We start from the raw sequence: 115343 nt of genomic DNA, 5'->3' as shown, positions 1-115343 counted from the left end.
GCCCTGTCGGTGGAGGCCTCCGAGCTGGTCGAGATCTTCCAGTGGCTGACCCCGGAGGAGTCCGCCCGGGTGATGGACGACCCCGACACCGCGCACCGGGTCACGGACGAGGTCGCCGATGTCCTCGCCTATCTGCTGCAGGTCTGTGAAGTGCTGGGCATCGATCCGCTGGCTGCCCTGGCCGCCAAGATCGAGCGCAACGAAGTGAGGTTCCCGGCCCCCGGACCGGAGGACCAATAGGCGGACTCAGACCTTCCGTTATTACTCTCCGCAGTCAAAATCCCTGCCGAATCCGAATTGTTGTCCACAGATTTCGGTCTTCCTCTGGCTTTTCGTCCCAACGGCCCTCACTCTGGGTAGTGAATAAGGGAGTTCACGCAGACGTGCGGCAGCGCACGGAGGACGAACGGGGGTACCGCATGGACGCGGTAAGGCTCATCCTCACGAGCAGGCGCGCGCTGGCGGGTGGCGCCGACGCGGCGGAGATGATGGCGGAGGTCTGGCAGGCGCAGGCCCTGGCGCAGGCGATCGGGAGCCGCCTCGCGGTCTCCGGCCCGCCGGAGCTGCGCGGCGAGGCGCTCGGACTGACCGAGCTGGCGGGCCGGGGCTGCGGGGTTCTGGACCCGCCCGAACTCGACCCCGGCGACCTGCGCGCCGCCCAGCTCACCGAACTGGCCGACGCCCGCGAGACGCTGCTCTGCCTCGGCGGCCTGCTCGGCGAGGTCGGCATAGCCCTGGTCGGCATGGCCAGCGCCGCGGCCGACGAGGCGACGTACTGGCAGTGCATGGAGGCCATCGACGCGGCCGACGAGTCCCGTGACCGAGTCCTGGAGATGCTGCGCAAGCTGGCGGCACGGGAGGAGGCGTTACCGGAGAGCGGCAACGAGAACAGCCCCTCGGGTGCTTTGTGAGCGAAGGGCGCCCCGCCTGTGCCCTACGGGTGAGGGCCTGCGTCATGCGCGTCGCGGGTGCCGACGGGCTCGGCTCGTCCGGACGGCCACCGCGGCGCTCGACGCCGAGAGCAACCCGTCAGCCCAGCCGGCCTCGTCGGGACGGAGCGCGGCCGGGGCGGCCGGCTGGGCCTCCCTGCTGGGGAACGGAGTCTTCGGACATGACGGCCTCCTCGCCCCCGGGCCGGCAGGGCCGGCACGATGACGCGCGACGGCTGCCACCGTCCGGCGCGGGTGCCGGACGGTCCGGCTCCGACGGCCCGACGATCACCGCCGGGGCCGGCCACCGGCCCGCACCGCGGTCCGAATCCGCTCACGGGCCGCCTGCTGTCCGCTGCGTGAGAGGGCGGGGCCAAGGTGCCTCCCTGCGACTACCGTTGGAACCACCACGCCAGGCCGCTACCCACTGCTGTGGTGACTGCGGTGATCAGCCACGCAGGTACGCGCTGAACGGTCAGTCGAACTCCGCCGCAGCGAAGATCGAAGGACGGCTCCTTCTGGTGCTGCGTGGGCTGTTGGGGCTGCTGCGATTCGTCGGATCGCGGCAGGATCTTCGTCACGGCGCTTCCTCCGTTCGGTCCTTGGCTTCCTACAGAGTCGCAAGTGCGTATCTTCACAAGCAAGTGAGGGAGACGGGAAATTCTTCCGCACGCCCATGATTTTCACGAAGAACCTTCGGCTGGGAGCCATTAAGTCTGACTTTTTACCGTAAAGATCGCTGCGAAGCCGTGCCCGGGCCTAGATCTGCATCCGACCCGACCGGAAGGAGGCGCGCTCATGCCTGGACGAGGTTCCGCCCCGAAAGACCCTGCCAAGCGCCGGCGCCACAACGCGAGCGAGCCGGAGGTGGCCCTCCACCCTGACGACGAACTGCGCGGCCCGGAGCTGCCGGAGGGCGTACTCGGCGAGGAGGACGGCGTCCCCGTCGAGTGGCCCCCGATGACTCAGCTCTGGTGGAACTCCTGGCGCACGTCGGCCATGGCGCAGAGGCACAAGGGGTGGTGTCGTGCTCTGGGATCGTTGGCGAAGTCGACGTAGGCAGGTGCAGGCGTCAGAGGAGATGACCTGGGACGACTATCAGAGGTTCAGCGAGCAGCGCCGCCGCGAGTGGAACGCAGCACCCGCCGTGCTCCACTTCCTTGACGAGCGGGAACCGTGGGTGGGCACGCTTGAACTTCACCGCCGTCATCTCCTCTTCCAGTCAGAGGCGCAGGCGGTGAGAATCTCGCGGAAGTTCCTTGTAGCGCTTGATCCGGGAGAGAAGCCCGGTGAGATGCGGCTCACCGTCGAGGGTATGCCGCTGAAGACAGTCGTGTTCACGCCCGCCCGTGACTTGAGCTGGATCTATTGGGCGGCCGGGAGGTAGCTCTCTGACCTTGGCCGCCGGTTGGGTGGTCAGTTGCCGCGCGCTATCGTGCGCGCCCCCGGTCATGACCGCTTCCGCTCCCTGGGGTGACTCGCGGTCGCATGGATGGAGTACTTCGTCGTGCACGGCCCTGGCGACGTCCAGGATGAGCTCGTACGGCACGGCGACGAGTACACCGGCTTCGCGGACGACTGCTACGCCGTCGATGACGACGAGGGCCGTCTTCTGTGCGACGCGGCTCTCTTCGGGCCCTGGCAGACCGTGCACGGACGCTTCGCGCGCTGGGCCGCCGACGGAATCTTCGACCGGCTCTTGACTGCAGCTCAGGTGCTCGGGGGGTGCCCCCCGGGGGAGTCAGGGTGCGGCCCGGGTGCCGGGGGGACCGGGTGGTCCCCCCGGTCCTGCTCAGCGGGTGAAGCTGTAGTCGAGGATCTTCGCCGCGTCCTTGAAGCGCTGGTCCGCCGAGGTGTCCGCGAGGATGGTGCCCACGACCGTCCTGGAGCCGCGGGTCGCCGCGAACACGAGGCAGAACTTCGCCTCCGGGCCGGAGCCGGTCTTCACGCCGAACGCGCCGCGGTACGTGCTGAGAAGCTTGTTGGAGTTGTTCCACGGCTTCATCGCGTGCGTTCCGCCGCCCGGCCGGTACGACTGCATGTCGTCGTAGACCTTGGTGCCGACGACCTTCTTGAACGTCTTGTTCTTCAGCGCGGTCCCGGCCAGCTTGGCCAGGTCCCGCGGCGAGGAGTAGTTCTTCCCGTTGGACACCCCGTCGAAGGAATCGAAGTGGGTGTTCTTCAGGCCGAGTTCCCGGGCCTTGCTGTTCATCTTGCCGATGAACGACTTGGTCCGCTGGGCGGTCGTGGAGCCCGTGCCGTAGGTGTCCGCGAGCGCGTAGGCCGCGTCGCAGCCCGAGGGGAGGAGCAGGCCGTACAGCAGGTCGCCCACCGTCATCGAGTCGCCGAGGATCAGGTTCGCGCTGGAGTAGCGCTGGGTGTCCGTCACCGGGTCGATGACGTAGTCCGTGTACTCCTTCTTGATCTTCACCTTCTTCTTCAGGTCCACGTTCCGCTGGGACAGCACCACGAGCGCGGTCATGATCTTCGTGGTGGAGCCGGTGCGCAGCCGGCCGTCCACCGACTTGCCGAACAGCTGCTTGCCGCTGGCCGCGTTCATGGCGTACGCGCCCTGGGCCTGCACCTGCGGTGCCGCGGCGGTGGCGCGCGGCGCGGCGGCCGCGGACGCAGGCGTGGCCGCCTGGGCCGGAGCGGCCGCGAGGACCCCCGCGCCCAGGACGGCTCCGGTCGTCAGCGCGACGCCGGCTCTTGTGCGGCCCCGGACTCCCTGGCCTGTGGTCATGGTTCCCCCTTCGGACATCGGTCAGTTGACGGAGGCTCACTCCATCAGTTCCGGGCCCGTGAGGCCATAACGGAGATCACATGGGTCTTCTGTGGACGCCTTGTGCCGGAACTGTGGCTTCCGCCACAGCGCGCATGATCTCGGGCTGATCGTATGACCGCGTGCGTAAACTCCTCCCTCTCGCCCTCGCTGGCCTGTTCGCCGTGTCGGCATGTCAGTTCGTCGGCGGCGACGACGCCGACGACGAGGCACACCGCCTCAACAACATGAGGTCGTTCCCGCTGAACGCCTACCTTCCCGACGCGGCATCCGCCGAAGGCAAGGCCGTCGGCACGGCGCAGTGGATCCTCGCCAGGAAGTGCATGGTCCGGCTCGGCTTCACCGGCTTCAAGACGCTCGACATCAGGACGGTCGAGTCCACGTACCCGGTGCGCCAGGGCGCCCTCGCCGCGATGAGCAAGCTCGGTGACGACAGCCCGTACGGCGTGGACGATCCCGACCTGGCGGCCGAACACGGCTACCACGACCGGATCCAGGACGAGGCCACCGACCAGGCCATGGAGTGGCCCGCCGACCAGTACACGGCCCTGACCGGCACCTTCGAGTCCGGCGAGAGCCACCGGGCGCACGGCAACCCCATCCCCGAGAAGGGGTGCATGGGGGAGGCGCTCCGCAAGATCGCCGGCCCCGAGCCCAAGCCCACCAAGATCGGCGGCATCAGGCTCAGCGGCTACTACTCGGTTGCTGCGACCCTCTGGTACCAGGCGCACAAGGAGGCGACGAAGGTCCCCGCCTGGAAGAAGGCCGAGCGCGAGTGGTCGCACTGCATGAAGAAGGCCGGGTTCCGCTACCCCGGCCCGGACAAGTCGTCCGTCGACACCGACTGGTTCGTCACCGACAAGCCGTCCGGCAAGGAGAAGAAGACCGCCGCCGCCGACGCCCGGTGCAAGCTCGACACCGAGTACATCCAGACGGTGCACGCCATCGAGAGCCGCATACAGAAGAGGATCATCGCCAAGAACAAGAAGGCGCTGGAGGGGAGCCGCGCAGCCGACGAGCGGACCATGGCGAACGCCCGGAAGATCGTCGCCGCGGAGTCGTGAGCGCCGGGCCCGGAGCGCCGGAGCCGAAGCCCGGGCCCTGAGTGCGGTGGCCGGCCCCGTGCGCCCCGGCCGGTCCCGCGCACCCCAGCCGCTGTCGAGGCGGGAAAACGGGTGGTCGGCGGGGCTTGCGGCCAGGGAGAATCGCCGGCATGTTCGTGACGATCTCCACCACCGGAACGGCCGGGAGCCCGGCCACCGACCTGGGGTATCTGCTGCACAAGCACCCCGGCAAGGCACAGGCGTTCTCCACCTCGCACGGCACGGCGCACGTGTTCTACCCCGAGGCGGAGGAACAGCGCTGCACGGCCGCACTGCTGCTGGAGATCGACACGGTCGCCCTGGTCCGCCGCGGCAAGGGCAAGGGCCGCGGCGGCGCACCCGACGCGACCCTCGCGCAGTACGTCAACGACCGCCCCTACGCGGCCTCCTCGCTGCTCGCGGTCGCGCTGAGCAACGTGTTCTCCAGCGCCCTGCGCGGTGTCTGCAACGCCCGCCCGGAGCGCGCCGCCGCCCCGCTGCCGCTGCGCATCGAGGTCCCGGCGCTGCCCGCCCGCGGCGGCCCGGCCCTGGTGCGACGGCTCTTCGAGCCACTCGGCTGGGCGGTGAGCGCCGATCCCGTGCCCCTCGACACCGAGTTCCCGCAGTGGGGCGACTCGCGGTACGTGCGCCTCGTCCTCGAGTCGGAGGCGCTGACCCTCGCGCAGGCGCTGCGCCACCTGTACGTCCTGCTGCCGGTGCTCGACGACGCCAAGCACTACTGGGTCTCCTCCGAGGAGGTCGACAAGCTGCTGCGGGCCGGCGAGGGCTGGCTGCCCAGGCACCCGGAGCACAAGCTCATCACCAGCCGGTACCTGTCCCGCCGCTGGTCGCTGACCCGGCAGGCGATGGAGCGGCTGGAGCTGGTGCGCCTGGCCGAGGCCGACGACAGCGAGGTCGAGGACATCGACAACGCGGTCCCGCAGGACACGGACGCGGAGGCCGAGGAGAAGCCGGCCCCGCTCGCCGTCCAGCGCCGGGAGGCGATCCTGGCCGCCCTGCGCGCCTGCGGAGCCGCCCGGGTGCTCGACCTCGGATGCGGGCAGGGCCAGCTGGTGCAGGAACTGCTGAAGGACGTGCGGTTCACCGAGGTCGTCGGCGTCGACGTCTCCGTGCGGGCCCTCACCATCGCCTCCCGGCGGCTCAAGCTGGACCGCATGGGGGAGCGGCAGGCCTCCCGCGTGCAGCTCTTCCAGGGCTCGCTCGCCTACACCGACAACCGGCTCAAGGGTTACGACGCCGCCGTGCTCAGCGAGGTGATCGAGCACCTCGACCTGCCCCGGCTGCCCGCCCTCGAGTACGCCGTGTTCGGGCACGCGCGTCCGCGCACGGTCCTCGTGACCACCCCGAACGTCGAGTACAACGTCCGCTGGGAGACCCTGCCCGCCGGACACGTCCGGCACGGCGACCACCGCTTCGAGTGGACCCGCGAGGAGTTCCGCGCCTGGGCGGCGGACGTCGCCGGACGGCACGGCTACGACGTGGAGTTCGTCGCCGTCGGCCCGGACGACCCCGAGGTCGGGCCGCCCACCCAGATGGCCGTGTTCGACCGCAACGACCGCACCGAGACCGAGAAGGAGGCGAAGGCCGCATGACCGAGACCCGCACGGGACGGGTACTGCCCGTCACCGACCTCTCCCTCGTCGTCCTCGTCGGCGCCTCCGGCTCCGGCAAGTCCACGTTCGCCCGCCGGCACTTCAAGCCGACCGAGGTGATCTCCTCCGACTTCTGCCGCGGCCTGGTCTGCGACGACGAGAACGACCAGAGCGCCAGCCGGGACGCCTTCGACGTCCTGCACTACATCGCCGGCAAGCGGCTGGCCGCCGGCCGCCGTACCGTCGTGGACGCCACCAGTGTGCAGCAGGACAGCCGCCGGCAGCTGATCGAGCTGGCGAAGAAGTACGACGTGCTGCCCATCGCCATCGTGCTGGACATACCGGAGGAGGTGTGCGCCGAGCGCAACGCGGCCCGTACCGACCGAGCCGACATGCCCCGCCGGGTCATCCAGCGGCACATCCGCGAACTGCGCCGCTCACTGCGCCACCTGGAGCGCGAGGGCTTCCGCAAGGTGCACGTGCTGCGCGGGGTGGAGGAGGCCGAGAACGCCGGCGTCGTCACCGAGAAGCGCTTCAACGACCTGACCCACCTCACCGGCCCCTTCGACATCATCGGCGACATCCACGGCTGCTCGTCCGAACTCGACTCCCTGCTGGCCAAATTGGGCTACACCGACGGCGTGCACCCCGAGGGCCGAACCGCCGTGTTCGTCGGCGACCTGGTCGACCGCGGCCCCGACAGCCCGGGCGTGCTGCGCCGGGTGATGTCGATGGTCAAGTCGGGCAGCGCGCTGTGCGTGCCGGGAAACCACGAGAACAAGTACGGCCGTTACCTCAAGGGCCGCAAGGTCCAGCACACCCACGGCCTCGCCGAGACCATCGCGCAGATGGAGGGCGAGAGCGAGGAGTTCAAGGCCGAGGTGCGGCAGTTCCTGGAGGGACTGGTCAGCCACTACGTCCTCGACGGCGGCAAGCTGGTGGTCTGCCACGCCGGCCTGCCCGAGAAGTACCACGGCCGCACCTCGGGCCGGGTCCGCTCGCACGCGCTGTACGGCGACACCACCGGCGAGACCGACGAGTTCGGGCTGCCGGTGCGCTACCCGTGGGCGGAGGACTACCGGGGCCGCGCCGCGGTGGTCTACGGCCACACCCCCGTCCCGGAGGCCACCTGGCTCAACAACACCATCTGCCTGGACACCGGTGCCGTCTTCGGCGGCAAGCTGACCGCACTGCGCTGGCCGGAGCGGGAGCTGGTCGACGTACCGGCCGAGCGGGTCTGGTACGAGCCGGCGAAGCCGCTGCGCTCCGAGGCGCCCGGCGGGCACGACGGCCGGCCGCTGGCCCTGGCGGACGTGCACGGCCGCAGGGCCGTGGAGACCCGGTACGCCGGCCTGGTGGCGGTCCGTGAGGAGAACGCGGCGGCTGCCCTGGAGGTCATGAGCCGCTTCGCCACGGACCCACGCCTGCTGCCCTACCTGCCGCCGACCATGGCACCGACGGCGACCTCGCAGGCGGAGGGCTACCTGGAGCATCCGGAGGAGGCCTTCGCGCAGTACGCGCGCGACGGCGTCGCGCGGGTCGTGTGCGAGGAGAAGCACATGGGCTCGCGGGCGGTGGCCCTGGTGTGCCAGGACGCGGAGGCGGCGCGCAAGCGGTTCGGCGTGGACGGACCCACGGGGTCCCTGTACACCCGTACCGGCCGGCCGTTCTTCGACGACGAGAAGGTGACCGAGGAGGTCCTCGGCCGGCTGCGCTCGGCGGTCACGGACGCCGGACTGTGGGACGAACTCGGCACGGACTGGCTGCTGCTGGACGCCGAGCTGATGCCCTGGTCGCTGAAGGCGTCCGGCCTGCTGCGCAGCCAGTACGCGGCCGTGGGCGCCGCCTCCGGGGCGGTGTTCCCGGGTGCGCTCGCCGCACTGGAGGCCGCCGCGGCCCGTGGCGCCGACGTGGGCGGCCTGCTGGAGCGGCAGCGGGAACGTGCCGGGGACGCCGCCGCGTTCACCGCCGCCTACCGCCGCTACTGCTGGACCACCGAGGGTCTGGACGGGGTCCGGCTGGCCCCCTTCCAGCTCCTGGCCGCCCAGGGCCGCAGCCTCGCCGCGCTGCCGCACGACGAGCAACTGGCCCTGATCGACCGGCTGGTGGAGCACGACGGCACCGGACTGCTGCAGACCACCCGGCGGCTGTACGTCGACACGGCCGACCCCGAGTCGGTCCGTGCGGGGGTCGACTGGTGGCTGGAGATGACCGGCCGCGGCGGTGAGGGCATGGTCGTCAAGCCGCTCGGCGCGCTGGTCCGCAACGCCGAGGGGCGGCTGGTGCAGCCCGGCATCAAGTGCCGGGGCCGCGAGTACCTGCGGATCATCTACGGTCCCGAGTACACCCGGCCGGACAATCTCGCCCGGCTGCGGCAGCGGTTCCTGAACCACAAGCGGTCGCTCGCGCTGCGCGAGTACGCCCTGGGCCTGGAGGCCCTGGACCGGCTCGCGGACGGGGAGCCGCTGTGGCGGGTGCACGAGGCGGTGTTCGGGGTGCTGGCGCTGGAGTCGGAGCCGGTGGACCCGCGCCTGTAGCAGGGCCATGCCGTCCGGGTCCGCGCCGCCGGAGCCGGGTTCGGCACGGGCCCGGACGCTCCCGTCACACAACGCCCTTGTGTCGCACACACTTCTGTCCATATGGTGGACGGCCGTGCGGCACAAGGGTGTTCGCATGCCATGAGGGGAGTGGCAGGCATGGAGATCAAGAAGGTCGTGGTCCGTGAGGACCAGCGGAGCACCACCCGCCGTCCGGCGATCCTGGAGAAGCGGCCGACCCGCTGAGCATGCGCGTCCACCTGGTCACGATGCCGTGGCATCCGCTCGACCTTCCCTCGCTGCAACTGGGCCTGCTGAACCGCATCGTGCGGCGGGCCCGCCCCGGCGACGAGGTGACCGAGTTCCACGGCTCCCTGCGCTGGGCCGAGTTCCTGCTGGAGCACTCCGGCGGCCGGCTGCGGCCGGGGGACTGCGTGGAGGTCGGCAGCGACGCGATCTTCCACGGCCTCGGCGACTGGGTCTTCTCCGGAGCCCTGTACGACGACCCCGGCTGGGGCCTGGCCCGGCTGCGCAGCTACGCGGCCGACCGGGGCGTCTTCATCGACACGGCCGTCGCCATGCGCCCCTACGCGGCCCCCTTCATCGACGCCTGCGCCACCGAGGTGCTGGCCGCCGAGCCGGACGTGGTCGGGTTCACGACCACCTTCATGCAGAACGTGCCCTCCCTCGCGCTGGCCCGCGAACTCAAGCGAAGACGCCCCGGGTTGACGGTCGTTCTCGGCGGCAGCAACTGCGACGGCCCGATGGGCCACGCCCTGCACCGCAACCACCCCTTCGTCGACCATGTGGTCCGCGGCGAGGCCGAACACGCCTTCCCGGCCCTGCTGCACCGCCTGGACGCACGCACCGAGCCCGCGGACGTCCCCGGCCTGTGCTGGTGGGACGGCCCGGTGTCCCGGGCCAACCCGGAGACCCGGCGGATCGTGCCCCCCGCCGACATCCCCTCGCCCGACTACGACCAGTGGCAGGCCGCCCTGGACGCCTCCCCGGTGCAGGAGCACATCCACCCGAAGCTGGTCGTGGAGGGTGCCCGGGGCTGCTGGTGGGGCGAGAAGCACCACTGCACGTTCTGCGGGCTGAACGGCTCCGCCATGGCGTTCCGTGCCAAGCCGGGTGAGCGGCTGTGGGACGAGATCGACCGGCTGGTGCGCCGGCACCGCATCCTCGACGTGGTCACCGTCGACAACATCATCGACATGGCCTACTTCCGCGACTTCCTGCCCCGCGTGGCCGGCAGCGGCTGGGACCTGAGGCTGCACTACGAGGTCAAGTCGAACCTCACCGCCGACCAGCTGCGGCTCCTCGGCGACTCCGGCACGGTGCACATCCAGCCCGGCATCGAGAGCCTCGGCAGCCGTGTCCTGGACCTGATGGACAAGGGCGTCACCGGCGCCCGCAACGTCCGCACCCTGCGCGAGTGCGAGAACCACGCCCTCACCTGCTCCTGGAATCTGCTGTACGGCTTCCCGGGCGAGACCGCCGACGACTACGCACCCGTCATCGACCAGCTCCCAGCCCTGGTGCACCTCCAGCCGCCCAGCGGGGCCCACCGCATCCAGCTGGAGCGGTTCAGCCCGCACTTCACCGACCCGGACCTCGGCTTCGGCAAGCGCCGCCCGGCACGGATGTACCAGCACGTGTACGCCCTGCCCGAGGCCGAACTCAGTGACCTGGTCTACCTGTTCGACACCGAGGACGCGGGCATCGCGGGCCCGGTCGAGCAGCGGCTCACGGACGCCGTGGCCGCGTGGCGGGCCGGGCACGCGCACTCCAGGCTTCTGTTCGAGGAGGACGGCGCGGAACTGCTGGTGCACGACCGGCGGCACGGCCGTCCCTCCGCCACCCACCGGTTCACCGGCTGGCAGGCCGCGGCCCTGCGCCGCCTGGAGGACGGCCGTACCGTTGCCGCACTGCACCGGCTGCTGACCGCCGACGGCCACGGGATGCCGGAGCAGGAGTTGACCGAATGGGTCCGAGGGGCCCTTTCACTGGGCCTGTTGTTCCGTGACGGCGCCACCTACGTCTCGCTGCCGACCTGGGGCGAACCGGTCAGGCTGCCCGAGGGGGTCCGGTGAGCGGGCTGTCCGGTGCCGTGCCGCACCGGCGTGCCGGGCGAGGGGTGGAGGCGGCCGGGCCCCTGGACATCAGCGGGACCGGACGCGAGACGGCGGAGGCGGTGCGTTTCCTGCGCGAGTGCCAGGGCCACGGCCTGAGCGTGAGCTGGCGGGCGACGGGCGCGCCCGCGTACGACCCCGGTGTCCTGAGCCACCTGCCTCCTCCCGAGGAACTGCCCTCGGATCCGGCGCTGTTGGAGTCATGGCAGGCAGATCATGCCCACGGCATCCTCTACCACCGGCGCGGTCCGGACTTCGTCACCGTGCTGGACCGCAGGGAGCGGGGCACGGCCGTCCGGCTCACCCTGGACCACCCCGGTCTCCTCGCCGCCTTCCTCCGGCTGCTGGAGCCCACGCCTCTCGCCGCCCTGGACGCCGTCGAACGCGAGGCGCTCGGTCTCCTCACCGCCGAGCGACTGGTCCTGGCCACCGGGGGATGGGCGGTGACCCTGCCCCCGCGGATCCGGCAGTGGCCCGTCCCCTGCACCGCGCTCTGAGCCCGCTAACAGGCCAGCCGGAGCCGTTGCCCGCACACGCCGATCCGGACCGTCTGCCCCCAGGTGAGCTGGAGCGCGTCCGTCTCGATGCCGTCACCGAACGCGATGAGCCGGTCCGACTCCACGGTCACCGTCAGCGCCGCCGAGGCCCCGAGTTCGCCGGCCACCAGGCTGGTCCCGGTGGCCGGTGACGGCCAGGCCTCCCGCACGAACCACATCAGCCGGTCCTCGGTCGGGGAGGGCAGCGCGGGCCGGCCGCCCCGCTCCTGCCACAGCGAGCGCAGCCAGCCGGTCGCGCCCGTCCCGGTGCCCACCAGCACCCCGGAGGAGGCCTGGGCCTCGACGGCACCCCCGTCGCCGTCGAGGCCCAGGCGGTAGCGGGCGGTCTGGTGACCGGGCGTGCCCAGGTAGATCTCGTTGAGCGCCACCAGCCGCTGGGTGTCGTCGGCCACGGCCTCCACCATGGTCAGTTCGTCCACCGCGGTGCCCGCCGCCGGCAGCAGCTTTCCCGCGTCCCGCGGGCGGTGCCGGACCAGCACACCCGGGTTGCGGCCGGGGTCGGCGTCGATGCCGATCACCGGCTGGCCGGTGAGGTACTTGGCCGCGTTCGCGACCAGCCCGTCCTGGCCGACGACCACGACCACGTCCTCGGGAGCGAACAGGAACCGGTCCAGGTCGCTCCGCTCGACGTGCGCCTGACGCCAGCTCAGCGGGATCGCCGCGGTCACCTCGGCCAGCGCCCGGCGGGCCCGGCGGTGACGGTCGGCGACCTCCTCGATGTCCCGGCCGCGGGAGGAGAGGAAGAAGGCGGCCTGGCCGTGCGTGCCGTGCCGGGCCACCAGCTCCTCGTACTCCGTGGTGCGGTGGACCAGCACGGCCCGCGGGGCGAGGCTCACGCCCCGGCCTCCGGGGCGCCGCCGAGTCTCGCCAGCAGCCCGGTCAGCACGTCCGGCGAGACGGTCACGCTGTCGATCCGGGGCAGGTTCTCGGCCAGCCGGGTCGCGGTCAGCGCCTGGAGGGTCGTCGCCCCGTCGACGCCCGCTTCCGCGTGCACCCGCAGCCAGGCCGCCTGGGCCTCGGCCCGGGCCTCGCCGACCTCGCGCGCGCCCTCGGCCTCCGCACGGGCGACCCGCACGGCACGGGCCGCGTCGGCCTCGGCGAGCTTGAGGGAGCGGGCCGCCTCGGCCTCGGTGAGGGCCGCCGTCCGCGCGGCCTCCGCCTCGGCGAGCTTGACCGAGCGGGCGGCCTCCGCCTCCGCGAGCCGCACCGACCGCGCCGCCTCGGCCTCGGCGAGCTTCACCGAACGTGCCGCCTCCGCCTCCGCGCGCACCGCGTCCGCGGCCGCCTGCTCCTCCGCCTCGCGGCGCGCGTTGGTGCCGCGCTGCTCGACCAGCTGCTCCTCGCGGCGGGCCAGCTCGATCTTGCTGGCCAGTTCGTTCTCGGCGATGGCGCGCTCCCGCTCGACGGCCACGGCCCGCCGCTCGTAGGTGGCGCGGTCGGCGTCCTGCTGGATCTGCTCCCGGGCCGGGGTGCGCAGCGCGCGCTCCACCTCCGGCTCCGGCCGCACCGCCATCACGCGCACGGCCACCACCTCGATGCCGGTGGCCGGCAGCCGCGGTTCGCCGCCCAGGCCCGCCGCGACCTGTTCGCGCACCGCGCTCACGCCGTCGGCCAGTGCCGCCGAGAGCGGCGTACGGGCGAGCACGTCCAGGGCGTGCTGCTGCGCCGTCTCGGTGAGCAGGGTGCCCAGCTGCTCCAGCGGGGTGCCGCGCCATGCGCCGGTGTCCGGGTCGATCGAGAAGTCCAGGCGGGTGGCGGCGAGCGCCGGGTCGCCGATGCGGAAGGTGACCGTCGCCTGCACCGTCACGTCCTGGAAGTCGGCCGTACGGGCGTGGAAGGTCATGGCCAGCTCGCGGTCGTCGACCGGCACCTCGGAGAGCGCCGCGGTCAGCGCGCGGTACCAGAAGCTCAGCCCGGGGCCGTCGTGCACCAGCTTCCCGGCGCGGCTGTGCCGGATGTGTGCCGTCGGTGTCCCGCGCAGATGGCGCCAGCCGAGGCGCCGGGTGATGTCGGCCATCGGCCCCCCTCTTTCTCGTCACACGGACGATAAACGCGTTGGACCCTTGTCGTCAAGGGGACGAAAAGTGGGGGGTGCGGAAACCGCCGAGAGGCGGGTGAACCAGGGGCGCGGCGGCCAGGATGGAGGCATGGGATTCCATGTCGACTCCGAGGCCGGGCGGCTGCGCCGCGTCATCCTGCACCGGCCGGATCTGGAGCTCAAAAGGCTCACCCCCAGCAACAAGGACGCCCTTCTCTTCGACGACGTGCTCTGGGTGCGCCGGGCGCGCGCCGAGCACGACGGGTTCGCCGACGTCCTGCGCGACCGCGGGGTCACCGTCCACCTCTTCGGCGACCTCCTCACCGAGACCCTCGAGGTGCCCGAGGCGAGAACCCTCGTCCTGGACCGGGTCTTCGACGAGAAGGAGTACGGCCCCCTCGCCACCGACCACCTGCGCGCCGCCTTCGACCGGATGCCCCCGGGCGAGCTGGCCGAGGCCCTGGTCGGCGGGATGACCAAGCGGGAGTTCCTCGCGGCCCACGCGGAGCCGACCTCGGTCCGCTTCCACGTGATGGACCTGGACGACTTCCTGCTCCCTCCGCTGCCCAACCACCTCTTCACCCGCGACACCTCGGCATGGATCTACGACGGCGTCTCCATCAACGCCATGCGCTGGCCCGCCCGGCAGCGTGAGACCGTCCACTTCGAGGCGATCTACCGGCACCACCCGCTGTTCCGTGACGAAACGTTCCGCATCTGGTCCCGGGGGCAGGCGGATTACCCCTCCACCATCGAGGGGGGTGACGTCCTGGTGATCGGCGACGGAGCCGTCCTGATCGGCATGAGCGAGCGCACCACCCCCCAGGCCGTGGAGATGCTGGCGCACAAGCTGTTCGCGGCCGGCTCGGCGCGCACCATCGTCGCGCTCGACATGCCCAAGCGGCGCGCCTTCATGCATCTCGACACGGTGATGACCATGGTCGACGGTGACACCTTCACCCAGTACGCCGGCCTCGGCATGCTCCGCTCGTACACCATCGAGGCCGGTGACGGGGAACGGGAGCTGAAGGTCACCGACCATCCGCCGGAGCACATGCACCGGGCCATCGCCGCCGCGCTCGGCCTCGGCGAGATCCGGGTGCTGACCGCCACGCAGGACGTGCATGCGGCCGAACGCGAGCAGTGGGACGACGGCTGCAACGTGCTCGCCGTCGAGCCCGGTGTCGTCGTCGCCTACGAGCGGAACGTCACCACCAACACCCATCTGCGCAAGCAGGGCATCGAGGTGATCGAGATCCCGGGCAGCGAGCTGGGCCGGGGCAGGGGCGGGCCGCGGTGCATGAGCTGTCCCGTAGAGCGAGACGCTGTATAGAAATGTGAAGGGTCGTATAGAATTCCAGAGTCCCTGTAGTCGTACCTCTGGAGCGCCCGCCATGGCGACAGTCCCGACCGCCCTCGCCGGCCGCCACTTCCTCAAGGAGCTGGACCTCACCGAGGAGGAGTTCCGCGGCCTGGTCGAGCTGGCGGTCGAGCTGAAGGCGGCCAAGAAGGCGGGGACGGAGACCCAGTACCTGCGGGGCAGGAACATCGCGCTCATCTTCGAGAAGACCTCGACGCGCACCCGCTGCGCGTTCGAGGTCGCCGCCGCCGACCAGGGCGCCCGCACCACCTACCTGGACCCCACAGGCTCCCAGATGGGACACAAGGAGTCCGTCAAGGACACGGCCCGCGTCCTCGGCCGGATGTACGACGGCATCGAGTACCGGGGCGACAGCCAGGCCAAGGTCGAGGAACTGGCCGAGCACGCCGGCGTGCCCGTCTACAACGGCCTCACCGACGACTGGCACCCCACCCAGATGCTCGCCGACGTGCTCACCATGACCGAGCACAGCACCAAGCCGCTGCGGAAGATCGCCTTCGCCTACCTCGGCGACGCCCGCTTCAACATGGGCAACTCCTACCTGATCACCGGCGCCCTGCTCGGCATGGACGTACGGATCGTCGCGCCGAAGACCTACTGGCCCGCCCAGGAGATCGTCGAGCGCGCCCGCGAGCTGGCCGCGGTCAGCGGGGCCCGCATCACGGTCACCGAGGAGGTCGCCGAGGGCGTCGCGGGCGCCGACTTCATCGCCACCGACGTGTGGGTCTCCATGGGCGAGCCCAAGGAGGTGTGGGGCGAGCGGATCACCGCCCTCGCCCCCTACGCCGTGACCATGGATGTCCTGAACGCCACCGGCAACCCGGACGTGAAGTTCCTGCACTGCCTGCCGGCCTTCCACGACCTCGGCACCCAGGTGGGCCAGGAGATCTTCGAGACCCACGGCCTCGAGTCGCTGGAAGTGACGGACGAGGTCTTCGAGTCCGCCCACTCGGTCGTCTTCGACCAGGCCGAGAACCGCCTGCACACCATCAAGGCCGTGCTGGTGGCCACACTGGCCCGGGAAACTCTTGCCTGACCCGGCTCACCAGGCCTTATCCTGACCGGCGGCCCGGAACCACCCCATCCGCAGCCGCCGCCGCGCCGCTACGACAGGCGCCCGCACCACCAGAAACGAGCACCACCCGCATGCCCGCTCCCCGCATCAAGTCCCCGCATCTGCTCCTCGCCGAATCCGGCGCAGACCGCGAGGGACACGGCCTGAAGCGCACCATGGGCCTCTTCCAGCTCATCTGCTTCGGCGTCGGCGCCATCGTCGGTACCGGAATCTTCGTCGGCCTCTCCGACTCCGTCGCGCAGGCCGGTCCGGCCGTCGTCGTCTCCTTCGTCCTCGCCGCGATCACCTGCGTCTTCACCGCCCTCTCCTTCGCCGAGCTGGGCGGCGCGATCCCGGTCTCCGGTTCGTCGTACTCCTTCGCCTACGCCGGCCTCGGCGAGTCCACCGCCTTCCTGGTCGGCTGGTGTCTGCTGCTGGAGTACGGCATCTCCATCTCGGCCGTGGCGGTCGGCTGGAGCCAGTACGTCAACGAACTGCTGCACAGCCTCACCGGCTGGCAGCTTCCGGCCGCGCTGTCCGCCGGCCCCGGCGACGGCGGCGTCGTCAACCTCCCGGCCGTGATCGTCATCGCCATGGCCTCCGTGCTGCTGGTGCGCGGGGTGCGGGAGAGCGCCCGGGCGACGGCCGCCATGGCCGCCGTCAAGCTGGTGATCCTGATCGCCTTCTGCGCCATCGGCTACAGCGCCTTCAAGGACGGCAACCTCACCCCGTTCTCGCCGGCCGGCCTCGGCGGCATCGGCGCGGGCACCACCGCCGCGTTCTTCTCCTACATCGGCTTCGACGCGATCACCACCGCCGGCGAGGAGGCGAAGAACCCGCGCCGGGACATCCCCGTGGCGATCCTCGTCTGCATGGGCCTGGTCACCCTGCTCTACTGCGCGGTCGCGCTCGCCGCGATCGGTGCCATCGGCGGCGACCAGGTCGCGGGCCGTCCCGCCGCCCTCTCCTACGTCGTCAACCAGGTCACCGGCTCCACCTTCGGCGGCGGCGTGATCGCCTTCGGCGCGGTCGTCGCCATCGCCTCCGTCGTGCTCGCCGTGATGTACGGCCAGACCCGCATCCTGATGTCGATGTCCCGGGACGGCCTGATCCCGCGGGTCTTCGAGAAGGTGTCCCCGAAGACCTCCACGCCGGTCGCCGGCACGCTGATCGTCGCGGTCGTCTTCGCGGTCCCGGCGGCCTTCGCCTCCCTCGACGCCGTGATGAACCTGTGCACCATCGGCACGCTCGCCATCATGGCCGTCGTCAACATCACCGTGATCGCCCTGCGCCGCCGCGAGCCGGGCCTCACCCGCAGCTTCCGGGTGCCGCTCTACCCCGTGGCCCCGCTGCTCGGCGTCGGCTTCTGCCTGTACCTGATGTACGAGACCGGCTGGCAGACCTGGCTGCAGTTCGCCGTCTTCCTCGCGGTGGGCCTGCTCGTCTACGGCGCCTACGGCCGCCGGCACTCCACGCTGGCGCAGGGCGCCGGCGAGGTCACTGCGGACGTCGCTGAGCGGGAACCGCAGGCAGTCTGAACCACACCGCCTTGCCCGACGGGGTGGGGCGGTGACCGCAGGACGAGCTGAGGGCGCGGATCAGCAGCAGCCCGCGTCCGCCCTCCTGCCAGACGTCGGGCTCCTCGATCACCGGCCGGCTCAGATGACCGGGGGGCGCCGGGTCGGGGTCGTGCACCTCGACCTGGCAGCCGCCCGGCTGCAGCTCCACCACCAGCTCTATCGGGCCGCGCCCGGCGGTGTGCTCCACCGCGTTGGCCACCAGCTCGGCCGTGAGCAGCTCCGCCGTGTCGCAGTCGGCCGGGTGCTCCACCTCGGTGAGCGCCGTACGCACCAGGGCGCGCGCCACGGGCACCGCCGCGGTGGTGTGCGGCAGTGCGATGCGCCAGGAGGCCGATTCGGCGGAGCGTTCGTGCAAGGCGAGTCCGTTCATGGAGCAGGCTGTCCTGCTTTCAACCGTAGGAATGGTACGGGGCCCGGCCGCAGAGACCGCTGTCGGGCACCGCCCGGGACCTCCGGCCCCGGTACGGGGCGCCATACCCGCGTGAACGGCCCGCCTCGCCTGCCCGGGCCCACTGTTACCGCCCTGTCGACGGCCGGTGACGGATGTGACCGGCACCGGTCGAACGGATGCGGCATGTCGCGCCCCCGTGACGACAGTCACAAACAAGTGATAGCTTCGAAGGGCAGAGCAACGTACGGCACGCCGCCCGAGGAGGCCGCACGTCATGAGTCCGTTCACCGGCTCCGCCGCCCGCACCCCCGGCTGGGAGCACTTGCGCGTCCGGATCGCCGACGGGGTCGCCACCGTCACCCTCGCCCGCCCGGAAAAACTCAACGCCCTCACCTTCGGCGCCTACGCCGACCTGCGCGACCTGCTCGCCGAACTGTCCCGGGAGCGGTCGGTACGCGCCCTGGTGCTGGCCGGCGAAGGACGCGGCTTCTGCTCCGGCGGCGACGTTGACGAGATCATCGGCGCCACGCTGTCCATGGACACCGCCCAGCTGCTCGACTTCAACCGGATGACCGGCCAGGTGGTCCGGGCGATCCGCGAATGCCCCTTCCCGGTGATCGCCGCGGTCCACGGCGTGGCCGCCGGCGCGGGCGCGGTCCTCGCCCTCGCCGCCGACTTCCGCATCGCGGATCCCTCGGCCCGCTTCGCCTTCCTCTTCACCCGGGTCGGCCTGTCCGGCGGAGACATGGGCGCGGCCTATCTGCTGCCCCGGGTCGTCGGCCTCGGACACGCCACCCGCCTGCTGATGCTGGGCGAACCGGTCCGCGCACCCGAGGCGGAGCGCATCGGCCTGGTCAGCGAGCTGACGGACGAGGGCCGCGTGGACGAGGCGGCGACGGCGCTCGCCCGCCGCCTGGCCGACGGGCCGGCCCTGGCCCACGCCCAGACGAAGGCGCTGCTGACGGCGGAGCTGGACATGCCCCTGGCGGCAGCGGTGGAGCTGGACGCGTCGACGCAGGCGCTGCTGATGAACGGCGAGGACTACCACGAGTTCCACGCGGCGTTCACGGAGAAGCGTCCCCCGAAATGGCGGGGACGGTGACTGTGCCCACCCAAGGGGCGCGGGGAACTGCGCGACGTGCCACGACGGACCCGCAGCCGGGAACCACCACGGACCCGCAGCCGGGAACGACGGGCGGCCGCCCTCTCCGGGTGGCGGTCATCGGCGGCGGCCCCGGCGGCCTCTACGCCGCCGCCCTGCTGAAACGGCTGGACCCCGCGAGGGAGATCACCGTCTGGGAGCGCAACGCCCCCGACGAGACCTTCGGCTTCGGAGTGGTCCTCTCCGACGAGACACTCGGCGGCATCGAACACGCCGACCCCGTCGTCCACGAAGCCCTCCAGCGCGACTTCGTCCGCTGGGACGACATCGACATCGTGCACCGCGGCACACGGCACCGCTCCGGCGGCCACGGATTCGCCGCGCTGGGCCGGCACCGGCTGCTTCGGATCCTGCACGAACGCTGCCGCTCACTCGGCGTGGAGCTGCGGTTCTCCACCGAGGCCCCGCCGGTCGACCGGCTCGCGCAGGAGCATGACCTGGTCATCGCCGCCGACGGTGTGCACAGCACCACCCGCGAGCACTACGCCGATGTGCTGCGCCCCCAGGTGACCGAGCACCGCTGCCGCTACATCTGGCTCGCCGCCGACTTCGCCTTCGACGCCTTCCGCTTCGAGATCAACGAGACCGAACACGGAGTCATGCAGCTGCACGGCTATCCCTTCGCGGCCGACGCCTCCACCGTCATCGTCGAGATGCGCGAGGAGGTCTGGCGGGCGGCGGGATTCGCGGAACTCGACCCGCAGGAGACCCTCGAACGCTGCGCCAAGATCTTCGCGGACGCGCTCGGCGGACGCCCCCTGCGCTCCAACAACTCCGCCTGGACCACCTTCCGCACGGTGGTCGACGAGCACTGGTCGCACGGCAACGTCGTCCTCCTCGGAGACGCCGCCCACACTGCCCACTTCTCCATCGGCTCCGGCACCAAGCTGGCCGTGGAGGACGCCCTGGCCCTGGCCGCGTGCCTGCAGGAACAGCCGGACGTGCCCAGGGCGTTGGCGGCCTACGAGGAGGAGCGCAAGCCCGTCGTCGCCTCCACCCAGCGGGCCGCCCGGGCGAGCCTGGAGTGGTTCGAGAACCTGCGGCTCTACCTTCACCAGCCGCCCCGCCAGTTCGCCTTCAACCTGCTCACCCGCAGCCGTCGCGTCACCCACGACAACCTCCGGCTGCGCGACCCCCATTTCACCGAGGGCGTGGAGCGCGAGTTCGGCTGCCCGCCCGGCACACCCCCGATGTTCACCCCGTTCCGGCTGCGAGGCCTGACCCTGCGCAACCGGGTGGTCGTGTCACCGATGGACATGTACTGCGCCACCGACGGGGTCCCCGGCGACTTCCACCTCGTCCACCTCGGCGCCCGCGCCCTCGGCGGGGCCGGTCTGGTGATGACCGAGATGGTGTGCGTCAGTGCGGAGGGCCGGATCACCCCCGGCTGTGCCGGCCTCTACACCGGGCGACAGGCCGAGGCGTGGCGGCGCGTCACCGACTTCGTGCACCGCCAGGCACCGGGCACCGCGATCGGCGTCCAGCTCGGGCACTCCGGCCGCAAGGGCTCGACGAAGCTGATGTGGGAGGGCATGGACGAACCGCTGCCCGAGGGGAACTGGCCCCTCGTCGCCGCCTCCCCGCTGCCGTACAAGCCGGGCAGCCAGACTCCGCGCCAGCTCTCCCGTGCCCAGCTCACCGACGTCCGCGAGCAGTTCGCCGCAGCTGCCTGGCGGGCCGCCCGGGTCGGCTTCGACCTGCTCGAACTGCACTGCGCCCACGGCTATCTGCTCTCCGGCTTCCTCTCCCCGCTCACCAACCGGCGCACCGACGCCTACGGCGGCTCGCTGGAGCGGCGGCTGCGGTTCCCGCTGGAGGTCTTCGACGCCGTACGCGAGGTGTGGCCGGCGGAGCGGCCGATGACGGTGCGGATCTCGGCCACCGACTGGGCGGAGGGCGGGACGACCGCCGAGGACGCCGTCAGGATCGCCCGCGCCTTCGCGGCGCACGGCGCCGACGCCATCGACGTCTCCACCGGGCAGGTGGTGGCCGAGGAGACGCCGGAGTTCGGGAGGTCGTACCAGACGCCGTTCGCCGACCGCATCCGGCAGGAGGCCGGCCTCCCCGTGATCGCGGTCGGCGCGATCTCCTCCTGGGACGACGTCAACTCGCTGATCCTGGCGGGGCGTACCGACCTGTGCGCACTGGCCCGCCCCCACCTGTACGACCCGCACTGGACCCTGCACGCGGCGGCCGAGCAGGGCTACGAGGGCCCCGGTGCCGGCTGGCCCGCACCGTACCGGGCCGGCAGCCGGCGCCCGCAGACCGGCCGCACCGACGCCCCGAGGCCCCGTCTGTCCCTCGGCGGCTGAGGTCCGCCGTCCCGGCGGAGGGCCGGACACCCCCTGGCCGGGTCCCCCGTCACAGTCCCGCGAACGCGGCGCCCGCGTCCCGCAGCCGCCGGTGCAGGCCCCGGAACACCTCCGCGGAGCGGACGCCCGGCCAGTCCGCCGGGAGCAGGCGGGTGGGCAGCCCCGGGTCGGTGTAGGGGAGGTGGCGCCAGGAGTCGAGGGCCAGGAGATAGTCGTGGTAGGCCTCCTCGGACGGGGTGTCCGGGCGCCGCTCCCAGGCGTGCAGCACAGGCGCGTGCGCGTCCAGGAAGTGCTCGTGCTCCTTGGCGATCGCGGCCAGGTCCCACCAGCGGCCCACCGCATCGGCCGTCGGCGCGAAACCCAGGTGCTCGCCGCGGAAGAAGTCCACGTACGGATCCAGGTGCAGCCGGCGCAGGGTGTGCTCCGTCTCCTCGTGCAGGCGGGCCGGGGCGATCCACACACCCGGAGCCGCCGTGCCGAAGCCCAGCCGGGCCAGCCGGGAGCGCAGCACGTGCCGCTTCTGCCGCTCCGACTCCGGCACCGAGAACACCGCGAGCACCCAGCCCCCGTCCTCGACGGGCGCTGTCGCGTAGATGCGCCGGTCGCCGTCGTCCAGCAACTGGCGTGCCTCGGCGGAGAGTTCGTACCCGGCCGCGCCGGACTCCGTGCGGGCCGGCAGGAGCAGACCGCGGCGTTTGAGCCGGGACACCGAGGAGCGCACGGAGGGCGCGTCCACGCCGAGCGCGGCCAGGAGCCGGATCAGCTCGGCGACGGGCACCGGGCCGGGCATGAAGCGGCCGTACGCGCCGTAGAGCGTGACGATGAGGGACCGGGGGGCGTGCTGCTCGGACACGTTGATCATTTTAGGTCTTCGACATCACTGCCGGTCACCATCGGTGCGCAGCCGGAACCGCTGCACCTTGCCGGTGGCGGTGCGGGGCAACGCGTCGAGGAAGACGAACTCGCGCGGGCATTTGTAGGGCGCCAGTTCGGCGCGGAGGAACGCGCGCAGTGCTTCCGGGTCGCGCCGGGCTCCGTCGCGCAGCACCGTGTAGGCCACGACCACGTGGCCGCGGGCCTCGTCCGGGCGGCCGACGACCGCCGTCTCGGCCACGTCCGGGTGGCGCAGCAGCGCGTCCTCCACCTCCGGGCCGGCGATGTTGTAGCCGGAGGAAATGATCATGTCGTCGGCGCGGGCCACATAGCGGAAGTAGCCGTCCTGCTCGCGGACGTAGGTGTCTCCGGTGATGTTCCAGCCGTCGCGGACGTACTCCCGCTGACGCGGATCGGCGAGGTAACGGCAGCCCACCGGGCCGCGCACGGCCAGCAGCCCTGGCTCGCCGTCGGGAACGGGCCGCCCGCCGGTGTCCTGGACGCGGGCCTGCCAGCCCGGTACCGGGACGCCCGTGGTCCCGGGTCTTATGTGCTCGTCGGCGGCGGAGACGAAGATGTGCAGCAGCTCGGTGGCGCCGATGCCGTTGATGATGCGCAGGCCGGTGCGCCGGTGCCAGGCCTGCCAGACGGACGCGGGCAGGTTCTCGCCGGCCGACACACAACGCCGCAGCGACGAGACGTCGTACCCGTCCAGCCGGTCCAGCATGGCGCGGTAGGCGGTCGGCGCGGTGAACAGGACCGAGACGCGGTGCTCCGCGATCGCGGGCAGCAGCTGCCTGGGCGTCGCGTGTTCGAGAAAGAGGGCACTGGCGCCGGCGCGCATCGGGAAGACCACCAGCCCGCCGAGGCCGAAGGTGAAGCCGAGCGGGGGACTGCCGGTGAAGATGTCGTCCGCATGGGGTTGCAGCACATGTCTTGAGAAGGTGTCGGCTATCGCCAGCACATCCCGGTGGAAGTGCATGCACCCTTTCGGGCGACCCGTCGTACCGGAGGTGAAGGCGATCAGGGCCACGTCGTCGGACGCGGTGTCCACCGCGGGGTAGGGGGTGGCGGGCGCCGGGCGGCGCAGCAGGTCGTCGGGTGCGTCGCCGCCGTACGTCGTGATCCGCAGCCCGGGTATCTCCGCCTTCGCCAGGTCGTCCACCGCGTGTACGTCGCACAACGCGTGCCCGACCCGGGCGATCTCGCACATGGTGGCCAGCTCGTGCGGCCGCTGCTGGGCCAGCACGGTGACCGCGACCGCGCCCGCCTTCAGCACGGCCAGCCAGCAGGCGGCGAGCCAGCGGCTGCTCGGGCCGCGCAGCAGGACCCGGTTGCCCGGGACCACGCCCAGGCCCGTGGTGAGGACGTGCGCGATCCGGTCGACGTGGGCGCGCAGCTCGCCGTACGTCCAGGTGGGGCCGGCCGGGGTGCGGAACACCGGCCGGGCGGGGTCGGCGTGGTCCAGGAGTTCCGCGGCGCAGTTCAGCCGATCGGGGTAGTGCAGTTCCGGCAGGTCGAACCGCAGCTCGGGCCACTCGTGCGGCGGGGGCAGATGGTCGCGCGCGAACGTGTCGACGTGGGCCGAGAGATGCATGGCGGTCCGCCCCCTTGCCGTGACGGATGTCCTGACGGGCTTCCTGGTGGGCTCGCGCAACGAGCGTATCGTGTTGGTGACGGCAGTCAACTGTGCGCGATAACGTCGTGGGCGGGTGGGAGAGGTCCCGCCTCCAAGGTGACGGGACGGCCGGCGCGGTCCGGCCCCGGACGACGGGACGGCCGTGGCGGCCCGTCCCCCGACGACGGGGAGGCCGTGGCGGCCCGCCCCCAGGCGACGGGGAAGGCCGTGCCGGCCGCCCCGGAGGGAGGACCGGCCGTGTCCGCATTCTCACTCGGACCGGAGCAGACCGCATGGTGTGCCGAGCTGCGCACGCTGGGCGCCGAACGGCTCCGCCCGCTCGCCGACCAGGGCGAACCCGGGCGGGTCAACCGGCCGCTGCTCGCCGAACTCGGCCGGCGCGGCCTGCTCGCCCGGCTGTTCGACTCCGGTGCGCTGGACCTGTGCCTGATGCGCGAGTCCCTCGCCCAGGCCTGCACCGAGGCCGAGACCGCCCTCGCCCTGCAGGGCCTGGGCGGCCACCCGGTGCACGCGCACGGCACCCCGGCCCAGCGCGAACGCTGGCTGCCCGGGGTCGTGGACGGCAGCGCGGTCGCCGCCTTCGCGCTGAGCGAGCCCGGCGCCGGTTCCGACGCGGCGGCCCTGGCCCTCGCGGCCGAGCCGGACGGCGCCGAAGGCTGGCGGCTGACCGGCGCCAAGTGCTGGATCTCCAACGCCCCCGAGGCCGACTTCTACACCGTCTTCGCCCGGACCACGCCCGGCGCCGGAGCCCGCGGTGTGACCGCCTTCCTGGTCCCCGGCGACCGGCCGGGCCTCACCGGCAGCGCCCTGGAGATGCTCTCGCCGCACCCCATCGGCAGCCTCGGCTTCGACGCGGTGCCGGTCACCGCCGCCGACGTGCTCGGCGAGCCCGACCGCGGCTTCGCCGTCGCCATGGGCACCCTCAACCTCTTCCGTCCCAGCGTCGGCGCCTTCGCCGTCGGCATGGCCCAGGCCGCGCTGGACGCCACCGTCGGCCACACCAGCCGGCGCGAGGCCTTCCAGGGCCGGCTGATGGACCTCCAGGCCGTGTCCCACCAGGTCGCCGAGATGGCCCTGCGCACGGAGGCGGCCCGGCTGATGGTGTACGCGGCAGCGTCGGGGTACGACGACGGCGCCGCCGACGTCCCGCGTCGCGCCGCGATGGCCAAGCTGCTCGCCACCGAGACCGCGCAGTACGTCGTCGACACCGCCGTCCAGCTGCACGGCGCCCGCGCCCTGCGCCGCGGCCACCTCCTGGAGCACCTGTACCGCGAGGTGCGCGCACCGCGCATCTACGAGGGCGCCAGCGAGGTCCAGCGAGGCATCATCGCCAAGGAGTTGTACGCCACGGCACAGAAGGGGGCCCGGTGACGACCGAGCGCGTCAACCCGTCCGAGCTGTCCCCGCCCACGGGCTTCTCGCACGCCGTCGTCGCGGCCGGTTCCCGCGTGGTGTTCCTCGCGGGCCAGACCGCGCTCGACGCCGACGGCAAGATCACCGGCGGCACCCTCCCCGAGCAGTTCGAGAAGGCGCTCGGCAACCTCCTCGTCGCCCTGCGCGCGGCCGGCGGCACCCCGGCGGACCTCGCCCGGGTCACCGTCTACGCCACCGACGTCGCCGCGTACCGCGCGCACGCGCGGCAACTCGGCCGCATCTGGCGGGAGTCGGCCGGCCGCGACTATCCCGCGATGGCCGTCGTGGAGGTCGTACGGCTGTGGGACGAGCAGGCGCTGGTGGAGCTGGACGGGTTCGCGGTACTGCCGTAGGGCCTGTCCTGCGGATTCCGCCGGGCTCGGGGGCCCGACTCGCCGGGGGACCGGGCCGGCCGGAATGCGCGGTCGCTCGAAGCCGGCCGGTCCGGGCGGCATCCCGGTCCTTCCGGCCCCGCTCCCGTCGTGGCCTGTGGCCTGGCACGCCCGGGGCGCCTCCCGCACCCTTCTCGTCCCGACCGGCCGGACGGTTCCATGACGCGCCACCGTTGGAGTGACGGTCACGCCCGTCGGCACGGCCGCCCGGTACCAGTGGAAGCCCTCGACCCCATGGAACCGGGAGGCTTCCCATGCCCGTACACCCCGCCCTCGCCGCGGCCCTCGCCGCCGGCGCCCTGCTGTGCTGCGCCGGTCCGGCCGCCGCCGCCCCCAAACCCGCCGAACCGGCCGAGACCATCACGATCGACAAGGCCGGCCGGATCGCCTCCCACGGCACGGTGCGGCTCTCGGGCACCTACCGCTGCACCGGCAGCACCGGACCGGTCTTCGTCAGCGCCGCGCTCAGCCAGGCCGACCCCGGCGTCCACCACGCCATCGGCGGCAGCACCGCCCGCTGCGACGGCGCCGAACACCGCTGGGAGAACTCCGGGGACATCGCGGCGGAGAAGCTGAAGGCGGGAAAGGCGCATGTCCAGGTCACCCTCACGGAACTGCGCCCGTCGGGCCTCATCCCGATGCCGGCCTTCCACGCGGTCGCGGACAAGGACGTCGCCCTCACCCAGGAGTGACCCCGGACGACGCCGCCGGGGCGCCGTCCGGAGGAGCCGGACATCCGTGTGCCCGGCGTACCGTCAGCCGCCGCCCGGCCCGGTGCCGTCCGTGCCGTCCTCGGCCCGGCACGGCGGCCGGCGGCCGGTGCCGTCCGGCCGCCCGTCCCAGGCGGGCGTGAGTCCGTCCCGGCCCGGCCCGGCCGCCCTGCGCCGGAGCACCGGGGAACCCGGCCGGCGCAAGGCGGCGACGAACTTGTAGCGGGAGCCGCGGTAGACGGAGCGCACCCACTCCACCGGGGCGCCCTCCGCGTCCCGGGAGTGCCGGGACAGCAGCAGCATCGGCAGCCCCACGTCGGTGCCGAGCAACTGTGCCTCGCGCGGGGTCGACAGCGAGGTCTCGATGGTCTCGTCGGCCTCGGCGAGATGGACGCCGTACACCTCGAAGAGCGCGGTGTAGAGCGACGGGTACGTGGCCAGGGACCGGCGCAGGCCGGGGAAGCGCCGTACGGACAGATGGGTCGTCTCGATCGCCATCGGTTCGCCGCCGGCCAGCCGCAGCCGCTCGATGCGCAGCACCCGTTCACCGATCCCGATGTCCAGCAGCCCCGCCAGCTTCTCGTCCGCGGGCACCTCCCCGAGGTCCAGCATCTGCGAGGCGGGGGTGAGGCCCTGGGCGCGCATGTCCTCGGTGTGCGAGGTGAGCTGGAGCGTGCGGTACAGCTTGGGCTGGGCGACGAAGGTGCCCTTGCCCTGGATCCGGTCCAGGCGGCCCTCTCCCACCAACTCCTGGAGCGCCTGCCGGACGGTGGTCCGCGAGGTGTCGAACCGGACGGCGAGCAAGCGCTCCGCGGGCATGGCCGATCCGGGCTGCAGGGCCTCCGCCATGCTGAGCAACTGCTGTTTGATCCGGTAGTACTTCGGCACGCGCGCGGTGCGGCCGGCCGCCCCCCTGCGCGGCTGGGCGCTGCTGACGTCGGTGGTCATGCCTGCCTTCCCGGCTGTCTCGATGGGCTCTCGTTATAGCGACCAACTGCCGTATGGTCTAGTCCAACTGAACGGTCCGGGGCGAAAGGGACGGAAGTGGACGGACGCACTCCGGTGACTTTCTCGTAACGGCCGGGACCGGCTTCCCGAACCACCCTTGACACTCCAAAAGGTCTAGGCCAAGCTCCACCGTACTGGTCTACACCATTAGTGGCCAGGTCCCGAGCCCTACGTGCAACAGCGTCGTACGCAGGTCACCGCCGAGGGCGTGGGGGGTTAGTGGCATCCCTGAGGAGGGTGGCGTGAAGCGCAAGCTTGCGGCCGCGATCGTGATCGCGGGCATGATGGTCTCCGTGTCGGCGTGCGGCGGAGACGACGACGACAGCGGCAAGAACGCGGGACCGGACAGCTTCAAGGGCCAGACGCTGACGGTCTGGGCGATGGACGGCTCCACGCCGGACCAGTGGGTCAAGGACGTCACGGCCGCGTTCGAGAAGAAGACCGGCGCCAAGCTGAAGTTCGAGACCCAGAAGTGGGACGGGATCCAGCAGAAGATCACCACCGCCCTCTCCGAGTCCACCCCGCCGGACGTGCTGGAGGTCGGCAACACCCAGACCCCGGCCTACGCGGCCACCGGCGGCCTCGCCGACCTGAGCGACCTCAAGAAGGAGATCGGCGCCGACTGGACGCCGTCGGTCTCGCAGTCCTCGGTCTACGAGGGCAAGCAGTACGCGGCCCCCTGGTACTTCGCCAACCGCGTGGTCATCTACAACAAGAAGATCTGGGCCGAGGCCGGTATCAAGGACACCCCGAAGACCCGGGACGAGTTCTTCAAGGACCTGGAGACCATCGGCAAGAAGACCGACGCCGAGCCGATCTACCTGCCCGGCCAGAACTGGTACTTCTTCGACGGCCTGACCATCGGTCAGGGCGCCGACCTGGTCAAGAAGGACGGCGACAAGTACGTCTCCAACCTCGGTGACCCGAAGGTCGGCAAGGCCATGGAGATCTACAAGAAGTACGCCTCCTACTCCAAGGCTCCCAAGGACAAGGACGAGGCCACCCCGCAGCAGGCCGAGGTCTTCGCCAAGGGCAAGACCGGCGCCTTCATCGGCATGGGCTGGGAGGCCGGCACCGCCGTCACCGCCAACAAGGCCATCGAGAAGGACCTGGGCTACTTCACCATCCCCGGCGAGACCGCCGACAAGCCCGAGAGCGTCTTCCTCGGCGGCTCCAACCTCGCCGTCGCCCAGGGCAGCAAGAAGCAGGCCCTGGCCAAGGAGTTCCTGAAGATCGCCCTGTCCGACCAGTACGAGGGCGAACTGGCCAAGCTCAACGGTGTCATCCCGAACAAGCAGGACCTGCAGTCCAACCTCAAGGGCAACGCCGTCGCCGAGGCCGCCGCTCCCGGTGCCGCCGTCGGCGGCACCACCCCGCTGATCCCCGAATGGGGCGCGGTGGAGAACACCCCGAACCCGATCAAGTCCTACATGACGGCCGTGCTCAACGGTAAGTCCCCGGCGGATGCCGCGAGGCAGGTCGAGGCCGAGATCAACAAGCGCCTGGCCCAGCAGAACTAGACCCGTCGCCGGGGGCGCCACGAGGGGGCGCCCCCGGCACGGGCATGGGCCGTGCCGTGGGCACGGCCATGGTTTTCGTACGGCCACGGAAGAGATGACGACTCATGTCAGTGCAGACCGAAGGCACGGACACGGCCGGGGAGCCCGCTGTCCGCAAGGCCCGGGTGCCGGCCCCGCCCCGAGGTGACGACCGCACCTCCACCGTCCCGTCCCGGCGCCTCGCCGCCGCCCCCTACCTGCTCCTGCTGCCCGCGTTGCTGGCCACCGTGGTCCTCCTCGGCTGGCCCCTGGTCAAGAACGGCATGCTGTCGTTCCAGAACCTCAACCCGCGGCAGCTCATCCAGCACCTCACCGAGTGGAACGGTGTCGACAACTACCGGGAGGTGCTGACCGGCGGCGACTTCTGGCGCGTCGTCGAGCGTTCCGTCGTCGTCACCGCGATCAACGTCGTGCTGATCATGGTGCTCGGCACCCTGGTCGGGCTGCTCCTCGCCCGGCTCGGCAGGAAGATGCGACTGCTGCTCATGGTCGGCCTGGTCCTCGCCTGGGCCATGCCGATCGTCGCGGCCACCACCGTCTACCAGTGGCTGTTCGCCCAGCGCTTCGGCGTGGTCAACTGGGTGCTGGACAAGCTCGGCTGGCACTCCATGGCCGACCACAACTGGCTGGAGACCCAGTTCTCCACCTTCGCCGTGATCACCCTGCTCCTCGTCTGGCAGTCCATACCCTTCGTGGCGATCAACCTCTACGCCGCGACCACCACCATCCCCCGGGAGCTGTACGAGGCGGCCTCCCTGGACGGCGCCGGCGCCTGGAAGAGCTTCACCTCCGTCACCCTGCCCTTCCTACGGCCCTTCCTTTACGCCACGACCTTCCTCGAGGTCATCTGGATCTTCAAGGCGTTCGCGCAGATCTTCGCGATGAACGCGGGCGGTCCCGACCACCTCACCGAGACCCTGCCGATCTACGCCTACGTCGAGGGCGTCGGCAACCAGCACTTCGGCGTCGGTGCGGCGATCTCCTTCCTGACCATCCTGGTCCTGCTCGTCATCACCTCGTACTACCTGCGCATGGTGCTCAAGCAAGAGGAGGACGAGCTGTGAAGCGCTCGCTCTTCGGCCGTATCTGGCCCAACGCGACCGCCGTCGTCCTCTTCGCCGGCTTCGCGTTCCCCGTCTACTGGATGTTCGCCACGGCCTTCAAGCCGACCGGTGACATCATCTCCGACGCCCCCGTGTGGTTCCCGACCGACGCCACACTCGAACACTTCAAGAAGGCCGTCGACGCCGACCACTTCTGGACCCTGGTCCTCAACTCCGTCACGGTCACGGTCCTGTCGGTCGTCTTCTCGCTCGTCATCGCCCTGTTCGCCGCCTTCGCCCTCGCCCGGATGCGGTTCAGGGGCCGGCGCGGCCTCATCGTGACGTTCATGCTGGCGCAGATGGCCCCCTGGGAGGTCATGATCATCGCCATCTACATGATCGTCCGTGACAACGACATGCTCAACAGCCTGGTCCCGCTCACCGTCTTCTACACGATGATGGTGCTGCCGCTGACCATCCTGACGCTGCGCGGCTACGTCGCCGCCGTGCCCAAGGAGCTGGAGGAGTCGGCGATGGTCGACGGCTGCACCCGCACCCAGGCGTTCGTCAAGGTCATCTTCCCGCTGCTCGCCCCCGGCCTGATGGCGACCTCGCTGTTCGGCTTCATCACCGCCTGGAACGAGTTCCCGCTCGTCCTGATCCTCAACAAGGACATCGAGAAGCAGACCCTGCCGCTGTGGCTGTCCCAGTTCCAGACCGCCTTCGGCGACGACTGGGGCGCCACCATGGCCGCCTCGTCCCTGTTCGCGCTGCCGATCCTGATCCTCTTCATCTTCCTGCAACGCAAGGCTGTCAGCGGTCTGACCGACGGCGCCGTGAAGGGATGACGCCCCCGATGACCACCATCGCCACCCCCGCGTCCGGCAGCGGCTCCGCCGCGGGTGACGCCCTCGCCCGGGACGCCCTCGCGGTGCTGCAGCCGGGGTTCGACGGCACCACCGCGCCCGACTGGGTACGCCGCCGCCTCGGTGAGGGCCTCGCCTCCGTCGCCCTGTTCGGCCGCAACGTCGTCAGCGAGGAGCAAGTCACCCGCCTCACCGCACAGTTGCGCGCCGAACGCGACGACCTGCTGGTCGCCATCGACGAGGAGAGCGGCGACGTCACCCGCCTCGACGTGCGCACCGGCTCCTCCTTCCCCGGCAACCACGCCCTCGGCGCCGTCGACGACCCCGCCCTCACCCGGGCCGTCTCCCGCGAGCTGGGCCGGCGCCTGGCCGCCTGCGGAGTCAACTTCGACTGGGCGCCCTCCGCCGACGTCAACGCCAACCCCGACAACCCCGTCATCGGCGTACGCTCCTTCGGTGCTGGCCCCGGCCTGGTCGCCCGGCACACCGCCGCCTGGGTGGAGGGCCTGCAGTCCACCGGCGTCGCCGCCTGCACCAAGCACTTCCCCGGCCACGGCGACACCAACGTCGACTCGCACCACGCCGTACCCCGCATCGACGCAGACGCCGACACCCTGTACGAGCGCGAACTGACCCCGTTCCGCGCGGCGATCGCCGCCGGCACCCGGGCGATCATGAGCGCGCACATCCTCGTGCCCGCCCTCGACCCCGACCGCCCCGGCACCCTGTCCCGGCGTGTCCTGACCGACCTGCTGCGCGGCGAACTCGGCTACCGGGGCCTGATCGTCACCGACGGCATGGAGATGCGGGCGATATCCGGCACCTACGGCCTGGAACACGGCGTGGTCCTCGCCATCGCCGCCGGCGCCGACGCCATCTGCGTGGGCGGCGGGCTCTGCGACGAGGGCACCGTGCTGAACCTGCGGGACGCGCTGGTCGCCGCCGTACGCTCCGGTGAACTGCCCGAGGAACGGCTCGCCGACGCGGCGGCCCGGGTGCGCGACCTGGCCGCCTGGACCGCCGCCGCCCGCGGTGACGCGGAGAAGACCGAGCCCGACTCGCAGGTCGGCCTGGTCGCCGCGCGCCGCGCGCTGACCGTGACCCGCACCGGCGCCGCCGCACCGCTGACGGAGCCGGCCTATGTCGCCCGGTTCAACCCGGCCCCCAACATCGCCGTCGGCGACCAGACCCCCTGGGGTGTCGCCGCCGAGCTGGAGCGGCTGCTGCCCGGCACCGACTCCGCCTCCTTCACCGGCGAGGGTGCCGGTGAAGCCGCCCTCGCCGCCGCCGGCGGGCGCCGGATCGTCGCCGTGGTCCGCGACGAGCACCGGCACGAGTGGATGCGCTCCGCGCTCGACACCCTGCTCGCAGCCCGCCCCGACACCGTGGTCGTGGAGATGGGCCTGCCGCAGGCCGCCCCGCGCGGCGCCCTGCACATCGCCACCTACGGCGCCGCCCGCGTCTGCGGGCTGGCAGCGGCCGAAGCCGTCCTCGCCGGCTGAACCGCCCACCCGGCCGCCCGCACCTCCCCGCGGGCGGCCGTCTTCCTCATCCCCCGGGAGCCCGGTGGCCCTTCCACGCTCTCGCGCTTGCCACCGGCACATGTCTCACGTCCGACCCCACGGTGTTTCTCCTCTCGATCACCCCGGAGTGAACGCATGACCACGCCCGCCCACCTCCACCGAGCGGCGACCCGCCGCCCCTACTTCAGCGCCGACGGCGAGACCTACCTCGCCCCGACACCGCTGCGCGACCTGCGGAAGACCGAGCCGCTGCGCGTGCTGTCGGAAGATGACTTCGCCTTCTGGCAGACCTACGGCTACGTCGTCGTACGCGAGGCCGTCACGCCCGGCGAGGCCAAGGGCCTGCTCGACTTCGCCTGGCAGTTCCAGGGACTCGACCCCGACCGCCCCGACACCTGGTACGAGGAGCCCGAGTTCCGCTCCGAACTCGACCGGCACCTCTACATCTACGGCTTCGTCGAGGCCTACCACCACCAGCTCATCTGGGACAGCCGGCAGACACAGCGCGTCTACGACGCCTTCGTGGACGTGTGGGACAGCCCCGAACTCTGGGTCACCCTGGACCGGCTCAACCTCAACCCGCCCAACGTGCGGACCCGTTCACGCTCCCTCATCGAGCCCACCGACGAGGGCTTCGACATCGAGCTGCACTGGGACGTCGACACCACCCTCGCCGTGCTGCCGCAGCGCGTCCAGGGCATCATCGCGCTCACCGACACCAGCCCCGGACCCGGCGGCTTCCAGTGCGCCCCGGAACTCTTCCGCCGCTTCGAGGAGTGGCGCGTCGCCCAGCCGCCCGGACGGGACCCCGTACGGCCCGGGACCGACCACGCCGAGTTCCCGGTCATCCGCCCCGACCTCCAGGCCGGCGACCTGCTGATCTTCAACGGCCTGCTCGCCCACGGCGTCGCCCCCAACCTCTCTGACAACGCTGTCCGGGCCGTCCAGTACCTCTCGATGATGCCCGCGCTGGAGGAACACACCGCCCTGCGCGACTCCCGCGTGAACTCCTGGCGCACCCTCGCCACCCCCGACTGGAACGCCACCCTGCTCGGCGACGCCCGCGCACCGGAGGCCCTCCGCTACGGCCCCGCCGAACTGAACGGCCTGGGCCGCAAGCTGCTCGGCCTGGAATCCTGGTCCGCCGCGGAAGGTGCACAGTGAACCGGATCTGCCTGAGCCTGCCCACCGACCGGGCCTGCTCCGCCACGATCACCGCGATCCACCAGGAAGCCGCCTACGCCGCCCGCCGCTTCGGCGCCGACGTCCAGCTGCTGATCCTGGACTCCGCCGACGACCGCTCCCGCGCCGAGCACACCCGCACCGTCGCCGCCCTGCCCGCGCAGCAGGGCGTGAGCGTCCACCACCTCGACGAGGAACGGCAACGCATCTGGCTGTTCCGCACCATCGAGCGGTCCGGCCTGCCCGACCCGCACCGGATGCTCCGCCTCATGCTCCCGCCGGCCGTCTCCTACGGCGCCTGCACCAACCGTGCCTTCCTGCTGGCCGCCGCCCTCGGCTGCGACTCGGTGCACCGCCGTGACTCCGACAGCACCTACCAACTCCACGCCGGTGCGCCCGTCTTCCCCGTCCACCATGAACTGCCCTGGCTGGGCCGCCCGGCCGCCGAGGCGTCGGCCGCCGTCTCCCGCACGGACCTCGACCCCGCCCACGCCCGTCGCCCGGTGTCGATGGCCGGCGCCTCCTTCATCGGTGAACTCTCCGTCGACATCGGCGAGATGCGCCGGCTGGACGAGGGCGTCCACCACGACGTGGTCGGCCTGTGGGCACCCGCCGACGCCTCACCGGAGCAGCGGCGGGCGCTGGTCGAGGAGTCCTTCACCGGAGCCGGCACGGTCCCTTTCACCGGCGACCACTCCACCCTGGCCCTCGTCGACCCGATGCGGGTCGACATGTGCAACATCGCCTTCCACCACGACGTCTACGAGCGGATCCCGCTGCCCCCGGCGACCGACACCATCGGCAGCGACTACTTCCTCATCCACCTGGTCCACGACGCCACGCTCCCCGGCATCCTGCACAACCGGCACATCCAGAACTTCCACACCCCCGAACGCCGCACCGGCACAGGGTTCCTCGCCTACCAGACCCGCTTCGTGAAGTTCCTGCTGTCGATGCTCTACTTCCACCACGTCTACGACCGGATGACCACCGAGGGCGCCGGGCTGCTGGACACCCGGCAGCAGGTCCGGCCGGACCGGATCGTGGAGTTCCTCCGGGAGAGCACGGACCTGGACCGCACCGAGAACGTCTGGCGCCTGGACCGGGTGGACACGGCGTACCGGAAGCTGGGCGGACGCTACGCGGCTGTCGCGGAGCAACTGGCCTCCAGGCGAGCCGGACTGCTCGACCGGGCAGCGCGGGACATGGAGGACTTCGCCCACCTGATCGAGGCCTGGCCGGCCCTGATCGAGGCGGCCCGCCCATGAACGCCCCGCACGGAAACGCCCCGCACAGGAGCGCCCCGGAGGGGCGCGGGGAACTGCGCGACCAGCCACAGCGCAGCCGCAGCCGCAGCCGCGCGACGGCGGATCCCGGCCCTTCCATCGGCGCCCTCACCACCGCACTCGCCACCGCCGCATCCGACCGCATCGTCTACGACCTCACCGGCATGGAGCACCAATACGCAGCCCTGCTGAACGAGCTGCCGGGAACCGACGTCCGCTTCGCCCTCAAGGCCTGCCCCGTCGACGAGGTCCTGCGCTGCCTCGCGGAGCGCGGCGCGGGATTCGACGCGGCGAGTCCCGCCGAGATCACGCAAGCACTGCGCGCCGGCGCCCCACCCGACCGCATCCACTACGGCAACACCGTCAAGTCCGACCACGACATAGCCGAAGCCCACCGCCTGGGAGTCCGCACCTTCGCCACCGACAGCGTCGCGGACGTCACCGCGATCGCCGCACACGCCCCCGGCGCCCGCGTGTTCTGCCGCCTGGCCACCAGCGGGGACGGTGCCCTGTGGGGTCTGAACCACAAGTTCGGCTGTTCACCCGGGGACGCCGTCCGGATCCTCGCCACGGCCCGCGCGTCCGGTCTCGTCCCGGCCGGCCTGTCCGTGCACGTCGGCTCCCAGCAGATGACCGGCGAGGCCTGGCAACAGGCACTGGACACACTCGCCGAGGTCCTCGTCGCCCTGGACGGGCTCGGGATCGTACCGGACCACGTGAACCTCGGCGGCGGCCTGCCCGCGCTCGGCTATCTCGACCGGCACGGCAACCCCCTCGCACCGCCGCTGGACAAGATCTTCACCGTCGTCCGCGAGGGCATGGACCGGCTGAACGGCCTGACGCCGGCCCCGCTCGGCTTCGTCGTCGAGCCGGGGCGCCACCTCGTCGCCGACCACGGCGCGGTCCGGGCCCATGTGTACCGGCTCACCGAACGGACCCGGCCGGACGGGACGCGCGCCCGCTGGCTGTACCTGAGCGTGGGCAAGTTCAACGGCCTGTACGAGATGGACCAGGTACGACACCGGCTGGTCTTCCCCGCGCAGGCGGCCGAGGCCGAGGAGACGTACGTGCCCGCCGTCGTCGCGGGGCCCACCTGCGACAGTGACGACGCCTACGGTGACGGCCGGCACCCGGCACGCGTGCCCCGCTCCCTCGCCTCCGGCGACCCCGTCTGGATCCTCTCCGCCGGCGCCTACGCCACCAGCTACACGACCCGGGGCTTCAACGGCATCCGCCCGCTGCCGTGCGTGTGCACCCGCGGCCCGGAAGGACACCACTGACATGAGAGACCTGATACGGGGCATCACCGAGGCCGACTGGCCCCGGCTGGCCGCCCTGGAGAGCGAGGCCTACGCCGGCCTCTCCCTCGCGGAGGGCGAGCAACTGCTGCGCTCCCGGGCCCGCGCCTCGGCCGGCACCTGCTTCGTCCTCGACCTCGACGGCCGGATCGCGGGCTATGTCCTCGCGCTGCCCTACCCGCCGCTGCGCTGTCCCGACCTCACCCACCCGGAGCGGGCCGTCCACCACACCACCAACCTCCACCTGCACGACCTGGTCGTCAGCGCGCCGCTGCGGCGCCGTGGGCTCGGCACCCGGCTGGTACACCATCTGACCGGCGTGGCCCGCACCCGCGGCTTCACGACCATGTCGCTGGTCGCCGTCGCGGGCAAGGAGGCGTTCTGGCGGGCCAACGGCTACCGGACACACCGCACGGCAGCCGTCCCGCCGGACTACGGCAGCGCCGCCGTCTACATGTCGGCCCAGGTGGCGGCTGTACCCCGCCCGCACGAGGCCCGGGAGGCCGTGTGATGGCCGAGCCCTCCTTCCGGCGTGCCAAGTGGTCGATCGCGGCGCTGTTCTGCTTCCTCGGCCTCCAGTACGGCACCTGGATCTCCCGCCTGCCCGCGCTGAAGACCAGGCTGGACCTGGGCGCCGGCGAGGTCGGCCTGCTGCTGATGGCCTGCGGGGCCGGCGCGGCGGCCTCCTTCCCGCTGGTCGCCGCCCTGATGCGACGGCTCGGCTCCCGACTGCTGTCCCTCGCCTCCGCCGCATGCCTGATCGCGGTCCTGGCCGCCCTGTCCGCCGTACCGGACTACCCGCTCGCACTGCTCGTCGTGTGCGCCGACGGAGTCGCGGTCGGCTGCCTCAACGTCACCATGAACGCGCAAGGTGCCGCCCTGGAGAGCACCCATGGGCGTACGGCCATGTCCCAGCTGCACGCCACCTTCAGCGCCGGCCTGCTCACCGCGGCCCTGCTGGCCTCCGGCGTCACCACGGGGACCGCGTCCGTGCCGGCGCACTTCACCGTCGCCGCAGCCCTGCTGCTGCTCCTGCTCGGCGGTGCCCGCCCGGGCCTGCTGACGCAGGAGCAGCCGGGCGCCACGAGCAACCCCGACGAGCCGAAGCGGCGCACCGGCCGCACCCTGCCCTCGGGCACGACCCTCCTCATGGGCTGCGCCATGGCCTTCGGCACGATCACCGAGGGCGCGATGAACGACTGGTCGACGCTCTACATGAAGGACGTGGTCGGGGCGTCCGCGTCCGTCGCACCGCTCGGCATCGCCGTCGTCTCCGTGACGATGCTGCTGGCCCGGGTCCTGGCGGACCGCTGGCGCACCCGCTGGGGCGACGGACGCGTGGTGTGCGCGGGCAGCGCCGTGGCCGCCGCCGGCCTGGCCCTCGCCCTGCTGACCGGCGGCGTGGTGCCCACGCTGCTCGGGTTCGCCTGCGTCGGCCTCGGTGCGGCGGCCGTCACCCCGTGCGTGTACGTGGCGGCGGCCGGCCGCGGCCCGGACGCCCTGGCGCTGGTGGCCGCGATGGGCACCACCGGACTGCTGGGCGGCCCGGCCCTGATCGGCTTCGTGGCGGGCGCGGCGAGCCTGACCCTGGGCATGGCCACGGTGGCGGCCTCGGCCCTGGTCGTCACCGTGACCGCCTTCTGGATCCCGTGGCGGGCCCGGGCCACCGCCCTCGTGCCGTCCTGAGCCGGAAATCCTTGTCCCGTCCCGAGCCGGAGACCCTCGTGCCGTCCTGAGCCGGAAATCCTTGTCCCGTCCCGAGCCGGAGACCCTCGTGCCGTCCTGAGCCGGAAACCCTTGTCCCGTCCGGTGCCGGAAACGGCAGGGCCGGACCGGGCGCGGCGGCACCGCCTCGCCCGGTCCGGCTCCGTCGGCGCCGCGCTCCCTATGATCTCCGACGGCGGCCGGGGGACCGCGCGGCGGAGTCCTCCTCCCACGGGGTGTCCACCCGGGCGGAGTCGACCATGTGGTCGCCGTACAGATCCTGCAGCCAGTTGGTCTGGTAGATGGTGTCGAGATAGCGCTCGCCGAGATCGGGGGCGATGGCCACCGCGGTGACGTCACGCGTGTCGTGCCGGGCCAGCCAGTCCGTCGCGGCGCTGACCACCGTCCCCGTGGAGCCGCCGAACAGGAAACCGTTCCGGGCCATGCGGTGACAGGTGTGGATGGTGTCCGCCTCCTCGACCCGGACCACCTCGTCCACGTACGACTCGTCGAGCAGCGGGGGACGCATGCTCATGCCGAGGCCGGGGATCATCCGGCGGCCGGGCTTGCCGCCGAAGGCCACCGAGCCCACGCTGTCCACGGCGACGATCCGCACCGGCCGCCGCCACTTGCGGAACCAGCGTGCGCAGCCCATCAGGGTCCCGGAGGTGCCCGCCCCGACGAACAGCACGTCCAGGTGCGGGAAGTTGCTGGCGATCTCCGGCGCGGTGGTGCGGTAGTGGGCCCGCCAGTTCCCCGGATTGGTGTACTGGCTCAGCCACACGTACCGGTCGTCGGACGCGCACAGCGCGCGGACGTAGTCCAGGCGCGTGCCCAGGAAGCCGCCGTTGGCGTCCAGGTCGGCCACGACGTGAACCTGGCTGCCGAGGGCCTCGATCAGCAGCCGGGTCGACAGGTTGCAGCGCGGGTCCGTCACGCACAGGAACCGGTAACCCTTGCTCGCGGCGATCATGCTGAGTGCGACGCCCAGGTTCCCGGACGAGGACTCCACGAGGATGGAATCCGGCTTCAGGGATCCGTCCCGCTCTGCGCTCTCCACCATCTCGTTGGCGGCCTTCAGCTTGATGGAGCCGGCGAAGTTGAAGCCCTCGCACTTGAGGTAGAGGCGGTATCCGAAAATCGACTCGAGATCGACGAAGAGACTTCCCTCGTTGAACTCGTGGGGAGCGCGGATGACAGGCACGGCAGGCCTCCTGATACCAGGGCTGAGGGCAACGGCCTCAGCCGTACCGGCGCAGGTCGTGGAAGAAGTCGTCGATGAGGCGGAGCTCTCCCGCCCGGGCCACTTGGTCGTAGACGTATTTGCCGACGGCCAGGTCGAGGACCCCGAGGCCGAAGGGGGAGAAGATCACCGGGCGGTCGTGCGGCGGCGCGGCCCGTCCGAGCATCACGTCGTTGAGGGTGCCGTTGAGGAAGTCCCGGTTGCCGGTCTGCTGCTCCACCAGATGGGGTGAGGTGTCCGCCTTCAGGCAGTGCTCGACGTCGTCGACGAAGTTCGCCGAGGCGAGCAGGATCTCGGGGGCGAGGTCGCGCAGCGACACGTGCAGGACCAGCGGGCCGTGCGCGAACCAGGCCGGGGCCGTGATGTGCGGCCGGCCGGCGACCGTGGCGAAGACCACGAGGTCGCTGGAGCGTATGAGGTCCTCGGCACTGTCGTGGACGGTGACCTGCCCGGTGGCACCGGCCTCTCTCAGGTAGCCGCAGAAGCCGGCGGTGCTGTCGGCGGACAGGTCGTGCACGCCGACGGCGTCGAAGGCCCAGCCGGTGCCGGCCAGGAAGGTGTGGATGTAGCGGGCGATCAGGCCCGTGCCGACGAACCCGATCCGGGTGGGGCGGCGCCTGGTGCGGCTGAGCCAGTCGGCGGCCAGCGCGGCGGACGCGGCGGTCCTGGTCGCGCTGATGACGGAACTCTCCAGGCAGGCGAAAGGATAGCCGGTGTCGTGGTCGTTGAGGATCAGCACCGCCGAGGCCCGGGGCAGCCCGGCGCTCACGTTCTCGGGGAAGCTGGAGATCCACTTCACGCCGTCCACGTGTACCGAGCCGCCCAGAGAGGCGGGCAGCGCGATGATCCGCGCGCTCGGGCGGTCGGCGAAGCGCAGGAAGTACGACGGCGGGTTGACCGAGTCCCCGGCGCCGTGCAGCCGGTACGTCGTCTCGACCAGCTGCACCAGTTCCTTCTCGTGCCCGGTGAGGGCTTCCTGCACCTGCCTGCCGGAGATCACGGCGAAGCTCGGCGTCGAACCCGGGTGGGGCACGGCCCGCCGGTCGGCGCTGGACAGCAGATGGGTCATCGCCCGCTCGCCTCCTCGGCCGGGCCGCAGTCGTCGAGGCGTCGCGGCTCGGCCATGCCGACGAGCACCTCCCGCTCCCCGGTGAAGGGCTCCCTGCTGTGCGCGGTGCGGATGTTGTCCACGAGCATCAGGTCGCCGGCCTGCCAGGGCTCGCGGCGGGTGTGCGTCTCGTAGGTGGTGTTCAGCAGCTGGACGACGTCCTCACCGATGGGACTGCCGTCCCCGTGACGGGTGTTGAACGGGAGCCCGTCCGCGCCGTACTCGTCGACCAGGTACTCGCGCACCTCCGGGTCCAGGGTCCACTCGTTGAGGAAGGCGATCTGGTTGAACCAGCAGCGCCGGCCCGTGAGCGGGTGCCGTACGACGGCGCTGCGGCGCTGCCGGGTGTGCAGCGAGCCGTCGGCGTCCCAGGTGAAGTCGATGGCGTGGGAACGGCAGTAGGCCTCGATCCCGGCCCGGTCGTCGGTGCCGAACGCCTCCGCCAGGGACGCCCCGATCTCGTCGTTGTAGGTGCGGGTCAGTAGCCAGCCCTCGCGCTCGAACCGTTGCGTCAGCTCGGCGGGCAGGGCCTGCAGTACCTGTTCGGCGTCGGCCACCGCCGTCGCCCCGCCCTGTTCGGGCGCGGTCAGACAGGCGAACAGCATCAGGCCGGGCACCTCCAGCAGGTAGCTCAGTTCGTGGTGCATGCACATCGGCTGGTTGGCCGGCCAGGTCGTGGAGGAGTACACCCCGGTGCCCCGGGCCTCCCGGGGCGCGAAGGCCTCCGTCTCCGTCATGAGTCCGCCGGCCAGTCGGGCGAAGACGGCACCGACCTGGTCGGCGTCCTTCAGGCCGAGGCCGCGGACGAGCAGCGCTCCGTGCTCGGTGACCTGCGCACGCAGTGCCTCGCGGTACTCGGCCGCCCAGCTCGCGGCGTCGGCCGGCGGCTCGACGCGCAGTATCGCGGGTTTGTCCGGCCGCAGCTCCATATCAAGCGGTGCTGCCAGGGATGATGACGGCATCTCGGTCTCCTTTCGGTCGCCCGTCGGATGGCTGTACAGGCCTCAGGTGGAGGCCAGTGGCAGGGCTGCGGTCAGGACGGCCTGTGCCGCCTCGGCCGGACGGGTGCGCAGGAAGTAGTGGCCCCCGTCGGCCAGCTCGTGCAGGTCGACGTGTTCGGCCAGGAGCAGCCAGTCGCGGTGGTGTCCGGCATGGCCTCCCGTGTGCGGGTCGTCGGCGGCGACGACCACCGAGACCGGTGCGGACAGCTTCACCGGCGGCGGGGTCTGAAGGACGGCCCGGAAGTAGTGGTGCGCGGCCACGCAGTCGTGGCGGTAGGCGGCACCGATGTGTTCGGCGTGCTGCTCGTTCAGCTCGGCGAGTTCCGTGTAGCCGCTGTCCGCGGTCAGCTGCGCCGCGATCTCCGCGTCGCTGCGGCTCGTCAGGTCGGCGACGGCGGCGGTGCGGTCGGCGGCGGTGCCGAGCAGCTGCGCGCCGAGGAACACCCGCGCCACCTGCACGTCACGCTCCTGGAGCAGCAGGGCGGTCTGCACGGCCGGGGCGGCGCCCGACGAGTGGCCCCACAGCATGACCCGGGTCAGACCACGTGCCGTGATCTCGCCGGCGACCTGCTCGGCCACTTCCGCGATCGACGCGAACGGTTCCCGCTGGGCCGCCAGGTCGTGCCCGGGCAGGTCGACCGCGAGCACCGCCAGGCCGCTGCCCGCCAGGGCGCCCGCCATCGGCCGGAAGTTGACCGCGTTGCCGCCCGCGTACGGGAAGCACACCAGGGCGCACTCGGCTGCACCGCCCGCTTCCGACAGCGGTTGCAGCAGCTCCGCGCGCCGGCGGCCGGCACCCTCCAGGAGGGCGGCCAGGTCGGCGAGGACCGGATGGCGGGTGATGTCCTTCAGGGACACCACGCGGTCGAGCGCGATGCTCAGTTTGACGGCCGTCAGGGAGGTGCCCCCGGAGGCGAAGAAGTCGTCCGTCCGGCCGATCCGGTGCTCGGGGACGCCCAGCAGTTCGGCCCAGGCCGCCGCCAGCTTCCGCTCGGCCGGGCTGAGTGCGTCCCGTTCCGCCCCGGCCGGCTCGGCGGCCCGCTCCGTCTGCCGGGCCTGCGCGATCAGCGCCTTGCGGTCGGTCTTGCCGTTGGCGGTCAGCGGGAGGCTGTCGCGCCAGTGGAAGGCCGAGGGCACCATGTAGGCGGGCAGCGCCGCGGCGAGCGCCTCGCGCAGCACCTCCGGCTCGTGGCGCGTGCCGGTGTGGAAGGCGATCAGATGCTTGTTCTCGCCGCCCCGCTCGACGACGACCACCGCACCGTCCCGCACCCCGTCGACCTTCAGCAGGGTGTTCTCGATCTCACCGATCTCGATCCGGAAGCCACGGATCTTGACCTGGTTGTCGCGCCGGCCCAGGAACTCCAGCTTGCCGCCGGGGTGCCAGCGGCCCCAGTCACCGCCCAGGTAGAGCCGCTCACCGGGCCGGTACGGGTCCGTCCGGTAGGCCTCACGGGTGCGCTCGGGATCGTTGACGTACCCGCGGCCCACGCAGACACCGGAGAACGCGATCAGCCCCGGGGCGCCCAGGGGCACCAGCGACAGATGCTCGTCCACGACGTAGACGCGCACGTTGTTGACCGGGCGCCCCAGCAGCACGCGGTCCGGCACGCCGTCCAGGACCTCGTGGTTGGTGTCGTCCGAGGTCTCCGTCAGGCCGTAGGCGTTGAGCAGCCCGATCCCCGGCTGGATCGCGAACCAGCGCTGCACCAGCTCCCGCTTCAGCGCCTCACCGGTCACCGACACGCACCGCAGGTCCGGCAGGGCGCGGGGGTGCTGTTCCAGGTACGAGACCACGACCTCCAGGTAGGAGGGCACGACCTGGGCCACGGCGACCCGGCCGCGCACCAGCGTGTCGACGAACCGCTCCACGTCCGTGATCACGTCCTGCTCGACGAGCAGGGTCCGCCCGCCGGTCAGCAGGGCCGACACCAGCTGCCAGAGCGAGATGTCGAAGCACTGCGGGGCCGTCTGCGCCACCACGGAGCCCTCGCCGATACCCAGGTCGTCGATCTTGGCGTGGAGGTGGTTGAGCATGCCCGCGTGCTCGCACATCGCCCCCTTCGGCGCACCGGTGGAGCCGGAGGTGAAGTAGATGTAGGCCAGCTGACCCGCGTCGACCCGCACGCCGAGGTCACCGTCCGCGTGCGGTTCCGCGTACGCCGTCTCGACCAGCAGCTTCTCCGCTCCCGGCACGGTGGCCAGCGCCTCCTCGAGGGTGCGGGTGCTGCCGGACTCGGTGAGGACCAGCCGGCACCCCGCCCGGGACAGCGTCGCCGCGATACGGCCTGCCGGGAAGTGCGGCTCGATCGGCAGGTACGCTCCGCCCGCCTTGAACACCGCCAGCGTGGCCGCCAGCCAGTCGAGGTTCCGTTCCGTGACGACGGCCACCACGTCCTCGCGGCCCACCCCGCGTGCCCGCAGCGCCCGCGCCAGCCGGTTGGCGCGCGCGTTGAGTTCCCCGTACGTCCACCTGCGCTCGCCGTGCACCGCAGCGACGGCCTGCGGATGCGCCCGCACCCGCTCCTCGAACAGCTCGTGCGCGCGTGCGTCCGGCACCGGCCGGCGGGGGCCCGCCAGCCCCTCCAGCTGTTCCCGCGTCTCGTCGGCCGACAGCAGGCTCTGCCGCGTGTGGTCGGCGTCCAGGCCGGCCGCCAGGAGTCCGAGCGCCGTCACGTGGTAGCCGCCGACCCGGGCCGCGCTCTCGGCGTCCAGCGCGTCCGTGCGGTACCTCAGACGCAGCATCAGCCGTCCGCCCCGGTCGCACCAGCGCACGTGCAGCACGCCGTCGCCGGTGTGGCTCTCGTCGGCTCCCACGGGCCCGAACACGACCTCGTACGCCGGCTCGGTCAGGCCCAGTTCGCGGCGCAGCTGCGCCACCGGGAACTCCCGGTGGGCCAGGACCTCCGCCTCGGCGCGCTCGGCGGCCGACACCAGGGTGCGCCAGGGCCCCGGGACGACGGCCAGACGGCACGGCAGCGGCTCGCCGCGCACCCCGGCGGTGTACCCCGTCACGACCTCATGCTCGCCGGACAGCGCGGCCAGCACCTTGGCGTGCGCCGCCAGCAGCAGCGCGCTGAGCGGCACGCCGGACCGCTGCACCAGGGCGCGCACCGAGTCCGCCACGTCGTCGGGGACCACCGTCTCGTGCTCGAGCGTTCCCGGTACCGGCTCCCGGACCCACCGTGGTACCCCGGTGGCGCCACCGGTGGTCAGCACACGGCTCCAGAACTCCCGGTCCGTTTCCACGCTCGTTCCCATCGATCGCCCTTCCTCAACTCGTGGCAGCCGCGGGGGACGGTCGCACGGCCCGCTCCGGCCCGCAGGGCAGGCCGGCGGTCTCGGGCATGTCGACGGCCGGATTGCCGCCCCACTGCGCGTTCTGGGGGACTTCCTCGCCCTTCATGAGGAAGGAGTCGGGTGCCAGCACCGAGCCGTCGCCCATGGTCACGCCGTAGTGCACATGGGCGCAGACGCCCAGGGTGCAGCCGGCGCCCAGCGTGGTGCCGTCGGACTTGAACGTGCCGTCCTCCTGCGAGTGGCACTGGATCTTGCTTCCGGCGTTGAGGGTGCACTCGTCGCCGATGGCGGCGAGGGTCCGCTCGGTCACGAAGCAGCCGTCGTCGAACACCCTTTTGCCCATCCTGACACCCAGCAGCCGCCAGACGAGGCTCTTGAAGGGGGTTCCGTTGAAGATGTTCAGGTACTGGACCGGAATCTTCCACAGGCGCTCGTGCAACCAGAAATTCCGGTCGTAGATGGAGCACAGCTGGGGACGCAGTCTGCGGAACGACGTCATACAGCGCTCCACCAGAATGTAGTACGCGGTGGAGATCAGGAGCGTCATCGCCAGATATACGCCGATCACGATGTGCCCGACGACGCCGTAGAGGTCCACGGAGGCGAGAGCGAGCAAAGTGAGAACGAAGACGTGCAGCCAGCGCACGAACAGCATCCCGGCCATCGAGAGCAGGTTGTAACGGTTCTTAGCGGCGAGATGCCGGTGCAGCTCGTCGCCCTTTCGCAGATGGTCGAAGCGTGCGTCCCGTTCCACGGAGCGAGGTATCTCGAAGCTCGGTGAACCGAGAAGCCCCACGCCCTCCCGGACCTCACCGTCGAGCGGAACCATCACCTTCGTCGCGAGGAGGCAGTTCTCTCCCGTCCTGCCGCCTATCGGATAGGCGATGTTGTTGCCCAGGAAGTTACGTGCACCGATGGACGCCCGGGACAACCGGAACGACGTACTGGAATACTCCGCATTGATCACCGAGAGTCCGTCGGCCACCATCGTGCCGCTGCCGACAGAGACCAGGAAGGGCGTCTCGTGCTGCATTTCGGTGCCGAAATTGGAACCCGTCTGCACGACGCGTGACAGGTCGTAACCGAGTCCGCGGAGATAGTGCACGATGTACGAGCTGTCACCGAAGAGCCAGGCGAAGAACTTGATGTTCGTCATGCGGACTGCCAGCCGGTGCAGCGTGTAGTGGATTCCGTAGAGCGGATAGACCCGGTCCGCTCTGACGATCAGACTCAGCAGGCGCGGGACGGTGTACAGGGCGACGACGCCCACGACGACGAAGCCGACGAACAGCACCATCGAGACGGCCAGCGCGTCGGGTATCAGCTCCGCCCGGGACAGCACGGCCGTCTGCGGGTCGAGCCGTTTGCCGATCGCCGGTATCCCGGTGAACACCATGTACATCCCGCCGACGGCGAGCGGAACGTACACGAAGACCAGCTGCAGGAGCGTGACGAGGCCGAACCAGGTCCGGCGGGCGGTGCCGCACCTGGCCGGTGGGACCCGTACGTGGTCGATCCCCGCGGGCTCCGCCGGGGAGCCGTGCCAGCTCTCGCCGTCCGGGACCGCCTGGCCGCGGTGCAGGGACGAGGAATGGCCCAGCTGGGCGCCGTCGCCCATCGAGGTGTCGATGTCCAGGACCGTCTTCTCGCCGATGAACACGTCCCGGCCGAGGGTGACCCGGCCGGTCTGGATGCGGCCCGCGTGGGCCCGGTAGCCGAGGACGTACGACTCCTTGCGGATCACCGTGCCCGCGCCGATCGTGAGCAGGTCCGTGCAGACCGGGACGGAGTGCGTGAGGATCGTGACCCCCTTGCCGATCCGCGCGCCGAGAGCGCGCAGGTACACCACGTAGAGCGGGGTCCCGACCAGGAAATGCATGGGATTCGCGTGCAGCAGCACCTTGACGATCCAGAAGCGCACGTATGCCAGGCCCCAGAGGGGGAAATCGCCCTCCTGCCAGCGGCCCACGAGAAGCCATTTCGCGACGACCGGGAAGGTGCACAGAGCGATGAATCCGGCGCCTCCGAACAGCAGCGACCGCAGGTAGATCGAGGCCGGGTCCGGACCGGCGGCGATCCACTCGTACCCGACGGCGGTGATGTAACCGGAAGCCCCGGAATACACCAGGAAGAACAGCAGCTGGGCCGTGCCGCACAGCCGGTGTCCGAGCGGGCTCGTGCGGACCGCCGGCGCCGGCGGCGTCACCGGTGGCGCCACCGCTGTGGAGTCGGCGGGACCACCGGCGGAAGCGGGTACGGCGTCCACGAGAGCCGTTGTCAGACCGCGAATCGTGGGGTGCCGGTAGATATCCCTCATGGAGGGAGACGGGAGGTCCGGTGCTTTTCTCAGCCGCGCGCAGAACTGGGCCATGACCAGGGAATTGGCACCGAGATCCGTGAAGAAGTGACCGTCGACCGGGACCCGGTCGGCGCCCACGAGCTCGGCCAGTGTCTCTGCGAGTATTCTCTCGGTATCCGTACGTGCCGAAACGGTGTCGCTCAGGGTGACGGCAGGTTCGTCCGGCCCGGGTATGGGGACCTCGGAGGGCTGCTTCACCATTCGATCTCCTGAGATATGCGGATCGTCAATGGCCGACCGGATCAGCCTCTGATCACGAACCACCTTTTTCAGTTTGGCCAGGCAGCCAGGAGGCTGCCACTTCGGATCGGGCCCCACGCCCGCGAAAAATCCGCGACGGCACCGTATCCCCGGGATTCCGGTGGCAGCCGTGGTGCGCCACTTTCACCCGATCGGCGGCCCCGGAAAGCGTCCCCGGAGCCGCAGAACGCCACTGCACCCCCTCTCGAAGCACACAGGTGCGGCTCGACGAGGGGGTGCAGCGGGGCGGATGCGTCAGATGTCGCGGAAGATCTCGATCTGCGCGCCGATCGTGTTCAGGCGTTCGGCGAGGTCCTCGTAACCGCGGTTGATCACGTAGACGTTCCGCAGTACCGAGGTGCCCTCGGCGGCCATCATCGCCAGCAGGACGACCACGGCGGGGCGCAGGGCCGGCGGGCACATCATCTCGGCGGCGCGCCAGCGGGTCGGGCCCTCGACCAGCACCCGGTGCGGGTCCAGGAGCTGGAGGCGCCCGCCGAGGCGGTTGAGGTCGGTCAGGTAGATCGCACGGTTGTCGTAGACCCAGTCGTGGATCAGGGTCTGGCCGGACGCGACCGCCGCGATCGCCGCGAAGAAGGGCACGTTGTCGATGTTCAGGCCCGGGAACGGCATGGGGTGGATCTTGTCGATCGGTGCCTCCAGCTTGGAGGGCCGGACCGTGAGGTCCACCAGCCGGGTACGGCCGTTGTCCGCGGAGTACTCGGGGCTGCGGTCGTGGTCGAGGCCCATCTCCTCCAGGACCGCCAGCTCGATCTCCAGGAACTCGATCGGCACCCGGCGCACCGTCAGCTCCGACTCGGTGACCACGGCCGCGGCCAGCAGGCTCATCGCCTCGACCGGGTCCTCGGAGGGGGAGTAGTCGACGTCGACGTCGATGTCCGGCACACCGTGCACGGTCAGCGTGGTGGTACCGATGCCCTCCACCTCGACGCCCAGTGCCTCCAGGAAGAAGCACAGGTCCTGGACCATGTAGTTGGAGGAGGCGTTGCGGATGACCGTGACGCCGTCGTGCCGGGCGGCGGCCAGCAGCGCGTTCTCGGTCACCGTGTCGCCGCGCTCGGTCAGCACGATCGGCCGGTCGGGGCGGACCGAGCGGTCGATCCGTGCGTGGTACTGGCCCTCGGTGGCCGCGATGTCCAGACCGAACCGGCGCAGCGCGATCATGTGCGGCTCGATGGTCCGGGTGCCCAGGTCGCAGCCGCCGGCGTACGGCAGCTTGAAGTGGTCCATGCGGTGCAGCAACGGGCCGAGGAACATGATGATGGAGCGGGTGCGGACGGCCGCCTCCGCGTCGATCGCCGCCATCTCCAGTTCGGCGGGCGGGACGAGTTCCAGGTCGACGCCGTCGTTGATCCAGCGGGTGCGTACGCCGATGGAGTTGAGCACCTCCAGCAGGCGGTACACCTCCTCGATCCGCGCCACCCGGCGCAGCACCGTGCGCCCCTTGTTGAGCAGCGAGGCGCACAGCAGGGCCACGCAGGCGTTCTTGCTGGTCTTGACGTCGATGGCGCCGGACAGACGGCGACCGCCGACCACGCGCAGATGCATCGGGCCCGCGTAGCCCAGCGACACGATCTCGCTGTCCAGGGCTTCACCGATTCGGGCGATCATCTCAAGGCTGATGTTCTGGTTGCCGCGCTCGATGCGGTTGACCGCGCTCTGACTGGTGCCGAGCGCCTCCGCGAGCTGCGCCTGTGTCCAGCCTCGGTGTTGCCGGGCGTCACGGATGAGCTTGCCGATGCGTACGAGATAGTCGTCTGACATGAGGTTGAGGTTATCTCAGATATGAGATGGCGCCCGTTGGGGGGTCCGTTCGGGTGACGGCCGTGACGGGTCGTCAACGAGACTGTGCGCACCGGCAGGTCGAGCGCCGGAAAGATACGGGCAAATCATCCGATGTCGTACGGCGCTCGGTTGCCCAGGCAACCCCGGCCCGTGTGCGTCCCTCTCGGAGCCCGAAGGGGGATACACATGAAGACCAGGACAGGTCGCTACGTCCTCGCCGCGTTGCTCGTCGGCTGCTGCTCGCTCGTCTCCTGCGGTACGCAGCACGCGGACGCCGGGCGGGGTGGCGCGCCGGCGACACCGTCGTCGGTGACCGACAGGGCGTGCCGCATCGAGGAGGGAGTCGCGGACACCACGGACGACGACCAGGAACTTCCCGACACCACGTCGGACGACCAAGGGCCGCCCGGAGAGGACACCACGTCGGACGACCAGGAACTCCCGGACACCACGTCGGACGATCAGGGGTCGCCCGGGGAGGACACCACGTCGGACGATCAGGGGTCGCCCGGGGAGGACACCACGTCGGACGACCAGGAACTCCCGGACACCACGTCCGACGACCAGGGGCCGCCCGTGGACGACACCACGGACGACGACGGCGCGGGCGTGCCGGCGGCCGGGCCGCACCGCTGGTTCGCGATGACCCGTGAATTCCGCGCGTACCTGAGAACGAGCGCCCCGAAGGCGGATGCCGCCATCGCCGCCCATGTCACAAGGGTCTGCGTCCGCACGCCCGAGGACGACGGCCGCACGGAGGCCGACATATGGGTCGACTACGGCGTGTGGGAGGACGACAAGCTGGAACGCGCCGCCGAGGTGTTCGCCCACTGGCGGAAGTCCGTGTACGGCGACCATGGCCGTGTGACCGCCCTGGCTCCCGCGAAGATGGACGCCGAGCGGAGCTGGTAGACGCCGCCCGGTCCGGCCCGGAGTGTGCGCCGGACCGGGTTGGGCATGACCAGGCGGCGCCCATGTATTAGTGTTATCTCGACATCGAGATATCTGCCGAGGCGCACCGTAGCCGCCACACCGGTAAGGCATGCCTAACTTAGCCTGACCTCACTGGTTCGGCCAAGCCGGCGTGGCGGCACGATTGACGGTGGTACGCGCACATCAATGAAGGAGACTGTCGTGTCGGCGAACAGCTTCGACGCCCGCAGCACGCTGCAGGTGGGCGACGAGTCGTACGAGATCTTCCGGCTGGACAAGGTGGAGGGCTCCGCTCGCCTGCCGTACAGCCTCAAGGTCCTGCTGGAGAACCTGCTCCGCACGGAGGACGGCGCGAACATCACCGCCGACCACATCCGTGCCCTCGGCAGCTGGGACTCGCAGGCCCGGCCGTCCCAGGAGATCCAGTTCACGCCGGCCCGCGTGATCATGCAGGACTTCACCGGCGTGCCCTGTGTCGTGGACCTCGCCACGATGCGTGAGGCCGTGAAGGAGCTGGGCGGCGACCCGGCGAAGATCAACCCGCTGGCCCCGGCCGAGCTGGTCATCGACCACTCCGTCATCGCCGACAAGTTCGGCACCAACGAAGCCTTCAAGCAGAACGTCGAGCTGGAGTACGGCCGCAACAAGGAGCGCTACCAGTTCCTGCGCTGGGGCCAGACCGCCTTCGACGAGTTCAAGGTCGTCCCGCCGGGCACCGGCATCGTCCACCAGGTCAACATCGAGCACCTCGCGCGGACCGTCATGGTGCGGGGCGGGCAGGCCTACCCCGACACCCTCGTCGGCACCGACTCGCACACCACCATGGTCAACGGCCTGGGCGTGCTGGGCTGGGGCGTCGGCGGCATCGAGGCCGAGGCCGCCATGCTCGGCCAGCCGGTCTCCATGCTCATCCCGCGCGTCGTCGGCTTCAAGCTGACGGGTGAGCTGCAGCCGGGCACCACCGCCACCGACCTCGTGCTCACGATCACCGAGATGCTCCGCAAGCACGGTGTCGTCGGCAAGTTCGTCGAGTTCTACGGCGAAGGCGTGGCCGCCACCTCGCTCGCGAACCGTGCCACCATCGGCAACATGTCGCCGGAGTTCGGCTCCACCGCCGCGATCTTCCCGATCGACGACGAGACCCTGAACTACCTCAAGCTCACCGGCCGCAGCGAGCAGCAGGTCGCGCTCGTCGAGGCGTACGCCAAGGAGCAGGGCCTCTGGCTGGACCCGCAGGCCGAGCCCGACTTCTCCGAGAAGCTCGAGCTGGACCTCTCCACGGTCGTCCCCTCCATCGCCGGACCGAAGCGCCCGCAGGACCGCATCGTCCTCGCGAACGCCGCCGAGCAGTTCAAGCTGGACGTCCGCAACTACGTCGACGAGGTGGACGAGGCGGGTGTCGAGTCCTTCCCGGCCTCCGACGCCCCGGCCGTCCACCCGAACGGCGCCCCGTCGAACCCGGTCCAGGTCACCGCCCCCGACGGCACGACCTACACCCTCGACCACGGTGCGGTGACGGTCGCGGCCATCACCTCCTGCACCAACACCTCGAACCCCTACGTCATGGTCGCCGCCGCCCTGGTGGCCAAGAAGGCGGTCGAGAAGGGCCTGACCCGCAAGCCGTGGGTCAAGACCACCCTCGCCCCGGGCTCCAAGGTCGTCACCGACTACTTCGACAAGGCGGGCCTGACCCCGTACCTCGACAAGGTCGGCTTCAACCTGGTCGGTTACGGCTGCACCACCTGCATCGGCAACTCCGGCCCGCTGCCGGAGGAGGTCTCCAAGGCCGTCAACGACCACGACCTCGCGGTCACCTCGGTCCTCTCCGGCAACCGGAACTTCGAGGGCCGTATCAACCCCGACGTCAAGATGAACTACCTGGCCTCCCCGCCGCTGGTCGTCGCGTACGCCCTCGCGGGCTCCATGAAGGTGGACATCACCAAGGACGCGCTCGGCACCGACCAGGACGGCAAGCCGGTCTACCTGACCGACATCTGGCCGACCGAGGCCGAGGTCAACCACGTCGTGGCCAACGCCATCGGCGAGGACATGTTCAACAAGTCCTACCAGGACGTCTTCGCGGGCGACGCCCAGTGGCAGTCCCTGCCGGTCCCCACCGGCAACACCTTCGAGTGGGACGCCGAGTCGACCTATGTCCGCAAGCCCCCGTACTTCGAGGGCATGCAGCCGGAGCCGGCCCCGGTCACCGACATCGCCGGTGCCCGCGTACTCGCCAAGCTGGGCGACTCGGTCACCACCGACCACATCTCCCCGGCCGGTGCGATCAAGGCCGACACCCCGGCCGGCAAGTACCTCACCGAGCACGGCGTCGAGCGTCGTGACTTCAACAGCTACGGCTCGCGCCGCGGCAACCACGAGGTCATGATCCGCGGTACGTTCGCCAACATCCGCCTGCGCAACCAGATCGCGCCGGGCACCGAGGGCGGCTACACCCGCGACTTCACCCAGGACGGCGCCCCGGTCTCCTTCATCTACGACGCCTCCCGCAACTACATCGAGCAGGGCATCCCGCTCGTCGTCCTCGCGGGCAAGGAGTACGGCTCCGGCTCGTCCCGCGACTGGGCCGCCAAGGGCACCGCGCTGCTCGGCGTGAAGGCCGTCATCGCCGAGTCCTACGAGCGCATCCACCGCTCGAACCTCATCGGCATGGGCGTCCTGCCGCTGCAGTTCCCGGAGGGCGCCTCCGCCGCGTCCCTCGGCCTGACCGGCGAGGAGACCTTCTCCATCACCGGCGTCACCGAGCTGAACGACGGCACCACGCCGCGCACGGTCAAGGTCACCACCGACACCGGTGTCGAGTTCGACGCGGTCGTCCGCATCGACACCCCCGGTGAGGCCGACTACTACCGCAACGGCGGCATCATGCAGTACGTGCTGCGCAGCCTGATCCGCAAGTAAGGGACCCAGGCAGGCGGTTCAGGGCCGCACCCCCGGCATCGGGGGTGCGGCCCTTCGCTCTTCGCGCGCACCGTACCGGGCAAGGTGTCGAGCCGGAAGAACGCCCGAAGGCGTAGGCCACTTCGACCGGTTCAGGTATGGAAGAGAAGGGCAGGCGTCTCCTACGCTTGGCCCCGGTAGCTGAGAGTAGTCTTCCGGGTGCCACGGGTGGTGGGGACGACGGGGGGTCCGTTCCCGCTTTTCGGGGTACTCGCCTGCGGCAGTGCACAACCGTCCACTAACATGAACGGGGCCCGCAGTCCAGGCACATCGGGGGAGCAGGAGGGGCTGAGGTGGGGCATGAGGGGGAACCCTTATGGCGCAGAAGCAGCATGTGTGGCAATGAGAACGAATGCCTGGAGGTCGCCGTGCGCACAGGCCGGGTACTCGCGCGCGACTCCAAGCATCCTCGAGCTGCGCCGCTGTCCTTCACCGCCGGCGCCTGGACGGAGTTCCTCCGTGCCGTCACCCGAGTGGATCCGCACGGCCTGTGACGTTCTCATCGAGCCACCGGCGACTGGTAGGGGGACATATGCGTGCCGAGGCATCTGCAGTACAGCATGCGGGAGAAGGCCGGGCGGCAAGGCCCAAACGGGCCGTGACCGGGGTGATCGCGCTCTCCGTCGGCGCGGGTGCGGCGGCGACGCTCGCCGCGGCACTCGCCTCGATGCTGGTCGACAGCGTGACGGCGCGGCGGATCCTGTGGGTCGCGGTCGCCGTCGCCGTGGCCGTCGGGGCGGGTCTGTGGTGGGCCGAGGGCGGGCCTACGGCGCTCCGACCTGATTCTGATCGCCTTGCGCACCGTTCTGCGTCCGGTTCCCCGGAGCAGTAGCGGCGGCACCGCGCTGTTTGTGGCGCTTGCGCATCACCGCGGTCACCAGTGCGAGCAGGGTGGTTCCCATGAAAGTGCCCGCCACGGTGGCTATTCTCGGCCAGGGCAGCCTCAGATGCCCGGCCGCATGCAGCGACACGAGCGCCCAGGCCGCTATGGCGAGGGATCCGAGGATCACCACGCCCGCGATCAGCGCGACTTGCACCTTCCACCCGTGGTCCGCCCGGCCGCGCGCCCGCTCCACGGCTATCTGATTCCGGCCGCGTGCCTCCTCTATCGCTATCAGATTCCGGGTGAGCTCCGGGCTCTGCATGGCCTGAGCCTTGAGCTCCTCGTCGGACAGTCCGGCCGCCTCAGCGCCGGGTCCGTTGGTGAGGGCAAGGTTCTGCAGACCCTGCCATATCGACCTGAAGACCACGTCGGTCCTCCCCCTGGCTCCGCCGCCCACGGAAGCCGCGTGTACTAGCGGGCCCCGAGGTCCTGCCTGATGCGACCGATCAGGTCGAGGGACTCGGTGTCACCGAGCGCAAGATCCATGATCGTTTGGAAGCACTCCTGATAGCGGGCCAGCAGCTCCATGTCCTCGCCGCCGGTCATGCTGCCCGCCGCGTACTCCAGGTACAGCAGATCGTCGTCGTCCGGGAAACCCAGCAGGACGAAGCTGCCCAGGGTGCTGTAGTGCGCGCCGGCCGAGAAGGGCAGGACGCGCAGTCGTACCCGGTCGCGGGCGCCGAGGTCGAGCAGGTGCTCCAGCTGCGCGGCGAGCACGTCCTTCCCGCCGATCTCCCGGCGCACGGCGGCCTCGTCCAGGACGAGCGTGGCGACGGGGCCCCTGGCGCCGTCGAACATCCGTTGCTGCCGCTCCATCCTCAGGTCCACGACGCGCCTGGCCCGTTCGGGTTCCAGGCCGCGCGGGGCGAGGAGCGCCTCGGCGTAGCCGCGGGTCTGGAGATGTCCCGGGACCACGATGGGGTGGTACGTGCTCAGGGAGGTCGCGGCGCTCTCGTAGCCCAGATACTGGGCGAACTGCGGGGTGACGACCTCGTGGTACTGGGACCACCAGCTGGGGCCCTTGCTTCCCCGCGCGGCCTCCTCCAGCTCGTGGACCCGGTCCGGGTCGGTGACGTCGTACAGACCGAGCAGCGCCCGAAGGTCGCTGACGGACACGCTGACCGTGCCGGTCTCCACACGGATCAGCTTGGACTGCGACCACTCGACCCGCTCCGCGGCCTGGCGTTGGCTCAGTCCGGCGCGCTCACGTGCCTGTCGCAGGGCAAGGCGCAGTTTGCGCCGATTGAGGCTGGGGTCCACAGGGGGTGTCATCGCCGCTCCTTCGACCGTGCACGTACCCCGAACCCGATCGGCCATGCACAGAAAGCTCCAAGCTGTTGGACATCTCCATTATGCCGTCAGCTTTCTGCATAGAGCTGATGGAGCATGGCGCAAATTCCGGGCAGTGCCCGTCTGCCCCCTTCGCCTCCTCCAACGCACGACGGGCCGCCCCCGATCCCGGAAGGCCGCCCGTGTTTCGCCGGACGGGAGCGAGAGGGCGCACAAGGGGGGCGTGAAACGTCGGCGGTGCGCCGTCTGGTGTCTCGTATGCCGTGGGGCAGTCTCGGGCCCGACGCGCCCGCTCAGCCGGCCAGGAGCGCGTCGAGGTCCGGCAGGGCCAGCTCGGCCCAGATCACCTTGCCGTGCGGCGTGTACCGGGTACCCCAGCGCTCGGCCAGCTGCGAGACCAGGAACAGGCCCCGGCCGCCCTCGTCGGTCGATGCGGCGTACCGCAGATGCGGCGAGGTGCTGCTGCCGTCGCTGACCTCGCAGATCAGCGTGCGGTCCCGGATCAGCCGCACATGGACCGGGTCGGAGCCGTAGCGGATGGCGTTGGTGATCAGCTCGCTCAGCACGAGTTCCATGCCGAAGCCCAGCTCGGCCAGGCCCCACTCCTCGAGCTTCCCGGACACCGCCTGACGCATCCCCGACACGGCCGCCGGGTCGCGCGGCACGTCCCAGTCGGCGACGTTCTCGGACGGCAGCGCCTGGATGCGGGCGATGAGCAGGGCGACATCGTCCCTCGGGCGCTCGGGCAGCAACTCGGCCAGCACCGCCCCGCAGCTCTCCTCCGGAGACCGGCCGGGGTGCCCGGCCAGCGCCCGGCGCAGCAGCTCCATGCCCTCGTCCAGGTCACGTTCCCGGTCCTCGATGAGGCCGTCCGTGTACAGCACGAGCTGGCTGCCCTCGTCCAGTTCCAGCTCGGCCGTCTGGAACGGCAGGCCGCCCAGACCCAGCGGCGGCCCGGCGGGCACGTCCGGGAAGCTGACACTGCCGTCCGGCGCGACCAGCGCGGGCGCCAGGTGCCCGGCCCGGGCCATGACGCAGCGGCGGGTCACGGGGTCGTAGATCGCGTACAGGCAGGTGGCGCCCACGATCTCCCCGGACGACTCGGGACAGACCTCGTTCTGGTCGATGCGGCCGACCAGCTCGTCCAGGTGGCTGAGCAGCTCGTCGGGCGGCAGGTCGAGCGTGGAGAAGTTGTGCACCGCGGTCCGCAGCCGGCCCATCGTCGCCGCGGCGTGCAGACCGTGGCCGACGACGTCGCCGACGGCTAGCGCGACTCGCCCGCCGGGCAGCGGGATCACGTCGAACCAGTCGCCGCTGACGCCCGACTGGGCGGGCAGGTAGCGGTAGCCGACCTCCAGGGCGCTCTGCTCGGGCAGGGCCCGGGGCAGCAGACTGCGCTGGAGGGTGACCGCCAGCGCGTGCTCACGGGTGTACCGGCGGGCGTTGTCGATGCTGACCGCGGCCCGGGCCACCAGCTCCTCGGCGAGGGACAGCTCCTCCTCGTCGAAGGGCTCCCGTTTGGAGCGCCAGAAGTTGGCCATGCCCAGCACGACACCGCGGGCCCGGATCGGGGCGGTGATGAGCGAGTGGATGCCGTAGTCGAGGATCTGCCGGGTCCGTTCCGGGTCCTGGGCCAGCCACCCCTCGGCGGTCGACAGGTCGGTGACCAGCTCGGAGCGGCCGGAGTCGTAGCCGCGCGCCTGGGGCGTGGACGGCAGGAAGTCGATCAGCCGGCCCTGTTCGTAGAGGGGGTGGTCGTTGCGGATGCCGCCCACGGCGACACGCCGCATGTCCGTCGCCGTGGGCGCCGGCTCCTCGCCGTGCAGCACGGCGTCCGCCAGGTCCACGGTCACGAAGTCGGCGAACCGCGGTACGGCGACCTTCGCCAGCTCGTCGGCCGTGCTGATCACGTCGAGCGTGGTGCCGATGCCGAGACCCGCGTCGTACAGCAGCTCCAGCCGCTCCCTGGTGACCTCGGCCCGGCCCGACACCGCTTGCAGTTCGGTGGAGTCGCGGAGCGTCACCACGGTGCTCCCGGGGCAGCCTGCGCGGTCCGTGTGCCGCTGGTTGACCGCGAGCAGCCGTCCGCCGGTGAAGTGCACCTCGTCGCTCGCCTCGCGCCCGGAGACGAGCAGCTCGACCGTGGCGGGGTCCAGGCCCGACAGCTCCCGCACATTGCGCCCCTCGACCTCCGCGGGCAGCTCCAGCAGGCGCAGCGCCTCGTCGTTGGCGAGCAGCAGCTGCCCGTCGTCGGCGACGATGAGCACGCCCTCGCGCACCGAGTGCAGCACCGTGTCGTGGTGCTCGTACATCCGGGTCATCTCGTCCGGGGCCAGGCTGTGGGTCTGCCGCCGCAGCCTGCGGCCCACCAGAGCCGTGCCCCCGGTGGACACCACGAGCGCCCCGGCACCGGCGGCCAGGATGATCGGCAGCTGCCGGGCCACCTGGCTGGTCACGTTCTTCACCTTCAGCCCGGCGGAGACCAGAGCGATCACGTGGCCGTCGTCGTCCCGGACGGGAACGGTCGCCTGCACCTCGTCGCCGAGCGGGCCGTGGACGCTCTCCGTGTAGACCTTCCCGGCCAGCGACGGCTCGATCGTGCCCACGAACCGCTGGCCGATCTTGCCCGGCAGGGGATGGGTGTACCGGATGCCCTTGGTGTCCATGACCACGATGAAGTCGACGCCCGCGGACTTCCGTCCCGTCTCGGCGAGCGGCTGGAGCGTCTTCGACGGATCGGGGCTGCGCAGCGCCTCCACGATGCCAGGGGAGTGCGCGAAGGTCTGCGCGACGGCTATGGAACGCCGCCTGGCCTCCGTGCTGGTGTCACGTTCCGACTGCAGGACGAGAGCGATGACGCCGCAGATGACCAGCAGTACCACGAGCGCCACCTGCACGAGCAGGACCTGTCCGGCGACGCTGCGCGGGCTCCTGCCGACCACGGCTCGCCATGCGGTACGCCTGAATCGGGCGAATAGGTCCGACATGCCGCATTTGTAGCACTGGGTCAACTCCGTGACTATGGGGGTCCACAAGATGGACGCATGTTTTGCCGCCTCGTGTACCCCACGTGGTCACTCTCGTCACGGCAGTCACGCTGCGTCGCACCCTCGGGAGGGCTTGATGTGCTCGGGGCGGACCCGGTGGGGCAGTGCACCGGGTCCGCGAGCCGGGCAGGTGAGGGGGGTGGGGTTCCCTGCCCGGAGGGGGTGGCACAAGATAGTGGAAAAATCCGCGGCTTGTGCGCCCGACAGGAGCGCGACAACGTTGTCTTCTGGTCTGTACATGACTCTACCGCCTCAACGGACAACGATGTCAACCCACTTGGTGTAGCCCGACCGGGTGATGCCGGCGTGCGCCTGCGCAGGAGCACGCGGTCTTCCGTGGTACCGCTGGCGCACGCTACTGTCCCTGCGGCTTGTGCGACCCGTGGTGCGCGACCCGTCCGTCAGGAGGAAGGGCCGCGCCATGCGTTTCAGACCCACGTCCCTGCTGCTGGCCGCGCTGCTCGCGACCGGCGACACCACAACCCCCGCCCTCGCGGCGGCCGCAGCTCCACCCGGCCTCGTCAAGGACCCGACCCGTTACGTCGATCCGCTGATCGGCACCAAGAACGGCGGTGACGTCTTCCCGGGTGCCGTCGTGCCCTTCGGCATGCTCTCCTGGAGCCCGGAGAACACCCGCGGCGATGCGACGCGAACCGCCGCCCCGGGCGGCTACCAGTACGACGCCACCCGCATCCGCGGCTTCAGCCTCACCCACATGTCCGGCACCGGCTGCGCGGGCGGCAGCGGCGACATCCCGTTCTTCCCGTACCCGGGCGAGGTCACCTCCTCCCCGGCGAGCGACACGAAGGACGCCGTCTACGCCGCGGACTTCAGCCACGCCGACGAGACCGCCGAGCCGGGCCACTACAAGGCCGGCCTCGCCTCCGGCGTCACCGCCGACCTCACCGCCACCGCGCGCACCGGCTCGGCCCGCTTCACCTACCCGGCCGGCAAACCCGCCTCCCTCCTCGTGCGCACCGCAAACTCCGAGGTGGGCTCGCAGGACTCGGCGATCACGATCGACCCGGCCACCCGGACCGTCTCCGGCTCGGTCACCTCCGGGAACTTCTGCGGCTACCTCGACCCCGAGGGCCGGCGCTCCTACTACACCCTCTACTTCACCGCCCGCTTCGACCGTGCCTTCAAGGCCGCCGGCACCTGGCACGACGACAGGCTGGACCCCGGCTCGCTCAAGGCCGCCGGCGGCACCGGCGGCTTCGCGCAGGGCGGGCGGCCGGTCGCGGGGAAGGGCGCGGGCGGCTACGTCGAGTTCACGCCCGGCGACGGCCCGGTGAACGTCAAGGTCGGCATCTCCTACGTCAGCGAGGCCGCGGCCGCGGCGAACCTCGCCGCCGAGAATCCGCCGGGGCGCTCCTTCGACGCCGTCCGGGACCAGGCCCGGCGGGCCTGGCGGGAGCGTCTGGGCGCCGTCCGGGTCGGCGGGGGCACGGACGCCGAGCGCACCACTTTCTACACCGCGCTGTACCACGCGCTGCTGCATCCGAACGTGATCAGCGACGCCGACCGCAGGTACCGCGGCAGCGACGGCAAGGTGCACACCGTCGGCCGGGGCCACCGGGCGCAGTACGGCACCTTCTCCGGCTGGGACGTCTACCGGGACCAGGTGCAGCTGCTGACCCTGCTCGACCCGCGCACCGGCTCGGAGATCGCCCAGTCCCTGTACGAGCTGGCCCGGCAGAACGGCGGCGTGTGGGACCGCTGGCTGCACGGCGCGAGCGGCACCCACGTCATGAACGGCGACCCCTCGCCCACCGCCCTGGCCGGCATCCGCGCCTTCGGCGGCACGGACTTCGACCTGCGCGGCGCACTGGACTCGCTGGTGCGGGCGGCCACGGTGCCGACCGCGCGGGACCGGTCACCGGCGGGCAAACCGGTCCTGTCCGTGGGACAGCGGCCCTCCCTGGACACGTACCTGGTCAAGCACTACATGCCGTCGGTGTCCAACGCCTGGGGCGGCGCCGCCGAGACCCTGGAGATGTCCACGGCCGACTTCTCCCTCGCCCAGCTCGCCGCCGCGGCGGGGCGGAAGAGCACGGCGGCCGCCTTCGCCCGGCGCGCCCAGTGGTGGCAGAACAACTTCAACATCGCCGCCGGCCCTCCCGCGGTCCCGGACGCGCCGGGCGACCCCCACGGCGGCTACATCGCCAACCGCAAGGCCGACGGCAGCTGGGTCACCGGCTTCATCCCCGGCACCGGCAACGGGTTCGTGGAGGGCACGGCCGCCCAGTACACCTGGATGATCCCGCACGACCAGGCCGGCCTCTTCGCCGCGATGGGCGGCACGGACAAGGCCGTCGCCCGCCTCGACTCCTTCTTCCACAACGCCGACGGCAGCTGGGCCTTCACCGGCGACGACGGCACCAAGTCCGAGCTGGACAACGAGCCGTCGATCAACGTCCCGTACCTGTACGCCTACGCGGGCGCCCCCTACAAGACGCAGGAGACCGTCCGCGCGGCCATGCGGCAGCTGTGGTCGACCGAGCCCGGAGGGATCCCGGGCAACGACGACCTCGGCGCGATGTCCGCCTGGTACGTCTTCTCGGCCCTCGGCATGTATCCACAGGTGCCCTCCCGTGCCGAACTCGTCCTGGCCTCACCGCTGTTCGAGCGGATCGAGATCGACCGGCCGCACGGGAACGACATCTCCGTCCGCGCGAGCGGAGCCGCGGCCGACGCGCCGTACGTCCGCTCCCTCGAGGTCGACGGCCGCAGCAGTGACCGCCCCTGGCTGCCCGCCTCGTTCGTCCGGGACGGCGGCCGGCTCGACTTCACCCTGTCCGGCACGCCGGACCGCGGCTGGGGCGCGGACAGTCCGCCGCCCTCCTTCCGCGACGGCGAGCAGCCGTACCAGATCGGCGTCGGTCCCACCGCCGCCACCCTCGCGCCCGGCGACAGCACGAAGATCGGCATCCGCGCGCTGTCCCTGACCGGCGGCACCGGCCCCGAGGTGCGGTTCAGGGCCGAGACCCCGGCCGGGATCACGGCCACGCCCGCCGAGGGCACGGTCACCGACGGAGCCCAGGAGATCACCCTCACGGCGGCGAAGGACGCCGGGCAGGGCTTCGCCGACGTCAAGGTCTCGGTCACCTCGGGCGACACCTCGTACGAGCAGCCGGTGTCGCTCACCGTGGCCGCCCCGGGCACCCTCCTCGCCGCCTACGACAACACCGGCGTCTCCGACGACGACGGCGCTCACGACGAGGCCGACTTCGACGGCGGCGGCTGGAGCTACTCCCGCCAGGCGCTCGCCGCGGCCGGGCTCACCCCGGGCAAGCAGGTCACGGTCGACGGTCTCGCCTTCACCTGGCCGGCCTCGCCCGCCGGCCGCCCCGACAACGCCACGGGGAACGGCCGGACCCTTCAACTGCCCTCGGCGGCAGCCTCCTTGTCCTTCATCGGCAGTGCCGTCAACGGCAACCAGCAGACCGAGGCGACCGTCACCTACACGGACGGCACCACCGACACCGTCGACCTGTCCTTCACGGACTGGACCGTCGGCGGCGGGGGCGGCACCGTGCAGTACGGCAACGAGGTCGTCGCCAGGACCGCGTACCGCAATGTCGCCGGCGCGGACAAGGATCCGGTGACGACGTACGTCTTCGCCACCAAGCCGTACCGGGCCCCGGCGGGCAAGCAGATCAAGAGCGTCACGCTCCCGCGGGACGGGGACCTGCACGTGTTCACCCTCGCCACGGGCTGACACCGCACACCGAAGCGGCCCGCACCCGGAACCCGGGTGCGGGCCGTTCGTCACCGCTCGATCCGTGGCATGACGGTCAGGACAGCAGCTCCACCTCCGCCAGCGTCGACTCGCCGTCCAGGACCAGGCGGTACCTCGCGTACGTGCCGGGTGCCGCGATGGTGAAGGCGCGGGTCTGGCGGTCCCAGGTGAACGACTCGCCGGAGCGGTGGTCCAGGGTCTGCCAGGCCGTGCCGTCGGTGGAGCCCTGGAGGGTCCAGCCGGTCGGCGCCTTCGTGCGGTCCGCCGCCGAGGTCAGCGTGTACTGCACCGGCTTCGCGGCGTTCGCGTTCTCCACGGGCAGGTCCGCCGAGGTGAGCGTCGCGCTCGTCGCCGAGGTGTCGTCGAAGAGTGCACCGGCACCCTTCAGGACGTCCGCCCGGGGCGCCGGCACCTTGTCGTCCTGGCTGATGGACACCGGCGCCGCGTCCTTGCCCGTGCCCCACGCCGACGGCTTGGCGCCCATGAAGAACTCCAGCACCCCGCCCTTGGAGAGCAGCGAGTGGGGGAGCGAAGTCGACGTCCAGGGGCGGCCGTTGAACATCACGCCCTGGACGTAGACGTTCTTCGCGCTGTTGCGCGGCGCCCGGACCACCAGGTCACGGCCGTTCTCCAGGTGCACGGTGACCTGCTTGAACAGCGGGGAGCCGATGGAGTACTCGCCGCTGCCCATCACCAGCGGGTAGAAGCCGAGCGCGGAGAAGAGGTACCAGGCCGACTGCTCGCCGTTGTCCTCGTCGCCGTGGTAGCCCTGCCCGATCCCGCTGCCGGTGTAGAGCCTGGACAGCGCCTCGCGCACGTACGCCTGCGCCTTCCAGGGCTCGCCGGCCGCGTCGTACATGTAGATGACGTGGTGCGCCACCTGGTTGGAGTGGCCGTACATGCCCATCCGGACGTCCCGGGCCTCGGTCATCTCATGGATGACACCGCCGTAGGAGCCGACGTAGTCGGGGGAGGCCGTCTCCGGAGTGCCGAAGTACTCGTCGAGCTTGTCCGCGAGGCCCTGCCGGCCGCCGTACAGGTTGGCCAGGCCCCGGCTGTCCTGCGGGGCGGTGAAGGCATAGCCCCAGCCGTTGGTCTCGGTGTAGTCGTAGCCCCACACACGCGGGTTGTACGCCGAGGAGTTCACACGCCAGTCGCCCTTGGCGTCCCGGCCCTGGAAGAAGCCGGCCTTGGAGTCGAACAGCTTCACGTAGTCCTGGGCGCGGTTGAGGAAGTACCGCGACTCCTCCCGGTAGCGCTTGTCGCCGGTCTTCTTGTGGAGCGCCTCGCCCATCCTTGCGATGCCGTAGTCGTTGACGTAGCCCTCCATCGCCCACGACAGGCCCTCGTGGGTGTCGGTGGAGGTGTAGCCGAGGAACGGGGAGGTGCTCATGCCCTTGCGGCCCACGCCCGACGCGGGCGGGACGACGGTCGCGTTCTTCACGGCCGCGTCGTACGCCGCCTTCGCGTCGAACTTCACGCCCTTGACGTACGCGTCGGCGAACGCCACGTCCGAGGAGGTGCCGGTCATCAGGTCGGCGTAGCCGGGGGAGGACCAGCGAGAGGTCCAGCCGCCGTCCTTGTACTGCTGCACGAACCCGTCGACCATCTCGCCCGCCTGGGACGGGGTCAGGAAGGAGTACGCCGGCCAGGTGGTCCGGTAGGTGTCCCAGAAGCCGTTGTTGACGTACACCTTGCCGTCGACGATCTTCGCGCCCGTATGGGTCGGGGTGTCCGGACCCGGCATGGGGGAGAAGGGGGAGGCGTAGCGGTCCTTGCCGTCGGCCTTCTCGAAACCCGAGTTGGGATACAGGTACAGCCGGTACATGCCGGAGTAGAGCGTGGTCAGCTGGTCCGCGGTCGCGCCCTCCACCTCGACCTTGCCCAGCAGCTTGTCCCAGACCTGCCGGGCGTGTGCCTTGACGCTGTCGAAGGAGGCGCCGTCCGGGACCTCCTGGCGCAGGTTGTCCTTCGCCTGGTCGATGCTGATGAGGGAGGTGGCCAGGCGCAGCGTGACGGTGCGGTCGGCGCCCGCGGCGAAGCGCAGGAAGCCCTTGACCCCGCTGGATCCGCCGTCCGTCACCGGCTTGTCGAACTCGCCGTACACGAACAGCCGGGTCGCGCCCGTGGACAGGCCGGACTTCACGTCGGAGTAGCCGGTGAAGCTTCCGTGCTCCTTGTCGAGCGTCAGGCCCGCCTGCTCGGTGACGTTGTCGAAAAGGACGCTCGCGTCGTCACCGGGGAAGGTGAAGCGCAGCACGGCCGCGTGGTCGGTCGGGGCCATCTCGGCCTTGAGGCCGTTCTCGAACCGCACCCCGTAGTAGTAGGGCCGCGCGGTCTCGTTCTCGTGCCGGAACGGCAGTTCGCGTGCCGCACGGGCGGTGTCAGGGGTGCCGGACGCCGCCGAAGGCATCACCTGGAAGGTCTGCCGGTCGCCCATCCAGGGGCTCGGCTCGTGGCTCGCGCTGAACGCCTGGATCGTCGGCAGATTGTCGGCATTGTTCGCCCGTGCGTACTCGTACAGCCAGCTCAGCGAGGACGCGTTGGTGACCGGGGTCCAGAAGTTGAAGCCGTGCGGCAGGGCTGTTGCCGGGAAGTCGTTGCCGCGCGAGAAGCTGCCGCTGGAGTTGGTGCCGCGGGTGGTCAGCGCGTAGTCCGACAGGTGCGCCTTCGGCTTCTCGGGGGCCACCGGCTTCAGGGAGACGTCGTCGAGCCAGCCGCGGAACTTCGCCGGGCCGTCGGGGGAGTCGTAGGCCACCAGGATCCGGTCGACCGTCCTGCCGGCCGCGACCGAGCCGATCCGCGCGGCCACGTCGTTCCACTGGTTGACGTACAGCGCCTTGGACGCGCCCTGCCCGCGCGGCGAGAGCGGGAAGCCGTGCTGGTCCAGCGCGCCCAGACCGCTCAGGTAGGTGCCGTCGGTGAAGGCCAGGTCGACGGAGACGTTGGTGGCGTCGTAGTCCCGGTCGCCGTCGGCCATCGACGGGAAGATGCGGTACGACAGCCGGGTGTCGGCGCCGACCTTCACGTTCACGTCGAAGACCTTGTTGAACGAGTACGCCCGGCCGGCCGCGGTGTGCCGTCCGGCGTAGCGCAGCGCACGCTTTCCGGTGAAGCCGGCCCGCGCCTTGGCGGTCGGCGAGCCGCTCGGACCCTTGTCGACCAGGGTCAGCATGTCCTGCGGCACCGGGCCGCCCCCGCCGCCGGTGGAGAACTGCACGTCGGCGAGTTGCAGGATGTCCGAGGCGCCGTTGTTCCTCGTCACCTCCAGCCGGAAGTGCTGGTACTCGACCGGCGCGGAGAGGTCGTACGACTTCGTCCGGAAGCGCTCGGAGAAGTTCTCGCCCGAGCGGCTGTCGACCGTCTTCCAGTCCTTTCCGTCGGTGGAGCCCTGGAGGGTCCAGTCCCTGGGGTCGCGCTCGTCGTAGTCGTTGGCCGAGGTGAGCGCGTACGTCGCTATCTTGATCGGCCTGTCCAGGTCGAACTCCACCCAGCCGGCGGGCTCGAAGGTCAGCCACTTGGTGCCGGGTTCGCCGTCGACGAGGTTCTCCTTGACCTCGCCGGCCCCGGCGTTCTCGGCGCTCGCCCGGACCTCGGTGACATGGTCGGTCACATTGCCCGGAATGCCGGTGCTGTAGCCGCCGTCGACGCCGGAGGCACGCTTGCCGCCGTCCGGCCCGGTGTCGACGGTGTTCAGCCAGTCCGGCGCCGGCTCGCCCGCCTCGAACGAGGATGCGAACTCCCGGTCGGCCGCCGGAGCCTTGGCGGGCAGGGCGACCGCCGCGCCCTGCGCGCCGACGGCCATGACAAAGGCGGCCGTGAGGACGGCCGCCGGACCCCATCTGTGCCGAGTTCTCCGCTGCATCTACGGATTTCCCCTCCTGCGCCCCCTCCGGACAACGTTGTCAGCTACCGGGCGCAGGAACCAGTAGGTGGTCAAGTGGCCGGTGATGTCAAGGGTGTTGGCTGTGGCATTCAGGGAGTCATCGCGCCGATTTTCCGTGCGAAGCGCACGGCCCCGTCCCATATTTCCGCGAGGTCTCAACTCGGAAAAGACCCACTGCGAACCTTGCATTCGATCTTGCTCCCCCGGCCGGAAGTGGACTATACCTGTCGGCGTTTCCCGCACGACCCTGCACTACCCGACAGCGGTGCCGGGGAGGATCCGGTTCACCGCCTGAGTCCTGGAGAAGGCGAGGACTTGAGCATGGGATCCACTGCGCACCACGGTGCCGAAGGTGTCGGCCGTCGTGATCTGATCAAGCGGTCCGCGGCGCTCGGCATGGTTGCGGCCCCCGGGATGGGCCTGTTGTCCGCCTGTGCCAGCGGCGGCGGGGGTGACTCGGACGAGGGCAGCAACACCAAGGGGAAGACGTCCAAGGACAACCCCTTCGGCGCCAAGAAGGGCGGCAAGCTCGACGTCGTCGTCTTCAAGGGCGGATACGGCGACGACTACGCCAAGGCGTGGGAGGCCGACTTCGAGAAGAAGCTCGGCATCACCTCGACCCACACCGGCACCCAGGAGATCACCGGAAAACTCCAGCCGCGCTTCAACGCGGGCAACCCGCCGGACATCGTGGACGACTCCGGCGCCCAGAAGATCAACGTCGACGTCCTGTACAAGAACGGCCAGCTGCTGGACCTCGCCGAGGTCCTGGACGCACCCTCGGTCGACGACCCCGCCAAGAAGGTCCGCGACACCCTGATCCCCGGCACGCTCGACCCGGGCATGCAGGAGGGCAAGATCGTCGCGCTGAACTACATCTACACGGTCTGGGGGCTGTGGTACTCCGGCAAGCTCTTCGAGGAGAAGGGCTGGGAGGAGCCCAAGACCTGGGACGACCTCCTCGCGATCTGCAAGGACGCCAAGTCGCAGGGCATCGGAGGCCTCGCCCACCAGGGCAAGTACCCGTACTACATCAACGTCGCCATCATGGACCTGATCGCCAAGAAGGGCGGTCTCGACGCCATGAAGGCCATCGACAACCTCGATCCCAAGGCGTTCGTCGGCTCCGACGCGGCACAGGAGGCCATCGAGGCCATCTACGAGGTCGTCGAGAAGGGCTATCTGATGCCCGGTACGAACGGCCTGACCCACACCGAGTCGCAGACCCGCTGGAACCAGTACAAGGCCGTCTTCATCACCTCCGGCTCCTGGCTGGAGAACGAACAGCTCAAGCAGACGCCGACGGACTTCGACATGAAGTTCCTGCCCATGCCGCTGCTGTCCGGCAGCAAGCTGCCGTTCGAGGCGATCCGGGCCGGCTCGGGCGAGCCGTTCGTCATCCCGGCGAAGGCGGCGAACCTGCCCGCGGCCAAGGAGTTCATGCGGCGCATGCTGTCGAAGGAGTGGTCGACGCTCTTCGCCAAGCAGGCCAACTCGCTCACCATCCTCAAGGACGGCGTCGACCCGAGCGTCCGGCTGCGCCCGGGCACCCAGTCCACGGTCGAGGCGTCCAAGGCCGCCGGCGACAACACCTTCCGTTACCTGTACACCGAGTGGTACGGAGAGATGGGCACCGCCATCGAGGCCGCGTCCAACGAGCTGATGGCCAAGCGCATCCAGCCGAAGGAATGGCTGAAGAGGTGTCAGGCCGCGGTGGACAAGCAGGCCAAGGACCCTGCGTCGAAGAAGAACCACCGGGATTGATGTCGCCGGGCCGCCGTGGGGGTGCGGGTGCGAGCGTGCGTGCTGGTCCGTCGTGGCCGGTCGCGCGGTTCCCCGCGCCCCTTCGGGGCGCTCTACCACAGGGCAGGAAAAGTCCATGCGCAAAGGGCAGTACCGGTTCGTCGCGGGGTTTCTCTTCGTTCCCGTGGCGCTTTATCTGATCTTCGTGATCTGGCCGTACATCCAGACGTTCGGCTATTCACTGACGAACTGGAAGGGACAGTCGCAGACCTTCGACTTCGTTGGTCTGGACAATTACAAGGCGCTGTTCCAGGACGACGTCTTCCTGAAGGCCATCTGGCACAACGTCTTCTTCCTGATCTTCATTCCGGTGATCACGATTCTGCTCGCCCTCTTCTTCGCCTTCATGCTCAATGCGGGCGGACGCGGCCGGGCCGGCGGGGTGCAGGGTGTCGCCGGGTCGAAGTTCTACAAAATCGTCTACTTCTTCCCGCAGGTGCTGTCGCTGGCCATCCTCGCCGTGCTGTTCAACGCGGTGTACCGCAGTGACGGCGGCGGTCTGCTCAACGGCTTCCTCATCAAGCTCGGCCTGGTCGACGCCGACAGCCCCGTCGAATGGCTCAACGAGCCGGACATGGTGCTCTGGGCGCTGCTGCTGGTCGTGGTCTGGCACGGCGTCGGCTTCTACCTGGTGCTGTTCTCGGCCGCCATGCAGTCCGTCCCGAGGGACATCTACGAGGCGGCACTGATCGACGGTGCCGGCCGTGCCCAGTCCTTCTTCCGCATCACCCTGCCGCTGCTCTGGGACACCGTGCAGACCGCCTGGGTCTACCTCGGCATCGTCGCCATGGACATGTTCGTACTGGTCTCCTCGATGACCCAGAACATGGGCGCGTACGGCGGCGGCCCGGACCACCACAGCGACGTGATGTCGACGGTGATGATGCGGAACTTCCTCTACTACGGCAAGAGCGGCTACGCCTGCGCCATGGGCGTCGTCATGCTGCTGCTCACGCTGGTCCTGTCCGTGGTCACGCTGCGCGCCACCCGCCGCGAGCGCATCGAGTTCTGAGCGGGAGAGACGACGATGAGCGCACCCACCAAGGAAACCTTCACCGCTCCCGCCGGGCGGCCCGTGTCCAAGGCCGACGTCCGGCCCGGCGACCGGCGCAGCGAGGGCGTCACCCTGAACGTCTTCTCCCACGGGTTCCTCGCCCTGTGGGCCCTGCTGATCGTGCTGCCGCTGTTGTGGCTGGTGATCAGCTCCTTCAAGACCGACACCCAGATCGGCGGCTCCGCCTTCGGCTGGCCGCAGCACTGGTCCCTCGACGTGTTCAGTCGCGCCTGGGACAAGGGCATCGGCGACTACTTCCTGAACACCGTGATCGTCCTGGTGTTCTCGGTGCCGCTGACCATGCTGTTCGGGTCGATGGCCGCCTACGTGCTGGCCCGGTACCGCTTCTGGGGCAACCGGCTGCTGTACTACTTCTTCGTGGCCGGCGCGATGTTCCCGGTGTTCCTGGCCCTCGTACCGCTGTTCTTCATGGTCAAGCGGCTGGACATGCTGAACACCTACCAGGGGCTGATCCTGGTCTACATCGCCTACTCCATGCCGTTCACCGTCTTCTTCATGCACGCCTTCTTCCGGACCCAGTCCACGGCGGTCTACGAGGCGGCCGTCCTGGACGGGGCCTCCCACACCCGGACCTTCTTCCAGGTCATGCTGCCGATGGCGAAGCCGGGACTGATCAGCGTGGGGATCTTCAACACCTTGGGCCAGTGGAACCAGTTCATCCTGCCCACGGTGCTCATGCAGCCCCAGAGCGGTTCCGACCCCGAGCGCTACCTCCTCACCCAGGGCCTGATCCAGCTGCAACAGCAGCAGGGATACGCCTCCGACCTGCCGGTGCTGTTCGCAGGTGTGACGATCGCCATGATTCCGATGCTGGTGGTGTACCTGTCCTTCCAGCGTCAGGTGCAGGCGGGTCTGACCTCGGCGACCCTTAAATAGCCGCGTTCCGCGAGCGTCCGAGAGCACGCCGTCCCGGTGATCCGGGGCGGCGTGCTCGGGTGTGGCCGGGTACCCGGAAACCGTTCAACCTCTTGACGGGAGTCACCCCGAACGGCTCAGCTTAGAGTTCACTAGTTGGACATACGCGGGACCTCGCCGAAGCGGCCCCGCGCTCAGGAGGTCGTCGTGGAGACTCCAGGGTCGCAGTCATCACTGCACCGGGCCAACCTGGAGCGGGTCGTCCGGGCCGTACGCCTGGCCGGTTCCCTCACGCAAGCGGAGATCGCGCGGACGACCGGTCTGTCCGCCGCGACGGTCTCCAACATCGTGCGGGAGCTGAAGGACGGCGGAACCGTCGAGGTCACGCCCACGTCGGCAGGCGGGCGGCGGGCCCGCAGCGTCAGCCTGAGCGGGGACGCAGGCATCGTGATCGGCGTCGATTTCGGGCACACCCATCTGCGCGTCGCGATCGGGAACCTCGCCCATCAGGTGCTGGCCGAGGAGGCCGAGCCGCTGGACGTCGACGCCTCCGCCGATCAGGGCTTCGACCGGGCCGAACAGCTGGTCAACCGGCTGATCGCGGCCACGGGGGTGGACCGGACCAAGGTGGCCGGCGTGGGTCTCGGCGTGCCCGGGCCGATCGACGTGGAGTCGGGGACGCTGGGGTCCACCGCGATCCTGCCCGGCTGGGGCGGCACCAAGCCCGCCGAGGAGCTGCGCGAGCGGCTCGGCGTGCCCGTGCACGTGGACAACGACGCGAACCTCGGCGCCCTCGGCGAGCTGGTCTGGGGCAGCGGCAAGGGCGTCCGCGACCTGGCGTACATCAAGGTGGCGAGCGGTGTCGGAGCCGGTCTGGTGATCGACGGCAAGATCTATCGCGGCCCGGGCGGCACCGCGGGTGAAATCGGACATATTACACTCGATGAATCCGGCCCGGTCTGCCGTTGCGGAAACCGTGGCTGCCTGGAGACTTTCGCGGCGGCACGCTACGTGCTCCCGCTTCTCCAGCCCAGCCACGGCACCGACCTCACGATGGAAGGTGTCGTCCGGCTGGCCAGGGAAGGTGACCCGGGCTGCCGTCGTGTGATCGCCGACGTCGGCCGTCACATCGGCAGTGGAGTGGCCAATCTCTGCAACTTGCTGAACCCGAGCCGGGTGGTCCTCGGCGGTGATCTCGCCGAGGCCGGTGAGCTGGTGCTCGGGCCGATCAGGGAGTCCGTCGGCCGCTACGCGATCCCCAGTGCGGCACGGCAGCTGTCCGTTCTCCCGGGTGCGCTCGGGGGCCGTGCCGAGGTGCTCGGGGCGCTCGCCCTCGCCCTCAGCGAGATGGGCGATTCGACCCTTTTGGAGGGGTCGTCGCCCGTGGCGGCCCCTGCCTTCACTTAGAGAACGGATGGCACCGTTGCCATCTCGTTAAGGATTTACTTCTTGACGTCGCACGTGTGGCCGAGTTGACTTCCAGCCACCTCGGCCGCAACGACGCGGCCTCGTCAGGGAGGTTTGTGAAGTGAACGCACGTATGCGTCGTGCCGCCGTTGCCGTAGCCGCTGGGGCCATGGCCGTCTCGCTGGCCGCCTGTGGCAGCGCCAAGGAGTCCAAGGGCGGCGACAGCTCTTCCTCCTCGTCGGCCAAGAAGGGCGACGACATCAAGGTCGGTCTGCTCCTGCCGGAGAACAAGACCGCCCGCTACGAGAAGTTCGACAAGCCGCTGATCGAGAAGAAGATCAGCGAGCTGACGAACGGCAAGGCGAAGGTCGAGTACAACAACGCCCGCCAGGACGCGAACCTGCAGGCCCAGCAGGTCGACACCATGATCACCAACAAGGTGGACGTCCTGATCCTGGACGCGGTGGACGCCAAGGCCATCCAGAACTCCGTCCAGAAGGCCGTGGACGCCGGCATCAAGGTCGTCGCGTACGACCGCCTGGCCGAGGGACCGATCAGCGCCTACACCTCGTTCGACAACGAGGAGGTCGGCAAGACCCAGGGCGAGGCCCTGCTGAAGGCGCTGGGCGACAAGGCCACCAAGTCCTCCAAGATCGTCATGGTCAACGGCTCGGTCACCGACCCGAACGCCGCCGAGTTCAAGAAGGGCGCGCACTCCGTCCTCGACGGCAAGGTCACCATCGCCAAGGAGTACGACACCAAGGAGTGGTCGCCGGACAACGCCAACTCCGAGATGGAGGCGGCGATCTCCTCGGTCGGCAAGGGCAAGATCGCGGGCGTGTACTCCGCCAACGACGGCATGGCCGGCGGTATCATCACCGCCCTCAACGCCGCGGGTGTCAAGGTCCCGGTCACCGGCCAGGACGCGGAGCTGGCCGGTGTGCAGCGCATCGTCGCCGGTGAGCAGTACATGAGCGTCTACAAGCCGTACGCCCCGGAGGCCGACGCCGCCGCCGAGATGGCCGTCGCGCTCGCCCAGGGCAAGTCGCTGGACTCCATCGCCAAGGACAAGAAGTCCAGCAACTCCGCCAAGGACGTCCCCGCGGTCCTGGTCCCGGTCACCTCGCTGACCAAGGACAACATCAAGGACACGGTCATCAAGGACGGCGTCTACACCGCCGCCGAGATCTGCACCGGCAAGTACAAGGCCGCCTGCGACAAGCTCGGCCTCGACAAGTAAGCAGTCCGAAGCCCCTTCCCGCCCCGGGTCATTCGTCCTTGAATGCCCCTGAGGAAGACGGCCGACTGCCCACAGCTCCTCCGGTGCCCCGCGCACCAGACAGCCCCGCAAGCTCGGCGCGGGGCGCCGGACGGAACTCCACAGGGCAGGGCATCCCCCAGCCCACCCCCCCAGATTTCTGCACAACCTCCCGCCGGGTCAGGCGGCGAAGGAGATGGTTCACGTGTCCGCTACGCCCGTGCTGGCGTTGCGCGGGGTCTCCAAGCGGTTCGGTGCCGTTCAGGCGCTCACCGACGTAGAGCTCGAGATCCACGCCGGTGAGGTGGTCGCCCTGGTCGGCGACAACGGCGCCGGAAAGTCCACGCTGGTCAAGACGATCGCCGGCGTTCACCCCATCGACGAGGGTGCCATCGAATGGGATGGCAAGCCCGTGTCGATCAGCAGGCCGCACGACGCCCAGGCACTGGGCATCGCGACCGTCTACCAGGACCTCGCGCTGTGCGACAACATCGACGTCGTCGGCAACCTGTTCCTCGGCCGTGAGCTGAGGAAGTGGGGCGTCCTGGACGAGGTCGAGATGGAGCGCCGTGCGCGCGAGCTGCTCACCACGCTCTCGATCCGCATCCCGAGCGTCCGCATCCCGATCGCCTCGCTCTCCGGCGGCCAGCGCCAGACCGTGGCCATCGCCCGCTCCATGCTCGGCGACCCCAAGCTGGTCATCCTGGACGAGCCCACCGCCGCCCTCGGCGTCGAGCAGACCGCCCAGGTCCTGGACCTGGTGGAGCGCCTGCGCGAGCGCGGCCACGCCGTCATTCTCATCAGCCACAACATGGCGGACGTGAAGGCGGTGGCCGACAAGGTCGCCGTTCTGCGCCTCGGCCGCAACAACGGCGTCTTCGAGGTCAAGACGACCTCGCAGGAGGAGATCATCTCCGCCATCACCGGCGCCACCGACAACGCCGTGACCCGCCGTGCGGCCCGTACCTCCGGCACGAACGGGGAGGTTTCCAAGTGAGCATCGACAAGACCTCCGCGAATCTCGGCAAGACGCCGGAGCCGCAGGACGCCCCGGTCGTGAACCCGGAGGCCGCGGCTGCCGCGGTCACCGCGGTCGATCCGCGGCTGCTCGTGCGCGAGCAGGGCCTGCTCGGCTACTGGAGCGAGTTCAAGCGCAAGATGAAGGCAGGCGAACTGGGGTCCCTCCCGGTCGTCCTGGGCCTCGCGATCATCTGCATCATCTTCCAGGTCCTGAACTCCGAGTTCCTCTCGGCCCAGAACATCAGCAACATCACGGTCACGATGGTCGGCACGGGCATGATCTCCGTGGGCATCGTCTTCGTGCTGCTGCTCGGCGAGATCGACCTGTCGGTCGGCTCGGTCAGCGGCGCGGCCAGCGCCCTCGCCGCCGTCCTCACGGTGAACCAGGGCTGGCCCGAGTGGGTGGCCGTGCTCGTCGCCATCGCCGCCGGTGCCGTCATCGGTGCCCTGCACGGCTTCTTCTTCGCGGTGCTCGGCGCCCCCGCCTTCGCCGTCACCCTGGCCGGCCTGCTCTTCTGGCTGGGCTTCATGCTGAAGGTGCTGGGCGAGGACGGCACGATCAACCTCGACAGCGACGGTCTGATCGGCAAGCTGACCACGTACACGTTCACCGACGTCGCCGCTGCGTACGGGCTGGCCGTCGCTGTGGTCGCCCTGTTCTTCGTGACCTCCTTCCTCGGCAACCGGCGCCGGGAGGCCGCGGGCGTCCCGTCCCGGCCGCTCGGCGACACGGTCCTGCGCACGGCACTGCTCGCCGTGGTCTCCTTCGCCGCCGCGTACATGTACAACCAGTACAAGGGTCTGCCGCTGGCCACGGTGATCTTCCTGGCCTTCCTGGTCGGCACGGACTTCGTGCTGCGGCGCACCACCTACGGCCGCAAGGTCTTCGCGCTCGGTGGCAGCGTCGAGGCGTCCCGGCGTGCGGGCATCAACGTCACGGCCGTACGGATCTCCGTCTTCGCGATCTCCGGTGGGTTCGCGGCGATCGGCGGTCTGTTCCTGGCCTCGAAGATCGCCTCGGCCAACCAGAGCGCCGGTGCGGGCGACCTGCTGATGAACGCCATCGCCGCGGCGGTGATCGGTGGTACGTCGCTGTTCGGCGGGCGTGGCCGTACGTGGAACGCGCTGCTCGGTGTGCTGGTGATCGTCTCCATCCAGTACGGTCTCCAGCTGGAGTCCATCGCGGAGCCGGTGAAGTACATGATCACCGCGGCTGTGCTGTTGACCACGGTGGTCATCGACTCCGTCACCCGCAAGACGCAGAAGACGGCGGGGCGCGCCTAGCGCCCAGCCACCGTGGGGTGCGGGTGTGACCTGCGGGTGCGGGCCTGTCATGGCTCGTCGCGCAGTCACCCGCGCCCCTTCGGGTGGGACCAGTGCCCGGTGCCTCGAGGTGCCGGGCACTGTCGTGTCCCGCAAAGCATGAACATTAGACTCGACTGGCCCGGCAACAGCTCGATCAGCTCTTACTGCAAGGAGGCACGGGTGCCGCTGCTGACCCGCATCAGGGGACCGCGCGATCTGGACCGGCTCAGCCTGGAGGAGCTGGACCAGCTGGCGGAGGAGATCCGGACCTTCCTCGTCCAGGAGGTCTCCAAGACCGGCGGGCACCTGGGCCCCAACCTCGGTGTGGTGGAGCTGACCATCGCCCTGCACCGGGTCTTCGAGTCCCCGAAGGACAAGGTCCTGTGGGACACCGGCCACCAGTCCTACGTGCACAAGCTGCTCACCGGCCGGCAGGACTTCACGAAGCTGAAGATGAAGGGCGGCCTGTCGGGCTACCCCTCGCAGGCCGAGTCCGAGCACGACGTCATCGAGAACAGCCACGCCTCCACCGTCCTCGGCTGGGCCGACGGCATCGCCAAGGCCAACGAGCTGCGGAAACGGGACAGCCACGTGGTCGCCGTCATCGGTGACGGGGCGCTCACCGGCGGTATGGCCTGGGAGGCGCTGAACAACATCGCCGACGCCAAGGACCGTCCGCTGGTCATCGTCGTCAACGACAACGAGCGGTCGTACGCCCCCACCATCGGCGGGCTCGCCAACCACCTGGCGACCCTGCGCACGACGGACGGGTACGAGCGGTTCCTGGCCCGGACGAAGGAACTCCTGGAACGCACCCCGGTCGTCGGCAGGCCGCTGTACGAGACCCTGCACGGGGCGAAGAAGGGGTTCAAGGACTTCATCGCCCCGCAGGGCATGTTCGAGGACCTGGGCCTGAAGTACGTCGGCCCGATCGACGGGCACGACATCGAGGCGCTGGAGTCGGCGCTGGCCCGGGCCAAGCGGTTCGGCGGTCCGGTGATCGTGCACTGCCTGACCGAGAAGGGCCGCGGCTACCAGCCCGCCCTGCAGGACGAGGCGGACCGCTTCCACGCCGTCGGCAAGATCCACCCGGACACCGGCCTGCCGATCGCCTCCTCAGGCGCCGACTGGACCTCGGTCTTCGGCGAGGAGATGGTCAAGCTCGGCGAGGAGCGCGAGGACGTCGTCGCGATCACCGCGGCCATGCTCCAGCCGGTCGGCCTGGACAAGTTCGCCAAGCGCTTCCCCGAGCGCGTGTACGACGTCGGCATCGCCGAGCAGCACGGCGCCGTGTCGGCCGCCGGTCTCGCGCACGGCGGAGTGCACCCCGTGTTCGCGGTGTACGCCACCTTCCTCAACCGCGCCTTCGACCAGGTCCTCATGGACGTGGCCCTGCACAAGTGCGGGGTGACCTTCGTACTGGACCGGGCCGGCATCACCGGCACCGACGGCGCCTCGCACAACGGCATGTGGGACATGTCGATCCTGCAGGTCGTGCCCGGGCTGCGGCTCGCCGCGCCGCGCGACGCCGACCAGGTGCGCGCGCAGCTGCGCGAGGCCGTCGCCGTCGAGGACGCGCCGACCGTGGTGCGCTTCTCCAAGGGCGCCGTCGGGCCCGCCGTGCCGGCCGTCGGGCGGGTCGGCGGCATGGACGTGCTCCACGAGCCGGGCACCGACCGGCCGGACGTGCTGCTGGTCTCCGTCGGCGCGCTCGCCCCGATGTGCCTGGAGGTCGCAGCCCTGCTGGACCGGCAGGGCATCTCCACCACGGTCGTCGACCCGCGCTGGGTCAAGCCCGTCGACGAGGCCATGGCCCCGCTCGCCGAGCGGCACCGGGTCGTCGTCACCGTCGAGGACAACAGCCGGGCAGGCGGTGTCGGCTCCGCGATCGCCCAGGCGCTCCGGGACGCGGGCGTGGACGTGCCGCTGCGTGACTTCGGCATCCCGCCGCGCTTCCTCGACCACGCCTCCCGCGCCGAGGTCATGGCCGAGATCGGGCTGACCGCGCCGGACATCGCCCGCCAGGTCACCGGGCTGGTCGCCAGGCTCGACGGCCGGTTCGACCGTACGGCCGATGCCGTGGACTCCGTGCAGCCCGCGCGCGACTAGCACCCTCACTCGTCAGGGCCGGTTCCGCCACTTCCTCCCGGTGGCGGAACCGGTCCTTTTGCGTGAACCTGCCTGTGCCGGGGCATACGCATCCCCAGCCCTCTCGATCATGTCGAGGACGACGAGCGTGTGGGAGGTAGGCCCGTGAGCAGTACCCTCTTCCGGACGAAGAAGGTCGAACAGTCCATCCTCGACACCGAGGAACCGGAGCACGCGCTCAAGAAGTCCCTGTCCGCGCTGGACCTGACCGTCTTCGGCGTCGGTGTCATCATCGGCACCGGCATCTTCGTCCTCACGGGCGCGGTGGCCAGGGACGCCGCCGGTCCCGCGGTCTCCCTGTCCTTCGTCGTGGCGGGTGTCGTCTGTGCCCTGGCCGCGCTGTGCTACGCGGAGTTCGCCTCCACCGTGCCGGTGGCCGGGTCCGCGTACACCTTCTCCTACGCCTCCATCGGCGAGCTTCCCGCCTGGATCATCGGCTGGGACCTGGTGCTGGAGTTCGCGCTGGGCACCGCGGTGGTCGCCGTCGGCTGGTCGGGCTACTTCCGGTCGTTCCTGGCCGACAACATCGGCTGGCACATCCCCGCGGCGCTCGCCGGCCGGGAGGGTGCCGACGGTTTCGGGTTCGACATCTGCGCCGCGTTCCTGGTTCTGGCGCTCACGGGCATCCTCGTCCTCGGCATGAAACTGTCCGCGCGGGTCACCCAGGTGGTCGTGGCGATCAAGCTGACCGTCGTGCTCATCGTGATCATCGCCGGTGCGTTCGTCGTCAACTCCGCCAACTACAGCCCCTTCATCCCGCCGTCCGTGCCGACCTCGGCCGGGACCAGTGTCAAGACCCCTCTGATCCAGCTGATGTTCGGCTGGGCGCCGTCCGACTTCGGCGTGATGGGCATCTTCACCGGCGCCTCGATCGTGTTCTTCGCGTTCATCGGCTTCGACGTCGTGGCCACGGCCGCCGAGGAGACCCGCAACCCCCAGCGCGACATGCCGCGCGGCATCATCGGTTCGCTCTTCATCTGCACGGTGCTGTACGTGGCGGTCTCGATCGTCGTCACCGGCATGCAGAAGTACAAGAGCCTGTCCGTGGAGGCCCCGCTGGCCGAGGCGTTCAAGGCCACGGGGCATCCCTGGTACGCGGGTCTGATCAGCTTCGGCGCCACGATCGGGCTGATCACGGTCTGTATGATCCTCCTCCTCGGTCAGACCCGCGTCTTCTTCGCCATGAGCCGTGACGGGCTGCTGCCGCGGTTCTTCTCGCGGACCCACCCGCGCTTCCGGACGCCGTACCGGCCGACCATCCTGCTCGGTGTGATCATCGCGATCGTCTCCGGCTTCACCAGCCTCCGGACCCTCGGCGAACTGGTGAACATCGGCACGCTGTTCGCCTTCGTCATCGTAGCCATCAGCGTCATCATCCTGCGCAGGACGCGCCCGGACCTTCCCCGCGCGTTCCGCACCCCCTGGGTGCCCGTCCTCCCGATCCTGTCCGTGTGCGCCTCGCTGTGGCTGATGCTCAACCTGCCCGCCGAGACCTGGATCCGCTTCGCCGTCTGGATGGCCGTGGGCATCGTCGTCTACTTCCTCTACGGCCGCTCCCACAGCCGCCTCGGCCGGCACGAGGAGACCACGGTCGAGGAGGTCGAGCACCCGCCGCACGGCGACAAGGCCTGACCGGTCAGGTTCCGCTCCGGCCCCGTATGTCCCGCCACGGCGGAGACGGCGCGGCCGGATAGCGTGCTGCCCATGCTCGCCGTCCCGCTCGCCCCCGCACGCACCGGGACCATCCGGACGGCGTACTGGGCGCGGCTTCTGCCCGTGCTCGCGGTCCTGGCCTGCGTCACCCGCATCCCGTCCTTCACCCGGCCGCTGTGGAACCCCGACGAGGGCTACCTCGCCGTCCAGGCCCGGCTGCTCGCCCAGGGCGGCCACCTGTACGACACCGTCGTGGACCGCAAGCCGCCCCTGCTGCCCTGGCTGTACCAGGCCGCCTTCACGGTCTGCGGCTCCGGCTCCCTGACCCCGCTCCGGGTGCTCGCGGTCCTCGCCCAGCTGGCCACCGCCCTCGTGCTGGCCTCCGTCGCCCGGCGCCGCTGGGGCGACGGCGCGGGCCGCACCGCGGGGGTGCTGTACCTGCTGGTCTCGGTCGGGCTCAACCCGGAGGACGCGCAGGCCGCCACCTTCGAGGTGTTCATACTGCCGTTCACGGCCGCCGCCGTGTGGTGTGCGGACCGCGGACGCTGGGGCGCCGCCGGGACCGCCGTCGCCTGCGCCTTCCTCACCAAGCAGACCGGCGGTGCGGTGCTGCTGCCGGTGGTCTGGCTGCTGCACCGGCACCGCGCCGGCCCCGCCGACGCGGTGCGCCTCGGGGCCGGCGCGGCCGTACCCGTGCTGGGCGCGGCCCTGCTGACGGACCCGGCCGGGTTCCTGTTCTGGACCGTGACCGGCTCCGCCGCCTACGCCTCCTTCACCGGCTCCGAACTCCACGTACTCGCCCGCGCGCTGACCAACACCGCGATCCTGGCCGGAGCCTCGGCGGGCCTGCTCCCGCCGGTCGTACGGGCGCTGCGCACGGCCCGCGGCGAAGCGGTGGACCTGTGGCTGTGGCTGGGCTCGTCGGCCCTCGCGGTGACCCTCGGCTTCCACTTCTTCGGCCACTACTTCCTCCAGCTGACCCCGCCCCTGGCCCTGTTGGCCACCGCCGCGCTCCAGGTCCTGCCCCGGGAACGGTCCGGGACCGCCCTGCTCACCTCGGCCTGCTGCTGCGCCCTGTTCCTCGTCTGGGGCCTGACCGCCCCGCGCCCCGAACTCGCCCACGCCCAGCGCCTCGCGAGCGCCCTCGCGCACCGCACCGGGGCCGCCGACCGGGTCCTCGTGTGGGGGATACATCCGGAGACCTACTGGCTGGCCGGCCGCACCCCCGCCACCCGGTACCTCACCGCGGGCCTGCTCACCAACTACAGCGGGGGCCGGGACGGCCCGCAGGTCGGCGAGAAGTACGCCGTCGCCGGTACCTGGCCGGTCCTCCGGCGGGAACTGGCCGCGCACAGCCCCGCCCTGGTCGTCGACGACTCCCGGGGCAAGCCGTACGCCCCCGACCGCATCCCCGCCCTGCACCGCCTGCTGACGGCGGGTTACGAGGAGGTGGCCCGGGTGGACGGGGCGGTGCTGTACGCCCGGGTGCCGGGGCCGTAGCGTGCGCCGCTCAGCCCAGCACCGTACGCGGCCCGGCGACCTCCGCGCCCAGCTCCGTCACCCGGCGCCGCAGCTCGCGGTCGGCGGTCACCACCAGCCGGGCGCGGCCGGCGTGCTCGGCGGCCAGCTCCACGATCCGGTCGTCCCCGCTGCCCGGTGCCGACTCCACCCGCACCCCCGGCACGGACTGCACTCCACGGGCCGCACCTTCGACCACCAGTACGATCTCCATGGGCTCCGCGCGCCCGGGCAGGCCCTCACCGGCCAGCCGGTCCCGCAGCCGCTCGGCCGCTCCCTTGCGGTCCCGCCACCAGCCGTCGGGCCGCGAGCCGACGACGTTCGCGCCGTCGACGACGACGAGCAGGGGTGCGGGGGAAGCAGCGGGGTCCGCGGGGCCGGTCATGCCACACAGGGTCCCACGGCCGGGGACCGGGGGCCGGGCCCCGGCGCCGGTGCGGACCGGCTTAAAGTGAACCGGTGAACGGCGACTGGCTCCTTCGCGGCCGAGACGGCCGGCTCAGTGTCTACCAGCTGTCGGGCGACGCCGTCCTGTGCCGGGCGGAGCGCGGCCCCCGCGGCCCCTGGTCCGCCCCGCGCACGGTGGGCGGCGAGCAGAAACTGCACTCCGTACTGGCGGTCGGCCAGGGCGCCGACGAGTATGCCCACCTCGTGTCCTGGCGGCCCACGCACAAGGGCGAGTCCGGGCTGGTGCACTCCACGCACTTCCGCCCGCACCTGGCGGCCCTGGACTGGAACCCGATCGGCCACCCCGACAGGACGGGGCAGCGCACCGGCACCCCGGCGGTGGCCGTGGACGCGCAGGGCCGCGCCCACGTCTTCGTGCCCGGCAAGGGCGGCGGAGTCAGCATGCTCGGACAGAAGGAGAAGGGCGGCTGGGGACCCTGGCGGGACCTGAAGGGCCGTGAGGTGCAGGACGGACTGGCCGCGGTCACGGGGGAGTCCGGCAGGGTCGAACTGTACGCGGCGGTCCCGCAGGGCCTGCTGTACTGGCGCCAGGAAGAACCGGGCGCCCAGCCCGTGCTGCAGGAGGCCTTGCAGGCCCCGGTCCGCGCGGGCACCCTGCGCGCCCTAGCCACCTCACCCGGGAGCACCACCGTCTTCTACACCGACACCTCGGGCGACCTGTGCGCCTGGCGCCCGGGCGGCAAGCCGGTCCACCTGCTGCCTGCGGCCGGTTCCGGCCCGGTGGCGGCGATCCGCTGCGACCTGGACGGCCACGACTGCACTCTGCTGGCACAGCGTTCGGCGAGCGGCCGGGTCGCCTTCGCCGCGTATCCCACCGAGTCGGAGTCGGCGGGGGCGTGGTGGACCGAGTCGGGTCCGCAACTCCCGGTCGACGCCCGGGTGTGCCTGGCGAGGGACGAGGACGAACGGGTGGTGGCGGCAACGTTGTCCCCGTCGACCGGGCAACTGCTGCTGACCCGGCGCAAGGACGAGCCGGGGCTGGCCCTGGAGGCGTGGCAGCAGGTCTGAGCGGGCCGGACCACGTGAAAGGGCCCCCGCCGCAGCGGGGGCCCTTCCTCATGTCACCGGTGTCACGCGGGGACGCTGGCCACGCCCGGGGCCAGGAACTTCTTGCCGTTCACGCGCTCCGAGACGCCCTCGCGGTCCAGGTACGGCGTGATGCCGCCCAGGTGGAAGGGCCAGCCGGCGCCCGTGATGAGGCACAGGTCGATGTCCTGGGCCTCGGCGACGACGCCCTCCTCGAGCATGAGCCCGATCTCCTGCGCCACCGCGTCCAGCACCCGCGCCCGCACCTGCTCCTCGGTCAGGACGACGTCGCCCTGCTTCAGCAGCGCGGCGACCTCCGGGTCCAGCTCCGGCTTGCCGCTGTCGTAGACGTAGAAGCCGCGCTTGCCCGCCTTGACGACGGCCGCGAGGTTCGGGGAGACGGTGAAGCGCTCCGGGAAGGCCCGGTTGAGGGTCTCCGAGACGTGCAGGCCGATCGCCGGACCGACCAGTTCCAGCAGCACCAGCGGGGACATCGGCAGACCGAGCGGCTCGATCGCCTTCTCGGCGACCTCGACCGGGGTGCCCTCGTCGATGACGTTCTGGATCTCGCCCATGAAGCGGGTCAGGATGCGGTTCACGACGAACGCCGGGGCGTCCTTGGTGAGGACCGCGGTCTTCTTCAGCTTCTTGGCGACGGCGAACGCGGTCGCGAGCGACGCGTCGTCGGTCTTCTCGCCGCGGACGATCTCCAGCAGCGGCAGGACCGCGACCGGGTTGAAGAAGTGGAAGCCGACGACCCGCTCGGGGTGCTTCAGCTTCGACGCCATCTCGGAGACGGACAGCGAGGAGGTGTTGGTGGCGAGGATCGCGTGCGCCGGGGCGACCGCCTCGACCTCCGCGAACACCTGCTGCTTGACACCGATCTCCTCGAACACGGCCTCGATGATGAAGTCCGCGTCGGAGAAGCCCTCCGCCTTGTCCAGGACACCGGTCACGAGTGCCTTGAGGCGGTTGGCCTTGTCCTGGTTGACACGGCCCTTGCCGAGCAGCTTGTCGATCTCGGCGTGGACGTAGCCCACACCCTTGTCGACGCGCTCCTGGTCGATGTCGGTCAGCACGACCGGCACCTCCAGGCGGCGCAGGAACAGCAGCGCGAGCTGGCTGGCCATCAGACCGGCGCCGACGACGCCGACCTTGGTGACCGGGCGGGCCAGGTTCTTGTCCGGGGCGCCTGCGGGACGCTTGCCGCGCTTCTGGACGAGGTTGAACGCGTAGATGCCGGAGCGGAGTTCGCCGCCCATGATCAGGTCCGCGAGGGCCTGGTCCTCGGCGTCGTAACCCTGCTGCAGGTCGGCGTTCTTGGCGGCGGCGATGATGTCCAGGGCGCGGTAGGCGGCCGGAGCGGCGCCGTGCACCTTGCCGTCCGCGATGAAGCGGCCCCTGGCGACGGCCTGGTCCCAGCCCTCACCGCGGTCGATCGCGGGACGCTCGACCTGGATGTCGCCCTTGAGGACCTGGGCGGTCCAGATCAGCGACTGCTCCAGGAAGTCGGCGCCCTCGAAGATGGCGTCGGCGATGCCGAGTTCGAAGACCTGCCGGCCCTTGAGCTGCTTGTTCTGGTTCAGGCTGTTCTCGATGATGACCGAGACGGCCTTGTCGGCGCCGATCAGGTTCGGCAGCAGCGTGCAGCCGCCCCAGCCGGGGACCAGGCCGAGGAAGACCTCGGGCAGGGAGAACGCCGGGATCGCCTTGGAGACGGTCCGGTAGGAGCAGTGCAGACCGACCTCGACGCCGCCGCCCATGGCCGCGCCGTTGTAGTAGGCGAAGGTCGGGACGGCCAGCTTCGCCAGGCGCTTGAAGACCTCGTGGCCGCCCTTGCCGATGGCCAGCGCGTCCTCGTGCTTCTTCAGCAGCTCGACGCCCTTGAGGTCGGCGCCGACCGCGAAGATGAACGGCTTGCCGGTGACGCCGACGCCGACGATCGTGCCCTCAGCCGCCTCCTTTTCGACCTGGTCGATGGCGGTGTCGAGGTTCGCCAGCGACTGCGGGCCGAAGGTGGTCGGCTTGGTGTGGTCCAGGCCGTTGTCCAGCGTGATCAGGGCGAAGCGCCCGGCGCCGAACGGCAGGTCGAAGTGGCGCACGTGCGCCTGGGTGACAACCTCGTCCGGGAACAGCTCGGCCGCGCCCTTCAGGAGTTCAGCGGTGGTGCTCACTTGTCGCCTCCGTCGAAGTGCGGGTTCTCCCAGATGACCGTCGCGCCCATGCCGAAGCCGACGCACATGGTGGTCAGGCCGTAGCGGACGTTCGGCTGCTCCTCGAACTGGCGGGCCAGCTGCGTCATCAGCCGGACGCCGGAGGAGGCCAGCGGGTGACCGAAGGCGATCGCGCCGCCGTACTGGTTCACGCGCGCGTCGTCGTCCGCGATGCCGTAGTGGTCGAGGAGGGCCAGGACCTGGACGGCGAAGGCCTCGTTGATCTCGAACAGACCGATGTCACCGATGCCCAGACCCGCCTTGGCGAGGGCCTTCTCGGTGGCCGGGATCGGGCCGTAGCCCATGACCTCCGGCTCGACGCCCGCGAAGGCGTACGAGACAAGGCGCATCTTGACCGGCAGGTTGTTCTCGCGGGCGAAGTCCTCGCTCGCGATGATCGACGCGGTGGCACCGTCGTTCAGACCGGCCGCGTTGCCCGCGGTGACCCGGCCGTGCACGCGGAACGGCGTCTTCAGGCCCGACAGGTTCTCCAGGGTGGTCCCCGGACGCATCGGCTCGTCGGCGGTGACCAGGCCCCAGCCGGTCTCGCCGGCCTCGGAGTTGGTCCGGCGCACCGAGATCGGCACCAGGTCCTGCTGGATCTTGCCGTTGGCGTACGCCTTGGCGGCCTTCTCCTGCGAGCGCACCGCGTACTCGTCGGCGCGCAGCTTGGTGATCTGCGGGTAGCGGTCGTGCAGGTTCTCCGCCGTCATGCCCATGAACAGAGCCGACTCGTCGACCAGCTTCTCGGAGACGAACCGCGGGTTCGGGTCGACGCCCTCGCCCATCGGGTGGCGGCCCATGTGCTCGACGCCACCGGCGATGACGGCGTCGTAGGCACCGAACGCGATCGAGCCGGCGGTGGTCGTCACGGCGGTCAGGGCGCCGGCGCACATGCGGTCGATGGAGTAGCCCGGGACGGACTGCGGAAGGCCCGCGAGGATGCCGGCCGTGCGGCCGAGGGTCAGACCCTGGTCGCCGATCTGCGTGGTCGCGGCGATGGCGACCTCGTCGATCTTCTTCGGGTCCAGACCGGGGTTGCGGCGCAGCAGCTCCCGGATCGCCTTCACGACGAGGTCGTCGGCGCGGGTCTCGTGGTAGATGCCCTTCGGGCCCGCCTTGCCGAACGGGGTGCGGACGCCGTCGACGAAGACGACGTCCCTGACGGTACGAGGCACGATGGCTCTCCTCCAGGGTGCGGGACGCTGAGCGCTTGCTCATGACCATGCTACTTATGAGTAACGTAGCTGCCCAGCCCCCTCGGCCAGAGCGGTGAACGTCACACCCCCGGGCCCGCACCCGGGATTGCCGATCTCAGGATCTTGGCGTGATCTCGACGTCCGCCCGGTACGGGATCAAGCGCTACGCGCCCCCTAGGCCCCCTGAGCCCCCTGAGCCCCCTGGGCCGACAGTGCGCTCAGCAGCACCGGCGTGACCAGCTCCACCTGCCATGCGCGCGCGCCGTACCCGGCGAGCGCATCCGCCACCGAGCCGGCGTCCAGCACCTTCGGCGGCTCCCAGCAGACCCGTCGCACCGTGTCCGGTGAGATGAGGTTCTCCTGGGGCAGGGCGAGCCGCTCGGCGAGAGCGGACACCCCGGCCCGGGCGGCGGACAGCCGGGCCGCGGCGACCGGGTCCTTGTCGGCCCACGCCCGGGGCGGCGGCGGCCCGGTCACCGGCTGACCCGGCTGCGGCAGCGCGGTGTCCGGCAGCCCCTTGGCCCGGTCCACCGCGGCCTGCCACTGCTCCAGCTGCCGCCGGCCCATCCGGTGCCCGAACCCGTTCAGCGCGGCGAGGGCGTGCACACTGCCCGGCAGGGCGAGCGCCGCCTCCACGATGGCCGCGTCGCTCAGCACCTTGCCCGGCGACACGTCCCGGCGCTGCGCGATCCGGTCGCGCGTCTCCCACAGCTCCCGTACGACGCCGAGCTGCCGGCGCCGCCGTACCTTGTGCATCCCGGAGGTGCGCCGCCAGGGGTCCTTGCGGGGCTCGGCCGGCGCCGCGGCCGCGATCGCGTCGAACTCCTGGAGCGCCCACTCCAGCTTGCCCTGCCGCTCAAGCTCCTTCTCCAGGGCGTCCCGCAGGTCGACGAGCAACTCGACGTCGAGCGCGGCGTACCGCAGCCACGGCTCGGGCAGCGGGCGGGTCGACCAGTCGACCGCGGAGTGACCCTTCTCCAGGACGTAGCCGAGGACGCCCTCCACCATGGCGCCGAGGCCCACCCGCGGGAATCCGGCGAGCCGGCCGGCCAGCTCGGTGTCGAACAGGCTGGTCGGGACCAGGCCTATCTCGCGCAGACAGGGCAGGTCCTGGGTGGCCGCGTGCAACACCCACTCGACGCCGGACAGCGCGTCGCCGAGGCCCGAGAGGTCGGGGCAGGTGACCGGGTCGATCAGGGCGGTGCCGGCGCCCTCGCGGCGCAGCTGCACCAGGTAGGCGCGCTGGCCGTAGCGGTAGCCGGAGGCGCGCTCGGCGTCCACGGCGACCGGGCCGGTGCCGGCGGCGAAGGCGGCGGTCACCCTGGCGAGGGCGGCCGCGTCGGTGATCACGGGCGGGATGCCGTCGCGGGGTTCGAGCAGTGGGATCGGCGCCTCCGTCACAGAAGATCCGGCGTCGTCCGGAGGAGTACCTCCAGTGGTGCGCAGGGAGCTGTCTGCTGCGGTCTCTTGGGCGTCGGTCACCTGTCAAGGGTATCCGTGTGTGGACGGCGCCCGTCGACGGAACGTTCCGTCGACGGGCACGACAGGGGCGCAAACCAGTCACCCGGGGGCAAGCATCGGTTCAGCGGCGTGAACGCAGGATTCCACCGAAGGGGGTAGACGCAGGGCTCAGTGGATGATCCCGGTCCGCAGCGCCACGGCCACCATGCCGGCCCGGTCGCCGGTGCCCAGCTTGCGGGCGATGCGGGCGAGGTGGCTCTTCACGGTGAGGGCGGACAGGCCCATCGAGACGCCGATCGCCTTGTTCGACTGGCCCTCCGCGACCAGCCGCAGCACCTCGACCTCGCGTCCGGACAGCTCGCGGTAGCCGCCCGGGTGGCTCGGGGCACCCGGGGGGCGGCGGTGCATGCGGGCGGCGGTACCGAGGGGGGCGGCACCGGGTCGGGCGGGGAGCCCGATGTTGGTGCGGGTGCCGGTGACGACGTAGCCCTTGACCCCGCCGGCCAGCGCGTTGCGGACCGCGCCGATGTCGTCGGCGGCGGAGAGCGCGAGTCCGTTGGGCCAGCCCGCGGCGCGGGTCTCGGACAGCAGGGTCAGGCCCGAGCCGTCGGGGAGGTGGACGTCGGCGACGCAGATGTCGCGCGGGTTGCCGATGCGGGGACGAGCCTCCGCGATGGACGAGGCTTCGATGACATCGCGCACGCCGAGCGCCCACAGATGGCGGGTGACGGTGGAGCGGACGCGCGGGTCGGCCACGACCACCATGGCGGTCGGCTTGTTCGGGCGGTAGGCGACCAGGCTTGCGGGTTGCTCAAGGAGAACGGACACCAGGCCTCCTGGGTGGGGGGGACGGGGCCGGCTTGGGGGGAGGAAGCCGGGACGAACCGTGCTTTCAAGGTCACAGTCGTCTTCGGCAGCAAACCTGTCCGCCTTTAGAGAATGATCACGATCTAGTGAGTAACAATCTGTGCAATTCGGACACGCGATCGATCATCCGAAGATCGAGTCGGTTCAAGCGGGTGCGATTCGAGTGCGGAAAGTGGCCGTATCGACAAAGAGATGGTCAATGGGGCGTTTCGCAACGACCGCTCATCGGGATGGGGCGTCTCGCAGTGACCGCTCATCGGGATGGGGCGTCTCGCAGTGACCGCTCCCCGGAACGGGGCGTCTCGCGGCGACCGCTCACCGGGACTGCGGGTCCCTGCGCTGCGGCAGGGTCACCACCGAGGCGTCGCCCGGTCCGGCCGGCGGCAGGCCGGCGACCTGCGCCAGCAGATCGCACCAGGCGACCAGATGAGCGGCGGTGTCCGGCACCCCGCCGAGGCCCTCGCGGGGCGTCCAGGACGCCCGGATCTCGATCTGCGAGGCGGGCGGCCGGTCGGCGAGCCCGCCGAAGTAGTGCGAGCCCGCCCGCGTGATCGTGCCGCTCGGCTCGCCGTAGCCGAGCCCGCGCGCCTGCAGCGCCCCCGTCAGCCACGACCAGCACACCTCGGGCAGCAGCGGATCGGCCGCCATCTCCGTCTCCAGCTCCGCGCGGACCAGCGTGACCAGCCGGAACGTGCCCTGCCAGGCCTCGTGCCCGGCCGGGTCGTGCAGCAGCACCAGCCGCCCGTCGGCCAGCTCCTGCTCCCCGTCGACGACCACCGCCTCCAGCGCGTACGCGTACGGGGCGAGCCGCTGCGGGGCGGGCGTCGGCTCCACCTCGACCTGCGGCCGCAGCCGGCAGCTGCGCAGGGCGTCGACCGCGGTCCGGAAAGCCGGCGGGCCCGAGGCACTGGAGTGCCGGTCCGCCTCCTCGGTGTCCTTCACGTCACCCGTTCCATCACCGCTGTCCGACATTCGTCCGTGAGCCGCAGCCATGCGGGGAAGAGTAAGGGGAAGCGGGGCCCCGCGCAGGGCAAGACACCCCGCGCCGCCGGTCACCGGTGTCGTGCGAGACTTGCTCCGTGACCGCCAACGACATGCCCACGGGCCAGCAGCCGACCGCGACGTACGACAGCGCCTTCCTCAAGGCGTGCCGGCGCGAACCCGTATCGCACACCCCCGTGTGGTTCATGCGTCAGGCCGGCCGCTCCCTGCCCGAGTACCGCAAGGTGCGCGAGGGCATCCCCATGCTGGAGTCCTGCATGCGGCCCGAGCTGGTCACCGAGATCACGCTCCAGCCGGTGCGCCGGCACGACGTGGACGCGGCGATCTTCTTCAGCGACATCGTCGTCCCGCTGAAGGCCATCGGCATCGACCTCGACATCAAGCCCGGCGTCGGCCCGGTCGTCGAGCAGCCCGTCCGCACCCGCGCCGACCTCGCCCGGCTGCGCGACCTCGGCCCCGAGGACGTCCCCTACGTCACCGAGGCCATCGGCCTGCTCACCCGCGAGCTGGGCGCCACCCCGCTGATCGGTTTCGCCGGAGCGCCTTTCACCCTCGCGAGTTACCTGGTCGAGGGCGGTCCGTCCCGGACGTACGAGAACGCCAAGGCGATGATGTACGGCGACCCCGAGCTGTGGGCCGACCTGCTGGACCGCCTCGCCGACATCACCGCCGCCTTCCTGAAGGTGCAGATCGAGGCCGGCGCGAGCGCGGTCCAGCTGTTCGACTCCTGGGTCGGCTCCCTGGCCCCGGCGGACTACCGCACGTCGGTCATGCCGGCCTCCGCGAAGGTCTTCGACGCGGTCGCCGGGTACGGCGTCCCGCGCATCCACTTCGGCGTCGGCACCGGCGAGCTGCTGGGGCTCATGGGCGAGGCCGGTGCGGACGTCGTCGGCGTCGACTGGCGCGTCCCGCTGGACGAGGCCCGGCGGCGCGTCGGCCCCGGCAAGGCGCTCCAGGGCAACCTGGACCCCACGGTCCTGTTCACCGACAAGAACACCGTCGAGGCCAAGGCCCGCGAGGTGCTCGACGCGGCCGCCGGCCTGGAGGGCCACGTCTTCAACCTCGGCCACGGCGTCATGCCGAGCACCGACCCGGACGCGCTGACCCGGCTCGTGGAGTACGTCCACACCGCCACCGCGCGCTGACCCGCCCGCCGCTTCACCACGAGTAGTGGGGCCGCGCCCGCCTGCCGAACAGCAGGCCGGACGGCTCCGGCGGGGGCGGCGTGCCGGGCTTGAGGGGCCAGGCCAGCAGCATGCCGGCCACGAAGCCGACCACATGGGCCGCGTACGCCACGGTCCCGGCTCCGGAGACGCCGTGCCCGGTGGAGTACGCGGCCTGGAGCCCGAACCAGAAGCCCAGCACCAGCCAGGCGGGCAGCCGTAGCGGCAGGAAGACGAGGAACGGCACCAGGACCCACACCCGGGCCTTCGGCCACAGCACGATGTAGGCGCCGAGGACCCCGGCGATCGCGCCGGACGCGCCGATCAGCGGGTCCGCGGAAGCGGCGTTCAGCAGCGCGAAGCCGTAGCCGGCCGCGTAGCCGCAGACGACGTAGAAGAGGAAGTAGCGGATGTGGCCCATCCGGTCCTCGACGTTGTTGCCGAAGATCAGCAGGAAGAGCATGTTGCCCAGCAGGTGCAGCCAGCTGCCGTGCAGGAACATCGCCGTGAAGACCGACAGCGGCGGCGATTTGTCGTAGCCGGGCGGGGCGACGACACAGCCCGCGCCGTCCGGGCCCACGCCGACCTGCCCGGTCGGCACGACCCGGGGCAGCTGATGATGGATCAGCTCGCGGGGTACCGCCGCATAGTGGTCCAGGAAGGCCTGCAGATGGCACAGCTGCGCCAGGTCGCTGCCGCCGGCCACGGAACCGGCTGTGCCGGGCGTGGTGAGGAACACCAGCACGTTGGCGCCGATGAGCGCATACGTCACCCAAGGCGTGCGGTGCACCGGGTTCACGTCATGGACGGGTATGACCACACAGAAGTAGTGCCCGGGATACGGCGGGCGAATCGGTGAACACGACCGCGCGGGTGTGCGTATCTCTCCACAACCGACGTGAGGATCAGGCGATGACGAACGCTGCGCAGGTTCCGGCGATGCATGCTATGCCCGATGGTGAGGCCGAGCTGTCCCTGGTGGTACGGCTCCCCTGGGAGGACGTCGCACGGCTCGGTCAGGAGGCCGGGCGGCTCGCTTCGCAGATGCAGCGGCCGGTCACGCTGGACGAGGCGGTGAGCTACCGGCTGCGCTCGACGCGGCCGTCCGCCTCCCACGCCAAGCCCTCCGGGGAGCAGCCCGCGGCCGTTTCCGCCCTGCCGCGGATCAGCGGGACGGCCTAGGGGGGCCTCCCTGGGCGGCCCGCACCTTCGTCGCCGCCTTTCTCGCCGCCACCAGCACCGGGTCCCACACCGGCGAGAACGGCGGGGCGTAGCCCAGGTCCAGGGCCGTCATCTGTTCCACCGTCATCTGCGCGGTCAGCGCCACCGCCGCGATGTCGACCCGCTTGCCCGCGCCCTCCCGGCCGACGATCTGGACGCCCAGCAGGCGGCCCGTGCGCCGTTCGGCGAGCATCTTGACCGTCATGGGCGCGGCCCCGGGGTAGTAGCCGGCGCGGCTGGTCGACTCGATGGTGACCGTCTCGAAGCGGAGGCCCACCCGGCGGGCGTCCTTCTCCCGCAGGCCGGTGCGGGCGATCTCCAGGTCGCAGACCTTGCTGACCGCCGTCCCCACGACACCCGGGAAGGTGGCGTAGCCGCCGCCGGCGTTCGTGCCGATGACCTGCCCGTGCTTGTTGGCGTGGGTGCCGAGCGGGACGTACTGCTCCTGCCCGGAGACCAGGTTCAGCACCTCGACGCAGTCGCCGCCCGCCCAGACGTTCTCGTGGCCGCGCACCCGCATGGAGAGGTCGGTGAGCAGGCCGCCGTGGGCGCCGAGCGGCAGGCCGGCCGCCCGGGCGAGGGCGGTCTGCGGACGGACGCCGATGCCGAGGACCACCAGGTCGGCGGGGTACTCGGCGTCCTCCGTGGCCACCGCTCGCACCCGGCCGTCCTGACCGGTGAGCAGCTTGGTGACCTCGGCGTCGTTCACCATGGTGATGCCGAGGCCCTCCATGGCCCGGTGCACCAGGCGGCCCATGTCCGGGTCGAGCGTCGACATGGGTTCCTTGCCACGGTTGACGACCGTCACCTCGAAGCCACGGTGGATCAGTGCCTCGGCCATCTCGACACCGATGTACCCCGCCCCCACGACCACCGCCCTGCGGCCACGCGTGCGTGCCAGCGTGTCGAGCAGGGCCTGGCCGTCGTCCAGGGTCTGCACGCCGTGCACGCCGGGGGCGTCCATGCCGGGCAGGTCCGGGCGGACCGGGCGGGCTCCGGTGGCGATGACGAGCTTGTCGTACGGCGTCCAGGACTCGGCGCCGGAATCCACGTCACGCGCGCGTACCCGCTGCCCGGCCACGTCGATCTCCGTGACCTCGCTGCGCAGCCGCAGGTCGATGCCGCGGGACCGGTGCTCCTCGGGCGTGCGCGCGATGAGGCGGTCCCGCTCGGGGACCGCGCCGCCCACCCAGTACGGGATGCCGCACGCCGAGAAGGAGGTGAAGTGGCCGCGCTCGAAGGCCACGATCTCCAGTTCCCCAGGGTTCTTCAGCCGCCGTGCCTGCGACGCCGCGGACATGCCCGCGGCGTCGCCGCCGATCACGACCAGCCGTTCCCTGCCGCCCCGCCCATCGCTCATGCTCATGGGAACACGCTAGAGGCTGCGGGGATTTCAGTCCCGTCGGGTCTCCTCGGCGGGGTCCGGCGCCGGGCGGGCCGAGGCCAGCGGGCCGGGCGCGGTCGTCGCGGGCGCGGCCTGCGCGCGGCGCGGCAGCCGGGGGCGTACGACCCGCAGCCACAGCAGCAGCAGGAGCGCGGCCAAGGCCACGAACGGCAGGGCGGCACCGAGCACGAGGGCGGTCCAGCGCAGCATGGAGACGAACACGTGCCAGCCGCCCGCGAGCGCGTCGGTGAAGCCGGGATCGTCGTCCGCCCGCTGTACCGGCGTCTCGGACAGCGACAGGGTGATGGTGGCCAGGCTCGTGCGGTCCTTCAGGGACGCCTGCCGGGCCAGCAGCGCCTCCAGGTCGGCCTGACGGCTGCTCAGTTCACCCTCCAGGGTGACCACGTCGCTCAACTTCGTCGCCCGGTCCATCAGCGTGCGGATCCGGTCCACGCTGGCCCGCTGAGACTTGATGCGGCTGTCCACGTCCACGACCTGGTCGGTGACGTCCACCGCCTTGGCCGTGCGGTCGACCAGCCGGCCCGTGCCCTGGAGGCCGGCGAGGACCGTCTCGTACTTCTCGGTGGGCACGCGCAGCACGACCCTGGTGCGCTCGTGGCCGTCGGCGTCCCGGCTCGTGGTCTCGTCGCCGACGTAGCCGCCCGCGTCCTCGGCGGTCGCCCGGGCCTGCGCCAGGGCCTTGGCGGCGTCCTTGACCTCGACGGTGAGGGCGGCGGTGCGGATGACCGCGCTCGGGGTGAGTTCGGGCGTCCCGCGCGTGGCCTTGCCCTCGGCGGCCGCGGCGCCGGGGGCTTCGGCCTTCCCGGCGGAGACGTCGGAGGCGGACTTCCCCGAGTCGGCGCCGGAGTCGTCGGCGCCGCTGCACCCGGTGAGCGCGAGAGAGGCGGCGAGCAGGGTCCCGGCCAGGGCCCGGACGGACCGGTGGGATCGTGACGTGCGCATGAGACGTACCCCCGAGGGCTGTGGGATGTGACGGTCCTTCGACGTCAGCCCGCGCGCAGACGTTTGACGTGAGTGGTCCCGATGCGGTCACGGTCCGGACTCGTCCCGGACACCGGGGCCACCGGCTGACAACGCAGCGGCACGGAAAGGACCCCCACGTGACAGGTGGCACACGTGGGGGTCCGTTCTGTGGTCTTGCCTGCGCCGGTGCGTGGGGCTGATTCGCGCAGTTCCCCACGCCCCTTACGGGGCGCTCCCTGCGAGGCGCTCTGTACGAGGCCCCGGCGGGAGTGCCGGCGGGGTCTGAGAGAGTGGGGACATGAGCGCAACGGGTAGGGGCCTCGGGCACGTCGTCGTCATCGGGGCCGGTGTCGCCGGGCTGGCCGCCGCACACCGGCTGCTGGGGTGCGGCGCGCGCGTGACCGTGCTGGAGGCGGCCGAACGGGTCGGCGGCAAGCTGCTGCCCGGTGAGATCGCCGGTGTGCGCGTCGACCTGGGTGCCGAGTCCATGCTCGCCCGCCGCCCCGAGGCCGTGACGCTCGCCCGCGAGGCGGGTCTCGGCGAGCGGCTCCAGCCGCCGGCCACCGCGACCGCCTCGATCTGGAGCCGGGGTGCGCTGCGCCCCATGCCCAAGGGCCATGTGATGGGCGTGCCCGGCACCGCCGCGGCCCTGTCCGGTGTGCTGTCCGACGAGGGCCTGGCCCGCATCGCCCGCGACACCGCCCTGCCCCGCACCGAGATCGGCGACGACGTGGCCGTGGGGGAGTACGTGGCCGCCCGGCTCGGCCACGAGGTCGTCGACCGCCTGGTCGAACCCCTGCTCGGCGGGGTCTACGCGGGCGACGCGTACCGCATCTCGATGCGCTCGGCCGTCCCGCAGCTCTTCCAGGCCGCCCGCGCCCACGCCTCTCTCACCGAGGGCGTCCGGGAGATCCAGGCGAAGGCCGCCGCGCAGCAGCAGACCGGGCCGGTGTTCATGGGTATCGCCGGCGGCGTCGGGCGGCTGCCGCTCGCGGTCGCCGAGTCGGTGCGCGCGCGGGGTGGCGAGATCCTGACCGGCACACCCGCGCGGGAACTGCGCCGGGAGGCGACCGGCGGCTGGCGGATCACCGCCGGGGAGCGTGTGCTGCACGCCGACGCCGTGATCGTCGCCGTGCCCGCCCCGGTCGCCGCCGGGCTGCTGCGCGCCGAGTCCCCGGGGGCCGCCGCCGAGCTGGCCGCCGTGGAGTACGCCTCGATGGCCCTGGTCACCCTCGCCTACCGGAAGGCCGGTGCGGGCCTGCCCGAGGGCAGCGGTTTCCTGGTGCCGCCCGTCGACGGCCGCACCATCAAGGCAGCCACCTTCGCCTCCCGGAAGTGGGGCTGGATCGCCGAGGAGGACCCGGACGTGGTCGTGCTGCGCACCTCCGTGGGCCGCTACGGCGACACGGAGATCCTCGGCCAGGACGACGCCGACCTCGTCGAGGTCTCCCGGCACGACCTGCGGGAGGCCACCGGCCTGGACGCCGTGCCCCTGGCGACGCGCGTCACCCGCTGGACGGACGGCCTGCCGCAGTACCCCGTCGGCCACCACGCGCGCGTGGCCCGCATCCGCGAGCAGGTCGCCAAGCTGCCGGGCCTCGCCGTGTGCGGCGCGCAGTACGACGGCGTCGGCATCCCGGCGTGCATCGCGAGCGCGTACGCGGCGGTGGACCAGCTCTGCGGCGACCTGGACGGGGTGCGGGAGCTGACGGCCAACCCGGTGCAGAGCCTGCACGGCGGAGCGGGAGAATAGGGACCATGAGTGACGACGCCCCCACCACCGAGTCCGGCAGGATCCCGAACAAGGGCAAGCTGGCCAAGGACCTCAACGAGGTCATCCGCTACACCCTCTGGTCGGTCTTCAAGCTGAAGGACGTACTGCCGGAGAACCGCGCGGGATACGCCGAAGAGGTCCAGGAGCTGTTCGACCAGCTCGCCGCCAAGGACGTGACCGTCCGCGGCACCTACGACATCTCCGGTCTGCGCGCCGACGCCGACCTCATGATCTGGTGGCACGCCGAGACCAGCGACCAGCTCCAGGAGGCGTACAACCTCTTCCGCCGTACGAAGCTGGGCCGCGTGCTGGAGCCCGTCTGGTCGAACATGGCGCTGCACCGCCCGGCGGAGTTCAACCGCTCGCACATCCCGGCGTTCCTCGCCGACGAGACGCCCCGCAACTACGTCAGCGTCTACCCCTTCGTGCGCTCCTACGACTGGTACCTGCTGCCCGACGAGGACCGCCGCCGCATGCTCGCCGACCACGGCAAGATGGCCCGCGGCTACCCGGACGTGCGCGCGAACACGGTCGCCTCGTTCTCCCTCGGCGACTACGAGTGGGTCCTGGCCTTCGAGGCCGACGAGCTGTACCGCATCGTCGACCTCATGCGTCACCTGCGCGCCTCCGAGGCCCGCATGCACGTCCGCGAGGAGGTCCCGTTCTTCACGGGCCGCCGCAAGTCGGTCGCGGACCTGGTGGCGGGGCTGGCCTGAGGCTCGGCGCGCCCGAAGGGGGGCGGGGCTGTCTTCGGTGTGCGGCTCCGCCGCGTCGGCGCGACGAGCCACCTTGCCCCTCGCGGACGCGGACGGTGCAGCGCGGCACCCCGGTGGTCGCGCCTACCGCAGACCGGCCTTCCCCTTCAACGCGTCCCGCCGCACCTCTTTGCCGGCCGCACCGCCGGAGGCGACCGGTTCCGGGTGCGGCGCGCACGACGTGTGCCGCGCCGGGAGGCGGCCCGCCAGCAGATACGCGTCCAGGTAGCCGTTGATGCACTGGTTCGGGCCGCCCCCGATGCCGTGCGTGCCCGCGTCCCGCTCGGTCACCAGCACCGAGCCGGCCAGCCGCCGGTTCATCTCCAGGGCGCCTTGATAGGGGGCCGCGGCGTCCCGCTCGGCCGCCAGGATCAGCACCGGCGGCAGCTCACCCGGCCCGGTCCGCACGTCCAGCGGCCGCTGCCGCGGCGCCGGCCAGTAGGCGCACGGCAGGTTCATCCAGGCGTTGTCCCAGGTCTCGAAGGGTGCCACGCGGGCGAGCCGGGTGTTGTCGCGGTCCCACACCTTCCAGTCCGTCGGCCAGGACGCGTCGTTGCACTCGACGGCCGTGTACACCGCACTGCCGTTCTCCGCCTCGGCGGCCGTCTCGGGGCTCGGTGCGGCCAGTCGAACCAGCGGCTCGGAGTCGCCGTGCAGATAGGCCGAGAGGGCCTCGGCCCGGCTCGGCCAGAAGTCGTCGTAGTACCCGGCCGTCAGGAACGCGTTCTGCAACTGACCGGGGCCGACCTTGCCGCCCGCCGCCTTCCCGGCCAGCCGCTGCCGTGCGGTGTCGTAGCTGCGCTGCACCTGCGCGGGCGTGCCACCGAGCCGGTAGGTGTCGTCGTGCCGGGCGATCCAGTCGCGGAAGTCGGCCCAGCGTTCCTCGAAGGCGGCCGACTGGTCGAGGTTGCTGCGGTACCAGACCTTCTGCGGGTCCGGGTTCACCGCCGAGTCCAGCACCATACGCCGCAGGTGCGAGGGGAACATCGCCGCGTACAGGGCGCCGAAGTAGGTGCCGTAGGACGCCCCCATGAACGTCAGCCGGTTCTCGCCCAGCGCCGCCCGCAGCACATCCAGATCCCGGGCGTTGTTGAGCGAGGTGTAGAAGCGGAGCTTGCTGCCGGAGCGCTGGGCGCAGCCGCGCGCGTACGCCTTCGCCTGGGCGATGCGCTGCCGCTTGTACGCCTCCGACGGATGGGCCGGTGACGCGGTGGGCGCCTTGAAGAAGCGCTTGGGCTCCACACAGGACAGCGGCGCCGAACGGCCCACCCCGCGCGGGGCGTAGCCGACCAGGTCGTAGGCGGCGGCAACCTTCTTCCACCGCGGGACCGTGCCGATCAGCGGAAAGTACATGCTGGATGCGCCGGGGCCGCCCGGGTTGTAGACGAGGGCGCCCTGCCGGGGAACCTTGCGCTTGCTGTTGTGCGGGTCCTTCTGGGTGGCCGGGCTCCGGCTGACGGTCAGCCTGATCTGCTTGCCGTCGGGGTGGGCGTAGTCCAGCGGGACGGTCACCGTGCCGCATCGCACACCCGGCGGTGCCTCGGGCACATCGGCGGCGGAGCACGGGCCGAAGTCGATGCCGTCCGCCCGGGCGCGGGCCGCGGCCACCGCGGCGCCGTGCCGCTCGGCAGCGCCGGGGGCACCCCGGCCGGCCGCCGTGCCGGGCGCGCCGCTCGCCGGGGCCGCGGCGAGGGTGGTCAGGAGCAAGGACCCGGCGGCCGAGTAGAGGGTGGCAGCTTTCATCGCGTATCCCTTCGGTGCACGGCGGCGATGGCACGGCTGCCACGGCCCGGCGACAACAAAAGGGATGTTTCGTACGACTGTCGGGGAAGGCAAGCACCATCCGGCCGGTGTCGCCGGAAAGGACCCGATGCGCCCCCGGCGCCTGCCGCCGGAGGCCGGACGGCTCCGCTCACTCCCGCCAGAACTGGTCGCGGTGGGCGAAGGCCGCGCGCAGCTCCGGCTCGCCGACGGCGCGGATGCCGCGCACGGCGACGGAGGTCAGGAACGACCGCTCGTCACCGGCGGGCCTGCCGGCCAGCGCGCCGAGCAGCCGCTGCCCGGCCGGAGAGGCCCAGCGCGAGTACGGATGCACCTCGAACCGGGCGATGGCCAGGCAGCTCAGCGACAGTGTCAGGGGCAGCGCGAACCACAGGCCCACCAGCAGACGCGGGGTGCCGGTCTGGACGGGCAGCAGCAGCGCGGTCACGCCGAGCGCCACCACGACGACCGCGGCGGCCCGCACCCGGCGTACGGCGGCCCCCACGTTCGTCCCGGCACCCTGGGGAACCGCGAGCCCCGCGCGCACCAGTCCGTCGGCGAGCCGGCGCACGGATTCCGCGCCGGCTGCCCGGGCCCGCACAGGCGCGATCCGCGACTGTCCCCCGGGCCCTATCGCCCCTATGACGGACTCCTCGATCTCGTCGCGCCCCTCCGGGTCCACGACCGTGGCCCAGCCGGTGTGCGCGAGCAGCAGCCGCCGCTGCCGGGCCATGGAGACCAGCGTGACGTCGGCGACCCGCGCGGGGCCGCCGGACAGGAAGGCGGCCTCGTACAGCGTCAGATCACGCTCACGGCCGGACGGCGCGTCGTGCGCCTCCGATGCCGCCGCGCGGACGGCCGCCAGGCACAGCCGGGCACAGGCCGTGCCGGCGAAAACCCAGGCCAGGAGCAGGAGAAGGACCCAGAACATGACGTGTTTGTATGACAGAGCTCTGGGCGGACGCCATGCCCTTTTCATCATCCGGACGGAGTGTTGCCGGTATGTGACGTTCCGTTTTCCGTGCAGGTCAGGGGCCGGACGTCCCCGGTGGCGGGCTCGCGGTGGCGGGCGGCACGGAGTACGTCGCGCTCGGCGACGGCACGACCGGCACCACGGCGTTCGGATCGACCTCCGGCGGAGTCGGCACCGGGGACGCGGACACCGCCAGATCCCTGGCCAGCGCGGCGAAGTCGACGTACCCCGTCGCCTCGAGGACCTTGATGTGGTCCAGGACGGTCGCATTGGCGTCGTCGGCGAGATCCCGGACCAGGGAGTTCTGCGTGCCGGCCCGTACCTGTGCGACCAGCGCGAACACCCGGCCGTGCGCGAGCCGCAGAATCCCGGCGAACTGCCGGTCGAAGTCCTGGCCCTCGGCCGCGCTCAGCGTGTCGAGCCACTGCTGCTGCTGGGCGTTGGGGTCGTTGGGCAGGGACACGCCGAGCTGGGTGGCGACGGTCCGCACATGCGCGTCCAGCGAGGTGTGGCCGTCGACGAGGTGTCGGCCGGCCGTGCGGACGGCGGCCGTGGTGCCCTTGCGCTGCGCGAGCTCTCCGGCGGGCAGCTCCCACAGCCCGGCCAGCCGGACCTTGGTGACGAAGTCCCGGTCCTGCGCGGACAGCGGGCCGTACGGCGTCGTCACCGTCTGCGCGCTCAACACGGTCGCGCTCGCCGGGTCCTGCCGGCCGGCGTAGGACCAGAGCGGAACGAGCAGCGCGACGACCGTCGCCGCGAGGGCGGCGATGACGAGCCCGGTACCGCTGAATATGCCTCGGCCCTTGATGGGGGGTCGCGGTCGCATTGGTGCCTCCTGCACCGCACGCCAGGGGTGCTTGGGGGTGGGTGCGGGGTTGGCATATTACTGGGGAACGGGGAACGGGCTTTCGTGCGCGGTGCCGTGGGGGTGGGGCGGGCGGCGAGGTGCGGGAACGTCGCGGCTGGTCGCGCAGTTCCCCGAGCCCCTTCAGGGCGCTTCCGGGCCGTCTCGGCCTTCCGGGCACCCCGTGCGGCGCGGGCCGAGCGACCCGGCTCCGTCCAGTGCCGGCCACGGCACCGCTCAGCCCCGGCGCCGCAGCATCGCCCGTACCGTCCGCGTCGCCGACGACCCCTGCCGCGGAGCCGGCCCCGCCCGGTCCAGCCACCACCGGCGCAGCTCACGCCGGGCCCGCGCATCCTCCGGCCGCCCCACGTTCAGCAGATGCCCGGCGAATTCCAGCGCATCGCGCCGGTACCCGCCGCTCATCGGCCGCTGCCGCGCGTACTCCCCGAACGCCTCCCGGTACCCCTCCCCGAGAATCACCGGCAGCTCCGGCGCCACCTTCGCCACCACACCCGCCCGCTTCGCCGCGAGCGCCCGCGCCTGCACCCCCATCCGCACCCGGTCGAACCCCTCCGGCACCGGCGTCCCCGCCACCAGGGAGGACAGCACGGCGGCCTGCGCCACCCCGAGCCGCTCCCGCACCCCGGTCAGCGGCCGCGCCAGAACCCCGACAGCCCCGGCCCGCTCCCGGACGACGTGATCACGCCCGGCACTTTCCCGGAGGGCGTTGTCACGGTCGGTTCCCTCCCGGAAGGCGGTGTCACGATCGGTTCCCTTTCGGAGGGCGTTGTCACGCCCGGCTCTCTCCCGGAGGGCGTTGTCACGCCCGGCTCTCTCCCGGAGGGCGGTGACATGGCGGGCACTCTCCCGGAGGGCGTTGTCGCGGTCGGCCTCCTCGCGGTCGGCGTTGTCACGGTCGGCTTCCTCACCGACGGCACCCGCCATCGCCGTACCCCCACCCGCGGCGCGTACCCGCCCACGCGCGCGTCCGGCCGCCACGGCATTCCGGATCGCGCTCAACTCCCGCTCCAGCTCGGCCGGCTCCGGGAAGTTCTCGTCGCGCTCCAGGAGCACTCCCGGCGGTGCCACCCGGGAGGCGAGACCGGTCAGGATGTCGAGGACCGGGGACGGGACGGGGTGGGCGTGGCTGTCGTGCCAGACGCCGTCGCGTTCGAAGCCGCCCGCGACATGGACGTAGGCGATCGCCTCCACGGGCAGCGCGGCCAGCGCCTCGGCCGGGTCCTCGCCGCGGTTGACGTGGTTGGTGTGCAGGTTGGCGACATCGATCAGCAGCCGAACGCCGGTCCGTTCGACCAGCTCGGAAAGGAACTGGCCCTCGGTCAGCTCCTCGCCGGGCCAGGAGAACAGCGCGGCGATGTTCTCCAGGGCCAGCGGCACCGGCAGCGCGTCCTGGGCGATACGGACGTTCTCGCAGAGCACGTCCAGCGCGTCCCGGGTGCGCGGTACCGGCAGCAGATGGCCGGCCTCCAGCTGCGGCGAGGCGGTGAGCGCGCCACCCGCCCGGACGAACGCGATGTGCTCGGTGACCAGCGGAGCGCCGAGCACCTCCACGCGCTCGGCGAGCGCCGCAAGACGCCCTGCGTCGGGGCGGTCCGCGCCGCCGAGGCCGAGGGAGACGCCGTGCGGGATCACCGTGACGCCGCGCTCGCGCAGCCGTAGCAGCGGCTCCGGGACGTGGCCGGGGCAGACGTTCTCCGCCACGACCTCCACCCAGTCGATGCCCGGCATCTCCTCCACGGCGTCCGCGATCTCCGGCCGCCAGCCGATACCCGTCCCCAGTCGCCGCATGGTGCTTCCCCCTCCTCGGCCTGTGCTCGTGCGTCGAGTGACGGGGGTATGGCCCCGGCGAACGCCGTCGAACCCCCTCCCTGACGCGTTCAGAGCAACATTTGAGGTTCAGCCGGGGCCGGGAAGCGGGCCGCTGCCCCGGGTACCGGGCCCGGCGGGGGGCGCGTTCGGCGGCGGGGGCGGCGGCGCGGGTGGCGGGGACGGGGGTGGGGCGGCGCGCTCGGTCGTGCGGGTGGCGGGAACGGGGGTGGGGCGGCCCGCTCGGTCGTGCGGGTGGCGGAGGCGAGAGTGGCGGGGGCGCGGCACGAGTGCCGCTGCCGAGGCGCCGGCCGGCGCAGATCCGGGCCAGGGACACCACCTCCGGCGCCCGGCTGCCCGGACGTCCCTGACACCGCTGGACGACATGCAGGGCCATGCCGGGCCATGCCGGCCATGCCGGGTCACGACGGCCGGCCGCGTCCTGTCACGTCGGCCGTCGCTCCGCGCCCTGCCGCAGCGCCGCATGGTCGGCGACCACCGTGCACGAACCCGGGGCGATCTCCGTGAAGCCCGCGTCCCGTACGACGGGCAGGCCGCTCGTGGTCAGGCGGGGCCAGGCGTCCGGGGCGGCCGCGCGGACGGCGAGGGGGTAGCCGGCGTCGCGCCAGGCCGTACGGGCGGGACCGGAGAGCGCCCACCAGGCCAGTTGGGCGCCGTGGCCGGCCTGGGCCATCGCCTTGCCGGCCGACATCTCCAGGCCGGGGTTGAGCCACAGCACCGGCTCGGCGGGGCCGGCCGGAAGGGGCGGTTCGGGGTCGTCCAGCTCGGTGCCCGAGACCTGGAGCTTTGCCAGGTCCTTGGGCCAGCCGTCCAGCGGGACCGGCGGAAAGACCCGCACCTGCGCGGACTTCCCGGTCACCGTGATCCCGGGCAGTGCCTCGGCGCGCCGCCACTCGGCGCCCCGGGCCCGCCGGACCACCTTCCGGATCCGCGCGTCCTCCCAGCTCCGTACGGCGTCGGCCCACTCGCCGGCACCGTGCGCGCGCTCGTCGCCGAGCAGGACGAGTACGGCCCGGGCTGCCGTCTCCAGCGCGTCGGTACGGGCGGGCGGGGCGCCGCGCTCGATCCGTACGACGAGCGGCAGCACGAACTGCGGGGCCTCGTCGCGCGCGGTGCGCTCGGCCTGGGAGGGACTGTCACCGGAGGGGGCTGGAACGTGGCTCACGGAAGCCCACCCTACGAAGCCGCGGACGTGCCGATCAACGCGCGGGCCCCGCTCGGGAAATTGCCGCGACCGCCGATGAACCCCCTGGCCGCCCTGACCCGTCTTGTCCGGCTGGAGGGGGAACGACGATGAGCCGGGGCACGCCCCGGTGACCCGGGCCCCAGCCGTGACACCGACCCGGAATGATCTCCATGCACCGTGACCTGCGCCTGACCGCCGTGGGCCGCCGCTACGGCGTCCGCGGCCCCTGGGTGTTGCGAGGCGTCGACCTCACCCTCGCCCCCGGCAGCCTCACCCGGATCGAAGGGGCCAACGGCACCGGGAAATCCACCCTGCTCCGGCTGCTCGCCCGGCTCGACGCTCCCACCGAAGGCCGGATCACCGGCCGCCCGCGCACGGCGTACGTGCCGGAGCGGTTCCCGTCCGCCCTGCCCTTCACGGCCATCGGCTACCTGACCCACCTCGGCACGGTCCACGGCCTCTCCCGTGGCTGCGCCGCCCGCCTCGCCGCCGCCTGGCTGGAGCGGTTCGGCGCGGGCGCCTACGCCCGTACGCCGATGGCCCGGCTGTCCAAGGGCAGCAGCCAGAAGGTCGCCGTCGCCCAGGCGCTGCTCGGAGACCCGGAACTGCTGGTGCTGGACGAGGCGTGGACCGGCCTCGACACGGCGGCGCGGGCGGAGCTGGAGCGGGCGGTGGCCGAGCGCACGGCCGCCGGGGGCGCCGTGGTCTTCGTGGACCACGATCCCGGCCGGCTCGCCGGGGCCCCGGACGCCACGTACACGGTGGTCGGCACAGGCCTGGAGCGCCGTACCGCCGCCGGGAGTTCACCGGCCGGGGCGGTCACCCTGGTCACCGTGCGGGGGCCGGCGGGCGGGCGGCTGCCGGCCGACGCCGTACGGCTCGCCGGCTCGGTCGAGGAGACCGCCCCCGGCAGCCACCTCCTCGGCGTCCCCGCCGCCCACTCCGACGTCCTGCTGCGTGCCCTGCTCACGGCCCGGCCGCCCTGGCACGTGGTCCGCGTCGAGCCCGCCGACGAACCGTCCCCCCAGCCCGGAAGCCGACCATGACCGCACTCCTGCGCTACCAGGCCGACCTGCTGCTGCGCTCCCAGCGCTGGCTGCCGCCGGTCATCCTGTACACCGCGTTCCTGGGAATCGGGGTACAGACCGGCGAGCCGGTCCTGGACTCGCTCGGGTACGCGGCCGCGGCCCTGCTGCCGGTGACCGCCTGGCTGGTACGGATCTGTGTCACCGGCGAGCCGCCCGCGGCCCGTGCCTGCGTCGCCGCCGTGCGCGGTCCCGCCCGGGCACACCTCGCCTGCCTGCTCACCGCCCTGTTCGCGGCCGTGCTGCTCGCGGTGGCGGCCACCGTGATGGTGACGCTGATCAGCGCCCCGGCGAACAACGGCCACCGGGTGCACGTCCCTCCGCTGCGGGCCGCCGCGGCCGGGCTGCCGGCCGCCCTCGTCTGCGCGCTGCTCGGCGCGGCCGTCGGCGCGCTCACCAACCGCCCGGTGCTGCGCTCCACCGGCCGTGCGGTGCCGGCGATGCTGCTGGGCGCACTGCTCGCGGTGGTGCTCACGGGTTCTCCGGCGCAGGCCGCGGTCAGGGGCCTGGTCACCGGCTCGCAGACCGGCCGGGCCGCCGTACCGCTGCTGCCGCTGGCCGGCGCCGCCCTGCTCACGGCCGCCGCCTTCGCCGGTGCGTCCTGGCTCACCGCCCGCCGGTCACCCTGAGCCGCCGCCGGAACGTGCCGTAGCCGTCGTCGCTCATGCCCTCGGCCCAGGACGGGCCGGCGTCCGGTCAGTGCGGTGCGTCCGCCTGACCGATCAGCTCGGAGACCTTCACGAACCGGTAGCCGCGCGCACGCAGTTCCGGTACGACCGTGCGGACGACCTGTTCGGTGGTCGGGGCGGCGCTGCGGGTGCAGTGCATGACGACCACCGAGCCCGGCTGCACCCCGTCGAGCACCTGCCGGCTCACGGCGTCGGCGTCCGTGGCGAACGCGTCGCCGCTCACCACGTCCCACTGCACCGCGGTCACCCCGAGCCCGCTGAGCGCGCGCAGCGCCTGCTGGTCGTAGCAGCCGCCGGGGAAGCGGAAGTAGGGCATCGCGTGCGGCACGCCGGCCTTGCGCAAGGAGGTGTACGCCCGCTGGACGTCCGCCCGCATCCGGTCCGCGGCGACGGTCGGCAGGCCGTAGCAGTCGGCGGTGAACGCGTAGTGGCTCCAGGAGTGGTTGGCGACCTCGAACTGCGGGTCGCGGCCGAGACTGCGGGCCTCGGCCGGGTACTGGTCGGCCCACCGGCCGGTCACGAACACGGTCGCCGGCACCTTCAGCGTCCGAAGGGCGGCGATCAGGCCCGGGTTGTCGAAGTGCTCGCCGGAGGCCGCGCGGGGCCCCTGGTCGGCGGTCATGTCGGCGTCGAAGGTGAACGCCACGGTCTTGCCCCGGGTGCGCGGGCCGTGTTCGAAGACCGGGGTCAGCCCGCCCGGGCCCGGGGCGAGCACCGGTGGACGCGTGGCGGACGGGGCGGCGGCGACGGAGGACCTGGCCGGGGCCGGGCGGCTGGTACCCGTGGTGCCGCAGGCGGTGAGCGCCGCGCCCAGAGCACAGACGGCGGCGATACGGCGTACTGGTGGGATCACCGTACGAACGTAGGACTGAATGTCAGTTTGTATGGTGATATGCCGCGTGGCGTGGCGGTGCGGTCACCCGCGCGGCGGGCGGGTGACGCCCCCGTCGGCCGAGGCCGTGTCCGTCCGCCGGTGTCGTGTCCGTCGGCAGAGGGCCTCCGTCAGCCGAGGTCGCGTCGCTCCAGCGGGCGGACCGCCGGGCCCTGGAGCACCGAGCCGTCGACGGCGAAGCGGGAGCCGTGGCAGGGGCACTCCCAGGCGCCTTCGGCGCGGTTGAAGGAGACCAGGCAGCCGAGGTGGGTGCAACGGGCCGAGACCGCGTGCAGCACGCCCTCCGCGTCGCGGTGCACCGCGAGCCGTTCCCCGCCGGACCGGACGAGCGCACCGTCGCCCGGCGCGAGTTCGTCCACCGAGGCCGCGGGTTTCAGCCGGTCGCCGACGAAGTGCCGGGCCACCTCCGCCTGTGTCTTCAGCAACGACGGCGCCTCGCGCACCACCGACTTCAGCCGGCGCGGGTCGTACAGCTCCCGCCAGGCGCAGTCCCGGCCGGTGATCAGCGCGGTCAGCAGCAGCCCGGCCATGATGCCGCCGCTCAGGCCCCAGCCGCCGAAGCCGGTGGCGACGTAGGTGTGCCGGGCGCCCGGGTGGAAGGAGCCGACCAGCGGGACCGTGTCGGTGGATTCGTTGTCCTGGGTGGCCCAGGCGTGGTCCAGCGTCACCCCGGGGAAGTGCACCTCGGCCCAGCCGGCGAGCCGGTCGAAGCCGGCCCGCGGATCGCCGGTGCCGGGAGTGAAGTGCTCGCCGGTCACCACGAGCAGGCGCCGCCCGTCCTCGCCGTAGGGCGCGGTGCGCACCGACCGGGTGTTCTCGTCGGGCGTGATGTACATGGCGCCCGGGTCCGTGCCGTCGCCCAGCGGCCCGGCGACGACCAGTTCCCTGCGCGGGGACAGCCGGGCGAACAGAAGGGCCCGGTCGAACACCGGGTAATGGGTGGCCACGACGACGTCCCGGGCGGTCACGGTGGCGCCCGCCTCCGTCGTCAGCCGGCACGGTCCGCCCTCCGTCAGACCGGTGACCCGCGTCTGCTCGTACACCTGACCGCCGTGCGCGAGCAGGTCGGCGGTGATCGCCCGCAAGTATTTGACCGGGTGGAACTGGGCCTGCCCGGTCACCCGGACCGCGCCCGCCACCGGGAACGGCAGCCCGGTCTCCGTGGTGAACCCGGCCGGCAGGCCCGCCTCCCGGGCGGCCTCCGCCTCGGCGCGCACCTCGGCCACCCGCGACCGGTCCCGGACATAGGTGTAGGCGTCCCTGGACTCCCACTCGCAGTCGATGCCCAGCGCATCCACCAGCGCCGCCGCGTGCTCGATCGCCTCCGTCTGCGACCGGGCGTACAGCCGCGCCCCCTCGGGCCCCCGGGTGCGCCGCAGCCGGTCGTAGATCAGGGTGTGCTGGGCGGTCAGCTTGGCCGTGGTGTAGCCGGTGACCCCGGCCGCGGCCCGCCCGGCCTCCAGCACCGCCACCCGCAGTCCGGCCCGGGCCAGTTCATGGGCGGTGCTCAGACCGGCGATGCCCGCCCCCACGACGGCCACGTCGACGTCGATGTCTCCGTCCAGGGCGGGGTGGGCCGGCCCGGGGGCCGTCTGCAGCCAGTACGAATCGGTGACCTTCCGCTGCTCGCGCATGCTCCGCCGGGTACCCCCGCCGGGGAGGCTCACGTGTGCCTGCTTCCTCCGGTGCCGCGTTCGACCTGCCGCACGGTGTCTCTTTCCGTGCCGCCTGCGCCCCGGCTCAGGCATTTTCCAGCCGCCGCGCCCGCACGTCAGCAGCCCCGCCCGGCCCGGCTCACGCCTGCTTCGGCCGCCGCGCCCGCCCGGCTCACGCCTGTTTCAGCAGCTGCTCCCGGCACTCGGCCAGGTCGAAAGCGGGTTCCGGGTACTGCGGATCCAGGTCCTCCAGGTGCTCCTGCAGCAGCCGGGTGATGGCCCAGTTGCGATACCACTTGCGGTCCGCAGGGATCAGGTACCAGGGTGCGTACGGCGCCGCGCAGCGCTCCAGGGCCAGCTCGTACGCCTCCTGGTAGGCAGGCCACAGGGCGCGCTCCTCGATGTCGCCGGGGGTGAACTTCCAGCGCTTGTCGGGACGGTCGAGGCGGCGCAGCAGGCGGCGCTTCTGCTCCTCGGGGGAGAGATGGAGGAAGCACTTGACGAGGGTGACGCCGTCCTCGGCGAGGGACCGCTCGAAGTCGTTGATCAGCCCGTAGCGGCTGCCGATCTCGGCGGGCCGGGCCAGATGCCGGACGCGGGCGATGAGCACGTCCTCGTAGTGTGAGCGGTCGAAGATGCCGATCTCGCCGGCCTCGGGCAGTGCCCTGCGTACCCGCCACAGGAAGTCGTGTCGCCGCTCCTCCTCGGTGGGTGCCTTGAACGCCCTGATCCGGCAGCCCGTGGGGTTGAGCTGGCCGATCACATGCTTGACCGTGCCGCCCTTGCCGCTGGTGTCCATGCCCTGAAGCACCAGCAGCACCCGGCGCCGGTCACCCGCCGTGCCCGCCGCCCAGAGCCGCTCCTGCAGCCGGGCCAGGCGCGTGCCCGACCGGGCGGTGTCCGTGAGAGCGGCCTCCTTGCCGTCCGGGGCACCGGGCGTGGCCCGGGCGTCGTACCCGGCGAGATCGATCCGCTCGTCCTCCGGGAGCCGCAGCTGCTCCCGGAGGGCTTCTCTCCGTTTCCTGGCCGGGTGCTTCGGCACGGGCGCTCCTTCCGTCCGGGTCGGGATGACAACGGCGTCCGCTAGCCGGGATGCGGTTCGCCGTCGGGATGCGGTTGCCCCGGCGGGGCCTGCTCCGAAACCGGTGACTGCCCGCCCCGTTCGAGGAAGTGCAGCAGCTCCACCGGAATGGGCAGGACCAGCGTGGAGTTCTTCTCGGCCGCCACCGCCATCACCGTCTGCAGCAGCCGCAGCTGGAGCGCGGCCGGTGTGTCGGACATCTGCTGGGCGGCCTCGGCGAGCTTTCTGGAGGCCTGCAGCTCGGCGTCGGCGTTGATGATCCGGGCCCGGCGCTCGCGGTCCGCCTCGGCCTGGCGCGCCATGGACCGCTTCATCGTGTCCGGCAGGGAGACGTCCTTGATCTCGACCCGGTCGACCTGGATGCCCCAGCCCACGGCCGGGCTGTCGAGCATCAGCTCCAGGCCCTGGTTGAGCTTCTCCCGGTTGGAGAGCAGATCGTCCAGGTCGCTCTTGCCGATGATCGAGCGCAGGGAGGTCTGCGCCATCTGCGACACCGCGAACTTGTAGTCCTCGACCTTGATCAGGGCGCTGGTCGCGTCGATCACCCGGAAGTAGACCACCGCGTCCACGCGGACGGTGACGTTGTCGCGGGTGATGCCCTCCTGGGCCGGGATCGGCAGCGTCACGATCTGCATGTTGACCTTCTGCAGCCGGTCCACGAAGGGAACGATCAGGGTCAGGCCCGGCGGCCGCACATCACCGGCGACGCGGCCGAGCCGGAACAGCACGCCCCGTTCGTACTGCTTGACCACGCGCGCCGCCGCGGCCAGGTACACCACACCGGCGGAGCCCGCCGCCGCCACGGCCACCAGAAGGTCCTCGACCATGGTGACCTCCTCGCACAGAGGCCGGTTATGTCTGCTGTTGCCACGATAGGCCCGTGGGGCCGGGAAGCCGAGAGTCCCCGGCGTCCCGGCCCCACAGGGCGGGCTCTCACGCGGCCATGACCAGCTTCACCGGCTCCGTGCCCGCTGCGCTGTGCCGCGCGGCCCAGTTCTCCAGGGCGGTGCGGCAGGCATGGTCCAGGTGGTGCAGCCCGGAGACGTCCAGCCGGACCGGCCGGTCCTGGGGCAGCGACTCCAGGGTGTCGAGGATCTTCGGCAGCCGCAGGAAGGTCGCGTTGCCGGACAGGTGCGCGTCCACCGGGCCCGCGCCCTTGTCCACGACCTCCAGCTTGATGTGCGAGGCCTCCCAGGCGGTCTTCACCACCGCCAGGGCCAGACCGATGAGCACGCCCTCGAACATGCTGACCGCCACGATGGAGACGGCCGTGACGGCGAGGACCAGAGCCTCGCCGCGGTGCTCGCGCCACAGCACGGCCAGCGCGCGTACCGGGACCAGCTTGGCGCCCGCGTGGATCAGGATGCCCGCGAGGGCCGGCAGCGGGATGTAGGCGAGCACGCCCGGCAGCAGTGCCGCGAACAGCAGCAGCCAGACGCCGTGCAGCACCCGGGAGGCCTTCGTACGGGCGCCCGCCTGGACGTTGGCCGCGCTGCGCACGATCACCGCGGTCATCGGCAGCGCGCCGAGCAGCCCGCACACCGTGTTGCCGGCGCCCTGGGCGACGAGCTCCCGGTTGTACTGGGTGCGCGGCCCCGAGTGGAGCCGGTCCACGGCCGCCGCGCTGAACAGCGACTCGGCGGACGCGATCAGCGTGAAGGCGACGATCGTGCCCAGCAGGCCGACGCCGGCCAGCTCGCCGAAGGCGCTCAGCGGCGGCGGCTGGACGGAGCCGAGCAGGCCTTTGACCTCGACCGTGGCCACCGGCAGGCGCAGCGCGAGGGTGGCCGCGGTGGCGAGGCCGACCGCGGCGAGCGGTCCGGGCACGGTGCGCACCTTCGCCGGGGCGTGCTTCCACAGCAGCAGCACCGCGACCGTGCCCGCGCACACCGCGAAGGAGGCGAGGGCGCCGCCGTCGCCGAGGGCGTCCAGGAACGCGCCGGGCAGCCCGGCGATCTTGCCCACCCCGGAGTCCGGGGCCTTTGCCGCCAGCGCCGGGTACAGCTGACCGGCGATGAGCACCAGGCCGATGCCGGCCAGCATGCCCTCGACGACGGAGACGGAGATGGCCCGGAAGTAGCGGCCGAGCCGGAGCACGCCCATGGCCACCTGGAGCAGCCCGGTGGCGAGGACGATCACGCCGAGCACCGGCAGGCCGAACTCCTTGACCGCCTCGAAGACGAGCACGGTCAGGCCGGCCGCCGGGCCCGACACCTGCAGGCTGCTGCCGCGCAGCACGCCGGTCACCAGGCCGCCCACGATGCCGGTGATCAGACCGAGTTCGGCCGGGACCCCGGAGGCGACGGCCACGCCCACGCACAGCGGCAGCGCGACCAGGAAGACGACGAGGGAGGCGGCGAAGTCCTCCTTCAGATGGGGGAAACGGGATATGAGGGTGCGGTTGCTGGTCATGGGCGCGCTCACAGGGCCTCGAAGGTGTCGGTCTGCGGGCGGTGCGTCCGTACGGCGCCGGTGTGCACCTCGTAGTACCAGGCGTGCAGTTCCAGCTGACCCTCGGTCAGTTTCCGCTCGACGCAGGGGTACGAGCGCAGCCGCAGGAGCTGGGTCAGTACGTGGCTCTGCACGCCCTCGGCGACCTCCGGGTCCTCGGTGGCGCCGGCCGGGCGCGGGGTGGCGTGCGCGAGCCAGTCGCGCACGGCCGGTACGGCGGTCAGGTCGTCGCCGCGTACCAGGGCGCCGACGGCGCCGCAGTGCGAGTGGCCGCAGACCACGATGTCGCGGACGCCGAGCACTTCGACGGCGTACTCGATGGTGGCGGCCTCACTGGTGGGCTGCCCGGAGGCGTAGGGCGGGACGATGTTGCCCGCGGTGCGCAGCTCGAACAGCTCGCCGGGGCGGGCGCCCGTGATCAGGGCCGGGACGACCCGGGAGTCGGAGCAGGTGATGAACAGCACCTGCGGGGACTGGCCTTCGGCGAGTCTGGCGAACTCCTCAGGGCGCTGTCCGAACGTACGGGCGTTGTCGATGAGGGGCTGCATATGTGGGTTCCTCCTGGCGCGCCTGCCTGGCGCGTCGGGTTCGAACGACTGTTGTGGGGGGGGAGAGAACTCGGCCCGGTCCTCAGCAGCGGAAGACCTGAAGCGATGCCGGCGTGTGGGCTCTGGAGGCTCTCGGTGTACGGCTGCACGGGTCGCCGGAGGGGGCCGCCGGGGCTGCCCCGGCCGCCCGGCCGGATATGAGCGGGTGCCCGTGTGCGCAGCCGGAGGCGGGGCCGCGATGCCGGTCGCGCACCTGCGGGACGCCCTCGGGCTCACCGGGGCGGCCCGGGGCGCGGAGTGTGTCGGTGCCCTTCCTCGCCGGTTGCACGGAGGGAGCAATTCCGGTCTCGGTCTTGGCCAGCGCCTGACCGAAAGTGTGCGCGGGTGCGAAGGTTCGCGTGGGGGTGAAGAGCTGGAGGGCGAGCAGTGTCATGCCGAGGAGGGCGAGCAGGGTCCGGGCGGTCGTACCTCGGAACATGAGCCCCCCTTCGCTTTCTTCACATCTCTTGTCCAGACCAAGCCTTGGTCAATGGATGGTCAAGAAACACGTTAACCCTGCAAAGACCTTTGCAGGGTTAACTGGGCGTTACACGCGCGAGTAAGCGTGAAAAGTGCGGGTGACCTGGCGTGAACTCGCCCTTGCCCCCGGGGAGTCGATCGGATATTGAGCGGCGGCTGGGGGTGTCGTTCGGATCCCGGTCGGACATGACCACGGTGCCGTCCTGCGCGTCCACCGTTGTGGGGGCCGTTCTGCTGCGAGGTGCCGAGCCCGTGCAGATCCGCGGGGAGTGCTCGCCGGTCGGGGCCGGACGTCTATGCTGCCGTGTGCATCTCAAGATCACCTGCTGAGAACTTACGGGGAAATGAACAAGTACACAGTGATGGCCGTGGGTCTCGTGCTGTCGGCCGGCCTGGTCACGGGCTGCGGTTCCTCCGACGGCGGCGGCTCCGGCGCCAAGCCGAAGGACGGCCGCTCGGCCGGCCCGCACGGTGCGACGCCCAAGGGGCCGGGCTACAGCGGGCCCGCGATACCCGGCCTGGCCGCCGAGCCGGCGTGGAGCCTGCCGCCCGCCCACGCCATCGACCTCGGTGACACCCTGCTGTTCGTCAAGGACGCCCGGGGCACGTACGCACGCGGTGACGGATATGCCTGGGAACCGGTCGACGGCTCGGTCGGCACCCTTCACTTCACGAACGACCCCGAGCCGGCCACCTTGGAGTTCCGGGACGTCAAGACCGGCGCGGTACGCAAGAGCCTCAAGGTCACGACCGATCGCGTGGCCGCCACGACCTGGCACGACGGTGTCAAGGCGGTCGCGGTGTTCGCAGAGGCCACGACGGAGTCGGACGGCCTGAGCGAGGAGAAGACCACCACCACGGTCACCGTCTACGGCAGTGACGGAGCGCAGCTGGGCAAAGCCGCGACCGAGGGCGACGAGTTCGACGTCCGCGAGGGCCACATCATCGAGCAGGACGGTGACGCGAGCCTGAAGCTGACGCCCGTCGACGGTGGCAGGGCCCGCAAGGTCACCTGCACCGGACAGTTGGCGAGGTGCTCCTTCGACGCGCGCAACAACGAGATCGACGGCGGTCAAGCGCACGCGCCCCTGATCACCGGCGCATACGCATTCCACGTGGAGAACGCGTCCAACTACGAGGACGAGCCCGAACAGCTCGTCATGACGGAACTCGCCACCGGCACGAAAGCCTGGAGCACCGCCGACGTCACCCCGCCGGCGGGCGTGGAACTGGACGAGGACGGCAAGCGCACCAGCGGCGCCCTCCGGGTCCTCGACGTGCGTGACGGCCATGTCCTGACCGCCTGGGGGGCGGGCGCCTTCTCTCCCGACACCTGGGTGACGGCGACGTACGACATCGCGAGCGGCAAGCAGATCGGCGGCTCGTCGAAGTACTCGTACGAGGACAGCCCCACCGACACCGTCAACACCGAGGGCTCCTCCGTCTTCACCCCCGACCGCACCCTGGCCGCCGCTCACACGGAGCAGGGCACCGCCGTGTGGCAGCCTGCCGACGGCAAGGAGGTCTGGGCGCAGAAGGACGGCGAGAAGGCGATGGAGCCGCTGCGCTTCTCCCCGAACGGCGTCCTCTACGGCACCACGAAGGACGACGGCTTCAGCGAGAGCGTGTTCCTCGCGGTGGACGGCCGTACCAAGAAGGTGCTCGCCAAGAGCCTGCCGGAGCAAGACCTTCCGTTGTTCTCGCAGCCGTCGGGATACGGCTACATCAGCACGGACAAGGGATTCTTCGTGTTCCCGTCCCAGAGCTGATGCCGTGACCGCACAGGTCCGCCGGGTCGGTGGTCGTGGCGGTCGGACGTGCGGTGACGCCCGATCCGACCGCTGCAGGCGCGGTGGCAGAGCCTGTCCGGGTGCGCGGACCGGCCGACCATGAGGGGCAGAAGTGCAGCAGTTCGTGCGCCGCGGCAGCACGAGCTGGGTGCGCCACCGGCGTGACGTCCGGCTTCTTCGCCCCCGCGATGTGCTGCCTAGGCCCCGACAAGTCCCTTCGCGTCCCGGGCCAGTGCGGTGAGCCGGGATATCGCGCGGAAGTACTTCTTGCGGTAGCCGCCGTTCAGCATCTCCTCGCTGAACAGCCTGTCGAACGGCTGGCCCGAGGCCAGCACCGGGACCTCGCGGTCGTAGAGCCGGTCCGCGAGCACCACCAGGCGCAGCGCCGTCGACTGGTCCGGCACGGGCCGGACTCCGGTCAGGCACACCGCGCGCAGGCCGTCGGTCAGCGCGCCGTACCGGCTCGGGTGCACCTTGGCCAGGTGCTCCAGGAGGCCCGGGAAGTCGTCCAGCGAGGCACCCTCGGTGGCGAAGGCCGTCTTCATGACCTCCTCGTCGGAGAAGGGCGCCGGGGCTTCGGGCAGACCGCGGTGGCGGTAGTCCTCGCCGTCGATGCGCAGGGTGCGGAAGCGGGCCGACAGGCCCTGGATCTCGCGCAGGAAGTCGGCGGCGGCGAACCGGCCCTCGCCCAGCTTGCCGGGCAGCGTGTTGGAGGTGGCGGCGAGCGCCACGCCGGCCTCGACCAGCTTGCCGAGCAGTGTCGACACGAGGACCGTGTCGCCCGGGTCGTCCAGCTCGAACTCGTCGATGCACAGCAGGCGGTGCCCGCTGAGCGTCTGCACGGTCTTCTGGAAACCGAGCGCCCCGACCAGGTTGGTCAGCTCCACGAAGGTGCCGAACGCCTTCAGCGCGGGCTCGGCAGGTGTGGCGTGCCAGAGCGAGGCGAGCAGGTGGGTCTTGCCGACGCCGTAGCCGCCGTCGAGGTAGACACCCCGGGGGCCGGCCGGGGGCTTGGCGGCCTTCGGCTTGCCGAACCCGAAGAAGCCGCGCTTGCCGCCGCCCACGGCGTGCGCCCCGCCGAGCCCGGCCGCGAAGCCCTCCAGCACCCGGACGGCCTCGGTCTGGCTGGGCTGGTTCGGGTCCGGGATGTACGTGGAGAAGCGGACGGAGTCGAAGCGCGGGGGCGGCACCATCTCGGCGACCAGACGGTCCGCCGGGACGTGCGGCTCACGGGCGCACAGGGACAGCGGGCCCGCGTCCGGCAGAGGGCTGGATCCTGGGGCGGCGGTGGAGGACGACACAGTTGTCCATGCTAAGCGCCGTGTCACACTGCACGACATGCGACGGCTCTTCCCTGTGACCGAAGAAACAGCAGCCCAGGCCCCTGGCGGAGGCACGGCGGCCACCGGGGCGGGGGCGGCCCGCGCGGGTGTCTCCGCCGGTGGGACACCCGCGGCCACCGGTTCCGGCGCTTTCGGCGACGGCCCGGCCGGAGGGTCCGGAGTTCCGCACGGCGGCGGCCCGGCCGCCGGACCCGGCGTTCCGGCCGCAGATGCCCCGGCCGCCGTTCCCGGTCCCGGTGCAGGCCCGGCCGGCGGGTCCGGCGGGGTCGGCGCGGCCGTCGACCGGGAGTGGAGCCTGGCCGAACTCGCCGCCGCCTACGCCTACCCGGAGCCCGCGCCCGGCGCCCCGCGGCCCTGGCTGCGGGCCAACATGGTCTCCTCCCTCGACGGCGCGGCCCAGCACGAGGGCCGCTCGCAGCCCATCTCCAGCGCCGCCGACATGCGGATCTTCGGCACGCTGCGGGCGCTCGCGGACGTCGTCGTGGTCGGCGCGGAAACGGTACGGCAGGAGGGCTACCGCCCGGCCCGCGTGCGCGGGGAATTCGCCGGGGCCCGCGCCGCCGCCGGACAGGCCCCGGTCCCGGCCATCGCGATCGTCACCGCGAGCCTGGAGCTGGACTTCACGCTCCCGCTGTTCACCTCGCCCGTGGTGCCCACGCTGCTCCTGACCGGAGCCGCGGCCGCCCCCGACCGGGTCGCCGCCGCGGAGAAGGCCGGTGCCCGGGTGGTGATCGCCGGCGAGGGCATGGGCATCGAGCCGGCCCGCGCGATCCAGGCCCTCGCGGACCTCGGTCACACCCGGCTGCTCACCGAGGGCGGCCCCCGGCTGCTCGGTCAGCTGATCGCCGCGGAGGTGCTGGACGAGCTGTGCCTGACCGTCTCGCCGATGCTCACCGCGGGGGACGCCCAGCGCATCGCCGGGGGTCCGTCGGTCGCCGTGCCGCGCCGGTTCGGGCTCGTGTCCCTGCTGGAGGAGGACGGATTTCTGTTCAGTCGTTACCGTCGCTCCTGAATTCGGCGGAATGTGCCGTTCCGGTTAGCTCGCGGCGGGCAGACTTAGTCGGCAGTACCCGTGCGATCACGGGGAAGGATGGTTTCCGCAGGGGCCCTGCCGGGCCCTCTAAGGAGAAGAGGCGTCTGGTGTTCACAAGCGTTCTGATGATCGAGAAGGCCCTGACGTCCGCCGACGTGGAGTTCGTCACGACCCTGCACGGGGACGAGGCCGTCTCCTTCCACGTGCTGCTCCAGCCGCGCGGCGACCAGGCGGACCGGCTGCT

Annotated in this window: 89 protein-coding genes and 1 pseudogene (2 of these 90 only partly in view); 50 read left to right on the top strand and 40 right to left on the bottom strand. The window is 71.4% G+C overall.

Annotated elements, in window-relative coordinates; genetic code table 11:
• Both ACZ4SF_RS24465 and ACZ4SF_RS24460 read left to right on the top strand, forming a co-directional pair.
• Positions 1-240: the 3' portion of a nucleotide pyrophosphohydrolase gene (locus ACZ4SF_RS24465; RefSeq protein WP_201837275.1), read on the top strand. It extends 102 nt beyond the left edge of the window; only the last 240 of its 342 coding nucleotides appear in the window; its start codon lies off the left edge, out of view; the stop codon is at positions 238-240.
• A 179-nt stretch (positions 241-419) separates the two neighbouring features.
• Positions 420-911: a DUF6099 family protein gene (locus ACZ4SF_RS24460; protein ID WP_468388091.1), complete on the top strand. Its 492-nt coding sequence runs from the start codon at positions 420-422 to the stop codon at positions 909-911.
• A 410-nt stretch (positions 912-1321) separates the two neighbouring features.
• Here the strand turns inward: ACZ4SF_RS24460 and ACZ4SF_RS24455 are convergent, their stop codons facing one another.
• A complete protein-coding gene (locus tag ACZ4SF_RS24455) occupies positions 1322-1510 on the bottom strand; it encodes a hypothetical protein (RefSeq protein ID WP_468388008.1) in 189 nt (62 codons plus the stop codon).
• A gap of 217 nt (positions 1511-1727) precedes the next feature.
• Between ACZ4SF_RS24455 and ACZ4SF_RS24450 the strand changes: the two genes are divergently transcribed.
• Complete coding sequence (locus ACZ4SF_RS24450) at positions 1728-1988, top strand: phage terminase small subunit (RefSeq protein ID WP_468388006.1); 261 nt, start codon at positions 1728-1730, stop codon at positions 1986-1988.
• 22 nt (positions 1989-2010) lie between these two features.
• Positions 2011-2316 carry a hypothetical protein gene (locus ACZ4SF_RS24445; RefSeq protein ID WP_468388004.1) on the top strand — a complete coding sequence of 102 codons (306 nt, stop codon included), beginning with the start codon at positions 2011-2013 and terminating at the stop codon, positions 2314-2316.
• A gap of 405 nt (positions 2317-2721) precedes the next feature.
• On the opposite strand, the gene ACZ4SF_RS24440 is transcribed toward ACZ4SF_RS24445, so the two are convergent.
• Entirely contained in the window at positions 2722-3672 is a 951-nt protein-coding gene (locus ACZ4SF_RS24440; RefSeq protein ID WP_468388002.1) for a D-alanyl-D-alanine carboxypeptidase family protein, read from the bottom strand.
• Between the two features lie 203 nt (positions 3673-3875).
• Here ACZ4SF_RS24440 and ACZ4SF_RS24435 point away from each other — a divergent pair, with 203 nt between their 5' ends.
• The 5 genes from ACZ4SF_RS24435 to ACZ4SF_RS24415 all read left to right on the top strand — a co-directional run bounded on the left by ACZ4SF_RS24435 (position 3876) and on the right by ACZ4SF_RS24415 (position 11575).
• On the top strand, positions 3876-4775 hold the full coding sequence (locus tag ACZ4SF_RS24435; RefSeq protein WP_468388000.1) for a hypothetical protein: 900 nt from the start codon (positions 3876-3878) through the stop codon (positions 4773-4775).
• Between the two features lie 149 nt (positions 4776-4924).
• Positions 4925-6406 carry a 3' terminal RNA ribose 2'-O-methyltransferase Hen1 gene (locus tag ACZ4SF_RS24430; RefSeq protein WP_468387998.1) on the top strand — a complete coding sequence of 494 codons (1482 nt, stop codon included), beginning with the start codon at positions 4925-4927 and terminating at the stop codon, positions 6404-6406.
• The gene (locus ACZ4SF_RS24425; RefSeq protein ID WP_468387996.1) at positions 6403-8943 is read left to right on the top strand and encodes a polynucleotide kinase-phosphatase; all 2541 of its coding nucleotides are present in this window, start codon (positions 6403-6405) and stop codon (positions 8941-8943) included. Before ACZ4SF_RS24430 ends, ACZ4SF_RS24425 begins: the two co-directional genes overlap by 4 nt.
• A 248-nt stretch (positions 8944-9191) precedes the next feature.
• The gene (locus tag ACZ4SF_RS24420; RefSeq protein ID WP_468387994.1) at positions 9192-11039 is read left to right on the top strand and encodes a RiPP maturation radical SAM C-methyltransferase; all 1848 of its coding nucleotides are present in this window, start codon (positions 9192-9194) and stop codon (positions 11037-11039) included.
• A complete protein-coding gene (locus ACZ4SF_RS24415; RefSeq protein WP_468387992.1) occupies positions 11036-11575 on the top strand; it encodes a DUF5825 family protein in 540 nt (179 codons plus the stop codon). The genes ACZ4SF_RS24420 and ACZ4SF_RS24415 overlap by 4 nt, the downstream gene beginning before the upstream one ends.
• 5 nt (positions 11576-11580) lie before the next feature.
• On the opposite strand, the gene ACZ4SF_RS24410 is transcribed toward ACZ4SF_RS24415, so the two are convergent.
• Both ACZ4SF_RS24410 and ACZ4SF_RS24405 read right to left on the bottom strand, forming a co-directional pair.
• Positions 11581-12471: an NAD(+)/NADH kinase gene (locus ACZ4SF_RS24410; protein ID WP_468387990.1), complete on the bottom strand. Its 891-nt coding sequence runs from the start codon at positions 12469-12471 to the stop codon at positions 11581-11583.
• Positions 12468-13652 (bottom strand): SPFH domain-containing protein, encoded by a 1185-nt coding sequence (locus ACZ4SF_RS24405; protein ID WP_468387988.1) that lies wholly within the window; start codon positions 13650-13652, stop codon positions 12468-12470. Before ACZ4SF_RS24405 ends, ACZ4SF_RS24410 begins: the two co-directional genes overlap by 4 nt.
• A gap of 130 nt (positions 13653-13782) precedes the next feature.
• On the opposite strand from ACZ4SF_RS24405, the gene ACZ4SF_RS24400 reads away from it, so the two are divergent.
• From ACZ4SF_RS24400 to ACZ4SF_RS24390, 3 genes are all read left to right on the top strand, one after another.
• Entirely contained in the window at positions 13783-15006 is a 1224-nt protein-coding gene (locus ACZ4SF_RS24400) for an arginine deiminase (protein ID WP_468387986.1), read from the top strand.
• A gap of 61 nt (positions 15007-15067) precedes the next feature.
• On the top strand, positions 15068-16090 hold the full coding sequence (gene argF, locus ACZ4SF_RS24395) for an ornithine carbamoyltransferase (protein WP_468387984.1): 1023 nt from the start codon (positions 15068-15070) through the stop codon (positions 16088-16090).
• A gap of 110 nt (positions 16091-16200) precedes the next feature.
• Positions 16201-17646 (top strand): amino acid permease, encoded by a 1446-nt coding sequence (locus ACZ4SF_RS24390; RefSeq protein ID WP_468387982.1) that lies wholly within the window; start codon positions 16201-16203, stop codon positions 17644-17646.
• On the opposite strand, the gene ACZ4SF_RS24385 is transcribed toward ACZ4SF_RS24390, so the two are convergent.
• Positions 17606-18058, bottom strand: coding sequence for an ATP-binding protein (locus tag ACZ4SF_RS24385; protein WP_468387980.1), 453 nt, complete (start codon positions 18056-18058; stop codon positions 17606-17608). The two genes, ACZ4SF_RS24390 and ACZ4SF_RS24385, sit on opposite strands and share 41 nt — an antisense overlap.
• Positions 18059-18353: 295 nt before the next feature.
• Between ACZ4SF_RS24385 and ACZ4SF_RS24380 the strand changes: the two genes are divergently transcribed.
• Entirely contained in the window at positions 18354-19181 is an 828-nt protein-coding gene (locus tag ACZ4SF_RS24380; RefSeq protein WP_468387978.1) for an enoyl-CoA hydratase family protein, read from the top strand.
• Entirely contained in the window at positions 19166-21553 is a 2388-nt protein-coding gene (locus tag ACZ4SF_RS24375) for a bifunctional salicylyl-CoA 5-hydroxylase/oxidoreductase (RefSeq protein WP_468387976.1), read from the top strand. Before ACZ4SF_RS24380 ends, ACZ4SF_RS24375 begins: the two co-directional genes overlap by 16 nt.
• A gap of 49 nt (positions 21554-21602) precedes the next feature.
• Here ACZ4SF_RS24375 and ACZ4SF_RS24370 read toward each other — a convergent pair whose 3' ends face one another.
• Entirely contained in the window at positions 21603-22415 is an 813-nt protein-coding gene (locus tag ACZ4SF_RS24370; protein WP_468387974.1) for a PaaX family transcriptional regulator, read from the bottom strand.
• 15 nt (positions 22416-22430) lie between these two features.
• Positions 22431-24023, bottom strand: a complete 1593-nt coding sequence (locus ACZ4SF_RS24365; RefSeq protein ID WP_468387972.1) for an AMP-binding protein — start codon at positions 24021-24023, stop codon at positions 22431-22433.
• Between the two features lie 279 nt (positions 24024-24302).
• On the opposite strand from ACZ4SF_RS24365, the gene ACZ4SF_RS24360 reads away from it, so the two are divergent.
• From ACZ4SF_RS24360 to ACZ4SF_RS24350, 3 genes are all read left to right on the top strand, one after another.
• Positions 24303-25436 carry an acyl-CoA dehydrogenase family protein gene (locus ACZ4SF_RS24360; RefSeq protein WP_468387970.1) on the top strand — a complete coding sequence of 378 codons (1134 nt, stop codon included), beginning with the start codon at positions 24303-24305 and terminating at the stop codon, positions 25434-25436.
• Positions 25433-25831: a RidA family protein gene (locus ACZ4SF_RS24355; protein WP_468387968.1), complete on the top strand. Its 399-nt coding sequence runs from the start codon at positions 25433-25435 to the stop codon at positions 25829-25831. Before ACZ4SF_RS24360 ends, ACZ4SF_RS24355 begins: the two co-directional genes overlap by 4 nt.
• Positions 25832-26124: 293 nt before the next feature.
• Positions 26125-26562: a DUF6299 family protein gene (locus ACZ4SF_RS24350; RefSeq protein ID WP_468387966.1), complete on the top strand. Its 438-nt coding sequence runs from the start codon at positions 26125-26127 to the stop codon at positions 26560-26562.
• A gap of 210 nt (positions 26563-26772) precedes the next feature.
• Here ACZ4SF_RS24350 and ACZ4SF_RS24345 read toward each other — a convergent pair.
• Positions 26773-27528: pseudogene (locus ACZ4SF_RS24345) on the bottom strand (GntR family transcriptional regulator); the annotation flags it as partial.
• Between the two features lie 302 nt (positions 27529-27830).
• On the opposite strand from ACZ4SF_RS24345, the gene ACZ4SF_RS24340 reads away from it, so the two are divergent.
• The 9 genes from ACZ4SF_RS24340 to ACZ4SF_RS24300 all read left to right on the top strand — a co-directional run bounded on the left by ACZ4SF_RS24340 (position 27831) and on the right by ACZ4SF_RS24300 (position 38031).
• Positions 27831-29108: an extracellular solute-binding protein gene (locus ACZ4SF_RS24340; protein ID WP_468387964.1), complete on the top strand. Its 1278-nt coding sequence runs from the start codon at positions 27831-27833 to the stop codon at positions 29106-29108.
• Between the two features lie 104 nt (positions 29109-29212).
• Positions 29213-30211, top strand: coding sequence for a carbohydrate ABC transporter permease (locus ACZ4SF_RS24335; RefSeq protein ID WP_468387962.1), 999 nt, complete (start codon positions 29213-29215; stop codon positions 30209-30211).
• On the top strand, positions 30208-31038 hold the full coding sequence (locus tag ACZ4SF_RS24330) for a carbohydrate ABC transporter permease (RefSeq protein ID WP_468387960.1): 831 nt from the start codon (positions 30208-30210) through the stop codon (positions 31036-31038). The genes ACZ4SF_RS24335 and ACZ4SF_RS24330 overlap by 4 nt, the downstream gene beginning before the upstream one ends.
• 8 nt (positions 31039-31046) lie before the next feature.
• A complete protein-coding gene (locus tag ACZ4SF_RS24325) occupies positions 31047-32558 on the top strand; it encodes a glycoside hydrolase family 3 protein (protein ID WP_468387959.1) in 1512 nt (503 codons plus the stop codon).
• A 156-nt stretch (positions 32559-32714) separates the two neighbouring features.
• Positions 32715-33743, top strand: a complete 1029-nt coding sequence (locus ACZ4SF_RS24320; RefSeq protein ID WP_468387957.1) for a phytanoyl-CoA dioxygenase family protein — start codon at positions 32715-32717, stop codon at positions 33741-33743.
• Entirely contained in the window at positions 33740-35029 is a 1290-nt protein-coding gene (locus ACZ4SF_RS24315) for a DUF6271 family protein (protein WP_468387955.1), read from the top strand. Before ACZ4SF_RS24320 ends, ACZ4SF_RS24315 begins: the two co-directional genes overlap by 4 nt.
• Positions 35026-36327, top strand: coding sequence for a type III PLP-dependent enzyme (locus ACZ4SF_RS24310; protein WP_468387953.1), 1302 nt, complete (start codon positions 35026-35028; stop codon positions 36325-36327). Before ACZ4SF_RS24315 ends, ACZ4SF_RS24310 begins: the two co-directional genes overlap by 4 nt.
• Before the next feature lies 1 nt (position 36328).
• Positions 36329-36856, top strand: a complete 528-nt coding sequence (locus ACZ4SF_RS24305) for a GNAT family N-acetyltransferase (protein ID WP_468387951.1) — start codon at positions 36329-36331, stop codon at positions 36854-36856.
• A complete protein-coding gene (locus ACZ4SF_RS24300; protein ID WP_468387949.1) occupies positions 36856-38031 on the top strand; it encodes an MFS transporter in 1176 nt (391 codons plus the stop codon). The genes ACZ4SF_RS24305 and ACZ4SF_RS24300 overlap by 1 nt, the downstream gene beginning before the upstream one ends.
• Before the next feature lie 199 nt (positions 38032-38230).
• Here ACZ4SF_RS24300 and sbnA read toward each other — a convergent pair whose 3' ends face one another.
• The 6 genes from sbnA to ACZ4SF_RS24270 all read right to left on the bottom strand — a co-directional run bounded on the left by sbnA (position 38231) and on the right by ACZ4SF_RS24270 (position 49082).
• Positions 38231-39253, bottom strand: a complete 1023-nt coding sequence (gene sbnA / locus ACZ4SF_RS24295) for a 2,3-diaminopropionate biosynthesis protein SbnA (protein WP_468387947.1) — start codon at positions 39251-39253, stop codon at positions 38231-38233.
• A gap of 37 nt (positions 39254-39290) precedes the next feature.
• The gene (sbnB, locus tag ACZ4SF_RS24290) at positions 39291-40361 is read right to left on the bottom strand and encodes a 2,3-diaminopropionate biosynthesis protein SbnB (RefSeq protein ID WP_468387945.1); all 1071 of its coding nucleotides are present in this window, start codon (positions 40359-40361) and stop codon (positions 39291-39293) included.
• Positions 40358-41362 (bottom strand): TauD/TfdA family dioxygenase, encoded by a 1005-nt coding sequence (locus ACZ4SF_RS24285; RefSeq protein WP_468387943.1) that lies wholly within the window; start codon positions 41360-41362, stop codon positions 40358-40360. The genes sbnB and ACZ4SF_RS24285 overlap by 4 nt, the downstream gene beginning before the upstream one ends.
• Before the next feature lie 42 nt (positions 41363-41404).
• Positions 41405-44659: a non-ribosomal peptide synthetase gene (locus ACZ4SF_RS24280; RefSeq protein ID WP_468387941.1), complete on the bottom strand. Its 3255-nt coding sequence runs from the start codon at positions 44657-44659 to the stop codon at positions 41405-41407.
• Between the two features lie 13 nt (positions 44660-44672).
• Positions 44673-47258, bottom strand: coding sequence for a Pls/PosA family non-ribosomal peptide synthetase (locus ACZ4SF_RS24275; RefSeq protein WP_468387939.1), 2586 nt, complete (start codon positions 47256-47258; stop codon positions 44673-44675).
• Positions 47259-47552: 294 nt separating this feature from the next.
• Complete coding sequence (locus ACZ4SF_RS24270; protein ID WP_468387937.1) at positions 47553-49082, bottom strand: helix-turn-helix domain-containing protein; 1530 nt, start codon at positions 49080-49082, stop codon at positions 47553-47555.
• A 207-nt stretch (positions 49083-49289) separates the two neighbouring features.
• Between ACZ4SF_RS24270 and ACZ4SF_RS24265 the strand changes: the two genes are divergently transcribed.
• The 3 genes from ACZ4SF_RS24265 (at position 49290) to ACZ4SF_RS24255 (ending at position 53488) form a co-directional block, all read left to right on the top strand.
• On the top strand, positions 49290-50015 hold the full coding sequence (locus tag ACZ4SF_RS24265; RefSeq protein ID WP_468387936.1) for a hypothetical protein: 726 nt from the start codon (positions 49290-49292) through the stop codon (positions 50013-50015).
• Positions 50016-50237: 222 nt separating this feature from the next.
• Positions 50238-52955 carry an aconitate hydratase AcnA gene (acnA, locus tag ACZ4SF_RS24260; RefSeq protein ID WP_468387934.1) on the top strand — a complete coding sequence of 906 codons (2718 nt, stop codon included), beginning with the start codon at positions 50238-50240 and terminating at the stop codon, positions 52953-52955.
• A gap of 332 nt (positions 52956-53287) precedes the next feature.
• A complete protein-coding gene (locus ACZ4SF_RS24255; protein ID WP_468387932.1) occupies positions 53288-53488 on the top strand; it encodes a DUF397 domain-containing protein in 201 nt (66 codons plus the stop codon).
• A gap of 270 nt (positions 53489-53758) precedes the next feature.
• Here the strand turns inward: ACZ4SF_RS24255 and ACZ4SF_RS24250 are convergent, their stop codons facing one another.
• From ACZ4SF_RS24250 to ACZ4SF_RS24240, 3 genes are all read right to left on the bottom strand, one after another.
• Positions 53759-54244 (bottom strand): hypothetical protein, encoded by a 486-nt coding sequence (locus tag ACZ4SF_RS24250; RefSeq protein ID WP_468387931.1) that lies wholly within the window; start codon positions 54242-54244, stop codon positions 53759-53761.
• A 44-nt stretch (positions 54245-54288) separates the two neighbouring features.
• Positions 54289-55149 carry a helix-turn-helix domain-containing protein gene (locus ACZ4SF_RS24245; protein ID WP_468387929.1) on the bottom strand — a complete coding sequence of 287 codons (861 nt, stop codon included), beginning with the start codon at positions 55147-55149 and terminating at the stop codon, positions 54289-54291.
• 311 nt (positions 55150-55460) lie between these two features.
• Positions 55461-58154: a SpoIIE family protein phosphatase gene (locus tag ACZ4SF_RS24240; RefSeq protein ID WP_468387927.1), complete on the bottom strand. Its 2694-nt coding sequence runs from the start codon at positions 58152-58154 to the stop codon at positions 55461-55463.
• A 481-nt stretch (positions 58155-58635) separates the two neighbouring features.
• On the opposite strand from ACZ4SF_RS24240, the gene ACZ4SF_RS24235 reads away from it, so the two are divergent.
• Positions 58636-61935: a GH92 family glycosyl hydrolase gene (locus tag ACZ4SF_RS24235; RefSeq protein ID WP_468387925.1), complete on the top strand. Its 3300-nt coding sequence runs from the start codon at positions 58636-58638 to the stop codon at positions 61933-61935.
• A 76-nt stretch (positions 61936-62011) separates the two neighbouring features.
• On the opposite strand, the gene ACZ4SF_RS24230 is transcribed toward ACZ4SF_RS24235, so the two are convergent.
• Entirely contained in the window at positions 62012-65821 is a 3810-nt protein-coding gene (locus tag ACZ4SF_RS24230) for a GH92 family glycosyl hydrolase (protein ID WP_468387923.1), read from the bottom strand.
• A gap of 342 nt (positions 65822-66163) precedes the next feature.
• On the opposite strand from ACZ4SF_RS24230, the gene ngcE reads away from it, so the two are divergent.
• The 10 genes from ngcE (at position 66164) to ACZ4SF_RS24180 (ending at position 79866) form a co-directional block, all read left to right on the top strand.
• A complete protein-coding gene (gene ngcE, locus ACZ4SF_RS24225) occupies positions 66164-67606 on the top strand; it encodes an N-acetylglucosamine/diacetylchitobiose ABC transporter substrate-binding protein (protein ID WP_468387921.1) in 1443 nt (480 codons plus the stop codon).
• Between the two features lie 115 nt (positions 67607-67721).
• Positions 67722-68657, top strand: coding sequence for a carbohydrate ABC transporter permease (locus ACZ4SF_RS24220; protein ID WP_468387919.1), 936 nt, complete (start codon positions 67722-67724; stop codon positions 68655-68657).
• A 15-nt stretch (positions 68658-68672) separates the two neighbouring features.
• The gene (locus ACZ4SF_RS24215; protein WP_468387917.1) at positions 68673-69596 is read left to right on the top strand and encodes a carbohydrate ABC transporter permease; all 924 of its coding nucleotides are present in this window, start codon (positions 68673-68675) and stop codon (positions 69594-69596) included.
• Between the two features lie 186 nt (positions 69597-69782).
• On the top strand, positions 69783-70982 hold the full coding sequence (locus tag ACZ4SF_RS24210; protein WP_468387915.1) for an ROK family transcriptional regulator: 1200 nt from the start codon (positions 69783-69785) through the stop codon (positions 70980-70982).
• 133 nt (positions 70983-71115) lie between these two features.
• Positions 71116-72222 (top strand): sugar ABC transporter substrate-binding protein, encoded by a 1107-nt coding sequence (locus ACZ4SF_RS24205; RefSeq protein ID WP_468388089.1) that lies wholly within the window; start codon positions 71116-71118, stop codon positions 72220-72222.
• Positions 72223-72436: 214 nt separating this feature from the next.
• Positions 72437-73237, top strand: coding sequence for an ATP-binding cassette domain-containing protein (locus tag ACZ4SF_RS24200; RefSeq protein WP_468387913.1), 801 nt, complete (start codon positions 72437-72439; stop codon positions 73235-73237).
• On the top strand, positions 73234-74544 hold the full coding sequence (locus ACZ4SF_RS24195) for a sugar ABC transporter permease (RefSeq protein ID WP_468387911.1): 1311 nt from the start codon (positions 73234-73236) through the stop codon (positions 74542-74544). Before ACZ4SF_RS24200 ends, ACZ4SF_RS24195 begins: the two co-directional genes overlap by 4 nt.
• A gap of 201 nt (positions 74545-74745) precedes the next feature.
• Complete coding sequence (gene dxs / locus ACZ4SF_RS24190; RefSeq protein WP_468388087.1) at positions 74746-76674, top strand: 1-deoxy-D-xylulose-5-phosphate synthase; 1929 nt, start codon at positions 74746-74748, stop codon at positions 76672-76674.
• A gap of 144 nt (positions 76675-76818) precedes the next feature.
• Positions 76819-78345 (top strand): amino acid permease, encoded by a 1527-nt coding sequence (locus tag ACZ4SF_RS24185; RefSeq protein WP_468387910.1) that lies wholly within the window; start codon positions 76819-76821, stop codon positions 78343-78345.
• Between the two features lie 72 nt (positions 78346-78417).
• On the top strand, positions 78418-79866 hold the full coding sequence (locus tag ACZ4SF_RS24180; protein ID WP_468387908.1) for an ArnT family glycosyltransferase: 1449 nt from the start codon (positions 78418-78420) through the stop codon (positions 79864-79866).
• Positions 79867-79876: 10 nt separating this feature from the next.
• Here the strand turns inward: ACZ4SF_RS24180 and ACZ4SF_RS24175 are convergent, their stop codons facing one another.
• A complete protein-coding gene (locus ACZ4SF_RS24175) occupies positions 79877-80269 on the bottom strand; it encodes an NYN domain-containing protein (RefSeq protein ID WP_468387906.1) in 393 nt (130 codons plus the stop codon).
• Between the two features lie 74 nt (positions 80270-80343).
• Between ACZ4SF_RS24175 and ACZ4SF_RS24170 the strand changes: the two genes are divergently transcribed.
• Entirely contained in the window at positions 80344-81360 is a 1017-nt protein-coding gene (locus ACZ4SF_RS24170; protein ID WP_468387904.1) for a PLL family lectin, read from the top strand.
• Between the two features lie 62 nt (positions 81361-81422).
• Here the strand turns inward: ACZ4SF_RS24170 and ACZ4SF_RS24165 are convergent, their stop codons facing one another.
• The 5 genes from ACZ4SF_RS24165 to ACZ4SF_RS24145 form a co-directional block, all read right to left on the bottom strand.
• A complete protein-coding gene (locus tag ACZ4SF_RS24165; protein ID WP_468387902.1) occupies positions 81423-83552 on the bottom strand; it encodes a 3-hydroxyacyl-CoA dehydrogenase NAD-binding domain-containing protein in 2130 nt (709 codons plus the stop codon).
• Complete coding sequence (locus ACZ4SF_RS24160) at positions 83549-84769, bottom strand: thiolase family protein (protein WP_468387900.1); 1221 nt, start codon at positions 84767-84769, stop codon at positions 83549-83551. Before ACZ4SF_RS24160 ends, ACZ4SF_RS24165 begins: the two co-directional genes overlap by 4 nt.
• A 195-nt stretch (positions 84770-84964) precedes the next feature.
• Positions 84965-86272 carry an HRDC domain-containing protein gene (locus ACZ4SF_RS24155; RefSeq protein WP_468387898.1) on the bottom strand — a complete coding sequence of 436 codons (1308 nt, stop codon included), beginning with the start codon at positions 86270-86272 and terminating at the stop codon, positions 84965-84967.
• A gap of 147 nt (positions 86273-86419) precedes the next feature.
• The gene (locus ACZ4SF_RS24150; RefSeq protein ID WP_468387896.1) at positions 86420-87079 is read right to left on the bottom strand and encodes a helix-turn-helix transcriptional regulator; all 660 of its coding nucleotides are present in this window, start codon (positions 87077-87079) and stop codon (positions 86420-86422) included.
• Between the two features lie 354 nt (positions 87080-87433).
• Positions 87434-88111, bottom strand: a complete 678-nt coding sequence (locus ACZ4SF_RS24145) for a DUF3000 domain-containing protein (RefSeq protein WP_468387894.1) — start codon at positions 88109-88111, stop codon at positions 87434-87436.
• 86 nt (positions 88112-88197) lie between these two features.
• Here ACZ4SF_RS24145 and hemE point away from each other — a divergent pair, with 86 nt between their 5' ends.
• Positions 88198-89265, top strand: coding sequence for a uroporphyrinogen decarboxylase (gene hemE / locus ACZ4SF_RS24140; RefSeq protein WP_468387893.1), 1068 nt, complete (start codon positions 88198-88200; stop codon positions 89263-89265).
• A 13-nt stretch (positions 89266-89278) separates the two neighbouring features.
• On the opposite strand, the gene ACZ4SF_RS24135 is transcribed toward hemE, so the two are convergent.
• Positions 89279-90103 (bottom strand): rhomboid family intramembrane serine protease, encoded by an 825-nt coding sequence (locus ACZ4SF_RS24135; RefSeq protein ID WP_468387892.1) that lies wholly within the window; start codon positions 90101-90103, stop codon positions 89279-89281.
• Between the two features lie 128 nt (positions 90104-90231).
• Between ACZ4SF_RS24135 and ACZ4SF_RS24130 the strand changes: the two genes are divergently transcribed.
• Positions 90232-90465, top strand: a complete 234-nt coding sequence (locus ACZ4SF_RS24130) for a hypothetical protein (RefSeq protein ID WP_468387890.1) — start codon at positions 90232-90234, stop codon at positions 90463-90465.
• Here ACZ4SF_RS24130 and ACZ4SF_RS24125 read toward each other — a convergent pair.
• On the bottom strand, positions 90449-91870 hold the full coding sequence (locus tag ACZ4SF_RS24125) for an FAD-dependent oxidoreductase (RefSeq protein ID WP_468387888.1): 1422 nt from the start codon (positions 91868-91870) through the stop codon (positions 90449-90451). The genes ACZ4SF_RS24130 and ACZ4SF_RS24125 overlap by 17 nt on opposite strands.
• A 27-nt stretch (positions 91871-91897) precedes the next feature.
• Positions 91898-92851, bottom strand: coding sequence for a DUF4349 domain-containing protein (locus tag ACZ4SF_RS24120; RefSeq protein ID WP_468387886.1), 954 nt, complete (start codon positions 92849-92851; stop codon positions 91898-91900).
• Positions 92852-93170: 319 nt separating this feature from the next.
• Between ACZ4SF_RS24120 and hemG the strand changes: the two genes are divergently transcribed.
• On the top strand, positions 93171-94625 hold the full coding sequence (gene hemG / locus ACZ4SF_RS24115) for a protoporphyrinogen oxidase (protein ID WP_468387884.1): 1455 nt from the start codon (positions 93171-93173) through the stop codon (positions 94623-94625).
• 5 nt (positions 94626-94630) lie between these two features.
• Complete coding sequence (gene hemQ / locus ACZ4SF_RS24110) at positions 94631-95362, top strand: hydrogen peroxide-dependent heme synthase (RefSeq protein ID WP_468387882.1); 732 nt, start codon at positions 94631-94633, stop codon at positions 95360-95362.
• Positions 95363-95485: 123 nt separating this feature from the next.
• On the opposite strand, the gene ACZ4SF_RS24105 is transcribed toward hemQ, so the two are convergent.
• The 5 genes from ACZ4SF_RS24105 to ACZ4SF_RS24085 form a co-directional block, all read right to left on the bottom strand.
• Positions 95486-97144 (bottom strand): alpha/beta hydrolase, encoded by a 1659-nt coding sequence (locus ACZ4SF_RS24105; RefSeq protein ID WP_468387880.1) that lies wholly within the window; start codon positions 97142-97144, stop codon positions 95486-95488.
• Positions 97145-97313: 169 nt separating this feature from the next.
• Positions 97314-98093 (bottom strand): TIGR04222 domain-containing membrane protein, encoded by a 780-nt coding sequence (locus ACZ4SF_RS24100; protein WP_468387878.1) that lies wholly within the window; start codon positions 98091-98093, stop codon positions 97314-97316.
• Between the two features lie 97 nt (positions 98094-98190).
• Positions 98191-98961 carry a DUF4142 domain-containing protein gene (locus ACZ4SF_RS24095; RefSeq protein WP_468387876.1) on the bottom strand — a complete coding sequence of 257 codons (771 nt, stop codon included), beginning with the start codon at positions 98959-98961 and terminating at the stop codon, positions 98191-98193.
• A gap of 255 nt (positions 98962-99216) precedes the next feature.
• Positions 99217-100788: an MbnB/TglH/ChrH family RiPP precursor modification enzyme gene (locus ACZ4SF_RS24090; protein ID WP_468387874.1), complete on the bottom strand. Its 1572-nt coding sequence runs from the start codon at positions 100786-100788 to the stop codon at positions 99217-99219.
• Positions 100789-101251: 463 nt separating this feature from the next.
• A complete protein-coding gene (locus ACZ4SF_RS24085) occupies positions 101252-101992 on the bottom strand; it encodes a peptidyl-tRNA hydrolase (RefSeq protein ID WP_468387873.1) in 741 nt (246 codons plus the stop codon).
• A gap of 191 nt (positions 101993-102183) precedes the next feature.
• Between ACZ4SF_RS24085 and ACZ4SF_RS24080 the strand changes: the two genes are divergently transcribed.
• Both ACZ4SF_RS24080 and ACZ4SF_RS24075 read left to right on the top strand, forming a co-directional pair.
• Positions 102184-103059 carry an ATP-binding cassette domain-containing protein gene (locus tag ACZ4SF_RS24080; protein WP_468388085.1) on the top strand — a complete coding sequence of 292 codons (876 nt, stop codon included), beginning with the start codon at positions 102184-102186 and terminating at the stop codon, positions 103057-103059.
• On the top strand, positions 103056-103727 hold the full coding sequence (locus tag ACZ4SF_RS24075) for an ABC transporter (protein ID WP_468387871.1): 672 nt from the start codon (positions 103056-103058) through the stop codon (positions 103725-103727). The genes ACZ4SF_RS24080 and ACZ4SF_RS24075 overlap by 4 nt, the downstream gene beginning before the upstream one ends.
• A 67-nt stretch (positions 103728-103794) precedes the next feature.
• On the opposite strand, the gene ACZ4SF_RS24070 is transcribed toward ACZ4SF_RS24075, so the two are convergent.
• The 7 genes from ACZ4SF_RS24070 to ACZ4SF_RS24040 all read right to left on the bottom strand — a co-directional run bounded on the left by ACZ4SF_RS24070 (position 103795) and on the right by ACZ4SF_RS24040 (position 110892).
• On the bottom strand, positions 103795-104640 hold the full coding sequence (locus ACZ4SF_RS24070; RefSeq protein WP_468387869.1) for a polysaccharide deacetylase family protein: 846 nt from the start codon (positions 104638-104640) through the stop codon (positions 103795-103797).
• A 149-nt stretch (positions 104641-104789) separates the two neighbouring features.
• Positions 104790-106313: an FAD-dependent oxidoreductase gene (locus ACZ4SF_RS24065; RefSeq protein WP_468387867.1), complete on the bottom strand. Its 1524-nt coding sequence runs from the start codon at positions 106311-106313 to the stop codon at positions 104790-104792.
• Positions 106314-106506: 193 nt separating this feature from the next.
• Complete coding sequence (locus tag ACZ4SF_RS24060; RefSeq protein WP_468387865.1) at positions 106507-107376, bottom strand: PPK2 family polyphosphate kinase; 870 nt, start codon at positions 107374-107376, stop codon at positions 106507-106509.
• Positions 107377-107417: 41 nt separating this feature from the next.
• Complete coding sequence (locus ACZ4SF_RS24055) at positions 107418-108242, bottom strand: slipin family protein (protein WP_468387863.1); 825 nt, start codon at positions 108240-108242, stop codon at positions 107418-107420.
• A 106-nt stretch (positions 108243-108348) separates the two neighbouring features.
• A complete protein-coding gene (locus ACZ4SF_RS24050) occupies positions 108349-109827 on the bottom strand; it encodes a SulP family inorganic anion transporter (RefSeq protein ID WP_468387861.1) in 1479 nt (492 codons plus the stop codon).
• A gap of 8 nt (positions 109828-109835) precedes the next feature.
• A complete protein-coding gene (locus ACZ4SF_RS24045; RefSeq protein ID WP_468387859.1) occupies positions 109836-110414 on the bottom strand; it encodes a carbonic anhydrase in 579 nt (192 codons plus the stop codon).
• 82 nt (positions 110415-110496) lie between these two features.
• Entirely contained in the window at positions 110497-110892 is a 396-nt protein-coding gene (locus ACZ4SF_RS24040) for a hypothetical protein (RefSeq protein WP_468387857.1), read from the bottom strand.
• Positions 110893-111277: 385 nt separating this feature from the next.
• Between ACZ4SF_RS24040 and ACZ4SF_RS24035 the strand changes: the two genes are divergently transcribed.
• Positions 111278-112702: a hypothetical protein gene (locus ACZ4SF_RS24035; protein WP_468387855.1), complete on the top strand. Its 1425-nt coding sequence runs from the start codon at positions 111278-111280 to the stop codon at positions 112700-112702.
• 218 nt (positions 112703-112920) lie between these two features.
• Here ACZ4SF_RS24035 and zapE read toward each other — a convergent pair whose 3' ends face one another.
• Complete coding sequence (zapE, locus tag ACZ4SF_RS24030) at positions 112921-114024, bottom strand: cell division protein ZapE (protein WP_468387853.1); 1104 nt, start codon at positions 114022-114024, stop codon at positions 112921-112923.
• A gap of 337 nt (positions 114025-114361) precedes the next feature.
• Between zapE and ACZ4SF_RS24025 the strand changes: the two genes are divergently transcribed.
• Both ACZ4SF_RS24025 and ACZ4SF_RS24020 read left to right on the top strand, forming a co-directional pair.
• Positions 114362-115078, top strand: a complete 717-nt coding sequence (locus tag ACZ4SF_RS24025; RefSeq protein ID WP_468388083.1) for a pyrimidine reductase family protein — start codon at positions 114362-114364, stop codon at positions 115076-115078.
• Between the two features lie 128 nt (positions 115079-115206).
• Positions 115207-115343 carry the start of an indole-3-glycerol phosphate synthase gene (locus tag ACZ4SF_RS24020; RefSeq protein ID WP_468387851.1) on the top strand. Its footprint extends 337 nt past the window's final position, so 137 of the gene's 474 nt are visible here — the first part of the coding sequence; the start codon lies at positions 115207-115209; its stop codon lies beyond the right edge, outside the window.

This window comes from Streptomyces sp. NPDC027663 (genome assembly GCF_055566415.1).
This window is presented reverse-complemented; position numbering and strand designations above follow the sequence as displayed.

Excerpts from the sequence above, each read along its gene's own strand:
- ACZ4SF_RS24200 (WP_468387913.1), top strand. The coding sequence starts at position 72,437 with ATGGTTCACGTGTCCGCTACGCCCGTGCTGGCGTTGCGCGGGGTCTCC.
- ACZ4SF_RS24320 (WP_468387957.1), top strand. The coding sequence starts at position 32,715 with ATGACCACGCCCGCCCACCTCCACCGAGCGGCGACCCGCCGCCCCTAC.
- ACZ4SF_RS24450 (WP_468388006.1), top strand. The coding sequence starts at position 1,728 with ATGCCTGGACGAGGTTCCGCCCCGAAAGACCCTGCCAAGCGCCGGCGC.
- ACZ4SF_RS24100 (WP_468387878.1), bottom strand. The coding sequence starts at position 98,093 with ATGTTCTGGGTCCTTCTCCTGCTCCTGGCCTGGGTTTTCGCCGGCACG.
- ACZ4SF_RS24385 (WP_468387980.1), bottom strand. The coding sequence starts at position 18,058 with ATGAACGGACTCGCCTTGCACGAACGCTCCGCCGAATCGGCCTCCTGG.
- ACZ4SF_RS24305 (WP_468387951.1), top strand. The coding sequence starts at position 36,329 with ATGAGAGACCTGATACGGGGCATCACCGAGGCCGACTGGCCCCGGCTG.
- ACZ4SF_RS24040 (WP_468387857.1), bottom strand. The coding sequence starts at position 110,892 with ATGTTCCGAGGTACGACCGCCCGGACCCTGCTCGCCCTCCTCGGCATG.
- ACZ4SF_RS24205 (WP_468388089.1), top strand. The coding sequence starts at position 71,116 with ATGCGTCGTGCCGCCGTTGCCGTAGCCGCTGGGGCCATGGCCGTCTCG.
- ACZ4SF_RS24460 (WP_468388091.1), top strand. The coding sequence starts at position 420 with ATGGACGCGGTAAGGCTCATCCTCACGAGCAGGCGCGCGCTGGCGGGT.
- hemQ (WP_468387882.1), top strand. The coding sequence starts at position 94,631 with ATGAGTGACGACGCCCCCACCACCGAGTCCGGCAGGATCCCGAACAAG.
- ACZ4SF_RS24265 (WP_468387936.1), top strand. The coding sequence starts at position 49,290 with ATGAAGACCAGGACAGGTCGCTACGTCCTCGCCGCGTTGCTCGTCGGC.
- ACZ4SF_RS24065 (WP_468387867.1), bottom strand. The coding sequence starts at position 106,313 with ATGCGCGAGCAGCGGAAGGTCACCGATTCGTACTGGCTGCAGACGGCC.
- ngcE (WP_468387921.1), top strand. The coding sequence starts at position 66,164 with ATGGGATCCACTGCGCACCACGGTGCCGAAGGTGTCGGCCGTCGTGAT.
- ACZ4SF_RS24090 (WP_468387874.1), bottom strand. The coding sequence starts at position 100,788 with ATGCGGCGACTGGGGACGGGTATCGGCTGGCGGCCGGAGATCGCGGAC.
- ACZ4SF_RS24075 (WP_468387871.1), top strand. The coding sequence starts at position 103,056 with ATGACCGCACTCCTGCGCTACCAGGCCGACCTGCTGCTGCGCTCCCAG.
- ACZ4SF_RS24050 (WP_468387861.1), bottom strand. The coding sequence starts at position 109,827 with ATGACCAGCAACCGCACCCTCATATCCCGTTTCCCCCATCTGAAGGAG.
- ACZ4SF_RS24105 (WP_468387880.1), bottom strand. The coding sequence starts at position 97,144 with ATGAAAGCTGCCACCCTCTACTCGGCCGCCGGGTCCTTGCTCCTGACC.
- ACZ4SF_RS24275 (WP_468387939.1), bottom strand. The coding sequence starts at position 47,258 with ATGGTGAAGCAGCCCTCCGAGGTCCCCATACCCGGGCCGGACGAACCT.
- ACZ4SF_RS24045 (WP_468387859.1), bottom strand. The coding sequence starts at position 110,414 with ATGCAGCCCCTCATCGACAACGCCCGTACGTTCGGACAGCGCCCTGAG.
- ACZ4SF_RS24130 (WP_468387890.1), top strand. The coding sequence starts at position 90,232 with ATGCCCGATGGTGAGGCCGAGCTGTCCCTGGTGGTACGGCTCCCCTGG.
- ACZ4SF_RS24270 (WP_468387937.1), bottom strand. The coding sequence starts at position 49,082 with ATGTCAGACGACTATCTCGTACGCATCGGCAAGCTCATCCGTGACGCC.
- ACZ4SF_RS24120 (WP_468387886.1), bottom strand. The coding sequence starts at position 92,851 with ATGCGCACGTCACGATCCCACCGGTCCGTCCGGGCCCTGGCCGGGACC.
- ACZ4SF_RS24180 (WP_468387908.1), top strand. The coding sequence starts at position 78,418 with ATGCTCGCCGTCCCGCTCGCCCCCGCACGCACCGGGACCATCCGGACG.
- ACZ4SF_RS24245 (WP_468387929.1), bottom strand. The coding sequence starts at position 55,149 with ATGACACCCCCTGTGGACCCCAGCCTCAATCGGCGCAAACTGCGCCTT.
- ACZ4SF_RS24375 (WP_468387976.1), top strand. The coding sequence starts at position 19,166 with ATGGCGGGGACGGTGACTGTGCCCACCCAAGGGGCGCGGGGAACTGCG.
- ACZ4SF_RS24425 (WP_468387996.1), top strand. The coding sequence starts at position 6,403 with ATGACCGAGACCCGCACGGGACGGGTACTGCCCGTCACCGACCTCTCC.
- ACZ4SF_RS24215 (WP_468387917.1), top strand. The coding sequence starts at position 68,673 with ATGAGCGCACCCACCAAGGAAACCTTCACCGCTCCCGCCGGGCGGCCC.
- ACZ4SF_RS24335 (WP_468387962.1), top strand. The coding sequence starts at position 29,213 with ATGTCAGTGCAGACCGAAGGCACGGACACGGCCGGGGAGCCCGCTGTC.
- ACZ4SF_RS24095 (WP_468387876.1), bottom strand. The coding sequence starts at position 98,961 with ATGCGACCGCGACCCCCCATCAAGGGCCGAGGCATATTCAGCGGTACC.
- ACZ4SF_RS24300 (WP_468387949.1), top strand. The coding sequence starts at position 36,856 with ATGGCCGAGCCCTCCTTCCGGCGTGCCAAGTGGTCGATCGCGGCGCTG.
- ACZ4SF_RS24310 (WP_468387953.1), top strand. The coding sequence starts at position 35,026 with ATGAACGCCCCGCACGGAAACGCCCCGCACAGGAGCGCCCCGGAGGGG.
- ACZ4SF_RS24325 (WP_468387959.1), top strand. The coding sequence starts at position 31,047 with ATGACCACCATCGCCACCCCCGCGTCCGGCAGCGGCTCCGCCGCGGGT.
- ACZ4SF_RS24175 (WP_468387906.1), bottom strand. The coding sequence starts at position 80,269 with ATGACCGGCCCCGCGGACCCCGCTGCTTCCCCCGCACCCCTGCTCGTC.
- ACZ4SF_RS24125 (WP_468387888.1), bottom strand. The coding sequence starts at position 91,870 with ATGAGCATGAGCGATGGGCGGGGCGGCAGGGAACGGCTGGTCGTGATC.
- ACZ4SF_RS24055 (WP_468387863.1), bottom strand. The coding sequence starts at position 108,242 with ATGGTCGAGGACCTTCTGGTGGCCGTGGCGGCGGCGGGCTCCGCCGGT.
- argF (WP_468387984.1), top strand. The coding sequence starts at position 15,068 with ATGGCGACAGTCCCGACCGCCCTCGCCGGCCGCCACTTCCTCAAGGAG.
- ACZ4SF_RS24235 (WP_468387925.1), top strand. The coding sequence starts at position 58,636 with ATGCGTTTCAGACCCACGTCCCTGCTGCTGGCCGCGCTGCTCGCGACC.
- ACZ4SF_RS24440 (WP_468388002.1), bottom strand. The coding sequence starts at position 3,672 with ATGACCACAGGCCAGGGAGTCCGGGGCCGCACAAGAGCCGGCGTCGCG.
- ACZ4SF_RS24350 (WP_468387966.1), top strand. The coding sequence starts at position 26,125 with ATGCCCGTACACCCCGCCCTCGCCGCGGCCCTCGCCGCCGGCGCCCTG.
- ACZ4SF_RS24405 (WP_468387988.1), bottom strand. The coding sequence starts at position 13,652 with ATGGCCGACATCACCCGGCGCCTCGGCTGGCGCCATCTGCGCGGGACA.
- ACZ4SF_RS24035 (WP_468387855.1), top strand. The coding sequence starts at position 111,278 with ATGAACAAGTACACAGTGATGGCCGTGGGTCTCGTGCTGTCGGCCGGC.
- ACZ4SF_RS24080 (WP_468388085.1), top strand. The coding sequence starts at position 102,184 with ATGCACCGTGACCTGCGCCTGACCGCCGTGGGCCGCCGCTACGGCGTC.
- hemG (WP_468387884.1), top strand. The coding sequence starts at position 93,171 with ATGAGCGCAACGGGTAGGGGCCTCGGGCACGTCGTCGTCATCGGGGCC.
- ACZ4SF_RS24420 (WP_468387994.1), top strand. The coding sequence starts at position 9,192 with ATGCGCGTCCACCTGGTCACGATGCCGTGGCATCCGCTCGACCTTCCC.
- ACZ4SF_RS24445 (WP_468388004.1), top strand. The coding sequence starts at position 2,011 with ATGACCTGGGACGACTATCAGAGGTTCAGCGAGCAGCGCCGCCGCGAG.
- ACZ4SF_RS24365 (WP_468387972.1), bottom strand. The coding sequence starts at position 24,023 with ATGCATCTCTCGGCCCACGTCGACACGTTCGCGCGCGACCATCTGCCC.
- ACZ4SF_RS24230 (WP_468387923.1), bottom strand. The coding sequence starts at position 65,821 with ATGCAGCGGAGAACTCGGCACAGATGGGGTCCGGCGGCCGTCCTCACG.
- ACZ4SF_RS24220 (WP_468387919.1), top strand. The coding sequence starts at position 67,722 with ATGCGCAAAGGGCAGTACCGGTTCGTCGCGGGGTTTCTCTTCGTTCCC.
- sbnB (WP_468387945.1), bottom strand. The coding sequence starts at position 40,361 with ATGACCCATCTGCTGTCCAGCGCCGACCGGCGGGCCGTGCCCCACCCG.
- ACZ4SF_RS24430 (WP_468387998.1), top strand. The coding sequence starts at position 4,925 with ATGTTCGTGACGATCTCCACCACCGGAACGGCCGGGAGCCCGGCCACC.
- ACZ4SF_RS24390 (WP_468387982.1), top strand. The coding sequence starts at position 16,201 with ATGCCCGCTCCCCGCATCAAGTCCCCGCATCTGCTCCTCGCCGAATCC.
- ACZ4SF_RS24145 (WP_468387894.1), bottom strand. The coding sequence starts at position 88,111 with ATGGCTGCGGCTCACGGACGAATGTCGGACAGCGGTGATGGAACGGGT.
- ACZ4SF_RS24280 (WP_468387941.1), bottom strand. The coding sequence starts at position 44,659 with ATGGGAACGAGCGTGGAAACGGACCGGGAGTTCTGGAGCCGTGTGCTG.
- ACZ4SF_RS24370 (WP_468387974.1), bottom strand. The coding sequence starts at position 22,415 with ATGATCAACGTGTCCGAGCAGCACGCCCCCCGGTCCCTCATCGTCACG.
- ACZ4SF_RS24240 (WP_468387927.1), bottom strand. The coding sequence starts at position 58,154 with ATGTCGGACCTATTCGCCCGATTCAGGCGTACCGCATGGCGAGCCGTG.
- ACZ4SF_RS24380 (WP_468387978.1), top strand. The coding sequence starts at position 18,354 with ATGAGTCCGTTCACCGGCTCCGCCGCCCGCACCCCCGGCTGGGAGCAC.
- ACZ4SF_RS24400 (WP_468387986.1), top strand. The coding sequence starts at position 13,783 with ATGGGATTCCATGTCGACTCCGAGGCCGGGCGGCTGCGCCGCGTCATC.
- ACZ4SF_RS24285 (WP_468387943.1), bottom strand. The coding sequence starts at position 41,362 with ATGCCGTCATCATCCCTGGCAGCACCGCTTGATATGGAGCTGCGGCCG.